At 44.0% G+C, this 115,343-nt stretch carries 83 protein-coding genes and 1 tRNA gene (2 of these 84 cut by a window edge); 58 read left to right on the forward strand and 26 right to left on the reverse strand.

Annotated elements, in window-relative coordinates; translation table 11 throughout:
- The 3 genes from J7I42_RS27810 to J7I42_RS27820 all read left to right on the forward strand — a co-directional run.
- A protein-coding gene (locus J7I42_RS27810; protein ID WP_209142374.1) for a hypothetical protein crosses the window boundary here: on the forward strand, positions 1 to 827 show its 3' portion. The gene continues 562 nt to the left of window position 1, outside the view; 827 of the gene's 1,389 nt are visible here — the last part of the coding sequence; its start codon lies beyond the left edge, outside the window; it ends in the stop codon at positions 825 to 827.
- A gap of 408 nt (positions 828 to 1,235) precedes the next feature.
- A complete protein-coding gene (locus J7I42_RS27815; protein ID WP_209142376.1) occupies positions 1,236 to 2,057 on the forward strand; it encodes an HAD-IIA family hydrolase in 822 nt (273 codons plus the stop codon).
- A 191-nt stretch (positions 2,058 to 2,248) separates the two neighbouring features.
- Entirely contained in the window at positions 2,249 to 3,202 is a 954-nt protein-coding gene (locus J7I42_RS27820) for a hypothetical protein (RefSeq protein WP_209142378.1), read from the forward strand.
- Between the two features lie 14 nt (positions 3,203 to 3,216).
- On the opposite strand, the gene J7I42_RS27825 is transcribed toward J7I42_RS27820, so the two are convergent.
- On the reverse strand, positions 3,217 to 4,593 hold the full coding sequence (locus tag J7I42_RS27825) for a family 43 glycosylhydrolase (protein WP_209142380.1): 1,377 nt from the start codon (positions 4,591 to 4,593) through the stop codon (positions 3,217 to 3,219).
- 448 nt (positions 4,594 to 5,041) lie between these two features.
- Here J7I42_RS27825 and J7I42_RS27830 point away from each other — a divergent pair, with 448 nt between their 5' ends.
- The 6 genes from J7I42_RS27830 (at position 5,042) to J7I42_RS27855 (ending at position 16,580) form a co-directional block, all read left to right on the forward strand.
- The gene (locus tag J7I42_RS27830) at positions 5,042 to 7,099 is read left to right on the forward strand and encodes a chondroitinase-B domain-containing protein (protein WP_209142382.1); all 2,058 of its coding nucleotides are present in this window, start codon (positions 5,042 to 5,044) and stop codon (positions 7,097 to 7,099) included.
- A 392-nt stretch (positions 7,100 to 7,491) separates the two neighbouring features.
- Positions 7,492 to 9,750 carry a cellulase family glycosylhydrolase gene (locus J7I42_RS27835; RefSeq protein ID WP_209142384.1) on the forward strand — a complete coding sequence of 753 codons (2,259 nt, stop codon included), beginning with the start codon at positions 7,492 to 7,494 and terminating at the stop codon, positions 9,748 to 9,750.
- Between the two features lie 149 nt (positions 9,751 to 9,899).
- Positions 9,900 to 10,670 (forward strand): cupin domain-containing protein, encoded by a 771-nt coding sequence (locus J7I42_RS27840; protein ID WP_209142386.1) that lies wholly within the window; start codon positions 9,900 to 9,902, stop codon positions 10,668 to 10,670.
- A 410-nt stretch (positions 10,671 to 11,080) separates the two neighbouring features.
- Positions 11,081 to 12,436, forward strand: coding sequence for a Gfo/Idh/MocA family protein (locus tag J7I42_RS27845; RefSeq protein ID WP_209142388.1), 1,356 nt, complete (start codon positions 11,081 to 11,083; stop codon positions 12,434 to 12,436).
- 101 nt (positions 12,437 to 12,537) lie between these two features.
- Positions 12,538 to 13,593, forward strand: a complete 1,056-nt coding sequence (locus tag J7I42_RS27850; protein ID WP_209142390.1) for a DUF6807 domain-containing protein — start codon at positions 12,538 to 12,540, stop codon at positions 13,591 to 13,593.
- 419 nt (positions 13,594 to 14,012) lie between these two features.
- Complete coding sequence (locus tag J7I42_RS27855; protein ID WP_209142392.1) at positions 14,013 to 16,580, forward strand: sensor histidine kinase; 2,568 nt, start codon at positions 14,013 to 14,015, stop codon at positions 16,578 to 16,580.
- Positions 16,581 to 16,752: 172 nt separating this feature from the next.
- Here the strand turns inward: J7I42_RS27855 and J7I42_RS27860 are convergent, their stop codons facing one another.
- Positions 16,753 to 18,387 (reverse strand): Na+/H+ antiporter, encoded by a 1,635-nt coding sequence (locus J7I42_RS27860; protein WP_317196268.1) that lies wholly within the window; start codon positions 18,385 to 18,387, stop codon positions 16,753 to 16,755.
- Positions 18,388 to 18,462: 75 nt separating this feature from the next.
- On the opposite strand from J7I42_RS27860, the gene J7I42_RS27865 reads away from it, so the two are divergent.
- Positions 18,463 to 19,581, forward strand: a complete 1,119-nt coding sequence (locus tag J7I42_RS27865; protein ID WP_209142396.1) for an AI-2E family transporter — start codon at positions 18,463 to 18,465, stop codon at positions 19,579 to 19,581.
- A gap of 378 nt (positions 19,582 to 19,959) precedes the next feature.
- Here J7I42_RS27865 and J7I42_RS27870 read toward each other — a convergent pair whose 3' ends face one another.
- The 3 genes from J7I42_RS27870 to J7I42_RS27880 form a co-directional block, all read right to left on the reverse strand.
- Positions 19,960 to 20,544, reverse strand: a complete 585-nt coding sequence (locus J7I42_RS27870) for a TetR/AcrR family transcriptional regulator (RefSeq protein ID WP_209142398.1) — start codon at positions 20,542 to 20,544, stop codon at positions 19,960 to 19,962.
- Between the two features lie 40 nt (positions 20,545 to 20,584).
- Positions 20,585 to 21,334, reverse strand: coding sequence for an SDR family oxidoreductase (locus J7I42_RS27875; protein ID WP_209142400.1), 750 nt, complete (start codon positions 21,332 to 21,334; stop codon positions 20,585 to 20,587).
- A 792-nt stretch (positions 21,335 to 22,126) separates the two neighbouring features.
- A complete protein-coding gene (locus tag J7I42_RS27880; RefSeq protein ID WP_209142402.1) occupies positions 22,127 to 24,028 on the reverse strand; it encodes an AAA domain-containing protein in 1,902 nt (633 codons plus the stop codon).
- 224 nt (positions 24,029 to 24,252) lie between these two features.
- On the opposite strand from J7I42_RS27880, the gene J7I42_RS27885 reads away from it, so the two are divergent.
- Both J7I42_RS27885 and J7I42_RS27890 read left to right on the forward strand, forming a co-directional pair.
- Positions 24,253 to 24,699: an SRPBCC family protein gene (locus J7I42_RS27885; protein ID WP_209142404.1), complete on the forward strand. Its 447-nt coding sequence runs from the start codon at positions 24,253 to 24,255 to the stop codon at positions 24,697 to 24,699.
- Positions 24,700 to 24,771: 72 nt separating this feature from the next.
- Positions 24,772 to 25,191: a hypothetical protein gene (locus J7I42_RS27890; protein WP_209142407.1), complete on the forward strand. Its 420-nt coding sequence runs from the start codon at positions 24,772 to 24,774 to the stop codon at positions 25,189 to 25,191.
- 469 nt (positions 25,192 to 25,660) lie between these two features.
- Here the strand turns inward: J7I42_RS27890 and J7I42_RS27895 are convergent, their stop codons facing one another.
- Positions 25,661 to 26,425 (reverse strand): DeoR/GlpR family DNA-binding transcription regulator, encoded by a 765-nt coding sequence (locus tag J7I42_RS27895; protein WP_209142409.1) that lies wholly within the window; start codon positions 26,423 to 26,425, stop codon positions 25,661 to 25,663.
- 332 nt (positions 26,426 to 26,757) lie between these two features.
- Here J7I42_RS27895 and J7I42_RS27900 point away from each other — a divergent pair, with 332 nt between their 5' ends.
- The 8 genes from J7I42_RS27900 (at position 26,758) to J7I42_RS27935 (ending at position 38,421) form a co-directional block, all read left to right on the forward strand.
- A complete protein-coding gene (locus tag J7I42_RS27900; RefSeq protein WP_209142411.1) occupies positions 26,758 to 27,759 on the forward strand; it encodes a DUF6528 family protein in 1,002 nt (333 codons plus the stop codon).
- A 341-nt stretch (positions 27,760 to 28,100) separates the two neighbouring features.
- Positions 28,101 to 29,390 (forward strand): MFS transporter, encoded by a 1,290-nt coding sequence (locus tag J7I42_RS27905; protein ID WP_209142413.1) that lies wholly within the window; start codon positions 28,101 to 28,103, stop codon positions 29,388 to 29,390.
- 25 nt (positions 29,391 to 29,415) lie between these two features.
- Entirely contained in the window at positions 29,416 to 30,417 is a 1,002-nt protein-coding gene (locus J7I42_RS27910) for an NAD(P)-dependent oxidoreductase (protein ID WP_209142415.1), read from the forward strand.
- A gap of 8 nt (positions 30,418 to 30,425) precedes the next feature.
- Positions 30,426 to 31,871, forward strand: a complete 1,446-nt coding sequence (locus tag J7I42_RS27915) for an FGGY-family carbohydrate kinase (RefSeq protein ID WP_209142417.1) — start codon at positions 30,426 to 30,428, stop codon at positions 31,869 to 31,871.
- Positions 31,872 to 32,155: 284 nt separating this feature from the next.
- A complete protein-coding gene (locus tag J7I42_RS27920; RefSeq protein WP_209142419.1) occupies positions 32,156 to 33,613 on the forward strand; it encodes an FGGY-family carbohydrate kinase in 1,458 nt (485 codons plus the stop codon).
- Complete coding sequence (locus J7I42_RS27925) at positions 33,606 to 34,202, forward strand: histidine phosphatase family protein (RefSeq protein ID WP_209142421.1); 597 nt, start codon at positions 33,606 to 33,608, stop codon at positions 34,200 to 34,202. Before J7I42_RS27920 ends, J7I42_RS27925 begins: the two co-directional genes overlap by 8 nt.
- Before the next feature lie 22 nt (positions 34,203 to 34,224).
- Positions 34,225 to 35,163 carry a glycerophosphodiester phosphodiesterase family protein gene (locus tag J7I42_RS27930; protein ID WP_209142423.1) on the forward strand — a complete coding sequence of 313 codons (939 nt, stop codon included), beginning with the start codon at positions 34,225 to 34,227 and terminating at the stop codon, positions 35,161 to 35,163.
- Positions 35,164 to 35,394: 231 nt separating this feature from the next.
- Entirely contained in the window at positions 35,395 to 38,421 is a 3,027-nt protein-coding gene (locus J7I42_RS27935) for a glycosyl hydrolase (RefSeq protein ID WP_209142425.1), read from the forward strand.
- Between the two features lie 58 nt (positions 38,422 to 38,479).
- Here the strand turns inward: J7I42_RS27935 and J7I42_RS27940 are convergent, their stop codons facing one another.
- The 3 genes from J7I42_RS27940 to J7I42_RS27950 form a co-directional block, all read right to left on the reverse strand.
- Complete coding sequence (locus J7I42_RS27940) at positions 38,480 to 38,902, reverse strand: response regulator (protein ID WP_209142427.1); 423 nt, start codon at positions 38,900 to 38,902, stop codon at positions 38,480 to 38,482.
- 434 nt (positions 38,903 to 39,336) lie between these two features.
- A complete protein-coding gene (locus tag J7I42_RS27945) occupies positions 39,337 to 41,580 on the reverse strand; it encodes a CRTAC1 family protein (RefSeq protein WP_209142429.1) in 2,244 nt (747 codons plus the stop codon).
- A gap of 102 nt (positions 41,581 to 41,682) precedes the next feature.
- Positions 41,683 to 42,153, reverse strand: coding sequence for a hypothetical protein (locus J7I42_RS27950; protein ID WP_209142431.1), 471 nt, complete (start codon positions 42,151 to 42,153; stop codon positions 41,683 to 41,685).
- Positions 42,154 to 42,593: 440 nt separating this feature from the next.
- Between J7I42_RS27950 and J7I42_RS27955 the strand changes: the two genes are divergently transcribed.
- The 4 genes from J7I42_RS27955 to J7I42_RS27970 all read left to right on the forward strand — a co-directional run bounded on the left by J7I42_RS27955 (position 42,594) and on the right by J7I42_RS27970 (position 49,063).
- Complete coding sequence (locus tag J7I42_RS27955; RefSeq protein ID WP_209142433.1) at positions 42,594 to 43,376, forward strand: alpha/beta hydrolase; 783 nt, start codon at positions 42,594 to 42,596, stop codon at positions 43,374 to 43,376.
- Between the two features lie 89 nt (positions 43,377 to 43,465).
- Positions 43,466 to 44,470 carry a hypothetical protein gene (locus J7I42_RS27960; RefSeq protein ID WP_209142435.1) on the forward strand — a complete coding sequence of 335 codons (1,005 nt, stop codon included), beginning with the start codon at positions 43,466 to 43,468 and terminating at the stop codon, positions 44,468 to 44,470.
- A 176-nt stretch (positions 44,471 to 44,646) separates the two neighbouring features.
- Positions 44,647 to 47,469 carry an FAD-binding and (Fe-S)-binding domain-containing protein gene (locus J7I42_RS27965; RefSeq protein WP_209142437.1) on the forward strand — a complete coding sequence of 941 codons (2,823 nt, stop codon included), beginning with the start codon at positions 44,647 to 44,649 and terminating at the stop codon, positions 47,467 to 47,469.
- A gap of 532 nt (positions 47,470 to 48,001) precedes the next feature.
- Positions 48,002 to 49,063 (forward strand): response regulator, encoded by a 1,062-nt coding sequence (locus J7I42_RS27970; RefSeq protein ID WP_209142439.1) that lies wholly within the window; start codon positions 48,002 to 48,004, stop codon positions 49,061 to 49,063.
- A 246-nt stretch (positions 49,064 to 49,309) separates the two neighbouring features.
- On the opposite strand, the gene J7I42_RS27975 is transcribed toward J7I42_RS27970, so the two are convergent.
- Positions 49,310 to 50,206, reverse strand: coding sequence for a diacylglycerol/lipid kinase family protein (locus J7I42_RS27975; protein WP_209142441.1), 897 nt, complete (start codon positions 50,204 to 50,206; stop codon positions 49,310 to 49,312).
- A gap of 140 nt (positions 50,207 to 50,346) precedes the next feature.
- Here J7I42_RS27975 and surE point away from each other — a divergent pair, with 140 nt between their 5' ends.
- A complete protein-coding gene (gene surE / locus J7I42_RS27980) occupies positions 50,347 to 51,081 on the forward strand; it encodes a 5'/3'-nucleotidase SurE (RefSeq protein WP_209142443.1) in 735 nt (244 codons plus the stop codon).
- A 192-nt stretch (positions 51,082 to 51,273) separates the two neighbouring features.
- On the opposite strand, the gene J7I42_RS27985 is transcribed toward surE, so the two are convergent.
- From J7I42_RS27985 to J7I42_RS27995, 3 genes are all read right to left on the reverse strand, one after another.
- Positions 51,274 to 52,608 (reverse strand): histidine-type phosphatase, encoded by a 1,335-nt coding sequence (locus tag J7I42_RS27985; RefSeq protein ID WP_209142445.1) that lies wholly within the window; start codon positions 52,606 to 52,608, stop codon positions 51,274 to 51,276.
- A gap of 104 nt (positions 52,609 to 52,712) precedes the next feature.
- Entirely contained in the window at positions 52,713 to 54,080 is a 1,368-nt protein-coding gene (locus J7I42_RS27990; RefSeq protein WP_209142447.1) for a right-handed parallel beta-helix repeat-containing protein, read from the reverse strand.
- Between the two features lie 59 nt (positions 54,081 to 54,139).
- A complete protein-coding gene (locus tag J7I42_RS27995) occupies positions 54,140 to 56,926 on the reverse strand; it encodes a TonB-dependent receptor (protein WP_209142449.1) in 2,787 nt (928 codons plus the stop codon).
- Positions 56,927 to 57,234: 308 nt separating this feature from the next.
- Here J7I42_RS27995 and J7I42_RS28000 point away from each other — a divergent pair, with 308 nt between their 5' ends.
- The 3 genes from J7I42_RS28000 (at position 57,235) to J7I42_RS28010 (ending at position 60,281) form a co-directional block, all read left to right on the forward strand.
- A complete protein-coding gene (locus J7I42_RS28000; protein ID WP_209142451.1) occupies positions 57,235 to 58,881 on the forward strand; it encodes a tetratricopeptide repeat protein in 1,647 nt (548 codons plus the stop codon).
- Positions 58,882 to 58,980: 99 nt separating this feature from the next.
- Positions 58,981 to 59,109, forward strand: coding sequence for an SEL1-like repeat protein (locus J7I42_RS35755; protein ID WP_378572864.1), 129 nt, complete (start codon positions 58,981 to 58,983; stop codon positions 59,107 to 59,109).
- 431 nt (positions 59,110 to 59,540) lie between these two features.
- Positions 59,541 to 60,281: a class I SAM-dependent methyltransferase gene (locus J7I42_RS28010; RefSeq protein ID WP_209142453.1), complete on the forward strand. Its 741-nt coding sequence runs from the start codon at positions 59,541 to 59,543 to the stop codon at positions 60,279 to 60,281.
- A 172-nt stretch (positions 60,282 to 60,453) separates the two neighbouring features.
- On the opposite strand, the gene J7I42_RS28015 is transcribed toward J7I42_RS28010, so the two are convergent.
- The 5 genes from J7I42_RS28015 to J7I42_RS28035 all read right to left on the reverse strand — a co-directional run bounded on the left by J7I42_RS28015 (position 60,454) and on the right by J7I42_RS28035 (position 68,863).
- On the reverse strand, positions 60,454 to 61,107 hold the full coding sequence (locus J7I42_RS28015) for an HD domain-containing protein (protein WP_209142455.1): 654 nt from the start codon (positions 61,105 to 61,107) through the stop codon (positions 60,454 to 60,456).
- Between the two features lie 78 nt (positions 61,108 to 61,185).
- Positions 61,186 to 61,761, reverse strand: a complete 576-nt coding sequence (locus J7I42_RS28020) for an RNA polymerase sigma factor (protein ID WP_209142457.1) — start codon at positions 61,759 to 61,761, stop codon at positions 61,186 to 61,188.
- Positions 61,762 to 62,274: 513 nt separating this feature from the next.
- Entirely contained in the window at positions 62,275 to 63,885 is a 1,611-nt protein-coding gene (locus J7I42_RS28025) for a SusD/RagB family nutrient-binding outer membrane lipoprotein (RefSeq protein ID WP_209142459.1), read from the reverse strand.
- A 17-nt stretch (positions 63,886 to 63,902) separates the two neighbouring features.
- Positions 63,903 to 67,328, reverse strand: coding sequence for a SusC/RagA family TonB-linked outer membrane protein (locus J7I42_RS28030; protein ID WP_209142461.1), 3,426 nt, complete (start codon positions 67,326 to 67,328; stop codon positions 63,903 to 63,905).
- Positions 67,329 to 67,699: 371 nt separating this feature from the next.
- Positions 67,700 to 68,863: a FecR family protein gene (locus J7I42_RS28035; protein WP_209142463.1), complete on the reverse strand. Its 1,164-nt coding sequence runs from the start codon at positions 68,861 to 68,863 to the stop codon at positions 67,700 to 67,702.
- 380 nt (positions 68,864 to 69,243) lie between these two features.
- On the opposite strand from J7I42_RS28035, the gene J7I42_RS28040 reads away from it, so the two are divergent.
- Entirely contained in the window at positions 69,244 to 69,642 is a 399-nt protein-coding gene (locus tag J7I42_RS28040) for an ester cyclase (RefSeq protein ID WP_209142465.1), read from the forward strand.
- A 153-nt stretch (positions 69,643 to 69,795) separates the two neighbouring features.
- On the opposite strand, the gene J7I42_RS28045 is transcribed toward J7I42_RS28040, so the two are convergent.
- Positions 69,796 to 70,878 (reverse strand): WD40/YVTN/BNR-like repeat-containing protein, encoded by a 1,083-nt coding sequence (locus tag J7I42_RS28045; RefSeq protein ID WP_209142467.1) that lies wholly within the window; start codon positions 70,876 to 70,878, stop codon positions 69,796 to 69,798.
- Positions 70,879 to 70,910: 32 nt separating this feature from the next.
- Positions 70,911 to 71,183, reverse strand: coding sequence for a MoaD/ThiS family protein (locus tag J7I42_RS28050; protein WP_209142469.1), 273 nt, complete (start codon positions 71,181 to 71,183; stop codon positions 70,911 to 70,913).
- Between the two features lie 246 nt (positions 71,184 to 71,429).
- Here J7I42_RS28050 and J7I42_RS28055 point away from each other — a divergent pair, with 246 nt between their 5' ends.
- The 22 genes from J7I42_RS28055 (at position 71,430) to J7I42_RS28160 (ending at position 99,721) form a co-directional block, all read left to right on the forward strand.
- Complete coding sequence (locus J7I42_RS28055) at positions 71,430 to 72,047, forward strand: RNA polymerase sigma factor (RefSeq protein ID WP_209142471.1); 618 nt, start codon at positions 71,430 to 71,432, stop codon at positions 72,045 to 72,047.
- Between the two features lie 61 nt (positions 72,048 to 72,108).
- Positions 72,109 to 72,429: an ArsR/SmtB family transcription factor gene (locus J7I42_RS28060; protein ID WP_209142473.1), complete on the forward strand. Its 321-nt coding sequence runs from the start codon at positions 72,109 to 72,111 to the stop codon at positions 72,427 to 72,429.
- Position 72,430: 1 nt separating this feature from the next.
- A complete protein-coding gene (locus J7I42_RS28065; protein WP_209142475.1) occupies positions 72,431 to 72,895 on the forward strand; it encodes an SRPBCC family protein in 465 nt (154 codons plus the stop codon).
- A gap of 6 nt (positions 72,896 to 72,901) precedes the next feature.
- Positions 72,902 to 73,495 (forward strand): YdeI/OmpD-associated family protein, encoded by a 594-nt coding sequence (locus tag J7I42_RS28070; protein WP_209142477.1) that lies wholly within the window; start codon positions 72,902 to 72,904, stop codon positions 73,493 to 73,495.
- A 24-nt stretch (positions 73,496 to 73,519) separates the two neighbouring features.
- Positions 73,520 to 73,924, forward strand: a complete 405-nt coding sequence (locus tag J7I42_RS28075; protein WP_209142479.1) for a DoxX family protein — start codon at positions 73,520 to 73,522, stop codon at positions 73,922 to 73,924.
- A 4-nt stretch (positions 73,925 to 73,928) separates the two neighbouring features.
- Positions 73,929 to 74,495: a DUF4256 domain-containing protein gene (locus tag J7I42_RS28080; RefSeq protein ID WP_209142481.1), complete on the forward strand. Its 567-nt coding sequence runs from the start codon at positions 73,929 to 73,931 to the stop codon at positions 74,493 to 74,495.
- 335 nt (positions 74,496 to 74,830) lie between these two features.
- Entirely contained in the window at positions 74,831 to 77,545 is a 2,715-nt protein-coding gene (locus J7I42_RS28085; protein ID WP_209142483.1) for a TonB-dependent receptor, read from the forward strand.
- 54 nt (positions 77,546 to 77,599) lie between these two features.
- A complete protein-coding gene (locus tag J7I42_RS28090; RefSeq protein ID WP_209142485.1) occupies positions 77,600 to 78,151 on the forward strand; it encodes a GNAT family N-acetyltransferase in 552 nt (183 codons plus the stop codon).
- 47 nt (positions 78,152 to 78,198) lie between these two features.
- The gene (locus tag J7I42_RS28095) at positions 78,199 to 79,203 is read left to right on the forward strand and encodes a FecR family protein (protein WP_209142487.1); all 1,005 of its coding nucleotides are present in this window, start codon (positions 78,199 to 78,201) and stop codon (positions 79,201 to 79,203) included.
- 124 nt (positions 79,204 to 79,327) lie between these two features.
- Positions 79,328 to 82,264 (forward strand): TonB-dependent receptor, encoded by a 2,937-nt coding sequence (locus tag J7I42_RS28100; protein WP_209142489.1) that lies wholly within the window; start codon positions 79,328 to 79,330, stop codon positions 82,262 to 82,264.
- A gap of 114 nt (positions 82,265 to 82,378) precedes the next feature.
- On the forward strand, positions 82,379 to 85,000 hold the full coding sequence (locus J7I42_RS28105) for an MGH1-like glycoside hydrolase domain-containing protein (RefSeq protein WP_209142491.1): 2,622 nt from the start codon (positions 82,379 to 82,381) through the stop codon (positions 84,998 to 85,000).
- Positions 85,001 to 85,434: 434 nt separating this feature from the next.
- The gene (locus J7I42_RS28110) at positions 85,435 to 86,010 is read left to right on the forward strand and encodes an RNA polymerase sigma factor (protein ID WP_209142493.1); all 576 of its coding nucleotides are present in this window, start codon (positions 85,435 to 85,437) and stop codon (positions 86,008 to 86,010) included.
- A gap of 74 nt (positions 86,011 to 86,084) precedes the next feature.
- Positions 86,085 to 87,278, forward strand: a complete 1,194-nt coding sequence (locus tag J7I42_RS28115) for a FecR family protein (RefSeq protein ID WP_209142495.1) — start codon at positions 86,085 to 86,087, stop codon at positions 87,276 to 87,278.
- A 186-nt stretch (positions 87,279 to 87,464) separates the two neighbouring features.
- On the forward strand, positions 87,465 to 90,872 hold the full coding sequence (locus J7I42_RS28120; protein ID WP_209142497.1) for a SusC/RagA family TonB-linked outer membrane protein: 3,408 nt from the start codon (positions 87,465 to 87,467) through the stop codon (positions 90,870 to 90,872).
- Positions 90,873 to 90,883: 11 nt separating this feature from the next.
- Positions 90,884 to 92,254 carry a RagB/SusD family nutrient uptake outer membrane protein gene (locus J7I42_RS28125; protein WP_209142499.1) on the forward strand — a complete coding sequence of 457 codons (1,371 nt, stop codon included), beginning with the start codon at positions 90,884 to 90,886 and terminating at the stop codon, positions 92,252 to 92,254.
- A gap of 21 nt (positions 92,255 to 92,275) precedes the next feature.
- The gene (locus tag J7I42_RS28130; RefSeq protein ID WP_209142501.1) at positions 92,276 to 93,736 is read left to right on the forward strand and encodes a redoxin domain-containing protein; all 1,461 of its coding nucleotides are present in this window, start codon (positions 92,276 to 92,278) and stop codon (positions 93,734 to 93,736) included.
- Between the two features lie 190 nt (positions 93,737 to 93,926).
- The gene (locus tag J7I42_RS28135; protein WP_209142503.1) at positions 93,927 to 95,300 is read left to right on the forward strand and encodes a PQQ-dependent sugar dehydrogenase; all 1,374 of its coding nucleotides are present in this window, start codon (positions 93,927 to 93,929) and stop codon (positions 95,298 to 95,300) included.
- 130 nt (positions 95,301 to 95,430) lie between these two features.
- Positions 95,431 to 95,799, forward strand: coding sequence for a DUF6717 family protein (locus tag J7I42_RS28140; protein WP_209142505.1), 369 nt, complete (start codon positions 95,431 to 95,433; stop codon positions 95,797 to 95,799).
- 370 nt (positions 95,800 to 96,169) lie between these two features.
- The gene (locus tag J7I42_RS28145) at positions 96,170 to 96,802 is read left to right on the forward strand and encodes a class I SAM-dependent methyltransferase (protein ID WP_209142508.1); all 633 of its coding nucleotides are present in this window, start codon (positions 96,170 to 96,172) and stop codon (positions 96,800 to 96,802) included.
- Positions 96,803 to 97,334: 532 nt separating this feature from the next.
- A tRNA-Leu gene (locus J7I42_RS28150) sits at positions 97,335 to 97,418 on the forward strand.
- Positions 97,419 to 97,876: 458 nt separating this feature from the next.
- Positions 97,877 to 98,980, forward strand: a complete 1,104-nt coding sequence (locus tag J7I42_RS28155) for a site-specific integrase (RefSeq protein WP_209142510.1) — start codon at positions 97,877 to 97,879, stop codon at positions 98,978 to 98,980.
- A 243-nt stretch (positions 98,981 to 99,223) separates the two neighbouring features.
- Complete coding sequence (locus J7I42_RS28160; protein ID WP_209142512.1) at positions 99,224 to 99,721, forward strand: hypothetical protein; 498 nt, start codon at positions 99,224 to 99,226, stop codon at positions 99,719 to 99,721.
- Positions 99,722 to 99,885: 164 nt separating this feature from the next.
- On the opposite strand, the gene J7I42_RS28165 is transcribed toward J7I42_RS28160, so the two are convergent.
- Positions 99,886 to 100,308, reverse strand: coding sequence for a helix-turn-helix domain-containing protein (locus J7I42_RS28165; RefSeq protein WP_209142514.1), 423 nt, complete (start codon positions 100,306 to 100,308; stop codon positions 99,886 to 99,888).
- A gap of 251 nt (positions 100,309 to 100,559) precedes the next feature.
- Between J7I42_RS28165 and J7I42_RS28170 the strand changes: the two genes are divergently transcribed.
- The 4 genes from J7I42_RS28170 to J7I42_RS28185 are packed head-to-tail and all read left to right on the forward strand — an operon-like array spanning position 100,560 to position 102,620.
- Positions 100,560 to 101,033, forward strand: a complete 474-nt coding sequence (locus J7I42_RS28170; protein WP_209142516.1) for a hypothetical protein — start codon at positions 100,560 to 100,562, stop codon at positions 101,031 to 101,033.
- A 25-nt stretch (positions 101,034 to 101,058) separates the two neighbouring features.
- Positions 101,059 to 101,718 (forward strand): hypothetical protein, encoded by a 660-nt coding sequence (locus J7I42_RS28175; RefSeq protein ID WP_209142518.1) that lies wholly within the window; start codon positions 101,059 to 101,061, stop codon positions 101,716 to 101,718.
- Positions 101,719 to 101,738: 20 nt separating this feature from the next.
- Positions 101,739 to 102,404, forward strand: a complete 666-nt coding sequence (locus tag J7I42_RS28180; RefSeq protein WP_209142520.1) for a LexA family transcriptional regulator — start codon at positions 101,739 to 101,741, stop codon at positions 102,402 to 102,404.
- Positions 102,405 to 102,416: 12 nt separating this feature from the next.
- The gene (locus J7I42_RS28185; protein WP_209142522.1) at positions 102,417 to 102,620 is read left to right on the forward strand and encodes a hypothetical protein; all 204 of its coding nucleotides are present in this window, start codon (positions 102,417 to 102,419) and stop codon (positions 102,618 to 102,620) included.
- 332 nt (positions 102,621 to 102,952) lie between these two features.
- Here J7I42_RS28185 and J7I42_RS28190 read toward each other — a convergent pair whose 3' ends face one another.
- The 5 genes from J7I42_RS28190 to J7I42_RS28210 are packed head-to-tail and all read right to left on the reverse strand — an operon-like array spanning position 102,953 to position 110,052.
- Positions 102,953 to 103,111 (reverse strand): hypothetical protein, encoded by a 159-nt coding sequence (locus J7I42_RS28190; RefSeq protein WP_209142525.1) that lies wholly within the window; start codon positions 103,109 to 103,111, stop codon positions 102,953 to 102,955.
- A gap of 4 nt (positions 103,112 to 103,115) precedes the next feature.
- Positions 103,116 to 105,059, reverse strand: a complete 1,944-nt coding sequence (locus J7I42_RS28195; RefSeq protein WP_209142527.1) for a restriction endonuclease subunit S — start codon at positions 105,057 to 105,059, stop codon at positions 103,116 to 103,118.
- Positions 105,052 to 106,683, reverse strand: a complete 1,632-nt coding sequence (locus J7I42_RS28200; protein WP_209142529.1) for an HsdM family class I SAM-dependent methyltransferase — start codon at positions 106,681 to 106,683, stop codon at positions 105,052 to 105,054. The genes J7I42_RS28195 and J7I42_RS28200 overlap by 8 nt, the downstream gene beginning before the upstream one ends.
- 3 nt (positions 106,684 to 106,686) lie before the next feature.
- Positions 106,687 to 109,821: a type I restriction endonuclease subunit R gene (locus J7I42_RS28205; protein WP_209142531.1), complete on the reverse strand. Its 3,135-nt coding sequence runs from the start codon at positions 109,819 to 109,821 to the stop codon at positions 106,687 to 106,689.
- Between the two features lie 12 nt (positions 109,822 to 109,833).
- The gene (locus J7I42_RS28210; RefSeq protein WP_209142533.1) at positions 109,834 to 110,052 is read right to left on the reverse strand and encodes a helix-turn-helix transcriptional regulator; all 219 of its coding nucleotides are present in this window, start codon (positions 110,050 to 110,052) and stop codon (positions 109,834 to 109,836) included.
- Positions 110,053 to 111,369: 1,317 nt separating this feature from the next.
- On the opposite strand from J7I42_RS28210, the gene J7I42_RS28215 reads away from it, so the two are divergent.
- The 3 genes from J7I42_RS28215 to J7I42_RS28225 form a co-directional block, all read left to right on the forward strand.
- On the forward strand, positions 111,370 to 112,140 hold the full coding sequence (locus J7I42_RS28215) for an AbiV family abortive infection protein (protein ID WP_209142535.1): 771 nt from the start codon (positions 111,370 to 111,372) through the stop codon (positions 112,138 to 112,140).
- A 70-nt stretch (positions 112,141 to 112,210) separates the two neighbouring features.
- A complete protein-coding gene (locus J7I42_RS28220) occupies positions 112,211 to 112,993 on the forward strand; it encodes a hypothetical protein (protein WP_209142537.1) in 783 nt (260 codons plus the stop codon).
- Positions 112,994 to 113,151: 158 nt separating this feature from the next.
- A protein-coding gene (locus tag J7I42_RS28225) for a dsDNA nuclease domain-containing protein (RefSeq protein WP_209142539.1) crosses the window boundary here: on the forward strand, positions 113,152 to 115,343 show its 5' portion. The gene runs 1,759 nt beyond the window's last position; 2,192 of the gene's 3,951 nt are visible here — the first part of the coding sequence; its start codon is at positions 113,152 to 113,154; its stop codon lies beyond the right edge, outside the window.

Raw genomic sequence — 115,343 nt, forward strand, 5'->3', positions numbered from 1 at the left:
CATCCAGCCTGCAGATAGATAACATTCCACCCGGTGAGGTGAGTTTGAGCAATGTCCAGAATATTCGTTCAGATGATATGTTGAATACCGAAAAGGTACAACAGCGGTCGGTGCTGGAGCAGATCACTATTCATGCAGAACTGCTCACCCGTTTACTACCACCCGAAATAAATACCGTTACACCGCAGGAAGAAGCGATGTGGCATGAGATGTGGGAAGAAATTGGCCATGGTTCCTCAGCACCCAACAATATACAGGAAGAACATTTTGAGGAACACCTCGCCGTGGTAAAACAAACGGATGAGTTGGCCGATCTGCTGGACCGCAACAATGAACAACAAATGCAGAAGTTTGAACGCAGTATGGCGGCGCTGGCTAACAACTATGCGCATAATCCGCTTGTGTTACAAACCATATATGAGCAGGGAGTGTTGCTCGATCTTCCCTCCTTGTGTGAAGCGGCTAAAAAACATGCGGTCAAAATGTATAAATATTATCCGGTGTTGAACTTTAGCCTGGCGTTGGGCGCCCTGATACAATCGGAACATGATGGCCGGTTTGAACAGGTCTATGCTCATCAGGATATTCGCGAGGCTGTACCTGGTTATGAACAGTATCATTCCTCAGAAGTGATCAATTTCTGGTTAACGAGGTTATGGATAAGTCTGGAGCAGAAGGATATTAAACGTTCTGTACAATATTATTTTATGCTGGTTGATGGTAAGGCCACCGGCTGGTTACTGTTACCTGTTTTGGAGAAATATGTTGAGGTGTTGTATAGGTTTAATAAGGCGTTGAAGGATCTGGAAGGGGATGATGCGTCTTAGGTAGCAGGTTGATCAGTTCAAAATAAATCACTTTTTCTCAATGTGATCCATGTAATAAAAACCGCTCCTTATTTACGAAAATTCCTATTATAATATTACCTGTGTCATATAAACGAACAATGTACACTATTGATCATTCTCCATTGACGATAAGTTAATAATAGATTAACTTTTTGTATACTCATAACCTGTATATTTGCCATACAATAATAACGACAGCAGCTCGTTTAATAACAATACTTGCCCTATCATACTACATACATTGTCTGATTTACTCCTTGCCAATTTCTTGCCACTGATAATTGTCTCTTGCCAGAACATTTCGACTTTCCGCCAAAGGCGCATACGCGTCTCAGGAATGCTTGCCATTGAAGAAGCTGCAATTTTTAAATTAAAAAATGTAAACCTATGGCACAAAAAGGCTTTCTTATCGACATGGATGGGGTTATTTACAAAGGCAGTGAGCCTATTCCCGGCGCAGTAGAGTTCATCAATTCATTGCGTGAAAAAGGGTTTCCTTTTTTATTCCTGACGAATAACAGTCAGCGTACACCTCGCGACGTGTGCTACAAATTACGCAAACTTGGTTTTAATGTAAACGACGAAGATATATTTACCTGTGCTATGGCCACAGCCCGTTATCTGGCCTCCCGTAAAGAACAAGGCACGGCCTATGTAATTGGGGAAGGTGGTTTATTGAACGAATTGCATAATGTAGGTTATTCCATAGTTGATGATCATCCTGACTATGTGATCATTGGTGAAGGCCGTACCATTATGCTGGAATCAGTTGATAAAGCTATCAACATGATCATGAACGGATCGAAGCTGATAGCCACCAATCTTGATCCCAATTGCCCGGTTGGCAATGGAAAATACCGGGCCGGTTGTGGCGCTTTTGTTGCCATGCTGGAATTTGCTACGGGCAAACAGGCGTTCAGCGTGGGCAAACCCAGTCCGGTAATGATGCGGATGGCGCGGAAACTCCTGGAACTTTCGACCGATGAGACCATTATGATCGGTGATACTATGACCACTGATATTCTCGGCGCCGGTTCCATGGGCTTTACAACGGTTTTAACGCTGTCGGGCGTAACAAAAGAAGCTGACCTCGATCAGTTTGGCTATGCGCCGGATTTCATTATAAGATCGGTAAAGGACCTGCTCGATGAGGAACTATTTGCAAAAGTGCTCGATAAACAGCATGAGCCAATATTGACGGTAGCTTAATTGACCTTGTTTTTTTCAATCCAGCAATACTACATGAGAGGAGAGAGTCCCCGACGGTATCGTCGGGGCTCTTTTTTTTGTGTAATTCACAGGCTATCACCACCTGTATTTTTCCTTTTTGCCAGTTTGTTTTTTGGATTTAAATTGCCGCCTTATCCACCCGAAACCGTACAGCTCAACTGTACAAAAAAATGAATAAATACTTACTGATCGTAGTATCATGCCTGGTTTGCTTCCTATTTGCTTTGCCTGGTTTTAGCCAGGATAATCAGGATAATCAATGGTTAAAAGGCACCTGGAATGGTGTTTATTATGGCGAGAAAAGCATGCTCACCAAAAGTTTTGATACCCGTCTACAGGTCACCAAAGTGAATGGGGCGCAGTTTGAAGGGGTAGTGCAGGCCATCTTACCTACCGATACCACTGTACGTTTACATACCCGCATTGTTGGTCGTATATATGAAAATCATCTTATGACCAAGTTGAAGGAGGTGGTTTATTTTAAAGACCCGCCTGGTCAATACTCCTGGGCCAAAAATTGTAATTTATGCGACAGCATGAAGTACACCATTGAAAAACGGGGGGATAGTGTGGTATTAGAGGGCGAAAGAAAATGCGATACGCTGTGTAGTATTGTGGCCCGCTATACCAAAAACATCGGGGCACTGGAGGCTGAACCCGCTTATTTGTACCAGCCTGATATTTCGCTCCGTCAATTCACCATTAAGATCGCCACCAGCTTTTCATTTGTAAAACCTGTTTATAAAGATTCCCTGGCAGGCCGCGATCATTTAGCCGGCCGGGCGGTGGAAAAACCCATCAGATACGATATTAACTCAGATTCTGCGGAGATCTGGTTTATGGATAATGGCATTGTCGATGGCGATACCATCAGCGTATATTATAACGGGCAATTGATTGTGCCGAGCCTTTGTTTAAAAGTAAAACCTTTTGCCATTAAAGTACCGGTGTATCCTGGCTACCCCAACCTGTTAGTTGTTTATGCCGAAAGCCTGGGTTCTTTACCACCCAATACCGCTTATGTACGCATCTTATATGGCAAAAAGGAGCAAAGCTTTTTGCTCAGTTCCACCATGTCGAAAAGCGGGAGTATTGAGTTGATAAATAATTCAGCCCCCAAATAGGCGCTGCAACCTTTTTAATAAATAGTCACTTCCCATAAGCCGGCCATTCCTTTCAAAAAGCTTATTCGTAAATACCGCGCTGTTACTGAGAAATTATCAATATGGGGTGATTGTATGCGTACATCCGCATGACCACCGCATTGTTTCCAGGTTTTGGCATTGGTGGAATATTCCAGTGTATAGGCGTGTCCGGCGGTAGGTTTTACAAAATAAGCTTCCAGCTTTTTTACTTTTTGTGCAGTGCCCAGGTCTATAATGAAAGTAGCCAGTGAATCGGTGGTGGCCGCCAGCCAGCGCGTGCCATTCGATTGGTCAATGGCGTTTTGAGGTTGATAGGTTTCAGTTCTGTTTAAAGTGGAATCCTTGATGGGTTTTATTTTCAGATCGGGCAAGGTACTGGAAGCTATTGCATTTTTGATTGCAAGCGGTTGAGGATGCTTTATGTGACGCAGTGCGCCCACCCCTTCATGGGTCAAAACGACAGGGTTAATAGTGCCATCTTCATTAAAGGTTAATTTATCAACCCAAACCTGGCGGTTGGTGCTGCCCCGGCCAAATTCCAGGTAAGCGAAATAATAATTGTCTGTTCCTTTTACATTGAATACGGAGCCATGACCAGGACCATAAATGCCTTTGGCATGATCGGTGGTAGCAATAATATCTTTGTCCGGAAATTCAAAGGGTCCTAATGGCGATACCTTGCTATAGATGTAAGCATACTGATAATTTTCATGTCCTGATAAAGTATACAGGTAATAGTAAATGCCTTTTCGCTTAAAAAGAAATGGTCCTTCTGAATAACCTCCGCGTTTGGTGGGTATTACCACCGTAGTATCGAGCGTAACCATATCATTGTGCAGCCTGGCGGCGCCGCGTTGGGCCCATACCATATAGGTTTTGCCATCCTCATCGATGAAAACTTCGGCGTCTATTCCTTTGGTCCCTTTAGGGCCTTTCAGTGTGACCAAAGGTTGAGGCGCATCAGACCCGGTAAAAGTGTCCCCGCCTTTTAATACATGAAAGGGGCCGGCAGGGGAATTGGCCACTGCCGCCTGGATATTTGTGTTGATAGTGGGATACAAATAATATTTTCCATTCACCTGAGTAACGGTGCTGGGTGCCCAATATAATTGTCCAACCGCAGCAGGAAAGAACGTCCCTTTAAAGCTCCAGTGTACAAAGTCTGGTGATATCCAAACAACTGGCGGACCAGAAGAGGCCAGTCCCTGATTATAACCATCTGTGGTAGCATAGCAATAAAAGGTGTCATTAATTTCTACTATACTGGGGTCGGCAATCAGATCGGGAATAATGGGATTACCGGGGCGTTGTGCAAGGCTGAGGGTTGAATGAAAAAGGGTAACGATTATTACCCAGGCAAGTGCTCTCATTATTTTGATATTATGTGGGTCATGATTTGATTGCAATATTATGGTAAAATCCAATTTGTGTTAAGATAGTTTATTTACCTGATAATAATCGGGAAATAAACCATGTGAAAATATAGTTACTTCATATGCCATTAAAATTAAACCAAAACAATTGTCATATGAAAAAAGTAAACACCTCCTGGTATATGGATAACATATACGACTGCTTCTAACGGTAATCATTAATTCTTCCTGCTACTCCTTTTAGTTTTCCCCAATTGTAATTGCGGTGCGATTTGTGTAGCATCATGCGGCGGTTGCAATTTTTACCTTCTTCTTCCCAATTGTTAAAAGGATATGCAGGAATTGTATAGCCCCCCTAACTATTTATTCCTGTCATCAAACAGGTAGGTCAAAACCTGCCAGGGATTGCCATATGCCTGTGCGATGGCCTTAAACAATCAAAACAATGAAAATCAGCATTTACTTATTACTTGTATTGCTATGCGCAGTACCAACGATTCATGCCGCTACGGTAACTGTTTCTTCTTTATCGGCTTTGCAAACTGCTATAAATAATGCAGCGCCGGGTGATATCATCATTCTGGCCAATGGCGTTTATACGGCCAGTACAGATATTACTATCAGCAAACAGGGAACGGCCGCTTCGCCTATTACCATTCAGGCGCAAACAACCGGAGGCGCTGAAATAAACGGCACGGCCGGCATTAATATCGTCAGCCCGGCGAAATACATTATTATTAAAGGATTCAAATTCACCTTTAACGCGTCGCAGGCCACTATGGCCAGTGGCACCAGCTTTATTCGCTGGACGCGCAACATCTTTCAAAACCCCGGTGAGGGTGAAGACCTGTTGTTGAATGGCAACGATCATGAAGTAGATTACAATACCTTTCAACATAAAGATGCATTGGGTCGTTTTATTGCCGTTCGTGGTTCGGGAAGCCAGATCGCTCAACGCCTGCACATCCATCACAACTATTTTTTCGATCAGCAACCACAATCCGGCAATGGAGCCGAGACGGTGCAGTTTGGTTTAAGTGGATATAGCCTGTCGAGCAGCAACAGTATTTTCGAATACAATCTTTTTGAAGAATGCGATGGCGAGAATGAATTGCTCTCTGTTAAATCAAGCGCGGTCACTGTCCGGTATAACACCATTCGTAATTGCCCGGCGCAGTTTACGCTTCGGCATGGCAATCATTGTCTGGTGTATGGTAACTATTTTATCAATACACCTGGTATTCGCATCTTTGGCGACGACCACATCATCTTTAGTAATCATTTCGAGAACTGTAGTCCCGCCATCAATATAGGGAATGGCGATGGGGAAGTAGCCGATGGAGATGCTTTAACGGTGCACGACCGGCCCGACCGTACCGTGATCGTGTTTAATACACTGGTAAACAACACCACCAACTACACACAAAGCGGTCGTACGAATGGGTTAGGTGCCACCAATACTACGTTTTCCAACAATATTATCCAGGGTGGGGGCCCTGCAGCCTCAATTGCTGGCCCCTATACGGGCGCTGTATGGTCGAACAATATCGTATACCAGGCCAATGGCGCTGGTTCAATGCCGTCTGGTAGTTATACGGTAGTGAATCCATTGCTGGCCAGGGATGCAACCGGTACTTTCCATTTGCAGGCGGGTAGTCCGGCCATCGATGCGGCCACGGGCACGTATTCAGCCGTTACCGTTGATATGGATGGACAAAGCCGTTCGGGTACTAAGGATATTGGCGCCGATGAAGTGGGGACAGGCCCGGTGATCGCTCAAATTCTTTCTACATCGATGGTGGGCTACAATGGCAGCGATCCTTCGGAATGTTTACCCGTGGTGGCCAGCAGTGACGATGGCAACGTACCGGGCAATGTGCTGGATAATGACCTGAATACCCGCTGGTCGGCCAGTGGTGATGGGCAATGGATCCAATTCTGTTTAAACAGTGCTACTACTGTTACCGGGGTACAGATCGCCTTTTATAATGGTACGACCCGCACTTCTTCATTTGATATTTTAACCAGTACCGATGGCGCCAACTGGAGTACAAAAGCTTCCAACCTGGTAAGCAGTGGCACCAGCCTGAACCTGGAAACCTTTTCCATCACCAGTACTACTGCCAAATATGTTCGCATTGTAGGACATGGCAATAGTGTAAATGCCTGGAACAGTTATACCGAAGTGCATATTCAAATTGCTTCCTCATTGACGGCGCGTTTGATGGAGGAAGGAACAGCCAGCCTTAAAGGAGGGCTCAACAGTTATCCCAATCCATTCCATACAACCAATACCATCACATTTGAGCTGGGGAAAGATAGCCATGTTCAGCTGAGCGTATTTGATGTAATGGGCCGGCAGGTAGCCCTGCTGGTGAATGGCGTTGTAAAGAGTGGGGTACATCGTGTTCCCTTCGATGGGAAAGGGTTACCGGTTGGAATGTACTGGATCAAGCTGGTGCGGGAGGGGAAAAGTGTTATGAAGCAGATAGTGAAGGAGTAGGTAATAGGTAATAGGCAAACGGCAAACGGCAGACGGCAATGGAATACAATAGGATGCTCCACGCTGCGCGTGTCGCGTTCAAAAAGGCAGTAGGCAATGGGAAGTAGGAAGTAGCTCACCTACGCCAAGGCTTCGGCGACCGAAGGAAGTAGGAAGATGGATTGGGCTGCGCAAGATAATTTCAGTCGTGAGTGTTTTCCTGAGCGCAGCGAAGGCGCTAATGCTTCGAACGCAGGGAGATGCCAGATGCCTGGTTTTATTTCACAGCCTGTCCCGATTTGTCGGGATTTCACGTTTGCCGTTTGCCGTTTGCCGTCTGCCGTCTGCCGTTTGCCGTTTGCCGATTCTCAAACATCCTGTCTCTTATTGTTAACCTATAAATGATCACCCGAATGAAAAAAGTTACCAACCTTATTTTATGGAGCGCATGCTTGCTCTTGGCATCCGCTAAAAACACCCAGGCGCAAACGCCTGTTCAGAAAAACGGTCAACTCCGTGTTATCGGGACCAAATTGTGTAACCAGTATGGAAATCCCATTCAATTACGGGGTATGAGTACCCACGGTATTCAATGGTATGGCTGGGGAAGCTGTTTAACCGAAGCGTCACTCGATGCACTGGCCTATGACTGGGGCGCCGATGTGCTGCGTATTTCGCTGTACGTACAGGAAGGTGGCTATGAGACCGATCCTGCCGGATTCACTGCCCAGGTGAACCGCCTGATAGAAGAAGCCACAGAACGTGGCATGTATGCACTGGTTGACTGGCATCAGTTGGATCCCGGCGATCCCAATTACAATTTGTCGAGAGCGAAAACTTTCTTCTCGGCTATTGCCAATCAGCACAAGAACAAGAATAACATCATCTACGACATTTGTAATGAACCAAATTCAGGTGCTACCTGGGCAAAGATCAAAACTTATGCTGACCAGATGATCCCCTTTATCCGCGCTATCGATAACGATGCGGTGATCTGCGTGGGTACCCATGGCTGGTCTACTTTTGGCTTATCTGATGATGGATCTTTACAGGATGTGATCAACAATCCTTTGACCTATCCCAATGTGATGTACACCTTCCATTTTTATGCGAAGGACCATCGAACTGAGTATTTGAACCAGCTGAACAAAGCATCAGACCTGTTCCCCGTATTCGTGACCGAGTTCGGTACGCAGGAAGCCAGTGGTGATGGACCAAACGACTTCACCATGGCGCAACAATATATTGATCTGATGGCCAGGAAAAAGATCAGCTGGACCAACTGGAACTACTCTGACGACTTCCGTTCCGGTGCCGTATGGGTAACAGGTACCTGTTCAAACGGTCCATGGACCACTGCCCGCCTGAAACCAGCAGGCGCCTGGGTCCGGGAGCGGATGTTGAGCCCCGTTGATGATTTTCCTGGTGGTAGCCCCACTTGCGAGCCGGTTACAGCCAGCAGCAACGATGGCAATGTGCCTGCCAATGTATTGGATAACGACCTCAATACCCGGTGGTCTGCCAGCGGGGATGGCCAGTGGATCCAGTTCTGTTTAAACACGCCTGCAACAGTTTCAGGTGTACAGATCGCTTTCTACCAGGGCAATACCCGTACGTCAACCTTCGATATTCAAACCAGTGATGACGGACTGGCATTTACTACAGTTGCGTCTGCTATTCACAGCAGTGGAACTACGCTGAACCTGGAAACATTCTCCTTTACCCCACGCACGGCAAAATATGTTCGCATTGTAGGACATGGCAACAGCGCGAGTGCCTGGAATAGTTATACTGAGGTGAAAATACAAACAGGTACAGGTGGTAATAACCAGCTGTTCACTTTATTGCCTACCCAGGATGCATATGTGCGTGATGGCGCCAATGCCACCCTTATTCATGGCGTAATAGATTCTACTTTATTAATGACAAAAGTAAATCCAACCACTACCACTGGTAACAACCGCGAATCGTATTTGCTGTTTGATGCAGGCAATGTAACCGGCACTATTAATACAGTTACATTGAAAGTATATGGCAAAGTAGATCTTACTGCTGTTGCTACTATTCCGGTTGGTGTTTTTTCTGTGGCCAATACCAGTTGGACCGAAAATTCATTGACCTGGAATAATAAACCAGCGGCAGGCTCAACAGCCCTGGCATCTGCCGATATTTCCAGCGCTGCCTTCAATTATGCAACCTGGAATGTTACCAGTTACGTGAAAAGCGAAATAGCTGCTGGCCGTAAGATCATTGCCTTATCGCTGAAGAGCCTGGCATCAAACGATTCCCGGATCCTGTTCAACTCGGCAGAGACTGGCAACAACCCGCCGCAACTGGTGATAGATGCTACCACCACTGCCACCACGCGGATGATCGTTTCCTCGTTGATCGATCAGTCATTGAAGCCTGTAGCGGCAACAACTGTCCTGCAGAGTTATCCCAATCCATTCAAAAACAACAATACCGTTGTTTTCAACCTGACAACGCAGGGACATGTTTATCTGTCGGTATTTGACCTTACCGGAAAAGAAGTGGCGGTGCTGGTAAATGGCAATCTGTCGGCCGGCAGCCACCGTACCAACTTTGAGCCGCGTCATTTACCCGCCGGTATCTATACCCTGAAAATGGTGCATAATGGCAAAATAACAACTACCAAGCTGGTGAAAGAATAGACTTCTCCTGAAGAAAAACAGCCAAAATGGGGTCATCCGTGTATGCGGGTGGCCCTTTTTTAGGAAAATGGCAGTTATCCACAATCCGCACCCAAATGCGTGCGTTATATATGGGATACGGTATAACGAACACTTGTTATATTTGCACCATGAAGCCTATCTTCTTGACTATTACTGTTTTATTCAGCCTGTTCTGTCAGGCGCAACCAGTACCGGTGACCTCGAGATTGTTTGCCTGGAAAGACCTTGTTGTTCAAAAGGATTCCAGCAGCTATTTTATGAAACTGGCCAATGGTCCTACAGCTACACTGGCCAACCTGGAAATGCGGGTAGTGGAACTGGACCCTGGTAAACAGCCCCATGCACCACTGGCCCACCCCGATGCAGAAGAACTCATCATAGTTAAAGAAGGCAATTTAAAAGTAACGGCAAAAGGACTTTCAACCATTATTGGCCCCGGTGGCGTTGCGTTGATCATGCCAGGGGATATCCATACGTTTGAATCCACCAGCAAGGTGTTGACGGCTTATTATTCGATCCGGTTCAAGCCAACAACCTTCCTCAATATAGAACGTGGTAACCAGGCAGGCGGCTCTTTTGCCGGTGACTGGGAGAACTGGTCGGTTCAGCAAAATGAGAAAGGAGAGAGAAGGGCGGTGTTTGAGCGTTTCACCGCCGCATTTGAAAAGATGGAATTGCATGTGACCACGCTGAATGGTGGACTGATAAGTCATTCACCGCACAAACACTCGCAGGAAGAATTGATAGTAGTGAGAAAAGGCAATGGGATTGTTTTGCTGGGTGATGCCACGCAGCCTGTAGGCGAAGGTGATGTGATCTTTTTTTCGTCCAACAGCCTGCATTCATTAAAAAATACCGGAACAGAACCATTGGAGTATTTTGCGTTGCAGTTTCAATAGAAGGCAATAGGCAATGGGCAATAGGCAATGGCTTCTTCGCGGCAGACAGCAGACGGCAGATGGGAGACGTTTGCAGATTCCTTGTTGTTGGTCGCCGTTCCGGCTCCCGAAATCTATTCGAGGCTCGCGACTATTTTCAGAACTACCTTTCAGCAAATACCTCCTATAACTTAATAACCTAAGAACAAAATAACTTAAACTGTATTTCCTTGCCAACTGGTCAACTGTTCAATTTATCCCACTATGCAACCATTGCCAGATAACCTGCATCTTGGGCCCTCTGCAACTGTACATTAAACAATTCTACCCATTTAGTAATTAATATATTCCTCTTGTTTTTTAATGCTTAAATTTTCGTTGTTCTCCTTATATTTAAGGCCTCGCAAACAACCAATTTAATAATTGCCGATATGAAAAATTCTCGTCGCGGGTTTATAAAACAAACCACTATGGCCGGAGCTGGATTATTAGTTGCCAAGGCCGGATTTTCTGCACAAAGTTATAGAAGGATCATAGGTGCCAATGACAGGGTACGGGTTGGGGTGGTTGGTTTTTCAGACCGTCACCGCAGTTCTCACATGCCTTGTTTTATGAACCATTACAAGGAGCTGAATTTTGATATTGTTGCAGTTTCTGATATCTGGAAGAAAAGAAGAGAAGAGGGCGCTGCCCAATGGAAGGAAAAAATGGGGCATGATATTGTTGCCTGTCGCAATAATGAAGAATTATACAGCAAGAAACTGGCGGATGCCGTATTCATCAGTACCGCCGATTTTCAACATGCGCTGCACGCCATTGAAGCAGTAAAAGCTGGTTGCGATGTATATTGTGAAAAACCGTTTGCCGAAACGATGGAGGATAACCGTGCTGCATTGAAGGCCATCAAAGCTACTGACAGAATTGTGCAGATCGGTTCACAACGCAGAAGCGGCGCAAACTATCATGCCGCAGATGAATTCATTAAATCGGGCAAGTTTGGTCCTATTACCATGGTAGAACTTACCTGGAATGTGAACCAACCCGGTCGCTGGCGTCGTCCGGCCTTACTAAAAGAATTAAAAGAAGAAGATACTGACTGGAAACGCTTCCTCATGAACCGTCCGTTTGAAGCGTTTGACCCGCGCAAATACCTCGAATATCGTTTGTTCTGGCCTTATTCATCAGGTTTGCCTGGTCAGTGGATGAGCCACCAGATAGACACTGTGCATTGGTTCAGCGGCATTCCCCACCCACGCAGTGTAGTGGCCAATGGCGGCATTTACATGTGGAAGGATGGCAGAAAGAACTGGGATACTATTACTGCCGTAATGGATTATGGTCCAATAAACGATCCTTCAACCGGCTTCCAGGTTACATTTGGCAGCCGCATGCACAATGGTGACGAAAAACCATCAGAGATCTATTTCTCCAATGGCGGTGAATTGAACCTCATCACCAATACGGTTTCACCAAAAGGCGGTTTAACAAAGAGGTTTGCCGAGGATATGGGTATGCAGCCAAACCTGTTACCTGAACTCAGCCTGTCGAATACCGAAGCGGTAGTGGCCAGCGCCAATACCGGTGGCGATAAACTAACCAGCAACCACGTACGTAACTGGATGGAGTGCATTCGCAGCCGCAAACAACCCAATGCACCTGTTGAAGCTGGTTATAATCACTCTATTGCTACCATCATGACCAATGCCGCCGTGCATACCGGTGGTAAGGCTACGTTCGATGAAAAAACACAGGAAGTAATGGTGAACGGCAAACCATTTAAATATTAAGTATTTTAGTAACAACCATTTTATAATGCTGAATGGCTCGTCTCCCCGCAGGTTCGGGAGGACGAGCCATCTGGCAATAAAGGAAAAATAAAAAATTCCGGATGAAACAACTTTTCCTTTGGGCAATTGGCTCCTGTATCTTTTCAGCATCCTTTGCCCAGAAAAAAGAAATGGTAAAACTGGTCACAGAGAAAGACCAGACTACCGTCAACGTGCTTATCGGTTCAAAACTGTTTACCCGATTCATGTATCCCGATACAATTGCCAAACCGGTGTTGTATCCCATTTTCTCGGCTAATGGGGCCATGGTTACCCGCGGGTATCCAATTTTTACCATGCCTGGTGATCCTACCGATCACCCGCATCACCTGGGTTTGTGGTTCAATTTTGAAAATGTGAACGGGCTCGATTTCTGGAACAACTCTTTTGCCATTCCAAAGGAGAGAAAAGCCTTGTACGGAAGCATAAAGACCGATCGCATTATTAAAAAGGAAGATGGCACCAAGGGTATCCTGGCCTATCATGCCAACTGGACCGATTCGAAGAACAACATCTTGCTGGAAGAGACCACGCAATATGAGTTCAGCGGCAGCGGTAACCAACGCATTGTAGATCGTATTACCACGTTGAAAGCCGATATGGATGTGCTTTTCACCGATGCAAAAGATGGTTTGCTGGGACTGCGTGTTGCGCATGAGTTACAGATCTCCAGTAAAAAAGACCAGGTATTTACCGATAATAAAGGTGTCGCAACCGTCGTAAAAGCCAATACCGATGCCATTGCCACTGGTAATTATATCACCAGTGCCGGTAAGGAAGGCGACAGCGCCTGGAGCACCCGGGCTGTATGGTGCAAAATGTTTGGCAAAATGAAAAACGATTCCATCAGTATTGCCATCATTGATCATCCCAGCAACATCAATTACCCCACTTACTGGCATGCCAGGGGCTATGGTTTGTTTGCCGCCAACCCGCTTGGTGAAAAAGTGTTCACCAATGGTAAATCGGCTAAAAACCTGCAATTGAAAAAAGGGGAGAGTGTTCGTTTTGTTTATCGGATCGTATTCGATGAAGGTGCTACCACCATTTCAGCTAACCAGTTAAACCAACTGGCCGATGAATTTTCAAAAACAAAGTTTAAAGATATAGATAAGTAATCAGGTAACTGTTTGCCTGGCAAGCTGAAACGGACAATTCATTAATAATGAGTTGTCCGTTTTTTTGTGTACGCTTATTTCGTAAATATTTATTATCAAACTGATCTGGGGCGGGAATATAAACCGGACCCTATTGAACATCAATAAAAAAAATCTGGAACAGGCACGATTATTTCTACCTACTTATTAGATAAAAGTGTAAATTTATTTGACCACCAAGTAAAGGTGGATCTCCCTACTGCACTAGTCAAATTAACCCTGTTTTTATCCGGTATTCGTGATGAGAGCGAAATAGTGAGCGTTGATCCTGAACAGCATACCCTGTGTGCTGGTACCTGATGAATAAAATAATTACAAAATCTTATTACAAGGAGCTGGCTTCACCGCAATTGGGCGGGGGTTGGTAAAATGGATGTGATATGCGTGTACATTCCAATACTCAACAGGGTAATTTTCCTGCTGTTGGTAGTGCAGACAATCCGGTGTTCAATGCTGTTTTTAATTCCCTGGATGTAGGCATTCTGGTTGCTGACAGCGATGGATATTTTGTGGATATGAACGATAGCTTTTGCCAATTGACAGGATATGAACGCCGGGAGTTGATAGGTAAGTATTTTTTAACCGTAGTGCCTGATATCCAACGTGACTTTACGTATTATACCTTTACTTCAGTAATGTCGTCCCCGGTGCCCCGGCAAACGGTCATTGAATTTCCCATCCAAAGAAAAGACGGTCACATCTTCCGGGTTAATTGCAAGGTAAACGTACTGGTTGAACCGGATGGAAACCGGTATATGATGGTGAGCATTACAGATGTTACCGAAACCAATAATTATAAACACCTGCTGGAAGAAACGGAACTGGCAACAGGCATTGGCGGCTGGCAGCTCGATGTGCAATCCAACCGGCTGTCCTGTACGGAAGGTATGTACAAGTTGTTGGAAATAGCAAAGTACAATACCATGTGTTGGGAAGATATTCTTTCCTTCGTTGGCAGCGATGCCTATTTGCAATTCAAACAGGCCGTGCACCTGGCAGTAGAGAAAGGTACGCCTTTCAATTTAGAGCTGGATTGTACCGGATGCTCTTCAGGAAAATGGATCCGGGCAATAGGCCGGCCCAAACAGGTATTTAATAAAACCATTCAACTGTTTGGCACCTTCCAGGACATAACCAAGGAAAAGAAGGCTGAACAAATGTTGCAACTGGGGCAATCAAAATACCGCGCCATTGCTAATAGCAGTTTATATGCCTTTATTTTGGGTAAACCCGATGGCACCATCCTGGAAACCAATATAAAAGCCCGGGAATTGTTTGGGTATAGCGAAGAAGAATTTAAAAAAATACACAGAAAGGATATTGCAGTACACACACCGGAATTTTATGCTATGATGGATGAGCGATTGAAAAAGGGATTTGTACAGGGCGAACTAATTGGCATAAAACGCAATGGCGAACAATTCCCCTGTGAGTTCTCCTCCGTTTATTTCAAGGACATAAACGGGGAAGATAGGTTGAGTACTGTTTTGCGTGATATTTCAGCCAGAAAGAGAGTGGAAGAAGAATTAAATAAGCTCTCCCATATTGCCCGGGAAACTCTGTGTGCCATTTTAATTTATGATCTGGACAACAGGATACAATGGGTCAATGCCGCGTTTACCCAGATAACGGAATATACTCTGGAAGAAGCCGTTGGCAAACGGCCGGAGGATTTTTTATATGGAGATGAAACAAGCCAGGAATCATTAAAGGAAGTGTCCGAGAATAAAAAAGCAGGTCGCACCTTTGAAACAGAGTATATGATCTATTCCAAATCGGGCCGCAAAAAATGGGTTACTCTGCAGGGGCAACCACAGTTTGATAAATTGGGAATGCTTACTGGTTATTTTGCCATAGCCATCGATAGTACCGAGCGCAAGAAATCGGAAGAGCAGATGCTGCACAACCAGAAATTGTTACAACAGGCAGAGCGCCTTGCTTCCCTGGGTAGTTGGGAAACCAATTTAAAAAGCGGGATCACCATCTGGTCCGATGAAATGTACCGGATCTTTGGCTGGGATACAAATAATGTAACGCCGACCATGGGCCCGCAAATGTCAACTATTCACGCCGGTGATATGGAGTATGTGTTGAACAGCATAAAGGATACCATTGAAGGTAAGGGCGATTTTGATCTGGAGCACCGCATTGTTCGTCCTGATGGCAGCTTGCGTATCATACATTCACAAGGACAATTGATAAAGAATAATCTGGGTGAACCGGAAAAGCTGATCGGCGTAGTGCACGATATCACGAACGTGAAACAGGCTGAAGATCAACTGCGCCAACACGAGGCCGATCTGGCTGAAGAAAGAGTGGAGCACCAGCGGCTAATTGCCCGGGCCACTATCAATACGCAGGAAAAAGAACGGTCAGACATAGGGAAGGAGCTGCATGATAATGTAAACCAGATCCTGGCTTCTGCAAAATTGTTCCTGTCGTCGCCCTTCCTGGAAGGGGATGAACGGGAGAAGTTCACCACTAAGGCTACAGAACATATTCATATGGCCATAGAAGAGATCCGCAAATTGTCGAAATCGCTGGTATCACCCAGTGCCGAAGACCTGGGCATTATTGAGACCATCAATGATATGATCGGTGATATCAGATGGGCACAGAAAATAGATATCAGCTTTAACTATGCCGGCATCAATGAATCAAAGCTCGACTATGGATTAAAGCTTACCATTTATCGTATTGTGCAGGAGCAAATGAGCAATATTCTAAAACATGCCGAAGCCACACAAGTGGTGATCACCTTAAAAGAACAGGCCAAGAAACTCATTCTTACCATCTTCGATAATGGCAAAGGGTTTGACCCACAAACCAGGCGCAAGGGCATTGGTCTCAACAACATTATTAACCGCGTTGATGTGTTTAATGGGATGGTAGATATAGAATCTGCACCGGGGCAGGGGTGTATGGTCAGGGTGGTTTTTGATAAGTGAGTGAATGGGCAATAGGCAATGGGCAATGGGGAATACACCTCAGCGCGGAAAAGGCAGACGGCAGACGATTTTTGACGGCGAACGTTAATAATTAAATTTGAAGCTCTGCAACCAATTAACTCAAGAATTTAAAAACTGCTTGCTGATATTTCCTGATCAACGTATCAACTAACTACCCTCTCAAACGCGCTTCCTCTAAATCTAATTCCCATTCCCGCTCCCGTATCAACTCTTCACTAAACGTATTGTTATGACGGAAGTGGTTCAGTTCCCGGCGGCGTATTTCAACCAGCTCCAGTAACATTTGCCGGTATTGCGGCAGGAAGTTTTGTTCTTCTGCCGAAGTTTGCTGCGTATCCAGTTTTCGCTGTGTTATTTCAATCATCCGGGCATAGCGGTCGCGTACACGTTTATACGTTTCATTCTCATCTATTTCCTGGGCATATCTGTCATCGATGTGAGCTAAAACGGCATTGGCCAACCGCAAACGCATATCCAGTGCCTGTCTCTCTTCTGATTCCTTTTCATCGCCTTTGATCTTCAAAATCCTGATGATCGGTTTCAGGCTCAATCCCTGCAGCACCAGCGTAAACAAGATCACTACAAACGTGATAAACAAAATAAGGTTGCGATGGGGAAAGGCCTGATTGTTGGCCAGGGTAAGCGGTACCGCCAGTGCTGAGGCCAGGGATACCACACCCCGCATGCCGCTCCAACCGGTCAACAGTACCATTTGCCAGCTTGGCCTGGTTTCTTTTTCCCGGATCTTTTTAAATAAGATCCTGGGCAAATAGGCACCGGGGAAAACCCAGGCAATCCGTATGACGATGGTAGCCAGACTAATGATAATAGCATAGGAAATGGCCTGGCCAACGGAATAATTTTCCATTCCTTTTATAATATCGGGCAATTGCAGGCCTATCAGTATAAACACCATCCCGTTCAGCAAAAATACCAGGGTGTCCCACAAACCCATTACCTGGATCCGGGCTTCATAACTGAAAATATCCTGTGAGCGATAGGTGAGGAATAAGCCACCGGCTACCACTGCCAACACCCCTGATACATGAAAATGTTCAGCTGTGACATACATGATATACGGAGTAATAAGGGTGAAGGCGGCATCGATGGCCGGCGTAGTTGGGAAGAAGCGATGGATGGCATATACAATGTGCGCGATGACCAGCCCGATGAGGATACCAACAATGGCTACCACAAAAAAAGTTTGGGTGGCTTGCCACATATTGAACATGCCGGTGAACACGGCGGCCAAAGCAAACCGGAACACGATCAAACTCGCCGCATCGTTTACCAGACTTTCCCCTTCTAAAATGGTGGTTACTCTTTTGGGTACTTTCAGACCTTCCAGCACAGAAGTGGCTGCCACTGCATCGGGCGGTGATATAATGCCACCCAGCAGAAAACCGGCCGCCAGGGAAAAGTCAGGGATCAGCAAGTTAGAGATCCAGGCTACGGCCGCGGAAGTAAATATAACAAGCCCAAACCCCAGCATGCTAATAGGCCTTTTGTACCGCCAGAAATCGTTCCAGGAGGTATTCCAGGCTGCTGCATACAACAGCGGGGGCAGAAAAATAAGGAAAACGAGGTCGGGATGCAGCGTGATATGGGGGATGCCGGGTATCAGGCTGATGAGCAGTCCACCGATTACCAGGAAGATAGGGTAGGCTATCTTCAGTTTGCTGCTTAGCATGGTTAGGATACTAATAACAAATAAAAGTGATAGAACGAGTAATAGGTTATCCTGGATCATAGTCGCAAATCTACAGTTGTACAGCCAAATTGCCATAAAACAACCAGGCAACAGCGGCCCGGGAATTGAATAGTAAAAAATGGTAACGCTATTCTCCTCTAAATGATTTTTATGGAACCTGTCCGCAAAACTCCTTTTGTAATTATAGCAGCCCAGGTAGTGGTAGGTCTTTTTATTTTCTTTTATATCTTATACATCGGGCGCGATATTATTCTGCCGGTTGTTTATGCCGGTGTGTTGGCCGTTTTATTAAATCCGCTGGTTAACAGGTTGGTGCATCACCGGGTGAGCCGGGTACTGGCCATATTCATTGCTGTTATAGTGTTGTTGCTCCTGATCGGCGGACTCATTTATTTTGTGGTGAATCAGTCTATGCGGTTTGGCGATACATTGGTAACGCTTCAGCATAAAATTAATCTCATGCTGCAGGAGGTGAGTGCCTGGGCCTCCAGAACATTTAGTGTTAGCCGGGAAAAAGTAGATAGCTGGATAGTTGACACGGAGAACAAACAATTGAACGAATCGGCCGCTATTGTGGGACAAACGCTTGTTACGGTCACCAATATTCTCAAGCTGTTTTTCCTGATACCGGTGTATGTGTTCATGTTCCTTTTTTACAAACCACTGCTGCTGGATTTTATTTCCCGGTTGTTCCGGCGGGAAAGTCATGAAACTGTTAGTGAAGTGTTGTTTGAGACCAAAACCCTGATCCAAAGCTACCTGGTTGGATTATTGTTTGAAGCAGCCATTGTGGCCACTTTAAATACAATCGGGTTATTGTTATTGGGAATAGATTATGCGGTTTTGCTGGCCATCATAGGAGCGCTGTTAAATATTATTCCATACATAGGCGGTATTGTTGCGGTTGCCTTGCCGGTATTGATCGCATATACCAGTAAATCGCCTGTTTATGTATTGTGGGTGCTGGCCCTGTATGCGGTGGTACAATTTTTAGATAACCATTATATAGTGCCGAAGATCGTGGCGTCCAAGGTGCGGATCAATGCACTGATGTCGATCATTGTGGTTTTTATTGGCGGGGCTATCTGGGGTATTGGCGGGATGTTTTTGTCTATTCCCCTTACGGCTATTGCAAAAGTGATCTTCGATCGCATTACTCCGCTGAAACCCTGGGGATTTTTATTGGGCGATACCATGCCGCCTATTGGGAAGACTATTTTTAAAACACCGCCTCGGGTTAATAAGAATGAGGTAGGAGGTAAGAAGTAGGAGGTAAGAGGTAGGAAGTAGGAGGTAGGAAGTAGGAAATAGTTGATAGGTTGACAGGTTAACAGGTTGACAAGGATAAAGGGCGTTGATCAGTTGACGCGTTGATCAGGAAATACAAGTTGATAGGGTTGATAAAGGCAGTCAGTTTGTTCGTTATTTAGTTCTTAAGTTCTTGAGTTGTCGAGGGAGTCCGGTTGTCGTGAGGCTAAAATTGCCATCGCCTATTGCCTTTTGTATTTCATGTCTGCCGTCTGCCGTCTGCCGTTTGCCGTCTGCCGTCTGCCGTCTGCCGTTTGCCGTTTGCCGTCTGCCGATTGCCGATTCAAGAAAAAGCCCCTGCTGTAAGCAAGGGCTTCGTATTCGTTGCCTGCCTCGTTTCTATTCGTCCAGGATCGAAAGTGTTAATTTTACAATCTCACGTAATAATTCTCCATCCGGTTTATTGGTGCCGGTTACGCGAAGTCCCATTAAGGAATTGTAAAAATGCCTGGCCATAGCCTTTGGGGTGAATTTTTTGGGGATCTCACCTTTCGCCTGTCCTTCTTTTATCAGGGATGCAAGCAGCTGTTCCATATCATCCATGTTTGCATGGAAGATGGTTGCCACTTCGTTATCCACCGAACCCAGCTCCAGGCTTACATTGATCAGCAAACAACCTTTGCCGTCTTTGTCAGCCAGGATATCATTTATAAAATATTCGAAAATGGCACGGATCTTTTTCTTGGGGCTGTCGGACTTGGCAGTTTGTTGTTCCATCGTGCATTGCTGCTCGTTGCGGTATTGATCAAGGCTTTTAAGGAACAAGCCATGTTTGTCGCCAAAAGTATCGTAGATACTCGACCGGCTTATACCGGTTGCCTGAACCAGGTCGTCCATTGAAGTGCCATTGTATCCCTTCTTGCAAAAAAGCTCTCTGGCTCTTATCAGCACTTCCGTTTCATCAAATTGTTTTGTCTTTGGCATTAGGTGTATTTGGAATCTTTGTTCCAAAATTACCACTTTTTTACAAAGTGATCATCCCGCCGTCAGCGATCAACTCGGCACCTATTACAAAACTTGAATCATCTGACGCAAAGAAGGTGGCAATGCGGGCAATTTCTGATGCGTCACCTAAACGGCCGATAGGCACCTGGTTAGTTAACACCTCTTTAAACCCATTCACTTCTTCTGGGGTTAAACCAGTCTTTTTTAAAATTTCGGTAGTAACCGGGCCAGGACTGATGGCGTTCACCCGGATTTTGCGGGGTAATAATTCAGTGGAGAGTGTACGTGCCAGGGTAAGCAGTGCTGCTTTGGTAGCTGCGTAAACGCTGGTGTTTGCCATACCCATGTGGGCGTTGATAGACGTATTCAGAATAATGGAACCGCCATCGTTGATCAGGGGTAATACTTCCTGAATAGTGAAGTACGCGCCTTTTACATTGATGTTGAATTGCTCATCATAGTGTTCTTCCGTTACTGATCCTATTGGGGCAAACTTGCCTATACCTGCATTGATAAATACCACATCTAGTCGCGGAGTGATCTGTTGAACCTGTTTGGCAAGGGCCCGAATATCACTCAGGTTGCTGGTATCGGAAAGTATGGTATGCACTTTTCCCTGCAGGTCTTGTTTGGCTTTATCCAATGCGGACTGGCTGCGGCCGGTTATGATCACTGTAGCGCCTTGTTGTAAAAACTCTTTTGCTGTAGCAAAGCCTATACCGCTGTTTCCGCCGGTTATAAGTGCTGTTTTATTCTGTAAACGACTCATAAAAATTGATTGTTGATTGATTTATTAATACTGGAACGATCATTCCGGTACAAAGGTAAAGGTATTGGAATGAATGTTCCAAATAAAGTTGGGTAAGATTTAGAAAGTGTTAACAGTTGGGGAGATGGCAGAAGGCAGAGGGCAGAGGGCAGAAGGCAGACGGCAGACGGCAGACGGCAGACGGCAGAAGGCAGAAGGCAGACGGCAGAAGGCAGAGATGGTCCTTCGCTGCGCTCAGGACCGGGAAAGGCAGTAGGAAAAGGCAATGGGCATCAATGTCATTTAGTTAATGCTTGTTTTAAGGTATCCCCTCCTTGGAGTCTCCTTGGAGGGGAAGGGGGTAGGTTTGCACCGGTATTGTGCCGGGTTTGCGGCGCTGGTTGTTCGGACCTTGTTCGGGTTTTCCTCGGGAACACCCGAACATCCCCAGGGAGAGTCCGAACAACTTCCGAACATTCTCCACGGTAATGCCGGCACAATACCGCCGCCAGCCCAAACAATAGGCGGCTTTCTCTATAACCAGTGAAGACACATCTGGACCATTATAGACGTAAATGGGGAAACATGATCCATTGTAGGACCGTATAGACATGCCTGTTATCTAGGTACCAATAAATGTGTTTACCTTTGTAGTGTATGCGCGTTTACAGCTCTTTGACATAGGGGAATAGTTGATCAGGGAGACAGTTTTTAAGTTTGTTAGTTTTTAAGTTCGTAAGATCTTAGATTCCTACTGTTGACAAGGCTCTGGCCGAAGGCCTAAAAAGAACCCAAGAACTAACAAACTTTGTATTAATCTGCAAACTCCCACGCACTTTGATAAGCATTGCGGTCCTGCGCCCAACTGATGAAATTGGAGTAGAAATCGAATTGCGACAGGGTAGCGCTGTCACCTATCACCACCAGTTTTTTACGTGCGCGTGTCATGGCCACATTCATGCGGCGGATATCGCTTAAGAAACCGATCTTATTATCAGGGTTGCTGCGCGTCATGCTGATGTAAACAATATCGCGTTCCTGACCCTGAAAGCTGTCGATGGTATTGATAGCGATCTTATGCGTGTAAGCCTTTAACGCAGGCGCGCTTAAGAATTGTTCTCTCAATGTATCTATCTGCTGTTTGTAAGGCGAGATGATGGCGATGCTGGGGAAGTTCTCGGGTTTATAATGACCATCCAGCGATGACACCAATTGAGTAAGATGCCTGAATAAAAAGGCCGCTTCCTCGGGGTTGTACGTGCTGGTTTGTTCGGTCTTTTCATCAAATCCGCAACCGGCGGTATCAACAAATACCAGCGGGTTGTCGTTGTTGAACAATACATGCCGGGCAACGGATGCATGCGCTTTTAACCGGTCGTCATAAAAGGTAGAAGAAGAATAACCCATGATCATTTCGTGCATGCGGTATTGCTCTTCCAGCAGCACTACTGATTCGGGATGTAATGCCACGCATTTTTCCAGCAAAGTAGTGGCCAGTCCGTTCCTGGCCGCTTCTGCACTTTTTACAGTGGGCGGTAACTGGCAATGGTCGCCAGCCAGCACAATTTTTTGTGCTTTCAGAATGGGGATCCAGCAGGCAGGTTCCAGGGCTTGTCCGGCCTCGTCTATTACCACCGTATTGAACTTTTGGTTACGCACGGTATAATGATTGGCGCCCACCAGCGTAGCGGTGATCACCTGTGATTTGGCTACCAGGTCTTTAATGATGTATTGTTCAGAATTATCAACCTCTTTCATAATGTTGCGCGCTTCGGCAAACAGGGCTTTGCGCTGATCACGTTCGGCCTTACCGAAGTGGCGTTTGTACTTGTGCGCCATATCCATGAAAGCCGATGCCTGTTTTTTGAGGCGTTTTATTTCCTTCATGTGGCTGTGTTCCGCCATCTTGTAATCGAGGGTAAGTGATAACAGGCGTTCTGATACCCGTGCGGGGTTACCCACCCGTAATACGTTCAGTCCTTCGTCACTTAATTTTTCGCTGAGCAGGTCAACGGCTGTATTGCTTGGCGCCACCACCAGTATTTGCTGGTTATCCCTTTTTGCCATGGCCTTGATGGCCTGTACCAGGGTAGTGGTCTTACCGGTTCCCGGCGGGCCATGCACAATAGCCAGGTCGTTGGCCTGGAGTATTTTATTTACTGCGGCCTGCTGGGAAGCATTCAGGGTGGATACCGGCAAGGGGGCGCTGTTTTCAAACGTAGGCGCTTTATTGCCGGTAAGTATTTGTATCAACCGGCCTTCCGCTGGTTTTTCCGCCAGGGAAGCCGCCAGTTTACAGGCGTTCTGCATTTCATCGTAGCTGTTCTCATCAAACAGCAGGTCTATACCCAGTTTGCCATCGCTGGCCCAGTCGGGCAACTCATCGGTGCGCAGGGTGATCTTGAGGCGGTTGCCATTTACAAAGGAAATGGTGCCTTCCACCTTATTGTTCTCAGCGTCGTGGTTCGAGAACAAAACGGCAGGCATGCCAAAACGTAACTGATGAATAACATCCTGATGTGTAGTGCGTTCTACTTCAACGGTCAGGTAATCACCCCGGCTCATTTCCTGATCACGGATGGCGATGGGGTACCAGGTCAGGCCATTGGCCCTGCGTTGATTTACAGATGTAGTTTGAGTAAGTTTAAGATATAATTGCCGGTCTTCTTCACGCTCGGTCTTCAACAAATCCAGCAGCCTTTTGAAATAATCCATCCGGCAAAGGTAACAAATGACAGGTACACCAGGGCAAGCCCTTCCCATTGAAAAAGCAGTAGAACCACCCTAAATAACTGATTTTTGATAAGTTAACAGTAATTTGGTTGGGGTGTAAACATTTAATATTTAACTTTACTTTCCATTTTTGCATTACCTCCCTCACAATCAGAAAGCGACACCCTTGCTTTGGTATAGATTATTTATTCTTGAAGTATAGAAAAATGCTAGATGTATCAACTGAGATTATTATCAATCTCCCGAAAGAAAAAGTAGCCGAATTTGCTTCAGATCCAGCCAATGCGCCCAGTTGGTGTGCGCATATAAAATCTGTGGAATGGAATAATGAAGCGCCCTTACGGGCAGGTGCTAAGCTTGTTGTCAATGAAAAGCTCATGCGCCGGCGCCAGCAACTTGTATATGAGGTGTTGGAAATTATTCCCGGGCAAAAAATGATCATGCAAACCAGCAGCAATGGTATGCATATGGAAACCACGGTGGGCTGGCAGGCGATCAATGAAAATACCACGTGTATGACCCTGCGGAACCGGGGTATTCCCGCTGCATTTGCGCCTTTTCTGAAACTGGCTATTCGGAATGTCAATCGACGGAATCTAAAACAGCTAAAAAAGATGCTGGAACTCAGCTATCGCCGCCTGGTAGTATTGTAAAATAGTTATTTTTTTCACATACTGGCGTTTACGAAAGGAAGGTATTATTTTAGTAAGACCAAACTTTGATCTATGAAAAGCAATACCAGCCAGAAGTTCCTTAAGTATGTATACAGTAACTATACGGGCAATTTTATAGGCTTTGCCATTGGTATGGCCTCTACCCGCCTTGTAGCTCATTTCTTTACTACCCGCAGCATTAAAAATTTATGGGGGCTGACCGCCAAAAAAACGGTGGTAGACAAACAGACCTTTAGCTTTATGGAATGGATGATCTCCATTGTCATTGGCTTTCTGGTGTTTGAGATCATCTCCAAATGGGTTCAAAAGAAAATGAATCCCTTGTTGCAAAAGTACAAAGGCTACCTGCCTGCAGACTGGGTTGTTGATGAAAATGCCCCGCCTGCAGCCCCTGCTGAACATGCGGTTCCGGTAGTAGCCCAAACAGTATCGGAAAAAGCAGGTAATGCTTCCAGTGAAAATGCTGGTTAACGATCATTATCTATAAGGTTATATAAACAAACAACCCCTGCCGGCAAGCAGGGGTTGTTTATTTGGTTGCTAAAGGCGTTTGTTCCTCTTTGATACCTCGATGGTATCTCATTGCCTCCTCGGCGCACGACAACGCCCAGTCCGCATTTCCTGGCTTTATAAAAGCCTTTTGCGGACGCCATGCATCTGTTACAATGGCATTTGATCAGGGTGAGAATGGAGGGAAAGTATGGCGGGACCATGATGAGAATAGCCTTGAAAAGGATTCAAGGAGGAGCCATAAGCATATCAAAGAGAAGTTATATCGCTATAAGGTCGCTGAAAGGTCGCTATAAGCCTGCGTGGAATTGGCCATGTAGAAAGAAATCTTCAGCACCGGTTGCAGCAATGAAAAGTAGCTGGCGCATTACAGTAATATAATGAAATTTGAGGAGACTGACAAGTTGATTGCAGGCCGGAATGTTCTCTTCTATTCTGCGATAATGGTCTTAACCCCTTTTTCCTCTAGTTGTTTGATCACTTCAACAGGCGCGTCTGTGTCGGTAATAATATAATCAACCTGTTCGAGCCCGCAGATGCGGCCAATACCGCGACGGCCAAATTTGGAGCTATCGGCCATCACCACTACCTGCTGCGCCACCTGGATCATTTTTTTATCAAGACTGGCTTCTGCCAGGTTGGTAATGCTTAAACCAAATTCCGGTTCAATGCCATCGACCCCCATAAATAATAATCCGCAGGAAATGTCTTCAAGCAAGCGCTCGCCAAAGGCGCCGGCAGCAGATGCCGAACTATGATGGATCAATCCGCCAATTTGCAGAATATCTACATTGGGCCGGTTGCACAATTCCAATGCCACCCGCAGGGCAGGGGTGATCACCGTTATATGTTTGGTCGGGTACAATGATTCCGCCAGCTCAAATACCGTGGTGCCCGAACCTATAATAATACTGTCGTTCTGGCCTAACAGGGTAAGCGCCGCTTTAGCGATCTTCTTTTTTTGTTCGGCATTCATGAACTCCTTCTCATTGATGGGACGTTCAACTGCGTAAGGATTATTAATGGAGCCACCGCCCTTTGTTCTGAACAACAGATTCTTTTCTTCCAGCAATTTCAGGTCTTTACGAATGGTAACGCCTGAAACCTGCAGTTCTTCACTGAGTTCCTGAATATCAACCCTTCCCTGTTCCTGTAATTTCTGAATAATGAGCTGGTGTCTGTCTGTGATAGTCATCTGACTGTGATTTTTGGGATTATCCCGGTCAAATCTCCTTCTTTTTCTGTAAAAAGGTTACATATCCTTAAATTTTTTAAATAAGGATAATATTAGTCATTCGATTGCGTAACAAAACTACTGTAATAAGGCTTTAAAAATGTTTATTAGTGTTTAATTTTGTTTAATTTGCTGTCAGGAATAAATGCTTTAAGCCAAGAATTGGGAATTATAGCTGGCCATTTCATGCCTGGTCTAGTACTTTTTGGCTGGAAAGGTTGTCAATTGTTAACAATCGTGGGTTGGTTTTATAGAAATTAAAAGAAAATTTAAAGCGATTGTCAATTAAGCTTATGAAAACTATTCTTACTAAAACAATGGTGGTAGCCGGTCTGATTGCCGTATCTATTATTCAATGCACAAAATCCTCTTCAGGCAACACACCTGATAATGGCAGCGATTCTACCGGCACAGGTACCCAAAAGGAAGTAAGGCAGATCGTTTTTGCCGATCAATCGGTTAACCGGGTGGTGATTGCAGATGTTGACACTAAAAATGTAGTGTGGGAATGGGACCCGGCTCAGTCGAATGTAGCTGCCAGTGATGTGAAATGGTTTGTGAACATGTCTGACGCCAAACCGGTATATAATAATAAATACATCCTGGCCAATGCTTCTGCCGGTGGAGTGGCCCTGGTACGTATAGCCGACAAGAAAACAGTTTTTTATGCTTATGGCGGAAATGGTAATGTGCATTCGACAGAACTGCTGCCCGACGGCAACCTGGTGATCGCCGCCAGTACCGGCAATTACCTGATGTTGTTGCACACCGATACGTCGGTCTTTCCCTACAACGGGTATACCAAAAAGATCACAGTGCCTGATGCGCATAATGTAGTATGGGATAAAAAGAGACAGGAGCTCTGGACTGCTTCCAAAAACAAGCTGTACGGCTTTACCTATAATTTCAATTGTGCAGCGCCCGATCTTACGCTGAAAGATAGCCTCACCCTGCCTGCCAGTGGTTGTCATGATCTGTTTGCCGTGTACGGAAAGGATTCATTATGGTTATCTACCAGCAGTAAAGTATGGGCGATCAATCTGCAGACCAAAGCTGTGACGGAACAATGTGCCCTGGCGCGTATAAAAAGTGTTTCATCAGGACCCGATGAAAACTATCCTGTGATCCTCATGCAATCCATCGATACTGATCAGCAGTGGTACAATGATAAAGTGATTGATGGTAAAGGGAATACTGTGTTGCAATTAACGGGGTTGAAAGCGTATAAAGGAAGGTGGATGCTCGTTAGTTCTTTTAGTTACGATGGGAGTGGTGAAGTGAAGGTGTGTAGGTAGGGTTGATAGGTTAACGGGTTGACAAGGAATGCCAGTTGAAAGTTGAAAGTTGAAAGTTAAAGGTTGAAAGTTTAAAGTTGAATGTAAAAGGCCCGCTGGCGAGTATGAGTTTTTCACGATTGCCGCGATGTGGGTTTGCCGTTTCACGTTTCACTTTTGACGTTTGACGTTTGAATGAAGCGAGTATAGCTATTAGTCGGAAATTGCCGATTGCCGATTGCCGATTGCCGATTGCCGATTGCCGATTGCCGATTGCCGATTGCCGATTGCCGATTGCCGATTGCCGATTGCCGATTGCCGCCCCAGGCTACTGTATCCAAAAACGATTCTCAATAAGCCATATGTTACAAAAAAACAACAACACACTCGCCGACAAAACCGGCATTCCCATGTCCCTGCTATGGGGCTATGTAGGTATACTTATATTCATGATGGGCGATGGTATGGAAACGGGCTGGTTAAGTCCGTACCTGAAAACGCAAGGCATGACCATTGAACAAAACGCCTCTTTATTTACTGCCTATGGCATTACGGTAGCCATTTCCGCCTGGTTTTCCGGGGTGCTGGCAGAAGGTTTTGGTCCTAAAAAGACCATGCTGGCCGGACTGCTATTATACCTGGCAGGTACTGCCGGTTTTGTGGGGTATGGGCTGGCGCACCTGAACTTCCCTGTTATGATCATCACCTATGCCTTGCGTGGATTTGGATATCCCTTATTCGCGTATTCATTTATGGTATGGATTGCCTATCAAAGCCCGAAGGAAAAGCTGGGCCGCGCTGTAGGCTGGTTCTGGTTTGTATTCACGGGTGGATTGAATGTGCTGGGCGCCTTTTATAGCAGCTGGGCCATTGAAAGCCTTGGTTATATCAATACTTTATGGAGCTCGGTGTTCTGGGTGTTGATCGGTGCCTTCTTTGCGTTGCTGTTGAATAAAGCCGCTTTTAAAACCGGTTCAAATGCGAACGAGGCCGGGAGCAAGGCCCGCGAGTTGTTAAAAGGATTGACCATCGTACAGGCGGAGCCGAAAGTGTTGATCGGTGGTATTGTTCGCATTATTAACACTACGGCGCAATTTGCATTCCCGGTGTTCCTTCCTATGTACATGGAGAAACATGGTTTCGATACCACTACCTGGTTACAGATCTGGGGCACCATTTTTACGAGCAATATCATCTTCAATCTGATCTTTGGTTTTGTGGGTGATCGCCTGGGCTGGCGTAATACCATTATGTGGTTTGGTGGTGTTGGATGTGCTATTACTACGCTGTTGCTGTACTATGTGCCACAGGCCGCACCCGGTAATTTCACCATTGTGCTGGCTGCCGGTATTTTATGGGGTGCTTGTCTGGCAGGTTATGTGCCGCTCTCTGCATTGGTGCCTTCTCTGGTGAAAAAAGACAAAGGTGCAGCCATCGCCATTCTGAACCTGGGAGCAGGTTTGCCGGTTTTTGTAGGACCCGCATTGGTGGGGTTGTTCTTTAGCGCAGTAGGAGAGGAAGGAATCATTTGGATACTGGCCATTTTATATTTTATCAGCGCTGTATTAACAAAATTCATTACGCTGCCCGATAACGCCAAAACATTGAATCATGTAAAGGCAGATAATACAACATTAGAAGCTACTATATAACACACAGAAATAAAATCAAAGCATTATGAAGATACTTGTGACGGCGCCGTATAATGATAACGGGTTAATAACATTGCAGGAACATTTTGGTGAGGTAATTTACAGACCCTGGAAACCGAATGGCCGGGCATATTATGCCGATGAATTAACGACGTTGTTAACCGCAACCGGAGCCAATGCATTGATAACGGAACACGATCATGTGACAGCTGATGTAATAAATGCGCATCCTCATTTGCAATTTATTGGTGTATGCCGGGGAACTCCTTCTAATGTAGCCATTGAAACAGCTACCAAACATGGTATTCCTGTTTTTTATACGCCGGCGCGCAATGCACAGGCCGTGGCAGAGATGTTCATTGCCAATGTGATCACCTTTATGCGTAACACGCTGGCCGGGGTGGAATGGTTAAAAGGCCGCAACTGGGCAGCAGGAGCTCATACCTCCTATCTGCAGTTCAAGGGTACGGAGCTGGCTGGTAAAACAGTAGGGATGGTAGGGTTTGGCGCTATTGGTCAACTGATAGCTTCCATGCTGCAATGTTACCCCTGTCCGGTACAGTTTTATGACCCGTATGTTACTACTTATGATAAAGCATATCGCGCTGTTTCTTTACAGGAAGTTTTTGCCACCAGCGATATTGTTTCCATTCACTTGCCGGTGACGGAGCAAACCAAAGGATTGATCGATTATTCACTGTTATCGAAAATGAAGGCGAGTGCCATTTTTGTAAACACGGCACGCGCCGTGGTGGTACAACGGAACGATCTGTTGCGGGTGTTGGAAGAAGGGACTATCCGTGGCGCTATCCTCGATGTGTTCGATCATGAACCGCCTGATGAAATTGATTATAAAATAATCGACCATCCCCATGTGCTTCCTACGCCGCATATTGCAGGCGCTACTTTTGAGGTGGAAGATCATCATGTAACTATATTAAATAAAACCCTGGTTGGCTGGTACATTGAAAATAAAAAGACCGGCGCCAGACTGGCCAATAAAGAATTACTCACTGTTCAGCTATAATCTTTACCATGACTTCAAAAGAAGCTTATCTAATTATTGATATCGGTACCGGCAATGTACGGGTGGCGGCCACCAGTACCAGTGGAACGGTATTAAGTGTTGCCCGGGAAGATATTCAATACATCCGTGACGATAAATATGCCGATGCCCTGTATTTTGATGCCAATGCCTTATGGAAACAGGTGACCACATTGGCGAAACAGGTTATGTCTGCATTGCCTGGTGTTACGATCAGGGCAGTAACAGCCACCAGCCAACGCGAAGGCATTGTGTTATTGGGCAAGAATGGCGAGTCGCTGATCGGATTGCCTAATATTGATCACCGCGGCCGGGAATGGGAAGAAATAGTTCCCGATAAAACGATCGTGTATAAACTCACCGGCCGGTATCCTGGTTCTTTGTTCTCTGCGTTCAAATTACTGGGTATAAAAAAACGGTGGAAAGAGATCTGGCAGAACACCGTGAGCTTTGTAAGTATCAGTGATTGGGTGGAATATAAATTGAGCGGCGTAATAAAATACGAGCACTCGCAGGCTTCAGAAACCCTTTTGTATGATGTACAATACAGGGAATGGAGCGAAGATCTGTGCGATGTGTTTGCACTGGATAGTTCATTGCTGCCACCCCTGATCAATTCAGGAACTATGCTGGGGCTTGTATTACCTGACATGGCAGCCAGTTTAACCATTTCAAAAGAAGCCGTTGTGGTGGTCGGTGGCGGCGATACCCAGCTCGCTATAAAAAGCACCCAGCCCGCTGTAGAAGATATAGTGATCGTTTCCGGTACCACAACGCCCATTGTAAAGCTGGTTGATACTTATCTGCTCGATGCGCACCAGCGTACCTGGACGAGCAGGGATATAGAAACCAGTCGGTTGGTGTTTGAAGCCAATGCAGGAGTTACCGGTCTTAATTTTCAACGGTTGAAGGAAATCTTTTATCCCAATGAAAGTTATGCGGTCATTGAGCAGGAGCTGGCAGCTACCAACGATTCTTTTTGCATTGCTTCGTTGGGTTCACTGGTAGCCGATGAAAAAACACCCCTGATAAAAGGTGGGTTTGTTTTTCCAACACCGGTTTCGCATCAGTTAACACGCGGTCACTTTGTATGGGCCACTATGCTGGATATCGCCTGTTCTATTGCGGAGAATTACAAAATATTGTGCGAAGTAGCTGGCCACCAGCCAGATTATGTATGGGCCTGCGGCGGTGGTTTGCAAAGCGTTGCCCTGCGTAGTTTGCTGGCAGGTTTGTTAAACAAAAAAGTACAGGTGAGACGCGGTTTCGAACAATCATCCGTTATTGGTGGTGCGCTTATCTGTAATGAAGCGTTGAAGGCCTCGGTAGCATTCGATGATACCATTGAAGTAGTACATCCGCAACAGCAGGAGTATTATGCAAGGATGTATAAGGAGTGGAAGAAAACGAGAATGAATTTTAGGAGCATTCAGTGAAGAAAAAGACCTGACAGGTCTTGTGCTGTCTTACCAGGCACAAGCGGACGCTTGCGCCGGGTAGGAGAATAGCATAAGATCTGCGTACTTAACAGGTCTTGTCCCCGCAGAGACTCGAACTCTGGGCCCATTGATTAAGAGTCAATTGCTTTATGAAGATGGATTCATTATTAAAATAGAATGACCTGTCAGAGCCTGCCCCGCTTTGCGGGGTGCAATTCAACCCACTACTATGGCAAGCTCAAATGATGCACCTTACAGGTCTTGGCAATATGGTAACTAACATGAAAAGTAAATATTTCATAGGTGTCGATGTAGGCACTCAAGGCGCAAGGGCGGTATTGATTGACGCTGCCGGCGAAGTGTTCGGCAGCGGAGAACAGGCCTTCCCTTTAAGTAATCAATCCCGGGAAGAACAATCACCGGAACAATGGTGGCGCGATTGTTTGTTGTGTCTGCAGCAAGTAGTATCGCAAGTGAGATCACAGATCAACCTGGCGGACATAAAAGCTATTGCAGTTACCTCCACTTCCGGGACAATCATTCCACTCGATAAAAATAATGCACCTCTGTATAATGCCATTATGTACAGCGACCCGCGTTCGGCTGAAGAAGCGAGTTTTTGTAAAAAAGTTGCGTTGGCTGAGCACAGCAATGGTTACACTACTTTTAATGCCAGCAGTGGATTGCCCAAAATGTTATGGTTTATAAAACGGTATCCCGATAAGGTGGACCTGTTGGGTAAATTCATACATGCGGCTGATTTTATTACCGGAAAGCTGAGTGGTGTGTACGAGGTGACTGATTATACCAATGCATTGAAGTCGGGGTATGATGTACGCAAAAAAGAATGGCCTGCTTACATCTGGGAAAAACTGCCTATTCAACAAAGCTGGTTGCCAACAGTACAATCCTCCGGAACAATTGTAGCCACCCTATTGCCGGAGCTGGCCGTTGCATTGGGATTGCCCAAAGGTATACATGTAGTAACAGGTATGACGGATGGATGTGCCGCACAAATTGCTTCGGGGGCAGTACAGATCGGCGACTGGAACACGACCATTGGTACAACGCTGGTAGTAAAAGGCGTAACCACCCGCGAGATCGATGATCCGCATGGGCGTTTGTATTGTCATCGTCACCCCGAAGGATATTGGATGCCCGGCGGCGCCAGTAATACCGGGGCCGATTGGGTAACCCGTGATTTCGGAACTAACCTGGATGAGTTAACAAAGCAAGCTGCCGCATTAGTGCCTACACGGCACATGGCCTGGCCGCTGAAACAATCCGGTGAACGATTTCCCTTTATTGCACCGCAGGCAATGGGTTTTCAACCTGCCGGATTACCATCCGCCGAATTGTTTGCCGCCTGTATGGAAGGGGTAGCTTATATAGAACGGTATGCGTATGAGGTTATAACGCAATTATCGGGGGAAAGCGTAACAGCTGTGTTTACGGCAGGTGGCGGCAGTAACAGCGATCTGTGGTTGCAGATCAGGAGCAATGTACTGCAGTTGCCTGTTTATAAAATGAAACACGTTACGGGGGCTGTAGGGGCCGCTATTATCGCGGCGTCGCAAACGCATTTTATGTCACTCACGGAAGCAGCCAGGGCATTAACGCAAATTGAAAAAGAAGTATATCCGCAGCCAGCGGCTGTAGCTGCTTATCAACAGAATTACCAGCAATTCATCAATATCCTGGCCAGTAAAGGCTATATCAGTAAAACAGCATATGCTTAATATTTATTTGATCAGGCATGGAGAGACCGCCTGGAATGCCGATAACAACCGCTATTGCGGAAGAACAGATATTCCATTGACCGAAAAAGGATTGAAACAAGCCGAAACCTTGCGTCAACAATTATTGTCTATTACCTGGGAGGGCGTTTTCTCTTCACCCTTGCAACGAGCGTATACTACCGCCCAAATAGTCACTGGTGCTAACGTAGTAAAAGACGACAGGTTAATAGAAGCCGATTTTGGAAAGTGGGAGCAAAAGACCAAAGAAGAGTTTATGGCCGAGAATGCATCCTTGTGGCACAACTGGATGAGCGATCCTGCCATCAACCGGGCAGGAGGTACCGGTGAAACGGCTACAGAGATCGTACAACGGATGGATGCATTTTTTCAATCATTACAGCAACAATATACTGCCGGTAATTTTCTGGTGGCTGCGCATAATGGGGTGAACCGGTTATACCTGGCGCATAAACTGGGTATGCCGTTACGTAATTACCGCATGTTCTTTATGGAAAATTCAGCTGCCAGTATGTTTACCTTAGAGCCAACTGGCAGTTTTATGCTGCGCTACCTCAATTCAAAATTCTGATCGATATTAAAAATAATAATTTATGGATCTTCGTCGTGCCGCCAGACAACTCGCTGTAATAGCCGGTTGTTTTATTGTTTCCCAGGTAATGGGACAGTCGAAAAAAATAAATGTGCTGAACATCAGTACTCCACAGCAACTGCAGCAGTACTTTAAATACACGGGTCATGATGTTCCGCTGGTCAGTGGGCACCGCGGTGGTCCCGATGCTGGTGCGCCAGAAAACAGCCTGGAAGCCTTTGAACACTCCCTGCAATTTACGCCGGCTACATTTGAGATCGATCCCCGGTTAACAAAGGATAGCGTGATCGTTTTGCTGCACGATGATACACTTGACCGTACTACTACCGGTAAAGGAAAGCTGAATAATTACACCTGGGCGGAAGTGAAAAAAATGCAACTGAAAGATGTAAATGGAAAAGTAACACCTTATCGTATACCTACCCTGGAAGAAGCTATTATTTGGGCTAAAGGTAAAACGGTATTGATACTTGATAAAAAAGATGTACCCATGGAAACAACGGCAGCACTCATTAAAAAGCATCATGCCGAAGCCTGGGTAATGATCACCGTGCACAATGCCAAACAGGCGAAGTTTTACTACGATGATAACAAAAACGTAATGTTCGAGGCTTTTGTAAAAACAAAAAAAGCCATGATGGAATATGAAGAGGCTGGCATTCCCTGGCAACAGATCATGGCTTACATTGGGCCGGAAGATAAACCGGAGAATAAAGAATTGATAGACCTGTTGCACCAGCGTGGCGTAATGTGTATGATCTCCAGTGCGCCTACGTACGATAAGCTGTCAACTGCGGAAGAACGGGCGAAAGCCTATGCGCAGATCATCAAAAGCGGTGTTGATGTTATAGAAGCAGATAAAGCTATAGAAGCGGCGAATGCAATTAGATCGTTAGTGCCAGCTTCTAGTGAAAAGAATAAATTTTTTGGTAAGAAGTAGCTGGTGGTATTTGTAGATTCTTACGTATTAGTTTGTAAGTTATTAAGTTATTAAGTTATTAGGTTCGTAAGTTATTAAGTTTATAAGTTGTCGCGAGTCTAAACCCAATAACCCAATAACCCAATAACCCAATAACCCAATAACCCAATAACCCAATAACCCAATAACCCAATAACCCAATAACCCAATAACCCAATAACCCAATAACCTACGAACCTAATAACAAAAAAAATGGACCGTCGCAAATTCATAACACTTTCATCCCTGGCAACTGCACATTTGGCTACTGCGCAAACCGGTATTGCCCAATGGGCCACGCATTTTAACGGCATTCCGTATTCGGAGCTGAAAGAAAAGTTTGTAGTACCCGGACAGGCATTTCAACCTGGTTGTTATTGGTGGTGGTTCAATGGTCTTATGGATAAAGAAGGCATTACGCGCGACCTGGAGGAATTTAAAGCCAAGGGCATGGGCGAGGTGCTGATGATCAATTCGGCGGGTGGTCTCGGTGGTGCCAAAGTGCCACAAGGTGCTTTGTTCCTTTCGCCGGAATGGCGTGAACTATACCGGTTTGCCTTGAAGGAGGCCAATCGTCTTGGTATAAAAATGGGTGTGAACATGAGTTCAGGCTGGTGTATGGGTGGGCCCTGGATACCGCCACAACATAGTTGTCGCTGGTTCCTTCAATCAACAGTAACAATACAGGGACCTCAAAAATTTTCCGGTACATTACCATTGCCCGGTAACCGGGATGGGTATGATAACCTGGTAAATGCACCCGGGTGGAAGGAATATATCGATCTGCCCCTGGAGCAGATCGATTACCGTGATACGGCTATCGTGGCCATTCCAGCTGCTGCCAACAACAACCCCTTAAGAACAGATAAGCGGTCAACCCTTTTTATTGCCAAAACCAACCGCAAGGATGCAAGCAATTTTATAAAAGCAAATGACGTGATGGGGCCGGTATCAACAGCCTGGGAAACCATGCCCGGCGATCGACCCATACCGGTTGATAAAGTGATTGACCTCACCAGCAAGGTAAATGCAGCTGGACAACTCGATTGGGAGGTGCCTGCCGGCGAATGGACCATCATTCGTACCGGTCATCGCATGACGGGGTCTAAGGTAATGATTGCACAACCCGAAGCCAGCGGGCTTTCGGTTGACTGGTTAAGTCATACCGGGGTTGACCTGCAATTTGAAAACCTGGGAAAGATCTTATTACAGGAAGCAGGTGAGTATGCAGGTAAAACCCTGAAATATTTCTGTGATGATAGTTTTGAAGATGGTTTTCCTAACTGGACAGCAGACCTTCTTCCTCAATTTAAAAAATACCGCGGGTACGATCCAACGCCGTATCTGCCTGTACTAAATGGGTTTATTATTGGCAGTGTAGAGATCAGTGATCGCTTTTTAAACGACTATCGTAAAACCGTGGCTGATTGTCTCGCCGATGAACATTATAGACATTTTGCCGATCTGTGCCATCAAAACGGGTTACAGGTACAAAATGAGGCGGCAGGGCCCAGTCGCTCCGGCACCATGTGTATGGATGCGTTAAAGAACCTGGGGCGCAGTGATATGCCCCAGGGTGAGTTCTGGCTGGGTGGTAAACACGATGAAGCAGGCGGGCTTGATGAAAAGCTCGGTTATGGCGTAGTTCGATTGGAACAGGGACAAAATAAAGTGACTAAAATGGTTACGTCTGCCGCGCATATTTATGGTAAGAAAACAGCATCGGCCGAATCGTTCACTTCATTCCGCCATTGGTATGATTATCCTGGCAATATGAAACAGGCGGCCGACCGGGCGTTTTGTGAGGGGATAAACCGTTTTCTGTTCCATACCTCCACGGCTACCCGCCCTAAAGATGGCAAACCGGGAATTGAATACGGTGCAGGCACCCATTTTAATCCAAACGTTACCTGGTGGGACCAGGCAGGTGCTTTCCTGGATTATATCAGTCGATGCCAGTATCTGTTGCAGCAGGGTCTGTTTGTGGCCGATGTGTTGTATTACAACGGAGATATTACGCCGAATATCGTACTGCCCAAACATGTTGATCCGGCAGTGGGAAAGGGATATGATTATGATGTTTGCAATGAAGAAGTGCTGCTGACCCGGATAAGCGTCAGGAACGGCAAACTGGTATTGCCCGATGGAATGAGTTATCACGTGCTGGTACTAAGAGAAAATGCTTCCATGCCGGTGCCGGTATTGATGAAAATAAAAGAACTGGTGTTGGCTGGGGCCACAGTAGTAGGGCCCAGACCGGAAAAGGACAGTGGACTGAAAGATTATCCACAATGCGATGCCCGCATCAAAGAGCTGGCCGCTTTCATTTGGGGTGCCTGTGATGGAAAAACCGTCAAGCAGCAAATGGTGGGCAAAGGAAAGATCTACTGGAATGTTCCCATATATGACATACTGAAAGAAAAAGGGGTAGGGCCTGATCTTATCTGTGACAATGACAATGCTTTCATTGATTTTATCCATCGCAGCATTGGTGATACGGAAATATATTTTGTCGCCAATCGAAACAATCGCGAAGACACGGCTATCTGCCGTTTTCGTAACAGTTATGGCAGACCGGAAATATGGGATGCCGTAACAGGAGAAATGGGACCGGCAGCGGTATACAGTCAGGAGTCAGGTTATGCCAGTGTTCCCTTGATCTTTGCGCCTTTTCAATCGTGGTTCATTGTATTTAAAAAGCCAGGCCAACAGAAGCGGACCATTGACAAGAAACCAGTAAAGAATAAAATGTCGTTTAAACCCGTGCAGGAGTTGAGGGGCGCCTGGTCGGTGCATTTTGACACAGCATGGGGCGGGCCTGCAAACGTAGCGTTCGCTACATTGGAAGACTGGACCAAACGACTGGAAGAAGGGATAAAATACTATTCCGGCAAAGCAGTTTATGTAAAACGCTTCGATGCAGATGAGGTACAACCAGGGGTACCGTATTTCCTGGAAACTGGTGTGGTGCACAATATTGCCGAAATAAAACTGAACGGTAAAAAGCTGGGCATACTGTGGACGGCACCCTGGCGGGTTGAGGTGACCGGTTTGTTACGACCGACCGGTAATGAACTGGAAATAGTAGTAGTAAATTGTTGGCCCAACCGGTTGATCGGTGATGCCGCATTGCCATCGGAAAAAAGACTCACCCGGACCAATATAGTATTTAAACCCGATGCACCTTTAATGCCTTCGGGATTATTAGGCCCGGTAGTGATCACTAAAGGGGAAGGGTGAAGGTCTTTCATTCGTAATGACTGATGAAATGCAGTCATTACGAATGGTGAGATCCTTTTTACATTCCCAGAGCCACAGGAGGGATTTGATTAAATAGTTTTTGTAAGGTGATGCTGAAATCGGCAAAGTTCATCGGCTTGGTGATACAGGCCGATCCATAGTATTTACAAAACTCAATATCATCTTTAGTGGCGGAAGTGGTGAAAATGGCAATCGGAATTTCCTGCCATTTTTCAATGCTTCTTAAATGTTGCAAAGTTTCTCTCCCGTTCATTTTGGGCATGTTCATATCGATCATGATCAATGAGGGGAATGGTTTTTTTTCTGATTCAAGCTGATTCAGGATCTTGATACCCGCCTCACTGCTTTGTGCTTTAAAAAGGGTAATATCAGGAAACAAAGTATTAACAGATTCTTCGAATATCAACAGATCATCCTGGTCATCGTCTATGTATAATATCGTCATTGGTACACGCTTCATACTTTCTGATAATAGATTGTAGTTTGAATAATAATTGCTCACCCAGGTTTAATCTGAGTGGTCAATTTTTCTTCTTTCACGAGACTAAGTTAGTCGTACTGAATACTTCAGCGCTACAAGTAGTGAGAATACGGAATGATGTGTATGCTTACCGTCAGAACATTAACCAGTACCTGAAGTTGTTCAGTACCGGGTGCATTAGTTGAAGATATTATGGAATCGGGTTGTATTGAGTGTATATGTCTCTAAAACAAGCGATTCCTTATTCGAACAATACATAGCAATAGTCTGGCCAAACTTTCCCGGAAGCAATATTTAGCAGGTTTAACAGGATGGAAATCAGGGTGATTTATAGGGGATAATAAAAAAGTTTTGCAATAAAAAAGGCCCTCCGTTTACCTGTTAAACCGAGGGGCCTTTTTGTTGTCTATCATTTACTTTGCGTTTATCGCGGCTTTTGTGGCCGGAAAACAATCAATGATATTGGGTGTTATGCTATTGAAATTAAATGACTGAAGTCGTTTAGTGGTGTATGTTTGCACACCTTGTTGAATGGTGACCAATATATCCACTGGCATTTGTTTAAATATTTGTGTTGTTGCCTTGCCAGGCCATTGTATCGCAATTTCATCAATGGTGGTTGCCGCGCCTGTGCCTATATGTTGCATGAGTGGGTTGGCGCCAAAACTTCCGCCTGAATTTACATCCCGATATACCACACGTTTACTGCCATTATCAGTAAAAGATATTTTTATCCGCGCTCCAATTGCTGCCCGGTTGCATTGGCTTCCTTGCAGGGTAAGTAATAACCGGTGATTGTTGTTTTGACCGGGATTCAGGTACAATGAGTTTTCGTATGCATCCCCTACATAGGCACCCCCCATTTCAATATAAATATCCTGATCGCCGTCATTGTCCAGGTCAACAAAGGAAACACCATGTCCCTTTTGCAGATTACCAACGCGAGCGGGAATGGTTACATCGGCAAAGCGCTGGCCCCCCACGTTTTTAAACAGCTTATTCGGAACTAAAGAAGCGTATTGAGGATTGCCGGTGCCCATGTAAAAGTCGAGCCAGCCGTCGTTGTCGATATCGCCAAAATTGCCGCCCATAGAAAAGGCGATCCTGTTCAATCCCGTGCTTTCCGTTACATCTTCAAACGTTCCATCGTGTTTATTGCGGAACAGGAATATATGCCCGGATCTCTGGGGCATATGTAATGCTTCTGCCGCTGCATACCAGGCTAGTGAGCGGGTGAATTCATAACCACTGACCAGGATGTCGAGATATCCATCATTGTCATAATCCCAGAACCAGGTGGTGAAAGTAGACGTAGTATTTTCAGTCAGTCCTGCTTCCTGCGAAACGTTTGTAAAATGGCAGCTGCCATTTGTAATGCCTTCATTTTTAAACAGGATCTTTTTCCCGTTTAATGTGGAAAGGAAAAGATCAACATAGCCATCATTGTTATAGTCGCCCGAGGTTACGCCTTTTACAAAAGCAGTCATGGCGCAACCGGTTTTGTATGATGATTCGGTAAATGTGCCGTTGCGATTATTAATATAAAATTCGCAGGGGTAGATCTCACCGGTAGGGCCTGTTTCATTTCCGATATATACATCGAGCCAGCCATCATTGTTAAAATCGGCCCAGGTAGCGGTTTGGGTAGGGTAGAAGGATAATAACCCTGCTTCATGAGTAACATCGGTAAAGGTGCCATCGCCATTATTTCTTAATAGCGAATTGGGCTCTTTACCGAATTTCCCTTTCCAGGCTCCCCGCAGCACAAAAATATCTTTCCAGCCATCATTGTTGTAGTCGGTTTGCACCATATTCAAGCCTCCGGTAAGTTCTTTTAATCCCGAAGCCGCAGTGGCATCTGTAAAGGTGCCATTCCGGTTGTTTATGTAATAATGCATCCCTTCCTGTATTCCCCAGCTGCTGGTTACTATATCAACGTAGCCATCATTATTAAAATCATCTATAACGCTGCCACCGGCCATGTTTTTTATATTCAGTCCAACCCTGGCAGAAAGGTCCCTGAATGGTTTAATGGGGCAACTACTATCGGCGGCGGGCAGGGTTAATAAAAATTGTGGCGGCACACCTTGTGGATAGTTGCCGGTAGCCATATACGCTATATTAAGCAGCCACCTTGATTCCAGGTCGCTGTCATCGTATTTCAGCAAGGTGGTATATAGTTCAATGGCTTTTTCAGCCCCCTGTTTGTTAATGTGTATTCCTTTATTGGCAATGGGATAAATACACGATTCGCCATTGTGATTATAAATACAGTTCTTTCTTTCGCCCAGGCGAAGGTAGGCAATGGCCAGGCCTTTCAGGATCAGCTTTCTGTTATCAACCAAATAGGGGGGCAGCCTTTTTAAAAGATCTTCGAAGATCGGAATGGCTTTATCTTCCTGTCCCAGTTCAAGCAGGGTATTGGCCTTACCAAAGGTTGCGGAAGCCGAATCCGGATAAGAGACTGATGCATGTATTAATGAATCGTAGAACGTATACTTTCTATCAGATGCAAACGCATTGCCGGGCGCATTTTCACTGATGGCAACAGTTTTCAGCAGATCGATCATTTTTTTATTGGGCGAATATTGGTTATTGCAAGAGAAGGCCGGCCATAAAAGTATGGCCAGCCATGCTCGAGGAAAGGCAACGGTCATGGAAGTATATATTGAGGCCTGTGATCAATGTACCATTGATCAGGAAGCCGAGTGGATGAATAGGCAGGGGAATTTCCCCACCGGGTTTTCTTTAAATAAGCGTTAGCAGGTTAAACCCTGTGGAGGCTGGAATGGAGCGTTTAAATAGGGCAGTATTAACGGTGGCGTCGGATCTTGTACTGTTTTACCGGCTTCCTTCAGCGGAAATGCTATAGTAAGCTGTGTTGCCGGTTGATAGTATTCAATACAGACCGGATTTTTTTTAAGCGCACCGGTGTCTTTGGCGTTAGCGGGTATATCATTTACTTTGCCTGCATATTCAATGCGTACTGAATTTAACTGGGTCTTGTTTTTATTTGGCAGGCAAAGCAGATAAAGGGTATCGTTGTGGACCTTTCTTTTTACGTAGCTATAGAACACACCATTCACCTCTGCTTCTCCATCTATTCGTTCATAATCATTCCAGTTGGTAAGATAAGGTGTATGTAATGCGATCTTTACTTCAATGAGCTCGTTGTCATGGTACTCGTGGTTATCGAGCTGTAGCGTTAGTTGTTTGTTGGACTGCTGCATGTAATAGTCAAATAGCAGCGTATATCCTGTAAGGTTAAAGAGATGTACTGCAAGCAATAATATGGCCAGGCACTGTTTCAGCGGTAAAGCGAAAATTTCCTGAATTTACTTAAAATCGGGCAAAGGGTCACGCATATTTTTAATTGTAATTCCTTTATGCGGTTATGCATCTATGAAATGCAGCAAGTGATGTAGATGAGAAATGTTTACTTGCCAAAAATTTAAAATTTGTGTGTACAATTTTCCTCAGTAAATTCATGGAGAATTGCATTTCTTCCTGATCCGGCCATTTGCGTTGCAGATCCCTGACGCTGTAGTACCAGTCGCAAAAACTTTGAAACATTACATGTTGCTTACGATTGTTTGTCTCTGATCCTGTCTCTTGCGAGGCTCCGGTGAGCCTATGCGCTATTGAATATGGCCAAAAAAAACCAACCATAATGAGCATTCAATCAAAGACTATTTTATTTGTAACAGGCTGTTTTGTTAGTTACAAATGCTGGGACGACTGGGTCAATTTCTTTGAAAGTAAAGGTTATACGGCCCTGGCGCCGGCCTGGCCTTTGAAAGAGGGGGCTCCCGACCTGTTACGAAGCCAACACCCGGATTCTCCTATTGCCACACTGCGAATGAATACGGTGTTGAATAACTACATCGAGATTGCCAAGCAGTTGCCTGAAAAGCCAATTATTATCGGTCATTCGTTTGGCGGATTAATGACACAGATCCTGATCAATCGCGGTTATGGGGCATTAGGTGTGGCCATTCATCCCGTTCCGCCCCAGGGCGTTATTCCATTGGAATTGTCATTTTATAAAGCCGGAACGGGCTCGCTGGGTTTATTCACTTCTACCAAAAAAGATTACCTGATGTCGTTCAAAACCTGGCAATATGCCTTTACGAACGGTATGCCGGAGGCAGTGCAACGGGCGGAATATGATAAGTTTGTGGTGCCGGAATCAAAGCTGCTCGCCCGGGATGGACTAACAAGCGCTGCTAAAGTAGATTTCAGTAAACCTCATGCGCCTTTGCTCATTGTTTCCAGTCCTGCCGATAACATCATTCCGGCTTCCCTCAATAAACGCAATTTTAAACGCTATAAACAAAATAATGGATCGATAACGGAATACCTGGAAGTGCCGGGTCGAAACCACCATGTTTTAGGATTATCTACCTGGAAAGAGGATGCGCAACAGATCCTGGAATGGATACAGAAGCAATAATGGTGTTCATTTGTGCCTTAATACTTACGGGTATGGAGGCGTTTTTTTTGGCTGCAAACAGTATCTTGCAGTACCAAAAACCATTTATCATGAACCGCTATTTATTAATTTTTTCGGGGGTAATTTCCCTGCTATTGTTTTCATGCCATAAGATCGATCTTGGCAATAACGATAACATTAATGATGCTACGAAGATCAAAGCCAGTTTGTTTACGCCTGTACGAAGTTGGTTTAAATTAAGATCGATAGCAGGCACCTCTAAATACGCGAGAAGTAGTACTATTTATAAGGACAGTGCCGATATCGCCATTGATTCTGTAAATAATAAAATAGTAATTAAGCGTTATTACGGCACAAATTATTCTGATAGTGCTACAGAAACCTATTCCTATAACAGCGATTACCAGCTTACTCTGTATGAGTGCACCAAGAATTATGACCAGTTATACATCAGTCGCATGGAGTTTCAGCGCGATTCCATCGGACAGGTTACCAAAGTGGTTTCCGGTTACCAAAACAGCCTGATAGCTACCAGTGAAGGCCCGGTTACCTATGTTAAACGCGGCGATACTACGTTTATCACTTATCTTGATTCTGCCAAAAAGCACCTTCAGAGTTATTACGATGGACAGGATTTTTACACGGTGGCATTATTGAATGGGAAGTTGATCGCCAGAACAGATTTTCCAATTTATAACAAGCAATCGGATACCTCCCAGTTTAAGTATGAATACGACGGGGCAGGTAACCTGGTCACTTATACCCAGCAATACGGTATTTCAACCCCAACCGTATATACTTATCAACGGGGAAGTCAGGCAGCCCAGGATTTGCAGAAATTTGTTGACCAATGGACCGGTGATCTTTTCTGGTTTACCCGTGCCAAATTCTTTTTCCCACTACAGGAGATCGGATATGATAATTCTATATTAGGAAATGTGGTACAATCTATCCAGAAGAACACGGCGACCATCACTTTTACCAATGCGTTTGATACCAATGGAAACCTGATTTCCACTTCGTACACAGAGCCGCCACCTTACAGTGCGCTTGGTGCACCCACAAAAACTGAAAAATACAGGTATTGGCCGTAAAAGCCGGTAGCCAGTGTTTCTACAGCTACTTGCGTTTTTCTGCATACCCGTTTCCTCCCTTAAAAAAGGAGGAAACTTTGTTTTATAAGGGTAAACCTGGCAACTTATTAGCCTGGCAACACATTCCCTCCCCCGAATGATGTACCTTGCAAAGTGAAACTATTGAGGATTCCCCTATGACAAAGGAAAAGCAAGTACAAGAGGCCCTGGCAGCCCAGTTTCCAGCAGACAGATTGAAAACCCGTCCCATAGACCTGCATGCCTATTCGTCTGATGCCAGTTTTTATACGCTGGTACCCAAGGCGGTTGTATTTCCAGTGAATATTGAAGAAGTGCAGTTGCTTTTTAAACTGGCCAAACAGCACCAGACCTCGCTTACTTTTCGTACCGGCGGTACCAGTTTATCGGGGCAGTCGGTTACTGAGGGGATCATGGTTGATCTGTCGCGCAACTGGCCACTGATCAAAGCCGAGCAACAGGGGGGCGCTGTACGTGTGCAACCGGGGATTACCGGCAGTCGTGTGAACCATTTCCTGAAACAATATAAAAAGAAGATAGGGCCAGACCCCGCTTCCATCAATGCCGCCATGATGGGGGGCATTTTGTCGAACAACTCCAGCGGTATGTGTTGCGGGGTGGTCAATAATAGTTATCATACGCTGAAGCATGTGAAATTTGTACTTCCAAATGGGGAGGTGTTTGATACTGAGAACAAGGATGATTATAAAAGATTTGAAACTACTCAGGCTGAGCTGTCAGCGGGCATTTTGCAGCTGGCCCAACGCATAAAGGACAATCCGGTTTTAACTACAAAGATCAGGGATAAGTACAAGCTCAAAAATACGGTTGGTTACAGCATCAATGCTTTTCTCGATTATGAGCATCCGCTTGACATCCTGGCGCATTTGCTGATAGGAGCCGAGGGTACCCTGGCTTTTATAGCCGAGGCGGTGTTGAACACCATTTCTGATAAACCTTATAAATGTACCGGCCTATTGTTCTTTGATTCCCCTGTAACAGCCTGTAAGGCCATTCCGGCATTGCGGGAAAGCGATGCCGAAGCCCTGGAGTTTATGGACCGGGCCGCCATTCATTCCATTGAAGACCAGGCAGGGGCGCCGGCTTTTCTAAAAGCATTACCGGAAAACAGCGCAGGCATCCTGTGCGAATACCAGTCAGACTCCGCGGCAGGATTACAGGAAAAATTAACCCGGGCCGGCCAGTTCCTGAATTCGCTGCCCATTATTTATAAAACGGAATTTACTACCGACGAATATTTACAGGCCAGTTACTGGAAGCTGCGCAAGGGCATGTACCCTTCTGTGGCAGCGGTACGGCAAAAAGGTACGTCGGCGATGCTGGAAGATATAGCCGTTCCGGTACAACACCTGGGCGATTGCGTGGAAGACCTGCAAAAGCTGTTTATTAAATATAAGTATTACGATGCCATTATATTCGGTCATGCCAAGGAGGGCAACCTGCACTTCCTGGTAACGCAATCGATAGATACACCAGAAGAAGTAGCCGTATTCGGCGCTTTTAATGATGAATTGGCTGAACTGGTCATCAAAAAATACAACGGGGCCTTAAAGGCGGAGCATGGTACGGGCCGTCAAATTGCGCCCTATGTGGAAACGGAGTGGGGTACGGAAGGGTATGCTGTTATGAAGGAGTTGAAAGCCCTGGTTGATCCGGATAATATCATGAACCCGGGGGTTATCATAAACCCGGATAGTACTTGTCATTTAAAAAACCTGAAGCCGCTGCCCGTGGTGGAAGAGGAAGTAGATAAATGTGTAGAGTGCGGATATTGCGAACATAAGTGTCCCAGCCGGAACTTTACCCTTACGCCCCGGCAACGCATTGTGTTACGCCGGTCTTTATCCCGTTTGGAAAAGGCGGGCGATATGGTTACCTACAATAGTATATTGAAAGACTATGCCTACGATGGGCTGGATACCTGTGCTGTGGATGGCATGTGTGCAACCGAATGCCCGGTATCAATAAATACCGGTGAGCTGGTTAAACGGTTGCGGAAAGAAAATCATTCGAAAAACGGCAATGCCATTGCCCTGCAGGTGGCCAAAAATTTTGGATTGGTTGAACGGCTTATTAAAACCGGTTTACGCAGCGGCCGCCTGGTGAACAGTGTGTTTGGCAAAAATGCCATGTTTAAATTAACGAGCGGGATGCGAAAAATAGCCCCTGCTTTTCCATTATGGCCACAACAGTTAACGGCGCCTTTAACAGTTAAACCACAAATACCTGAGCAGGCCGAAGTGGTCTATTTTGTTTCCTGCATCAGCCGTACCATGGGCCGCGATATAGAGAAAAAAGAATCCATTGTGGATGTTTGCCGCCGTCTGGCTGAAAAAGCCAATGTGCGCTTATTGATCCCTTCCAATCTTACAGGTACCTGCTGCGCCCAGCCATTTTCTTCCAAAGGATTCACCCCCGCATACAAGGTGCTGGTAAACAAAACCATTGATACCTTGTGGGAGTGGAGCCAAAGCGGAAGCCTGCCTGTTGTGCTCGATATCACTTCCTGTACACAATCGTTACAAACCTGCCGGCCGTATTTGACATCTGAGAACCAACAGCGGTTCGACCGGTTAAAAATTATTGATAGCCTTCAATTTGCCACAGATATATTATTGCCCCGTTTAACTATTACCAAAAAGAAAAGCAAGGCCGTATTTCATCCGGTATGTTCATTGCACAAGATGAACCTGAACAAAAACCTTTTACAGCTGGCAGCCCAAACCGTTGAAGAGCCTGTTATTCCCAATACTGCGGGCTGTTGTGGGATGGCTGGTGATCGTGGGTTTTATTATCCGGGTTTAACCGCAGCTGCCACTCGTGCTGAAGTAGAAGAGGTAAACAATACCCATTGCAATGATTGTTACTCAACGGCCAAAACTTGTGAAATGGCTCTGGCCGAATCATCGGGCAAGAACTATCGTTCGGTATTGTACTTACTGGATGAAGTAACACAATGATGCTGATCAACTAATAAAGACGGCTACAACGTATTCGCATTTTTTTTTCAAAAAAACCTGATGGAACAGGATGAAAAAATAATGGAATAGTGCAACTTTGCGCATTCCCACCGTGTCTTACCTGGAAACAATAATCCAAAAACAGTTAATTTATAGTACTGTTATTCGCCTGATGAATTCATAAAAAAAATTTATGAGGACCATATGGGCAATGTACAAAATACGTTATCTTTAAGTACATAGTACCATCCGGTATAAACTTGTTAGTAGTAACCCGATCCTTTGCAGGTTAATTAAATATCACTTTCAACACTGTTTTAATAACATTACAGTGGACCATAGGGAAAAGCAATCTCTCCGTAATTTTTGAAACAAGAACTCCGTAACGTTAGCTCTTACCACCTTATCTTATCCTTGCCCGTTTTAGTTAGCGCAAATTGTTCCTTAGAAGACTTAGGCCTACCAGGTCAATGACTATGCCTGCCATGCATAGAAAACAGCTATTGCTCATTTTTTAAAACCCGACCAAAACATGAAGAAGATTCTTGTTATTGAAAACAATGCCGGGATCAGGGAAAATATTGCAGAGATCCTGGAGTTAGCTAATTACAATGTTTTTACTGCTGCAGATGGAAAAACAGGAATTGAAATTGCGTTGCATCAAAAGCCCGATCTTATTTTATGCGATGTATTGATGCCGCAATTGGATGGTTATGGCGTGCTGCATTTGATTCACAAAAATCCCACCATTCGAAACACTCCATTTATTTTTATGTCGGCCATTGCCGATCGGGCGGAAATGCGAAAGGGTATGGAACTCGGCGCAGACGATTACATCATTAAGCCTTTTGAGAAGACCGAGCTGTTACAGGCAATAGAATGTCGTTTAAAGCGTGCTGAATGGTTTAAACAGGAGTTTGTGGCCCGTGAGGTGCCTGTAAATGGCAACGGCCATCCTTTGCACGATATTCCCAAAAACGGTAATGATAGAGATATCCTTTGCCTGTTGAGTGATAACCGGGATGTTTGCAAGTATAAACGCAAACAGATCATTTATGTGGAAGGGAATCGTCCGGCGCGACTATATTATATAAAGAAGGGTAAAGTAAAAACATATAAGACCAATGAAGAAGGGAAGGAGTTGATCGTTGGTATTTATGGGGAAGGCGACTTTTTAGGTTATGTGGCCCTGCTTGAAGGAACGGTTTACAAAGAAAGGGCTGAAACTATGGAAAATACCGAACTGGCCATTATTCCCAAAGATGAATTTGATGGTTTAATGAATACCCGGCGCGAAATGGTAGTACGTTTTATGACCATGATGGCCCGCAACATTACCGAAAAAGAACAATTGTTACTGGGACTGGCCTATAACTCCCTGCGTAAAAAGGTGGCGGATGCGCTGATCACTGTAAACAGGAAATACAAAACCTCCATAAACATAAGTCGCGAAAATCTGGCGGCCATTGCCGGAACGGCTACCGCATCCATGATCCGAACGCTCAGTGAATTTAAAAGCGAAAAACTGATCGATATCCACGATGGCGCCATTACCATATTAAATGAAAAAGAACTGGAAAATTTGTTGAACTGATGATGTAAAATACAAAGTTACCAGAACTTATTAAATAAATTAAAAAGCAAATGCCTCTCTTCGGTTAACCGGGGAGAGGCATTTGCTTTTATAACGATCATCAATAGGCATAAAAAAAGCTCCGATAGACATCGGAGCTTAGTCTCTGATTTTTAAATATCCTATGAAAAACCCGTAATGCGAATGTATAACAGGTTCGTATAGTTTTTAGTGATGGTGGTCACAAATTTTTATGATTGTTGCCAGTTATTTCATAAATACTAATGCGTTGTTTTTAATTCGTACATGCACCGGCGTGTTTTCCTTTAAGGTGATCAGTTCATCATCTACATGTACATGCCTGCCTTTCCATTTTATTTTTACGTCTTCGGCCTTAATGGTTTTGAATGTATATACTACTTCTTCATCATTGAGTTTGCTGTCGATATAAGCAGCGAATTTTGGCTGGTCGCTTCCCGGTATCAATACCACTTCAAAGGTGCCATCGCCCGGATGGCCAAATGGTGATAAAAAGAGATTGGGCCCTATAAAGCGGATATTCATGACCTCTGCCATCAGGTATTCACCGGAATGATCTTCCCCGTCTATGACCAGTTCACAATAATGCGGTTTGTAGGAATGGCTGATATTATGCATCAATTGCAGGGCGGCTTTCATTTTCTGGTCTTTATCAGGTATGTCGTTTTTTCCCTGCTTTTTCATTTCCATCATAAGATAAGGGAAAAGACCATAGCCAAAGCTTTCAATAAAAAAGTCGGGTTTTTCTTCCAGATCGAAGATCTCACCCACATCTATGGCGGTAGTTTCAGGGTTGCTCCAGGAGCGGATAATGTCGATGAGTTCCCCTTTTATATTTAATGATCCTGCTATGTTATTTGCTGTGCCGCAGGGCAAAATAGCTACTGGCAGGCGTTTTACCGGATGCTCTTTTTTTAACAGCAGGGTAACAACCTCCTTTACGGTCCCATCCCCACCGGCAATTACGATAAAGTCTGTTTGTGCGGGAATGTTTTGCCAATCCCGGTCATCTGTAGAACTATATCTACACACATAACCAGCAGCTTCTATCAACTTTAATAAAGTGTCTTTTGAATGCGCTTCATCACCAGCGCCCGGATTGTGTATGAGGTAAATGGTCTTCATTGTAAATAATCAGTAAATACAAAATTGTACCACCCGGGTGGCATAATTATAATATTGAATATTGTGCTGGCGGAGGCCATTGCCCTGCATTGCCCTCCGAAACCGGCATTTAACATTCTACATTCTATATTTATAGTCCTATGACAATTCTTATAACCAATGACGATGGAATTTATAGTCCGGGTATTGCGGCCCTGGCACGCATAGCGTCCCGTTTTGGAAAGGTAACGGTGATAGCCCCCGATGTGGAACAAAGCTCCATGGGCCATGCGGTTACGCATTCCCGGCCTTTATCATTAAAAAGATCACCCATTGCGTTTGAAGGTATCGAAGCATGGCGGGTAAATGGTACGCCGGCCGATTGTGTGGCCCTGGGCAGTCATTTATATGCCAAAACCGATGTAGTATTATCGGGTATTAATATGGGACCAAACCTGGGCAATTCCATGTGGCATTCAGGTACGCTGGCTGCGGCCAAACAAGCGGTGTTATTGGGTATTAGAGGCATTGCCTTAAGTACGCCGGTTGGTAAAACAGAACCCGACTTTGAGGCGCTGGCACCCTACGTGGAAAGAACGCTGGCCTTGTTGTTTGAAGATAATGACCTGGGGTTGTACAATGTAAACTTTCCGCCCCAGCCAAAAGATATTAAATGGACACGCCAGTCTGTTCGGTTATACGATGGGAAAATAGTACCGGGGGTTGACCCAATGGGCAGAAAACATTACTGGTTCACTGTAACACCCCTGGAACCGGCTGAAGAGGGGACCGATCGCTGGGCCGTTGAAAACGATTACGTTTCTATAACGCCGCTTCGATTAGACCTGACGGATGAACAAATGTTGCGGAAGGTAAAGCTGGAGCATCCGGTTTAAAGAAACAGCAGAGGGCAAAGGGCAGAAGGCAGAGAGAAATACAATGCAGAAATTGCTTAATATAAAACGCTTAACGCGAAAACAACTCATCGTTTCCGTGTTAAGCGTTTTCCTTTTTGCCCTATGCATTTCCTACGCTACATTAGCCTCGTCTGTATTATCTCTGCCCTCTGCCTTCTGCCCTTTGCCCATTCACTGCCTATTGCTTACTACCGCCTCACCACTGCCCACGGTCTTTTTGGTTTCCAATGATCTAAGTTTATTCAAATAATACTTCTTCACATCCTCCCACTTATAATAAGGAGCTTGCTGCGTAGGAACAGGCAATACCATTTCCTTTTCATTCAGTAACACTTTCACTAAATGATCGGCGCCATTTGAATAAATGATCCATTGAATATTGGCGCTTAAAGGAATAATAGCTTCTGGCGACCAGTGCTTATTATACTGATAAATAGAAACCGCCGGCACACTGGCTTGCGGTATACCCAATAATGTAGCAAAAGGTGAAATAGCTTCTGCATGGGTAAAGCGAAGAATGGCATCCTTTTGTTTGATATGGTCAACCACTTCACTGGTGGTATTGATAAAATTGGCCAGCAGGGGCGTAGCCACCGTTGCCTGTATACCGGCTGTATCACGGCCCGCGCCTTTTTCCAGAAAGTCTTCAGCCCCATTTATAAATGCAAACCATTGCAGTTGTTGGGGCGTGAATGCAATCCGGAAGTCGAGGCTGTTGGGTGTATACCCGTGCTTTTTTATTTCAACGGGAATGGAAAACGAACCGCAGTAAACATCATACAGGTTTTGGGAAAACGTTACCGCATCGGTTTTGAAAGCAGGGGTAAACAGCCTGCTGCAAATTTGTTGCGCATACTGCCCGGTTTTATGGTCGTTCCGTAGGGAGTCGACCGCTTGTTGTACGGCGGCACTTTTCTTAAATGCCTGGTAGGCAGGCGACAGGTCATAAAAACGAAGCATGGTATCCTGCGAATCGGGTAAGATTTTGTATTCTTTTTTACCGGTATATGCCGCAAAGCTGTCGAGAAAGGCGGTCGCGCTTTGCTGGGTCCTTATTTTATGCGTGGCATATATTTCCAGTCCTTTTCCGGTAAATGCCTGTTTGTAGTTACCTAATAAACGTTTACCAATAAGCTGTTGTTCAGCCACGCCCAGACCGGTTATGTTCTCATAGTTGCCTTTTTGTAAGCCAACAAAGCGTTGGGTCATGATCAGCAGTTGTTTGCCCAGGCTGGTAAGCGCTTTGTTTTTTTGGGCTTCTTCCAATACCTGTAACACCTGCACATCGCTGCCGGCTTTTGTAAAGAACCGGGAGCCATGCCGCCCAACATGATTTACAAACACCGGTTTATAACCGGCAGGGGCCGGGGTGTACTGTTGTGGGGGCGCCGGATAAGGTGTTTTGGTACCGGTAAACAGGGCATTGGTTTGCGCCTGTGCCGGTAAGGTAGAACCGCCTATGATGATACCTGTTATTAAAAATGTTACTCGGGATAAAGAGATCATATTTACTAGTAAGCTTCTTAATGTTGATACAGTTTCCGCTTAACATTGAATGCTTAACGCAGCTATTTATTGATGTATTTGCGTTCAGCAAGCAGGGTTCAGTGTTAATTGAATGAAAGACTTGATGCATAATGCAGGTTACCCGAGCCATCACTCTGGTAGGCTCCCATGTCAACACCAGGAGCCAGGGTGGTAGCACCATAAGTACCGCTCTGGGGTACCGATTTCATGGGTTGAAACAGATCGGCATTGGCTTTTTTCAAGGCAGGTGAACCAGGCAACAAACCGAAATTATAGCTTCCGGCAGTAATGATGGTGAACGGCATCGCCGTAATGTCCATTGGGAAGGTCAGTTTGGTATAGTCAAACTGATTTACATCGTATTGGGCAAACTGCGGGTTGTTAGTGCCGGGTGTAGTACTGCGGATATCACCGCTCATTGTTTTGGCAACTCCATCACTGGCATTAAACTGGTTGATCATCCGTTGATCATTGGCATAATAAAATTGATTATTATAAGTGATGTGCGCCCCATCGGCATCTGAGGTTACGCGCAACCCAAAGCGACAGTTAATGATCATATTGTTGAATATTTTTCCCTGCGCGCCTTTTTCGAAATTGATTGAACCACCTCGACCCGATTTCACCTGGCGGAAACCGCAGTTGATCATTGTATTGTTGTACACGTTCACATTGGTTTGGACCGGGCCATCGCCACTGTTGCTTACTTTAAACCCATTGGTAGCGGCTCCGATGGCCAGGTTATAGGCAATATCACCCAGGGTGCCATTTTTAATATTCACGGCTTCGCCACCGGCTTTACCATTGGCTTCATAGGTATTGCGCATGATACTTACATGACCATGCAGTACCCGCATGCCATCATCGGTGCTGCCATAGATCCAGTTGTCTTCAAAAATGCAATTACCGTTGATATTCGTGTATACTACTGTATAGCGCGGATCACCTGCTGCATACACACCTGGGTCCGCTGCGGGACCGGCGGGACCTCCGGCAAATTCAAGGTGTGTCCATTTAATAATGAGATCGCCGCTTTTGTCGCCGCATTGAATGCCGCCCCAAAGGCCCTTTCCAACAGAATTGGTATTACGTTGCGCATCGGGCACGGTGATGAAATTATGGTTGTTAGGCGTACCCAGACTGATAAAAGTACCATTGCAGGTTATCTGTGGGCTGGTAGCGGTGGTTTTGCCATCGCCCAGTGCAATGAGTTTGGAGCCTTCCATCATCAACAGGGTATCGCCTGCATTGACGGTTATATCGGTCCTGAAATAATAAGTTCTGCCGCTTTGTAACACGCCTTTCACGGAGCCTGTTAAAGTATCGCTGGTAATGGCTTGCCCGGCAGATAATTTCGCTGGGGAAATGTCTACCATTTCTTCCTTGTGACAGGCGGCCAATGCCAAAGCAATTGTAGGTATTATTAGATGCTTTATGTTTATAGTGTTCATTGTATTAATATTATGTGTTACAGGTTTCAGGGCCGGCACCCCGCTGAGGCGGGGCCCCATTATAATTTAAACTTTACTCCTAACAGGTAATTTGCTCCATACGTATCCCTTCTTATATAGGTATCCTTGCCAGGTGTTTGGTGTGGCACTTCACCGTTGATGCTACTGCCGTTAAATGGCTGGCGGATGTACAATTCATAAGGTGTGTTGAGGATATTATTCACCTTGGCATAAATAAACCATTGGCGGGCAATTCTTTTTTCCAGCGAGAAATCCATTTGGGTGAACCCTTTCTGCCAGATATCATTATTTAGGAATTGCGACACCGTATTGATCCTTCTGCCAACATACGTAAAGGCCAGTTGGGCGTTCAAACCGGTTTTGTTATCATCTTTCAACAATAACGACAGGTTGGCAATATGCTTCGACTGTCCCTGCAAGGGGCGCGTTTGGTTCACCTCATCGAAGGTTATACCCCCGGCATAGCTGTGGCGGTAGATCTTGGTAGTGGTGATCTTTGAATCGGTAAACGTATAATTGGCTTTTATCCCGAACCAGCGGAAGTATTTGGTGAGGTCAAATTCAAAACCATAGTTCCGGGCATTCCCAAAGTTGTAAGGCTGGTAGTAGGTATTCACCTTATCACTCTGTAATGAGAACTCGATCGGGTTATCCAGCTTTTTATAAAAGACGCCAATCAGGATCTGGTCAAGTGCATGAGGAAAAAACTCGAAGCGCAGATCGAAATTATCGGAGGTGGTCCTTTTTAGAAATGGATTGCCTTTTTCGGGGTAATCCTCTTCGGCATCATCGGCACTCGGATCTACGTGCGGTACTACTTCATAAAAGTTTGGGCGGCTGATAGCTGCATAATAAGAAGCCCGGAGCGCCATTTGTTTGTCGAAGTTATACTTTATGTGCGCCGAAGGCAATACATCATAATAGTTAATGGAACCTGTTTTGCCTTCTCTGGTTTCAGGTACATCACTGTTCCAGCTTAAGTCGGTATGTTCATAACGCGCACCACCGGTTATTTCAAGGTTCTGGTAGTCGATCTTTACCATACCATAGGCCGCGCCCACATTTTCTTTTGCCGAATAGTTTAAAGGATCGTCTGAAGTGCCTTCGCCATTGAATACATTAAAATTGTTGTGGCTGATATCGCCATCGTATACTTGTATACTTGGGTTTGAAGGTCGAAGCATATAGCGATCGAGATGGCTGTCCCTGGTTTTATTGCGGTACATACCGCCGGCGCTCCAGGTTGTTTGGAATGCACCCAGTTTTGTACGATAGCTTATGTTCACATAGCCGGTCTTGTCTTCATCGTTACTGAAGGCGAATTTGCGGTAGGAAGTGCCATCGAGGTTCAGCGGAGCCTGTACGAGATTGCCTGTGGCCGGATCTTTTGATACTCCGGTCACCAGGTTCAGGTTGCCTTCATCGGGCCGGTTAAAGGTGGCTTTTGACCAGTTGCCCGTCCAGTTTACCGTAAAGTTTTTACCAATGGCATGCTCACCATTTAATGTAGTGTTCACAATTTGTTGTACATCATGCCTTGTTCTGTATTTGTTCTGAATGCGGCCTGTACCCGGTCCTACACGTCCCAGTTGCATGTTGGTGTCAGAGAGTATCCGCAATTCGTTCTTCGTCAGGTTCATATAGCCTACATATGCATTGATGCGGTTGTTCTGGTTCAACTGGTAATCGAGGCGGGTGTGAATACCGCTGCGTTCCTGTTGTATGGAATAATGACGCGATTGGAAAGACGTTACTGTTGCTTCGCCCGTATTATTATCAGTTTCCGATTCAAAGAACTCGCTGTTCACATTGCGGTAGTTATTTTGAAAACTACCAGCTACCAGAATGCCCAGTTTATTATGGAGGACCCGGCCGCCAATGGAAAGTCCGGCCAGGGCAGCCAGCGGATTGTGTTTGCTGCTATAGGAAAAAGCGTTGTTTGGAAAATCTGTCATGGTAGCCTGGTAACTGTTGCCATTGGTGTACCGGGGCGATTTGTTCAGGGAAGCCGAAGTAGAAAAGCTGTTGAAGTCCTGAGAAAAGTATTTATCAGCATAACCTACCGCGGCATTGGCTTTTACGGAGAATTTTTCCGGCGCGGTTTTCATGATCATATTCACCGCGCCACCAATTGCATCGCCCTCCATATTGGGCGATAATGATTTGCTTACTTCGAGACGGTCGAGCAGGTCGGCTGGGAAAATGTCCAGGGGTACATAGCGGTTCTTGTTATCAGGACTGGGGATCTTGATGCCGTTAACGAGGGTATAAATATACCGTTTGTCCATACCTCTTATAATAGCATACTGGCCTTCACCATTGGAACTTCTTTCAAGCGAAACACCCGAAATACGCTGGCTAACATTCGCTACCGAAAGATCGGGCGAAATTTCAATAGATCTGGCTGATACGGCATTCAGGATATGATCGGCCCGGCGTGTTACCTGCAGGGTAGCCGCATCTGACCCTTTATCATGTCTGCCGGCAATAATTACTTCTGTAAGCTCTCGCTTTTCGGGTTCAAGGGTAATAGTGAGGAATTGCTTTTTTTCTGAGGTAGCGTTAAACGTAGTTTCAAAGGGTTTGTAACCGATACATTTAACAGTAATGGTGTAAGTACCTTCCGCCAGTTGTTTGGCAACGTAGGAACCATTCAAACCAGAAAAGACCACAGTTTTGTAGGGTCCATTAATGGTGATGGTAGCGCCGGGAATTTCTTCCCCGCTTTGTTGGTCGCGTACCAATCCCTGTATTTGTATTTCCTGTGCATGCACAGAAATAACGAGACTGGTCAGGGCAAAAAATAAAGACAATAAGTGCTTCATAACAGCCAATTTTTGGGTGACATGCAGTTGTGATCATGCCGGTGCAAATGTGAAGAAGGCTCCTTTTTATTGATGAAAACGGGTGTATACAAATTGGTAACAGCGTTACAGGCACCGTTAACAACTCAGCAACAACGTTAACAGGATATAAGTAAGGTATTGATTGTCAAATGATCTCAAAGAACAAAAAACGTCATTACCAATTTATTACCGCAACATTACCGAATTGTTAAGCCGGGTTTGGGTTTTAGGTTCTATGTTTTAAGTTGGTTTCTTTGTACGGAAATTCAGAACAAAGAACTCTGCACATGAACTGCTTTCCGGGTATTTCGTTTGGTTGGTTAATGGTGGTAGCTACGGTATTATTACCAAGTAGTGCTGTTCACGCACAGGAGAATGATCGTACCGAATTATTACATACCCAGCGGTTGAGTAAGCAATTCCCTGATTCCGCTTTTTTGTTATTGAAAGAAATGTACAGTAAGGCCATTGCCGGTAAAGACAGGCAAACGATGGGTATTTGTCTGCAACAGATGGGGCAGGTGTGTTATTACCTCGGTAATTATCCCAAGGCGCTGGATTTTCATGGGAAGGCCGATAAAATATTCCGAGAAACAAATAATGATGAACAGCTGGCCCGCAACCTTAACGATATGGGGCTGGTATATTATCAGAACCGCCAGATCCCGGTTGCCCGCAAACAATATGAAGAAGCATTGTCTATTTATTATAAGTTAGGTAATAGGGAAGGCCTGGCCGATACCTATGGTAAGATTGGCCACCTGTACGAAAAGCAAAAACAGATAGACAGCGCTTTTTATTTTCAACGCCTGGCATTACAGCAATGCCGTGATGTGGAGCAGCAACCAGTGGTGGCCAAGATCTATGAAAATATCGGCAGCATATATGAAGACCTGGAGCGGTATGATTCGGCCTGGTATTATTTCAATCGTTCCCTGGAATTATATAACCAGGTAAACAACCAGGTGGCAAGCATTGAGGTCATCAATAACCTGGGTGATATATATCGCAAAACGGGTCGCTATCAAGATGCGATCAAGGAGAGTGATCAGGCATTGACCAGGGCCATTGCCATCAATGACCTGTATCAGAAAGGCGCTGCTTACCGCGACCTGGGAAAAGCCTGGAATTTACTGGGGCAGCAGGACAGTGCTTATTTTTATATCGATCTTTCCCGCAGGGCTACCATCGATCTCTATTCTATAGAAAATAACCGGCAAACCGCCTTTTTAAGTGTGCTGTTTGATATAGACAAGAAAAACGATGAGATCGTTCAGCTGGAAAACGCACGCAATATAACCTTGATCATTACTACGGCCGTCATTATTGTAGTGGTGTTGCTGGTTGTGTTGGGCTGGGTAACTTTCAGCCGCCAGCGATTAAAGATCAGGAATGAACAAATGCTGAGTGAACGCAACCGGCATATTTTTGAGACCCAGAAAGAGTTGATGCAGGTGGAACTGGCCAATCGGCAATTGCAGGAAGACAAGTTGATGGAGGAGCTGGAAGTAAAGAAAAAGGGACTGACCTCTTACACGCTGCACATCATTCAAAAGAACCAGTCGCTCGAGGACCTGCGCAATAAACTGGAATTTCTGGTGAAAGACGACAAGCGTGATCAAAAGAAACAGTTGCAGCAATTGATCCAACACATAAACCAAAGCTTTAACCACGACCAGTACTGGAACGAATTCCGCGAAACGTTTGAGCAGCTGCACCAGCCTTTTTTCGATAACCTCAAAAAACACACGGAGGAGCTTACCAGTAATGACCTGCGGATGTTATCGCTCATCAAACTTAATATGGCCAGCAAAGACATGGCCACCTTATTAGGCATTTCGCAAGACAGCCTGCGCGTAAGCCGTTACCGGTTGAAAAAGAAATTGAATTTAAGCCAGGATGAAAGTTTAACCGGGTTTGTGCAGGGGTTGTGAGGATATAAGATGCAAATTCTTTACATTCGGACCTATAATGGGGAATGCGATTGAACGGTCCCTTATAAACGATTACAAAAAGCTGCCAGTGCCGGACTGATCGATGCGCAACGGGACCTTGGGCATTCCTATTTTTATGGAGAAGGAATAAAAAGAAACGAGAAATTGGCAGTCTTCTGGTATAAAAAAGCGGCTGCAAAAATGACCCCAAAGCCCTTTATAATTTAGGACTTTGTTACAAAGAAGGTGACGGTGTTAGCCAGTCCAAGCGATGGGCAAAGTATTATTTTTTAAAAACAAAGGAATACGGACATACATTAGCCAAGTAGCAGCTTAAAGAATTGAGTGTTTGAATTATAGAAGGCCTACGGTCTCCTTCCCATAATCCATAAAACTGCTTTAAATAACCTTCAATAAAATCACCACGTTCTTTTAAAAAATAAGGCGTATCGGGTACCTATACTGCGAATCCGGTAATGTTAAATAATTATACTATTTAGTATTACTTTATTACCTTCAATATAAGTATTCCCCGTATTAACTTACTCTTACCTGCATGCATTTTAAGTGATCATGATTGGCGGAGCCCTAGCATCCCATACAATCAGGCAATGCTGATTCCCGAACATTAGCATTATAACAGTAAAGTTACTATTACAATGAAACAGTCAAATGTAAACGACTTTTTTGACCTGATGGTCAAAAGGAAAATGTATTCCAGTAAGGCAAACCTTCAATTTTACCTCAACACCCTGTTTGAAAATGTTGATCTGACACAAAAGGAGGTGTTGGATGTAGGCGGAGGCAGTGGCCTGCTGTCGTATTATGCAGCGGTTAAAGGAGCCCAAAAGGCAATCTGTCTTGAACCGGAATTTGCCGGATCGACAAGCGGGATGATAAAAAAGTTTTATGATCTGCGAAAAGATTTCCCGGCATCGCTGCCTGTTGAATTGTCCACCCATACGTTACAGGAATATTTGCAACAGGCAGGCGTCGAGAAATATGATGTAGTAATAATGCATAATTCCATTAACCACCTCGATGAAGAAGCTGGTATCCAATTGTTGAAAAGTGATGCCAGTTACAGGACCTATTTATCCATCTTTGAAAAAGTATTCAGGATAATGAAAAAGGGAGGCGTATTAATTGTGACCGATTGTTCCTGTGATAATTTTTTTAATGATATAGGGATGAAAAATATCTTCACGCCCACTATAGAATGGCATAAACATCAGCGGCCTGGCACCTGGATAACATTATTTAAAGCAGCCGGTTTTAGCAATCCAACCATAAAATGGCTTTCTCCCAACCGGCTGGGTAAGCCCGGTACATTTATAATGGGCAATTACCTTATGTCGTATTTGACGAGAAGCTATTTTAAAGTGACTATTGTTAAATGAGGGTTTTAAATTGATACTGCGTTTTTACTCAAAGATCATTTTATAAAAAAAAGGGACAGGTCATTTAATGAGCTGTTCCAATATTGATTCCGCCTTCAAATTTTGGTTTCATGTAATGGTTGTATTTTCGTATCGTAATTTCCGTTAACGTTTGTGATCCGAACCTGACATCCTACAGCTCTCCTTCCCATTCTCCATAAAACTGTTTTAAATAGCGTTCCATAAATTCATGCCTTTCCCTTGCCATCATGCGACCGGTCTCCGTATTCATTCTGTCTTTCAGTAATAACAGCTTTTCATAAAAATGATTTATGGTAGGAGCGTTGCTGTTTTTGTATTCTTCTTTACTCATGTTCAGGTTGGGTGGTACTGCAGGGTCATACAGGGCGCGGTTCTTAAACCCGCCATAACTAAACGCCCGGGCAATGCCAATGGCGCCAATGGCATCGAGCCGGTCGGCATCCTGTACAATATCCAGCTCCTTTGATCTGAAAGGTTGTTGGTGATTACCCCCTTTGAAAGAAATATGCGTGATGATATTTTCAACGTGCGCTATAACTACTTCCGCTACTTGCAATGACTGCAACCATTCCCTGGCCTTCCGCGGGCCAACCGTTTCATCACCATTATGGAATTTTGAATCGGCAATATCGTGCAGTAAAGCGCCCAGGGCTACCACCAACTCATCAGCTTCTTCAGCAGCGGCAATGTGTTGGGCAGTCTTCCATACCCGGTGAATATGCCACCAGTCGTGCCCGCCTTCGGCACCGGCAAGAGTTTGTTTAACGTGATCGATGGTTTGAGAAATGATTTCGTCCTTGTTCATGACGCGAAAATACGGCAGGAAAACATGTAGAGATTTCGGAATTTAGAGATTTTTAGATTTGGCGAAACCTCAATATAACTAGCTATTGAAATAGATCATAATTAACACCAGCAAGGCATCATCTAATCCAAATCGCAACTCCCTGAGCGACCGGCTCATTTTCTTTTCTACTGTCTTCACGGAAATGTTCTTTTGTTCTGCGATCTGTTTATAGGTGAGGCCGCTGTCGCGGTGCAACAGGAAGATCTCCTGTTCATCGGGCGGTAAGGTATGGATCAGTTGCTGGTAGGTTGTTTCCACTTCCTTGAACAGAACAGGATCTTCTATAAGAATATCTTTTGTGATCAGGGCCAGCCGGTTAAAGAAGTCCTGGTCTGTTTTTTCTGCCCTGATGGCTTTGAAGACCTGAAAACGAACGGCCTGGTATAAATACGATTGTAAAACTTCTATGTGAAGATCAGTCCGGCGTTTCCATAAGGAAATAAAAACTTCCTGCACGGCATCCTGCGCAGCATCTTTTACCTGAAGTATTTTGTGGGCAGATGAATACAATAGCTTCCAATACCGGTTGTATATTTCGGCAAAGGCAAGCTCATCGTTTTGAGAAAGCATTCTCAGTAACTCGTTATCTGTATGCGAAGGATAATGTTGCACGTTCTTACCCGAAAGTTAAGACAAAATTAACCTACGTGGTAGTGTTTGAGGCAGAAAACTGCAAGAAAGATAGCTTATATTAACTATTTTGTATAAGTGATGTTGGTGTAAAGGTCATTTTAAAAGAGAAAGGAGTAAAAGAGACCTTCTTCAAACTCTTTTACTCCTTTAACTCTTTGCTTCCGAAAAGCCGGGGATAGACATCAGCATCGAATAATAGAGACCTTCTTCAAACCCTTTTATTCTTTTGCACCCGGCTTTCACAGAAGCTTCCCGTTGTTGTAGACGGGAGATCAATAGAAATCTGCAGTTGAGCAAAAAAGAACTCCCCTTAAGGTCTTTTTGCCCGTGTACCCTTGGCGATTGATAGGTTGCAATGTTCTCAACCGCCAGCGGGTAACTATCTTTAAAAATTTACTTACTACTTCCAGCTCAACCTGCCTCTGCTGAACTTTCATGAGGTGTCGGCAAACAAGGCAGGCTGAACTATTAACTTGTCAACTGATCAATTTCCTACTGCACATCCCACCATAATCTTGTTCCGCCATTATCGGGTCCCTTCAGCGTTTTGATAGCTCTATCTACGCCTTTGGGATTGGTCAAATATTCATCTGGTGGTATGTTGATACGACGGATAAATACGGAAGTGGAAATTTTACCACCACTGTTATTGATCACAACAGGGAATAGTTTGGGATAACCTGTTCTGCGGAACTCGCTCCAGGCTTCCTGTCCATCAGGGAATATGCAGATCCATTTCTGGGTAATGATCCTTTCCAGTTTTGTTTCAAAATTGTCGGCCTCATTCCATTTAATGGTAATGGTACTCAGGTTCGGATTACCGTCCTTGATATCGTTCTGACCTGGCGTAATAGCTTTCGGATCGATATAGGGTGCTGGTTTGCTTGTTGCATCGTTTATATAAGCGCTTGCGCTAGCATCTACACCATATTGGTTGAATGAGGTGGTGATGCCCGATTCATAATTGTCTTTGGCGTTACCGGCGTTCGCCCATCCCCGTGCAGCGGCCTCAGCTTTCAGGAACCAGGCTTCGGCAGCGGACAATAACTGCAGTTTGCTAGGCAGATCAACGAGGGCGGAATAATCCTGGTAACGGGTTTTGGCGTCAATGTCTATCCCATTGCGGATCCCTTTAAACTGCCCTTTCACGGCATTGTCGATGGCTGGCGCAAAATATTTGGGCAGGCGGGCGTCGTTGTAGCCTTTCAGGATCGATTCCATGGGCGCGCCCATGCGAATATCGCCCCAGGCGCCACTGATGGTGTTCAACGGGTGAACGGTAGCGCCAATGTCAACACTGAAATTATCGCTGGCCTTGCTTAATAAACCACCGGCATTGGCCAGCGCCGCTTCGCCTTCTGATTTTGCTTTGGCGGCATCGGCTTTCACAATACGCAGGGCCAGTCGCAACCGCAATGAGTTGGCGAACTGCAGCCATTTTCCATAATCACCTTTATAAACCAGGTCGGCATTTACAAAAGTGGGCGTGGGTTTCTGCGTGCGAAGTGGGGTCAATATGGTAATAGCTTCGCTCAGGTCTTTAAAGAAATTGGTATAAGCTTCTTGTTGTGAATCATAATCATAACCACCGTCTTCTGCCCGTACTTTGTATTTTGAATACATGATAGGACCGAAAATATCACTCACCCGGTGCATGGCTTCCACCTTCAGTATCAGGGCCATGGCGTACAGGTCGGGCGCTGGTGTTTTGGTGATCAGCGTTACATTCGACAACGGGGCCATTACACTGGCTTCGGGGCTGCTGTAAGCCGGGCTCAGGGCAAACAGGTTCCAGCCATCCACCAGGTCGTAGGTCAAATTGTTGCTGTTGCCACGGAATGGGGTAGGCGACATCATATAACCACCGAACACATCCCCCATCAGGTTTTGTTGTAACTGGGTAACCCAGGCCGGTTGATATACGTAAATAGAACGTTGTGCTTCCTTCAACTGGCCCACTACCAGGCCGTAGTCTGGCAACAGATCATCATTGCTGGCGCCGTATGGGTCTTTGTTATAACCCTCGAAGTTTTTGGTGCAACCGCTTACCGTAAAGGTGGCAGCTGCTGCTATAGAAAGAATATATTTAGAATGCTTGTTCATTGTAATTGGTGTTTTGATTAAAAGGAACATCTAAAGCTTAGACCCATGCTGCGGGTAGAAGGCATGGAGAACACATCGATACCTTGTAACCCGTTACCAGTACTCATACTCAACTCAGGATCGTACGGCGCTTCTTTTTTAATAAAGAAAAGATTGCGTGCTACCAGTGAAAGGCGCATATCCTTTATGATAGTTGACTTTGAGGGCAGTTTGTAACCAACTGATAGTTCACGCAATCTGATGTTAGTGGCATCGTACATGTAATATTCAGATATCCCTGCACGACCACCTACGGTTGTATAGAAGGTTTCAGCGGGTATGGCGCCACTCCATTTTGTACCATTAAGCATGGTAGCCGGAATGTGAACGCCGCCGTTGTTACGGGCATCCGCTGTTACTTTCGATACACCGTATTCATCAAGGACCGCCTGGGTAACGCTCATTACCTTACCACCAAAGCGGCCGTCGATAAGCGCCGATATAACAAAATCCTTATATTCTACTGTGTTGTTCCAGCCGGCGAGGAAATCGGGGTTGGGGTTGCCAACGAACCCAAAACCTTTCGCCTGTGGTTTTCCTTTATCATCCACTATTATCGAGCCATCAGCTGCACGTTGGAAAACGATGCCGTATATGTCGCCATAAGAACCGCCTTCCCGAATGCGGAGCGAATAACTGTTTACACCGGCTTGTGTGAGCTCATACATTCCGCCCAGCTCAGGTAACAGTTGGATGATCTTATTGCGGTTACGGGTAAAGTTTACGCTGGTGTTCCATTTTACATTCCCCTTATTCATAACATCATAACCAATCATGGCCTCAATACCTTTGTTTTCGATGTTACCGGCATTTACAAAGAAGCGGGAGAAGCCGCTGCCTCTTGGTGCGCTGAAATCAAAATATTGGTCGCGGGTATTGGTTTTATACCAGGTGAAATCAAAACTCAACCGATTGTTCAGGAATTTCCATTCGGTACCTACTTCAAAAGAGCGGGCGTCTTCCGGTTTCAGAATCGCGCCCAGGTAAGGGCTTTGCTGAACGGTTTGTACGTTACCCGATCTGATGGTATTGGTAGGGTTGGTAGAGAACGGCTCTACGTCGTTACCCACTTTTGCAAAAGAGAACCGTACTTTGCTATAGTTGATAAACTGCGGCAGGTGAGCCAGTTCGCTGATGATGGTATTGATACCGGCAGAGAAATATGGATAACCGCTTTTTGCTTTTGGCGTGTAGGCCAGTGTTGATGACCAGTCGTTACGCGCAGTAAGGTCTATATATACCTTTTGATCATAATCGAATGTACCGGTGGCAAAGATCGATTGGACCTGGCGGCGTAAACCAGTTGGTTGTACCATCAATGCAGGGTTCAACTGCAGGTTGCCCAAGGTAAAGATGTTGGCATAAGCAAGATCACTGCCTTTTGAATCGATATAAGTACGGTCTTGTTTCTGGTCGTTGATACTGGTACCGGCGTTGAAATTAAAACCGATCTTGTCTGTAACCGGAACATTACCCGATAAGATCACGTCACCGTATAACAAAGTGCGGGTTAACCGGTCGTAGGTAAAGCGGCCATTGTAGTCGGCCAGTGTTATCTGGGTAGAGGCATTGGCATGCAATTCGTAATTGTCGTAGTTGCGGTTCAGGCTACCACGAGCCTGTACGCTCAGCCATTTGGTGATGGGATACTTCAGTGTTAATGAAGCAAACAGGTTGTCTTTTTTACCCAGGTTCACATCACGGTTCAACACCCAGAATGGGTTTTGCTGGTTATCGGCACCACCCAGGTTTTTATCAGGGTTGATGTTCCACCAGTTCTGCAAATTCATGATACGGGTGGGCGAGAAGTATTCAAAGTTGTTCTTATACTCGTCGAAGTTCAGTCCTCTGGGGAACAGGTACAAACCGGTAAGTGGGTTGTAATATAAACCCGATGCAGGCCGGTTGTTTGTTTTCTGGGTGCTGAAAATGATATTCGCGTCTACATTCAGCTTGTCGTTAAAGAATTTGGAGGTTTGACGGAAGTTGAATGTATGTTGTTTGAATTCGTTGGTTGGAAGAATGCCGTTGTTGTTGGTATTGGAATACGAGAAATAGGTTTGTGCTTTTTCATTACCCGCGGTGAACGCAATGGTATTGATAAAGGTTTTACCGGTTTTAAAGAATGGCTTTACATGGTCGGGGTTAGAACCAGCAGGGCCCCAGCTATAAATATTGTCAGTATTGGTTTGGTTGAAGTTGTATTGCAGATCAGGAGTGTACATGGGGCGCTCCACAGTAAATGCGGTTGAGAAATCAACCTTGGCCATACCGGTACGACCTTTTTTAGTGGTGATCATGATCACCCCATTACCAGCCTGGCTACCATACAGCGCGGCAGCAGAGGCGCCTTTCAGCACGGTGATGCTCTCAATATCTTCAGGGTTAAGTGAGCTCAGTACATCACCCGCATCGCGGCCAGGCGTGTTAATGCCACCGCTTTCGCCCCACAGGTTAACAGGTTGTGCGGTAGAGAAGTTGGTAAGCGGTACCCCATCAATTACATACAACGGCTGATTTTCACGGGTTGATTTTTGTCCACGCAGGATAACGCGAACAGAACCACCTAAACCTGATGAGCTGGGGTTGATCTGTAACCCCGGTACTTTACCATTCAGGCTGTTGATAGGGTTCATATTCTTTACGGTGGTCAGCTCGGCATTATTAACTTTTGTAGTGCTGTAGGTCAGGCTTTTTTGACGGCGTTGAATACCAAGGGCGGTTACCACCAGTTCACCCAGTTGTTGCGAGTTTACGGTAAGGGTTATATTCAGCGATTTGGTATCGGTTAAGGTTATTTGCCGGGTAGCATAGCCGATGTTTGTAATGATGAGGATGTCACCTTTATCGGCATCTATGGTAAAGTTTCCTTCTGCATCGGTGCTGGTACCTTTTTTTGTTCCTTTTACCTGCACGTTGGCGCCTGCAATGGCTTCGCCTTTATCGTTCACTATTTTTCCTTTTACAGGTACGGGCGGCGGCGGAGGTGTATTGATGGTGCCATTTATTTCTATTGAAGAACGCTTTCTGATCACCACCGTATTGCCCTGCACATTATAGTCAAACGGGGCTCCGGTCAGGCATTGTTGTAGTACGTCTTTAAGCGTAGCGTCCTTTACGTTTATAGAGACGGGTTGAAGCCCTTCAAACAAGTTTTCACAGTACACGATAGACACCCCTGTTTGCCTGGAAACCGCTTTGAATACCTTTTGCAGCGGCACATTCTTAAGCGACAGGGTTACAGTTTGCCCACTGGTATGGGCAACTGCATGCAAGCATGTGATGAATAACAGGAATGTGGTTAACTTCATGACCTTAAGCAGTTTGTGCATCTCCCGGCTGGCTAACCAGGAGGGTAATCCGTTCGTATATTTACGCGAACGGATTTTAGCAGTTATTTGCATAACTTTGTTTGGTTTGGTGATTAAATAGATGATACCTCAACAGTCTTGTTTATTGTTACTGAACTCCGCCGTTTCGTCTGGCCACGAAGCGGCTTTTTTTTATTTAGGGTTTATGGTTGGTTCTTTTTTCATGATGCTTGCTCTTATTCGGGCTTCCCGAATGTTATTTCCCGTCTCCCCGTATCGCAATTACAATTGGCAATAAAGCTTCCGGAAGTGCAATGACTGCTTTATTTATGCCTGATAATTGTTGATTGATGCACTGTTCTCTCAAATTGTTAAAACCCCTAGCAACTACACACCGCCTTCTGCCTATTGCCAAATTGTATTGCTTGTCGTCCTTAGTGTCCGGGTACCTACATCAGTCGATTTTATTTAACTACTGTCAATATTTTATTTTCCAGCCTATAATGAACACCGTACGACTCTAACATCTTAAGAATGTTAGAAAGATTTAGGTTACGACTTATACGGCCGCCATACGTTTCGTTATTTGTTTTCACTTCATAACGGATCTCTACATCGTACCAGCGGCTTATTTGGCGCATAATGGTTTTTATGTCAGTATTATCAAATTCAAACCAGCCATTCTTCCAGGCCATTACCTGATCAATGTCCACGTTGTCTGTTACTTTAATGGCATTGTTAGCAGCAACAGCTTGCTGGCCGGGATTTAATATGGTAGCATTTTCATTGCCGATTGAACCCACTTTCACTTTTCCTTCTAACAGCGTTGTCTTTATCGTTTCTTCATCTTTATAGGCATTCACATTAAAGTGCGTGCCCAGTACTTCTATATCCTGGGTGCTTGTCTTTACATGAAAAGGCATTTTTTGCCCTGAGGGGAGTCGAAGGGTGGCTACCTCAAAATATCCTTCTCCATCCAGTTCTACTTCCCGCCGTTCACCTGTGAAGGTGGTAGGGAAACGCAGGGAGCTGGCTGAGTTCAACCATACCTTTGATCCATCTGGCAGGATCAACTGATACTGATTGCCCCGCGCAGTGGTGATGGTGTTGTATACCACAGCCGCCTGTTCGTTTTTGTTGCCTGCCCTTGCATACGATACCTGTCCGTTCAGGTTGATTACGGTTGTTCCACCCTGTTGTGAAATGGTGCCGTTGGCAGAGTCCAGTAAAATGGTGCGTCCATCAGCGAGGGTAAGCGTGGCTGCATCGCGACCGGGCGGAAGGTCGTGCGGTTTTGTTTTCGCCGTTTCATTATTAGGTAGCTGCTGGGGCTGTTTTTTAAATAACCAGAAGTAACTACCCGTGCCGATCGCTAATAACAATACTGCCGCCGCGGCTGCCAGGCTATAGTTTTTTCTTTTGAAGGGAACCACGACAGTATCCTCCATGCTGGCGGTTATCTTTTTATACATCTCCTGTCTTAAGGCGATCTCCTCTTCTGCTGACAGGTCAGTAGTACCTGCCAATTCCAACCGGCGGTAATATTCTTCAATCAATGTCTTTTCCGCAGGAGTGGCAGTGCCATCCTGGTATTTATCCAACATCCTATGAAATGCTATCTTGTCCATACTACTTATATATGTACCCAAACGATAGAGCCACCCTACGGAATTTGAAAAAATTTTTAAAGAAAATTATAACTGCTTCAATATCAGTGATGATCTAAAACAACAATTATTTGAGCTCTGCGCGTTACGTGCGAGGGTTAGGGGTATACTAGCTTTGTGGTGTAAGGAGAAGCATGTAGGAGGTTGGAGGTAAGAAGTAGGAGGTAAGAGGTAGGAAGTAAGAAGTAGGAGTTAAGATGTGGGAAGTAAAGGAATAAGAGGCGAGAAGTCAGAGGAATCGAATTTCGGTTTTTTTATATTTCATACATCGTACTTCATAATTCATACTTCATGATTAATAATTCATACATCAACTAAATAAAATTATAAACCAACACAGAATGAACACAGTACAGGAAAGTAACAAATCGATAGTTACCCGTTTTAACAAGGAGTTTATAGAGCAGGGAAACGTTCAGGCATTTGAAGAAATTGTGGCCACCGGTTTTGTGAATCGCAGTGCCGCTACTTTGAATATCCCGGCCGGGCGGGAAGGGATCAAAGATTATATCGTTGAGGTATTACACAAGGCATTATCTGATGTAAAGGTGGAGATCTTTGACCAGATCGCAGAAGGCGATACGGTGGTTACCCGAAAAGCCATTTCTGGTATTCAGGTAGGGGTGTTCTTAAATAACCCGCCCACCCATCAACGGATTACCATGCATTGTATTGACATTGTAAAGTTGAAGGATGGGAAGTATGTTGAGCATTGGCGCTATGGGCAAGTTATTTGTTAAAAGTTAAATGTCTTAAGTTGATTATTTTCAATTAATAAGGTTATACTTTTAGAGTTTGTTAGTTATTTAGTTCTTGAGTTTATAAGTTAATGCAAGTTTGAAAAATGAAGCGAACTTCAAACTAAAAAACTAAAGAACTAATTAACTGGCATTTCAATCAGCAAACTGCACCGAATATATCATCGGTAAATAGTTATTGATCACTTCCCAGTTCTCTCCGCGATCAGGTGAAAAGAACAGGTTGCCGGTAGTGGTGCCAAATACAACGGCGTTGCTGTCATTGACCAGGGCATGACGGTAAACGATATCAAAACAATTCTCCTGAGGTAACCCATTGCGCAATTGTTTCCAGGTTTTCCCTCCATCGTCGGTGCGGCAAATAACAAGCGCGCCATGGATAGCGGTACGGTTTACGTCGCTATCGGCAGGTGCTACCCAGGCCTGGTCGGGATTGTCGCCGGCTACGGCAATGGCAAAACCAAAACGGGCCGGGCCCTGGGGTTCACTTACGTCTATCCAGTTTTTGCCACCATCGGTACTGCGAAAGATGCCACAGTGATTCTGCTGCCACAGGAAATCAGGGTTACTGGGCGCGGCCACTACAATATGCGGGTCGAAACCTGTTTCAACGGTAGGGTCGGGCAGAAAATCGGCACTCATGCCTTTATTGCGGATAGCCCAGCTTTTACCAGCGTCAGTGGTCTCGAAGATACCGGCACAGCTGATGCCAATGTGAATATGATCTTCATCACGCGGATCAACAACAATGGAATGAATGCCCGGCAGGTCGCGGCCACCGCCAAACCAACCTTCTTTACGGGTGGGATGTTTCCATAACGATTCAACAAGTTGAAAGCTGTTGCCTCCATCTTCGCTCACGAACAAGCCACCGGGGTCTGTGCCTATCCATAACCGCGAGGTGTAGTTATTGCCGCCATGTGCCATTGACCACAAATAGCGGGTGGTGGCCGGCATGCCATCTTTCACTTCTTCACCTTCCGGATAAGCCGGGGCAGTTACTTCTTCCCAGCTTTTGCCCCTGTCTTTCGACCGTTGCAGTTTCACGCCCCAATGACCATGGTCCTGACAAGCCCACCAGGTTCCATTACGTGGGTCGGCATAAGCGATGGAAATAGGCACGCCTTCAAAGGAGCAACTTTCCATTGTCCATTGACCGTTATGAAAACGATAGGCAATTAATCCTTTTCGTGTTCCCAATAAAAGTGTTGATCTCATATGGAAATGTTGAATGTTGAATATCGAAGTATTTAGCCGCCCGATAGCGCCTGCATGATATAAATTTCACTGTTCTCCTGGAATGGATCACTGAGCTTTGTCCGGTCTTTGATCATAACGCCATCTATAAAGATGTTCACGTGTTGCCGCAAACGGCCCTGGTCATCCAGCACATATTTTGTTACACCGGGATAACTGGCCTCTATTTCCTGCAGAACAGCCGGAAGGGTTTTCCCGTTGGCTTTTGTATCAGCCAGTTTGGGAAAGAACCTTTTTAACGCATATGTGAATTTTACTAATGCCATTGCCTATTGCCCATTGCCTTCTCCTACTAAGCTAATCAATTCCTGAATTTCAACGGAATACATTATCGAAAAGAAGATAAACCGGGAAACGGGTCGGTTGAAGCGGGATTTTAAGGGCTTTAATCGTTCAAATACACACATATATATTATACAAATGTTACTAGCGTGCAATTTGTTATTAAATTACAGGGCGGCTATGTAACAACGCTTAATAAAGGCGGTTACATTCCGGTAATCTGACGTTTCATGACCCGGACACCCTTGGATTCAAACAGCGCTCAGGAAGATCTGTCGCTGATCGTTGCTATACGGTCAGGCGACTATGCTGCTTTTACCCTGCTCTATAATAAATACAGTCAGCCTTTAACGCATTATGGACTAAAATTCATTCCCGATCTGCCGGCGGTTGAAGATTGTTTGCATGATGTGTTCGTTTGGTTATGGGCAAACCGGCAAAAGCTCAACATGCATACCTCGGTAAAAAGCTATTTGTTCAAAACTGTACGCACTACCATGTTGCACTGGCTGCAAAAACAAAACCGGTTGTTGGGGCTGGACCCTGGCGACGAACCTGGCTATCCTTTCGAACTGCAACTAACCCCCGAAACGCTCGTGCTGCACAATGAAAGCCAACGACAATTAAAAAAGCAGCTGGAGGGTGTCCTGGGTTCCCTGACCGCCAAACAAAAAGAAGTGATCTACCTGCGTTATTATGAAGGGTTGAATTTTGAAGAAATAGCCCGTAATATGAACCTCTCGGTAAAGGCCTGCTATAAGCTGATGAGTCGCGCCATTTCCATCCTGCGCGAAAAGATCCCGGGGTCGTTAGTGATTCTGATCATTTTGGTACTATTCATCTCCTAAATTAAAAAAAAGTTGTGTAGTTAAATAGCTACGCGTATATTTGTAGTCAAATAGCTACACAATGAACCTCCGCAGAGACGTTTTTCAGGCAATAGCCGATCCAACCAGGAGAGCCATTTTATTATTGGTGGCTTCCCAATCAATGACCGCCGGTGCCATTGCGTCGAACTTCGACACAGCCCGGCCTACCGTTTCAAAACACCTGCAGATACTCACAGAATGCGAACTGCTGGAGCAAACGCAGAATGGCCGTGAGGTGTATTACCACTTCAATGCCAATAAAATGAAAGAGGTGGCTGACTTTATTGAGCCATTCCGGAAAATGTGGGATGACCGTTTTAATAAGATTGAATCAATAATGAAAAAATACAAAAGCAAATAATATGGAACGAAAAACAATGGTCAATGCCGAAACCGGCAAACAGGAACTGGTGATCACCCGGGAGTTTGATCTGCCATTGGAATTGCTTTTTAAAGCGTATATAGAACCCGAGATCATTGAACAATGGATGGGGACAAAAGTGCTGAAGTTCGATTGCAAAAAGCACGGTAGTTACCAATTGGAAACAACCGATCCTAAGGGAAATAAACACGGCTTCAATGGGGTGATACATGAGTTGGTGCCGGATAAGAAGATCTCGCGCACGTTTGAAATGGAAAATACGCCTTTTGGCATTCAACTGGAGATCTATGAATTTGAACCACTCACTGCGGAGACCAGCAAGCTGACCATGCATGTGATATATGAATCGGTTGAGCAAAGAGATCAGATCCTAAAAATGCCTTTTGCACAAGGTATAAATATGGCACATAACCGCATTGAACAAGTGTTACGTCAGGTAAAATAACATTTTATGGCAAAGAGTATAATAATGAATCCCCGGGTTGAATTCTTTTTTAAAAGCGTGAAGTGGCATCAGGAATATGAGCAATTGCGCATGATCGTTCTTGACAGCGGACTTACCGAAGAATTGAAATGGGGGTGTCCCTGTTATTCGGATTCGAAAAAGAACATCGTACTGATACATGGATTCAAAGATTATTGTGCCCTGTTGTTCTTCAAGGGTGCATTGTTGAAAGATCCCAAAGGGGTCCTTATTCAACAAACGAAAAATGTGCAATCGGCCCGTCAAATACGGTTCACCGATGTGAAGGAAATAGTGAAGCTGGCACCAACGCTTAAAAAGTATATTAAGGAAGCCATTGAAGTAGAAAAAGCCGGCCTGAAGGTGGAGCTTAAAAAAACAACCGACTTTCACGTGCCTGAGGAATTTCAGGTGAAATTAGATAAAATGCCTGCGTTGAAAAGAGCATTTAAAGAATTAACGCCTGGGCGCCAACGAGCCTACCTCTTTCATTTTTCTCAACCCAAGCAAGCCAAAACCCGCGAGGCAAGGGTAGAGAAATACCTGCAACAGATCCTTAGTGGAAAAGGACTGGATGATTAATTAACCCTAAAAAAACAAATCAACATGGAACAAACAAACAACAGATCCGAAAAAAGAAACAAGATCATTTATTGGATAGCTACCCTTTGGCTGTCATTGGGAATGGTAGCAACCGGCATAGTTCAGCTAATTCAGAATAAAGAAGAAGCAGCTATGTTCAGCCGCCTGGGCTACCCCATGTATTTACTTACTATAATTGGGGTTTGGAAAATGCTGGGGGTGATAGCAGTGTTAGTACCAAAATTTCCCCTGGTAAAAGAATGGGCGTATGCCGGCTTTTTCTTTGTTATGACCGGCGCTGTTTTTTCTCACCTGGCCATTGCAGATGCGCCCAAAGAATTGTTTGGTCCCATCCTGTTAATAGTGCTCACTATTATATCCTGGTATTTCAGACCCGCTAATAGAAAGGTTGTTCCACTTAATAAATAACACCATGAAAGAAACTAAAAAAGAGCTGTCGGCAGACCAGCGTACAGACCTGCTTACTATCTTGAAAACCCGTTTTGAGAAGAACAAAGGCCGTCATAAAGGCATTGAATGGGCCGATGTGCAGGCCAGGCTGGAAGCGAGTCCCAAAAAGCTTTGGTCGCTCGACGACATGGAAATTACCGGTGGCGAACCCGATGTAGTGGGGTATGATAAAAAAACGGATGAATACATTTTTGTCGATTGCTCGGCGGAAAGCCCAAAAGGCCGCAGAAGCCTTTGTTACGACCGCAAAGCATTAGATTCAAGAAAGGAACACAAGCCCCAGGACAGCGCTATGGATGTGGCCGCTGCCATGGGTATTGAATTGCTCACCGAAGAACAGTACCGGGCACTGCAGCAATTGGGTGAATTTGATACCAAAACCTCCAGCTGGATAGTAACCCCTGCCAGCATCAGACAACTCGGCGGCGCTGTTTTTTGTGATCGTCGTTATGATACGGTGTTCACGTATCACAATGGTGCGGAATCTTATTATGCGGCGAGAGGGTTTAGAGGAGCGTTGAGAGTATAAGACGGCAGACGGCAGACGGCAAACGGCAAACGGCAAACGGCAGACGGAAAGGCAATGGGCAATAGGCAATGGGCAATAGGCAATGGGAAAAAGCAATGGGTCACCTCGGCTAAGGCCTCGGGGACCAAGGGCAAGATGAATGAATAATAGGGGTGTCAGTGGTCTGTATACAAAAAATAAATATTTAAGATTCTTCCTTTTTCATGGGGTAATTTCTCAGGTGACTTCCTCTTAACTAACATACCCGCGCGGTGCCCGCCCGACTGAACGTCGTTCGGGCGGGATTTTTGATGCGAGCTTGCATTTCATTGTAAAACCATCATTAAATCAGTCACATGAGAAAATTAATATATGCCATGCATGTGGTAGCTATGCTATTACTGCTGACCAATATGGCAACTGCGCAGGGTATTTTAAAAGGTAAAATAACAAGCGAAAGCGGAGAGCCGCTGGCCAATGCATCCATTGTGGTCAGCGGTAACAAAGGCGGTACTTCAACCGATACTACGGGGGAATACCGCCTTTCTTTACCTGCTGGTACCCACAAAGTAATAATTACCAGTGTGGGCTTTAACCAGTATTCCATGACGGTTAAAATAGATAATGCTACTGTTACCCGGGATGTTGTTCTACAATTCGCCATTGCCGACCTCAGCGAAGTAGTGGTGGCAGTGGGCAGCCGCGCATCCCAACGAACTTTCACCACCACGCCATTACCGGTTGATAATATTAATGCCTCGGAGCTGCAAAGTGCCGGGCAATTGTCGTTTGATAAGGCCCTGCAATTACGAGTGCCTTCTTTCAATACGGTAAACACCCCGGTTAATGATGCCACCTCGTTGCTCGATCCGTATGAGATCAGGAATATGGGTCCCAGCCGCACCCTGATACTGGTGAATGGCAAACGCAAAAACCCCAGCGCCCTCGTATATATTCAAACCTCACCGGGCCGTGGTGAAACCGGCGCCGATCTGGCTGCCATTCCCACAGATGCCATCAAGCGGGTAGAGATCCTGCGGGATGGTGCTTCTGCCCAATATGGTTCCGATGCCATTGCCGGGGTAATGAACGTAATTTTGAAAGACCGCTTTGATTATACCAATTTTAAAATAGCCAGCGGCCTTACTCATAAAGGAGATGGATTTTCCATTTTGACCAGTTTGAATGGCGGCGCCAATTTTGGCAGCAAAGGATATATCAATTACACCATCAATTTTCAACGGGAGAACAAAACCAACCGTTCCGGTAACGTAGATGCCGAAGGCGATAATAACGACCTGAGCGCTGGTACCGCGGCCAGTTTGGTGGATGTAAAAAAATACCTCGACCGATTCCCCGATGCAAAGAATGTCAGCGGCACGCCTACCAGTACCGCCACCAAGTTCCTGGTGAATGCGGGTATTCCTGTAAGTGAAAATACCGACTTCTATGCCAATGCGGCGTATGTTTATAAAAAGGTGCAAAGCTATGCCAACTACCGCACGCCTTACTGGAAAGAGGACTATGGGTTACTGCATGATGCTGGTACGGAATACCTGGGATATGGGCCCACTTTTGAAGGCGACCTGAACGACTATAACGCTACGGTTGGTTTTAAAACAAACAAAAGCGGCTGGATGCACGACATCAGTTTTACAACCGGCGGAAACAAACAATTATATACAGTAGAGAATACCGTGAACCATTCGCTCGGGTCAAAAAGCCCCATCCGGTTCAAACCAGGCGGATATGCGTTTAACCATGTTGTAGGTAACATCGATATCTCAAAAGAAGTAACCGATAAATTCAACATAGGTTTTGGCAGTGAGTTCCGCAGTGAGAACTTCCAGATCTTTGCCGGCGATACCGCTTCTTATACAGGAGAAGGGGCCAACTCATTCCCCGGTGTAAATGAAATAAACGCCATTAAAGTGAATCGCTTCAATATCGGTGGTTATTTCGATATGAGCTATGATATCACCAAAGCCTTACTGGTAAATGGTACCATAAGACAGGAATACTATAGTGATTTTGGAAGCGCTTTTGTTTGGAAGATCAGCGGCCGGGCTAAAGTAGCCGGTGATAAACTCACCATTCGCTCCTCTATTTCAACTGGTTTCCGGGCTCCCAGTCTGCACCAGATAAACCTGCAGATAGCCCAGCAAAGTTTTGTGCCGGGGCAGGGTATTCAAACCAAAGGCATTGTAAGTAATAAAAGCCCACAGGCGCATTTATTAGGAGTACCTGCCTTAAAGCCGGAGAAATCAGTAAACTTCACCGCCGGGTTTGGCTTTAACCCAACAAAAAACCTGAGTGTTACAGTTGATTATTATCATATCGATATTAAAGACCGGATCATCCTCAGTTCCAATATCACCAATACGGCAGCCGGCAATACCGAACTGGACAACGTATTGAAGAATAATGGCATTGTTGGCGTGAGCTTCTTTACCAATGGCATTCGCACCAAAACAGAAGGTATTGATGTGGTGGCCAACTATAAGAACATCCCTATTAGCAATGTGGGCAAGTTAACGATCAACCTGGCCGGAAATTATACCCTGGCCAATGAGCTGGAAGGCAATGTTACCAATCCCAAACTGATCAGCGATGCCGGCCAGAGTACCATTGACCAGATACAGATTGCTCTGTTAACAACCAGCCGGCCCAAATACAAAGCCGTGCTGGGCGGTGACCTTACGGTAAGCAAGTGGAATTTCCTGTTGAACAATACGCTGTTTGGACCCACTACCTTCCGCAACGATGGACTGGATAAAAACCTGAAACTGGAGTTCCAGACCAAAGTATTGACCGATCTGACTATCGGATACCAGTTCAGCAATCGGGTAAATGCATCAATAGCAATAAATAACATATTCAATATAATACCGGAGTGGAAGTTAAAATCATTGAACAGCAGCGGCGACGCCATTTTAAGTGACGCGGCACAGGTGAAAAAGAATGTCAATGCCATTACTTTCAACGGTAGATATAGTATGGTAACTTATGATGGATCACATTTTAGTCAGCTGGGAACAACGTTTTTAGCGACGCTGAATTTTAAGTTGTAGATTGCCTGAAAACAAGGGAGCTGGCCTTGGGTGGCCAGCTTCCCTTTAAAAAGTATGATAACGTATACAACGTCAAAAACGAAAGCGGAACTGGAACAGATACTGGCGTTACAGAAACAGAACCTGGCAGTTGGTTTAACAAGTGAGCAGATTGCGGCCCAGGGTTTTGTAACGGTGTCGCATAGTTTTGAAGACCTGTATAAAATGAATGAAGTGGAAGCGCACGTGATTGCCAAAGAGAACGACCAGGTTATTGCATACCTGCTGGCCATGACCGTTCGTTCGCGGTTCGACATTCCTATTCTGCTTCCTATGTTCCAGTTATTTGAAGAAGTAACGTACCAGCATAAAAAGGTGGCTGACTATAATTATATGGTAGTAGGACAGGTTTGTGTTGCGGCTGATTACCGCGGGCAAGGTGTATTTGATGCCTGTTATGCGAAATATAAAAGTTATTTTAAAGACAAATATGATTTTGCCATTACAGAGATCGCAACCAGGAACCAGCGTTCTCTTAATGCGCACAAACGGGTAGGGTTTGAAACAATACATTCTTATATTGCTCCTGATGGCGAAGAGTGGAATATTGTATTATGGGACTGGTAAAAACTACAAACCACAAACCGTTACTAGTTAAGAACAAAGAATTTAAAATGGAAAAGTACTCTACATATCAAACAGAAGATTTTCTTAGAGACGATTCTTTTATCAATTGGGTGTTGGATCCCGAAGGGGAGAACAACCAGGAATGGACGAAATGGATGAATTCCAGTGCTGCAAAAAAGGAAGCAGCACGAAAGGCAGTTGATATAATCCGCACCTTTGATTTTAAAAAAGAGACAGTATCGGCTGAATTTTACAACAACCTGAAACAACGGATCGATAACACGATTGCCAGGGAACAGGCCATCCCTTTACAGCCCAAACGCTTTACAGGCGGTTGGATGAAAGCGGCAGCTGTAATTACCGCCTTATTGATCGGTGGGTTAGTACTTTATTATGTAAGAAAACCAGCTTATACCTATATTTCCACGCCCTATGCAGCAATTAAAACCGTATGGTTGCCTGATAGTTCAGAAGTAGTACTTAATGCAAATTCATCGATCCGGTTTAACAGGAAGCGCACAAATGGCAAACGGGAAGTATGGCTAACGGGTGAGGCCTTTTTTAAAGTGCGGCACATTGATAAAGCAGGGACTGCCCAACCATTTGCCGTATATGCCAGCGATGCGGTAATAGAAGTACTGGGCACCGAGTTCAATGTAAAGGCCATCAATAATACAACCGGTGTGCTGTTGCAGCAGGGGAAAGTTCGGTTCAGCATTCCTGCCAGCAATGCCACTACCATTATGCAACCTAATGAGTATTGCCAGTTTTCAACCGGGCAGGGAAAAATAAGTACCCGGGTGGCTAACCCAGTTCTGTTCACCTCCTGGCTGGACCACAAATACCGGTTCGAAAAGGCGACAGTACAGAATGTGTGTGAAACTTTGAAGGAATATTTTGGGTTCGATTTTATTATAGAAAGACCGGTGCTGAAAACACAGGTTATTTCAGGTACGCTTGAATTACAAAATTTGGAGACAACGTTGTTTGTACTGCATGAATTACTGCATACAACAATTGTTGCGACCAATAAACAGGTGGTTATCAAATAAGCTGAACCCCGCCAAAACTATTATAGAACGCAAGACGCAAACCTGAAAAAGCGTTTAGCGTTTTTTGATTATGAGAAAAAGCCTTTTTAAAAAATGGCTTATTGCATGTAATTTATCCCTATGCATGGTATTTACCGTGCAGGGGCAGCGGCTTGCGCCTAATAGCCTGCCCCTAAAAGACGTAATTGCCGCCTTGGAAAAGAAATTCCGGGTAAGCATTCTCTACCGCGAGCAACTGGTACAAAACAAGAAGGTGACCCCTGATACCGCTGGTTGCAACAATCCCGATAAAGCGCTGCACAACCTGTTAACCCCTTTCGGACTTACCTATAAAAAAGTATCGCCCACTCAAATTATCATCTCAGAAGGACCGTCTCATACGGAGAAGTATGTAAAAATGCCTGCTGAACAGCAAAACCTGTTACGTGGTACCGTTCACAATGAAAAGAACGAACCGGTGCCAGGAGTTTCCATTATTGTAATAGGAGTAGATAAAGGCACTGTTACCGATGCGCAGGGAAATTACGCGCTGCCGTTGGGAGATGGGAATCATAAGATCTATTTCAGCAGCGTTGGGTATGGGAGTTATATGACCTCGGTTAAAATGCAACAGGGAGAAGCGGTCAGAAATGTTACATTGAACAGCGCCATCACCGATCTTAGTGGGGTAGTGGTAGCTGTAGGTAGTCGCGCCAGCCAGCGTACTTTCACCAACACCTCGCTGCCTGTAGACAATATCAATGGCGCCGACCTGATCAGCACAGGTCAGTTAACGCTCGACAAAGCATTACAATATCGCGCTCCTTCGTTCAATACAGTGAACATGCCGGTGCATGATGCCACGTCTTTATCTGATCCATATGAGATCAGAAATATGGGACCCTGCCGAACGCTGATCTTGATAAATGGAAAAAGAAAGAACCCCGGTTCATTGGTGTATATCCAAACCTCACCCGGGCGAGGGGAAACAGAGACCGATCTCTCCGCCATTCCTCTTGAAGCTATAAAACGGGTAGAGATCCTGCGCGATGGCGCTTCTGCTCAATATGGGTCTGATGCCATTGCCGGCGTAATGAATATAATTTTGAAAGACCGGTATGAATATACCAGTTTCAAGACCAATACCGGTATTACCAGTAAAGGGGATGGTTTCTCTATTGCCAACAGCATTAATAGTGGGGTGAATATCGGTACAAAGGGATTTGCCAATTATACCATCAGTTTTCAAAAGGAGAACCGTACCAACCGGCCAGGTAAAGTAGATGCCGAACAGGATAACATCGACCTGGGTGATGGAACTGAAGCCGGACTGGAAAAAGTAAAAGCCTATCTGGCGCAATTTCCCGATGCACGCAATGTGAATGGTACTCCGGCCATTACTGCTGCCCGTTTTCTGGTGAATGCCGGCATTCCGGTAAATAATAACGCTTCTATTTATGCGAATGCGGCGTATGTGTACAAGAATATCCAGAGCTATGCCAACTATCGTACGGCATACTGGAAACAGGACCCCTATAATTTATTGCACGATACCACCGCTGACTACCTGGGGTATGGGCCAACCTTTGCCGGAGATCTGAATGATTATAATGCCACACTTGGATTTAAACAGGAAAAAGAATCCTGGACAACCGATATAAGCGCTACCATTGGCAGCAATAAACAATTGTATTCCGTTGACAATACCTGGAATCCGGCCCTGGGGGCGCAAAGCCCTACCACCTTCCGGCCCGGCGGGTATGGCTTTCATCATGCAGTGGGTAATATAGATATTACACATACTATAAACGAACAACTGGCCATTGCATTCGGTACGGAGTTTCGTCATGAGACCTTTACCATCATGGCAGGCGACAAGGCTTCCTGTGTGGGCGTGGGGCCTGTTTCGTTTTCTGGTATTGCTAACATCAACGCCAATACGTCAAACCGGTTTAATATGGGCGGCTACCTCGATGTTAGTTACGATCTGTCGAAAACAATGCTGCTGAATGCTACCGCCCGGCAGGAATATTACAATGATTTTGGCGGCGCTTTTGTATGGAAGGTCAGCGGCAGAAAAAAACTCCTTGGTGATAAAATGACTGTTCGCTCGTCGTTGTCAACCGGTTTTCGTGCACCGGGTTTGCAACAGGTGAACCTGCAAATAGTTCAACAGATCTTTACTCCCGGTATGGGCGTACAGTCAAAAGGAGTGGTAAGTAATAAGAGTATGCAGGCCCAGGTTTTAGGCGTGCCTGCCCTGAAGCCGGAACAATCGCTGAATTTTACTGCTGGAATTGGATTGCGCCCATCCCGTAATTTCAGTATCACGCTGGATTATTATAATATCAATATTAAAGACCGGATCATTTTAAGTGCTGATATTGCCCATACTGCCAATAAAAACACCCAGCTCGATACCGTATTAAGTGCCAATGGCATCATTGGCGTGAGTTTTTTTACCAATGGCATCAGCACCAATACACAGGGGCTCGATCTGGTGGCATCCTTTAAAAACATCCGCGTATTTAACACCGGCCGGGTTGCTTTTAACCTTGCTGGTAATTATACCATGGCCAATAAATTGTCAGGCGTGGTGGCCAATCCTAAATTGATAGAAGAAGCAGGGCAGGAGGTTTTTGATTATATGCAGGAAGCGTTATTGTTAACGAGCCGGCCAAAGTTCAAAGCCATCCTGGGTAGTGATCTTACGATAGGAAAAGTGAGTGTTAGTATCAATAATACCTTGTTTGGTCCGGCAACCTTCCGCAGTGCGGGGCTCGACCGGAATATAAAAATGGTCTTTAGAACAAAGCTGCTTACAGATGGGCATTTCAGCTATCAATTTATCCCCTGGCTGGGCGCCTCCTTTGCCATAAATAATATGTTCAATGTGCTGCCCGAATATGTATTGAAGCCATTGAACAGTGCCGGTCAACAGGTATTGAATGACCCGGTTGGTCTCAGACGGAATGTCAATGCGGTGACCTTTAACGGCCGCTACCACATTGCTACTTATGATGGATCTCACTTTAGTCAGTCGGGTACTACTTTTCTGCTGACCATTAATTGCAAATTATAACAAGAAACAATATTTTGTGCAGCATAACGCTAAAGTTGTATCACTTGAAGAAATTGTTAGATAGTCCCTCCATAAAACATTTCTCCTGTACATTTGTTCGTAGAAATCAAGCAAATGATCGCAGAACAACAACGGCTACAGGATCCCAGCTGGAAAAGATGGGGCTCTTATGTTTCAGACAGGCAATGGGGCACTGTTCGGGAAGATTACAGCGCCAATGGCGATGCCTGGAATTATACTACCCACGATATGGCCCGCAGCAAAGCCTGGCGCTGGGGTGAGGAAGGCATTGCTGGTATTTGCGATGATAAACAGCTGTTGTGTTTTTCCCTGGCATTATGGAATAAAAGAGATATCATTCTGAAAGAAAGGTTGTTTGGTTTGAACAACCAACAGGGCAATCATGGCGAAGATGTAAAAGAGATCTATTATTACCTCGATGCCACGCCTACCCATTCGTACATGAAAATGTTGTACAAGTATCCGCAACTGGAGTTTCCATATGAATGGCTGATACAGGAGAATGGCCGTCGCAGCCGGCAGGAACCCGAGTTTGAATTGATAGATACCGGCATCTTCGATGATGATAAATACTTCGATGTGTTTGTGGAGTATGCAAAGGCCGGCACCGATGATATCCTTATAAAGATAACCATCCACAATCGTGGTAAGGATGCGGCCAGTTTGCACGTATTGCCCACCGTATGGTTTCGGAATACGTGGACCTGGGGACGACACGATTATAAACCAACTTTATATAAGAACGGTGATCATGCCATTCGTATTGATCACGAACGCCTGGAGGTGTCATCCTTGTATTTTCAGGGCGCAGGTACCATGTTGTTTTGCGACAATGAAACCAATAACCTGCGGTTGTATGACCATGACGATAAACAATCATTTCCAAAAGATGGTATCGGGGATTATCTGATTCATGGCAAAAAAACGGTGAACACCGCCATGATGGGCACCAAAGCGGCCATTAATTATGAACTCTCTATTCCCGGCGGTGCTTCCCATACGCTGCGTCTGCGGTTAAGCGATCAACATCATCCCAATGCATTCGATGATTTTGATGCCATCTTTGAATCGCTTTTTGCCCAACGCATAGCAGAAGCCGATGCCTTTTATGCCGATCTGCAAAAAGACATTCCTACCGATGATGAAAAACTTATTTTCCGGCAGGCTATAGCCGGCATGTTGTGGAATAAACAATTCTATTCGTATAAAGTACAACAGTGGCTCGATGGGGATCCTTCATTGCCCACCCCGCCTTCAGAACGCTGGCAGGGCCGCAATAACGACTGGAAGCAACTCAATAATGAGGATATTATCTCAGTGCCCGATAAATGGGAGTTTCCCTGGTATGCAGCCTGGGACCTCGGTTTTCATTGTGTTACCCTTGGGTTGGTTGACCCGGATTTTGCCAAACAGCAACTCCAGTTATTGACTGAGGAATGGTATATGCATCCCTCGGGCATGTTGCCTGCCTATGAATGGTCATTGGGCGATGCCAATCCGCCTATCCATGCCGGTGCCGTATTCAGGATCTTCCGGATGGATGCAAAAGCCAAAGGCGTAAAAGATTATGCGTTCCTGGAATCGCTGTTTCATAAACTGCTCATCAACTTCACCTGGTGGGTGAACCGGAAGGATAAGGAAGGTAATAATATCTTTGAAGGAGGTTTCCTGGGGCTGGATAATATCGGGGTGTTCGACAGAAGCGCACCTTTGCCGGAAGTGGTGCATGCCGAACAGGCAGATGGTACCAGCTGGATGGCGACGTATGCCCTGAACATGCTGCACATTTCACTGGAGCTGGCTACTTACAATAAAGCCTACACGGGAATGGCCACCAAATTTTTTGAACATTTCCTGTACATCGCCGGTGCCATGGCCAGCATGGGTAAGAACAATACCGGGTTGTGGGATGAGGAAGATGAATTCTTTTACGATCAGGTACGCGTGAAAAATAACCAGATCATAAAACTGAAAGTGAAAAGCATGGTGGGACTGATCCCCCTGTTTGCAGTAGAAGTGATCACCCGCGAAACGTTGGACAATAACCCGGTATTTGCCGAACGCATGAACTGGTTCCTGCGCCACCGGCCCGACCTGGCCTTGCTGGTATCGCGCTGGTATGAAGAAGGTAAACAGGATACGCACCTGCTGGGATTATTGGGTGGGCACCGCATGAAAAGATTGTTGAGCCATATGCTTGATGAAACGGCTTTTCTGAGTGACTATGGCATCCGGTCAATGTCGAAAGAATATGCCAAACATCCTTATACGATCAATATAAACGGGGCGCCTATGTGTGTGCCGTATGTGCCGGGTGATAGTGATAGTGCTATGTTTGGCGGTAATTCAAACTGGCGCGGACCGGTTTGGATGCCAATGAATTTCCTGCTTATTGAAAGCTTGCGCAAATATCATTTCTATTATAGTGACGATTTTAAAATAGAATATCCAACTGCTTCCGGGAATTTTCTAACGTTGAAGCAGGTGGGCAATGAGATCGCCTGCCGGTTGTTACGCATCTTCCAGCGAAATGAAGAAGGCAAGCGTCCGGTACTGGGGTCGCACCCGAAATTTCAAAACGATCCACACTTCAGGGATTACATTTTATTCCATGAATTTTTCCATGGCGATACCGGCCGGGGACTGGGCGCCTCGCATCAAACCGGTTGGACGGGGCTCATTGCGAATTTGATCATAATGAAGAATCAGCCGTAAGAAGTGGCAATGGGTAAACGGCAAATGGCAGACAGCGGACGGCAGAAGATGGCCAAGATCTGTAAGAGCCTGTCCGCCTTTGGCGGATTCGCTATTTGGCTTACCATTTAAGTGGACGGTCGGGGTGAATGGTGAGTAAACTCAAAATTATTTGTGCCTTCCGAGAGTAATCGCGAGCCCACTCACAACTCACAACCGGTACCTTCCAACCTGAAAAGGGTATCCGGTAACTGGACTTCCGTAACAAGTAACCCTTATTATTCATAAACTTATCTTCATATCTTCCCACTATCTTAGTAAATTCGCATTCCATTACCGTTGCAAATTCAGCGCATCCTGCGCCTTTATCCACCAATGATTGATGAGTCATACCAGTTACAGGTTAATAGCTGTTAGCCAAAAACTAATTATTGTAAACTGAACTGCGTCCAATAATGGAGAACGAGTTGTGTAAACGGATAGCAGACGGCGACGAAGAGGCTTTTGCCAGCCTTTTTAACCGGTATTATCCTTTATTACGTCCTTTTATATTGAAGTTTACGCATTCTGCAGATAAAACGGAAGAGATGCTGCAGGAGACCTTTCTGCGCGTATGGTTGAACCGGGACCAACTCCCCGAAGTAGAAAACCTGCAAGCCTGGATCTTTACCATTGCCTCCCGCCAGTGTTTACATGCCATAAGAACAGAATTGAACCATCGCAAAAAATTAGCCGCCCTGCAGGTCCGGGAAAGCGATCGGGAAGCCAGTACACCGCTGGATGTTACCCAGCTCGCCGAAATAAGCCGGCTGGTATCACAGGCCGTTAATAATATGCCACCCCAGCGCCAGCGCATTTACCGCATGAGCCGGGAAGAAGGACTCAAACCTGCTGCCATTGCCGAAGCGCTTTCATTATCAGTAGCTACCGTGAAGAATGCCCTTGTGACTGCCCTGAAAGACATCCGTCATCACCTCGGCGCGGCCGGTCATACCATTAGCCTCGTATTTATATTAATAATGTTTTTTTAACAATTATTTCAATTTCAATAGTACGTTATTCCTATAGCTGCATCTTACCAGGGAATGATGCCTAAATCAATGTTATGCAAAAAGATGCTATCAGGTATTTGATAGGGCAATATATGAATGATGAGTTAACTGCTCAACAACAGGCTGAACTATTGCAACTGCTTGGCCAGCACGAAGAAAGAGAGTTGATTGAGATGCTGCGCGAAATGATGGAAGCGGAATCGGTTGGTGCTACAGCCGTTGATGCGGATGCCATGCAGGCATCCCTGCAACGGGTACTGTCGGCTGATAAACCGGTTGCGGAAATGCCGGGACGGGTGTTGACCATCAGTCGCCGCTGGCGTTGGGTGGCTGCTGCTGCCTGTTTGTTGGCCGTTGGTATTACCGGATATGTGTTGTTGAATAAAAAAAGCACCACTGTTCCGGTTGCTGCTACCTCGAACCCCTATAAAAACGATGTACAGCCGGGTGGCCAGAAGGCCATGCTGACCCTGGCAGATGGAAAACAGATCGTCCTCGACAGTGCCGGCAATGGTTTGCTGGCGCAGCAGGGCAATGCACAGGTTGTGAAAGAGGGCGCGGGTTTGAAGTACCAGTCGGCAGGCAGTGGACGATCGGATGTAACGTATAATACGCTCTCAACGCCAAGGGGAGGGGAGTATAAACTGATTTTGCCAGATGGCAGTAAGGTATGGTTGAACTCGGCCAGTACGCTTCGTTATCCCACTGCATTTACAGGTAGTACCCGTGAAGTGGCACTGGAAGGCGAAGGATATTTTGAGGTGACTAAACTAGCCGCCAAACCATTTCGTGTAATAACAAAGACGCAGTTTATCGAAGTACTGGGCACTCACTTTAATGTGAATGCATACAGTGATGAAGCGGCCACAAAGACAACTTTGTTGGAAGGAAAGGTGAAGGTGATGAATGATGAAAGATCGGCGATCCTGAAACCTGGTGAACAGGCATCTGTATCCCAATCATCCCAAAAATCCCAACCAATCACAGTTCAGACAGTTGATGTAGAGGAAACAGTAGCCTGGACAAACGGCCAGTTCATATTCAGAGAACAACGGATTGAAAGTATAATGAAACAGATAAGCCGCTGGTATAATGTAGAGGTGGCGTTTGCAGGCAAGCCTACTCAGGAGGGGTTTACTGCAACGATACCCCGAAGCGTACCGGTGTCTAAAGTACTAAGGTATCTGGAGCTCACTACATTGGTGCACTTTAAGATTGACGGTAACAGGATCACAGTATTGCCATGAAGAATTGAAAGTTGCTAAAACAAAAAGCCAGCGATGCTGAGAACATCCCTGGCCTCGAAGATCCCGGCTTAGCCGGGAAGGAGGTTTGAGTAACATCATAATTGAATAGTCTGCGACGACTATGGCCTTCCCTCGACAACGATCGAACGGGAATGGATATTTATTCACCCAAACCAAGGCAAAAGTATGCAAAAAACTGCTTTAGTCTGCCGCAGCTTTATCGCAGGCATGGCTATTACCCGTCGAAATGCAAGTGATGGCGGGTGTGAGAAAAACAGTTCGTGGAAAAAATTATTGTGCGTAATGAAACTGACGTTTATTTTCTTGACCGTTGCATTTTTGAATGTAAGTGCACGAGGACTTTCGCAAAGTGTTACCATCAAAGTAAAAAATGCGCCGCTGGCGCAGGTGTTCCGGGAAATTGAAAGACAAACCGGTTATGTTTTTATCTATGGTAAATCCATGTTGGAGAAAACCACCTCGGTCAATCTGCAGGTGGCCAATGCCGCCCTTCCGGAGGTGCTGAATCTTTGTTTTCGCAACCAGGGCATCACCTACACCGTTGAAGACAATAAATACATTATAGTAAAACCAAAGCCAGCCGCCGCGGCGTCGCTGCCATTGGTGAAGCAGGCCAGTAATCTGTTATACGGTGACCCTGTCAAAGGCCGGGTTACGGCAGATGATGGCACGCCGTTAAACGGTGCTTCCATTGTAATTAAGGGTTCCACCGTAAGCGGTATGGCCAATAATGATGGCGTTTTTACAATAAACGCTGCTGAAGGCGATGTGCTGGTGGTATCGTTTGTTGGCTTTGAAACGCGGGAAATAAAAGTAACCGGAGCTATGCTCGGCAGTATGCTGTCAGTAACATTGAAAGCCAAGAGATCGCTGCTCGATGAAATGGTGGTGATTGCTTATGGTACTACTTCTTTAAGAAAGAGTACCGGTTCGGTAAGCTCTGTTACTGCGCAGGAAATCTCCAAACAACCGGTGGCCAATCCGCTGGCGGCCTTACCCGGCCGGATAAGCGGCGCGGTTATAGCGCAGGACAATGGCATGCCCGGCAGTGCGGTGAAGATACAGATCAGGGGACAGGGGTCATTATCACAGGGCGACGTGCCATTGTTTATCATCGATGGCGTTCCTTTTACCAATTTTAATGGCGGTTCTCCGGCCACCGATAACCTGAATGCATTTGGGACCTCCGGCGCCAATGGCGGCGTGAGTCCGTTTAGTTTGATCAATCCAAATGATATCGAACGCATCGATGTGTTGAAGGATGCCGACGCCACCTCTATTTATGGCTCACGCGGCGCCAATGGGGTGATCATGATCACTACAAAAAAAGGCAAGGCCGGTAAAACAACAGTGAATGCCAGTTTTTACCAGGGTACGGGTAAGGTATCGCGGTTTATTCCCATGCTGAACCTGGAACAATACCTCGCCATGCGACGGGAAGCGTTTACCAATAGCAATCAAACACCAACAGCCGCCAATGCGCCTGATCTGAAAGTATGGGACACTACTAAAAGCACCGACTGGCAAAAATTCCTGTTGGGTGGAACGGCCCATACCACCGATGCGCAGGCTAGCATTTCAGGGGGAAATGGCGGCACCCGCTTTTTGTTTAATTCAGCTTACCATAGAGAGACGACTGTTTTTCCTGGCAATAATGAAGCAAAGAGATTGTCATTCCGGTTGAACGCAGATCATACAACCCGGGATAACAAGTTCAATATCGGGGTAATGGTTTCCTATGCCAATGACGTAACCAATTTATTGGCAGATGATATCTCTTCTGCGTATAACCTGCCGCCCAATTTACCATTATACAATGCAGATGGCACTTTGTACTGGTACAGTGGGTTTACCAATCCGCTGGGCCGGTTAAAGAAAACCTACAAGGGTAACAGTAATAACCTGATCGGTAATCTTACTCTCAGGTATACAATACTGCCTGGTTTGAACCTGAAAGCAACGCTGGGCTATACGAAAACCGATCTGGACCAGAAAAAAGCAAATCCCTATTCTTCAGACAACCCAACCAGCACCTTAGGCAGCTATGCTTATTTCGCCGACAATAAAGCTGGGAATTATATTATAGAACCAACCATCGATTATACCCGTAAGCTGGGCGAAGGTAAACTGACGGCATTGGCCGGCGCCAGTTTGCAAAGCAATACGGCCGACGGGTATCAAATTTATGCCAGTAATTACTCCAGTGAAGCGCTGTTAGGTTCCATGATCGCTGCCGGTACGCTACAGGTTTATTATAATAACATTCAACGGTATAAATATGCCGCAGGTTTTGGCCGGTTAACTTACGATTACAAGGGCAAATATATTGTGAACGCCAATTTCCGGCGCGATGGTTCTTCCCGTTTTGCCCCCGCCAACCGGTTTAATAATTTTGGTTCCGTTGGCGCTGCCTGGGTTTTCTCCGAAGAAATGTTTGCACGAAATGATCTTTCCTTCCTTTCATTTGGCAAGCTGCGTGGCAGCATCGGTACTTCCGGCAACGACCAGATCTCGAACTACCTGTACCTCGATCTGTATAATGCCGGTACCCCCTTATTGGGCAATGGTACTTTGAACCCGCAACCAGTACTGTTGAATGATAATATTCAATGGGAGTCGCGCAGGAAATATGATATAGGGATTGATCTGGGCTTCTTAAGAGACCGGATCCTGTTGACAGCAAACTATTATGAAACCCGCTCCGGTAACCAGATCTCTTCTGTTTCGATGCCCACGCAAACGGGTATCAGTGCCAAAACGGTCAATATACCAGCGGTTATTACCAATACCGGTGTTGAATTTGATCTGCGGACCACTAATATAAAGACCAAGGAGCTGGAATGGAAAACCGCGTTGAATGTTACGTTCAACCGCAACAAACTGGTGAAATGGCCGGGGCTGGAAAATTCATTCAATGCATCTTCTTATATCGTTGGCAAACCACTCAATGTAGCACAGCTGTATCATTTTCAGGGTATCGATCCAGCTACTGGTGTGGCTGTGTATGACGATAAAGATGGCAGCGGTTCTATTACAAGCGCCGGCGACCGGTATGCAATGCCCATGGGCAACCCTTATTACGGCGGTTTGTCAAATACCGTTATCTATAAGAATTTCCAACTGGATGTAACTTTTCAATTCAACCACCGCAAGGCGAGGACCAATCTGTTCCCTTCACCGGTGCCGGTTGGCAGTTTGTTGAACCAGAATACATCGGTGCTGAATCACTGGATGAAAACCGGAGATGCAGCTATGTATCCCGCTTACAAAACTTCAGGCGCTGATTACAATTATTCTGCTTCTGATGTGACCTGGGGCGATGCGTCGTTTGCAAAATTGCGTTCCGCAAGTCTCGCCTATATGGTGCCGCAGGCCTGGATCAAACGGTTAAAGATGGCTGATTGTACCATTTCTGTACAGGGACAGAATCTATTCCTGTTCTCCAAAAACAAATACCTGTACGATCCGGAGACAACCATCCAGGGTGGTCCTGCGGGTATTGGTACCGGTACCCTGGGTGCAGTAATGCCACCCCTGCGCACGATAGTGTTTGGAATTAATTGTTCATTCTAAGACTGCTGACTATGATTCGTAAAAACAGCTCCATACAAATATATTTTGGGACCATGGCCATGGCCTTGTCCCTGTTTCTGACTTCCTGTAAAAAGTTCACTGAAATTGGATCGCCTCCCACGCAGGTACTCACCCCCGATGTGTTCACCAGCGATATAACTGCTTCCAGTGCAATAATGGGATTGTATACCGGTAATGTAGCTACCCAGATGCTGGTGCCTTATACTATGTATCCGGGCATGTCGGCCGATGATGTGCAATACAATACCCCCAGTTCTGATTATGACGGGTATGAGAATAATACGATCTCCATTAACAATAACCTAAACGCCAATGCCTGGTATTTCGCCTATCAATATTTGCGGAATATCAACTACGACATAGTTGGCTTATCGGCATCAACCACCCTTACGGAATCTGTAAAGAACCAGTTATTGGGGGAAGCAAAATTCCTGCGGGCGTTTGTGTTATTTGAATTGGTGAATATTTATGGCGATGTGCCCATGCCGCTTGGTAATAATGATCAGGAAAATGCTTTTCTGCCCCGGACGTCAGCACAAGAGGTATGGACACAGATCATTGCTGATCTGAAAGAAGCGCAATTATTATTGCCAGAAACCTATACCGGTACCTTCCGTGCGCGCATCAATAAATGGGCCGCCACCACTTTGCTGGCAAGATGTTATCTGTACAATAAAGACTATTCCAATGCAGAAGCAGCCGCTGCCAAAGTGATCGATTCAAAAGCATACGGCATAGTGGCGCCGGCCAGTGCCTTTGTAAATAACAGCAACGAGATCATTTGGCAAATTGCCAATACTACCGGCATCAGCACCTATGGCGCCAATTATAATTCGGCCGCCAACAGCTTGCCTAATTACAGCCTGTACGATACGCTGTACAGATCATTTGAAACTGGCGATCTGCGTAAAACCAACTGGACCTCCGATACCACGGCAAGCGGGGTGACCTATCACCGGGTAACCAAATACAAAATCCGAAGCGGTACTACCGGTAATGAATACAATGTAGCACTGCGTTTTGCAGAACTGTACCTCATCAGGGGGGAAGCTCGCGCGCAGCAGGACAAACTGGCCCTCGCAAAGAGTGATATCGATGTGTTGCGTAACCGTGCGGGATTAACCGGTCTGTCTGCAACATTGACCAAAGACGAGCTCTTGCTGGCGATCGAGCAGGAAAGAAAGGTAGAATTGTTTGGCGAATGGGGCCATCGGTGGTTCGATCTGAAAAGGACCAATCGCGCGGCCATCGTGATCGGTGGACAAAAAAAGAATACCTGGAAAAGCACTGCCGTTTTGTATCCGGTACCCGATGCACAACGATTGTTAAATACCAGTCTGTCGCAAAACGACGGCTATTAGTAACCATTATAACCATTACAAATGAACAAAGGAATCATGTTGGCAGCAACGCTCACCGTGGTAAGCCATGGATTGCTGCAGGCACAAAATGCCAAAGACACTACCCGGCAATATTATTACCGGCTGGCCACTTCAAAGGAGACGGCTGACAGGGCGTTGGTGACCGGTAAGTTATACGATGGGTTAAAAAGTAATAAAGAACAGGATTGGATACTGGCGTTGAATATGTTCAGTGTGATGAAAAAGAAAGCAACCAGCGATTCTTTATTAACGGTGATAAAAGCCCGTTTTCCCAAAGGCGAAACCTGGCGGAACGAAGACGTGCAAACCATTTATAATGCCGGCAATGCAGCTGAAAAGGAAACGGCTTATAAAAAATGGCTTCAGCAGTATCCCATGAACAGGTTTGAAGGCAGCAGGATCATCTACGATTATGCATCTAATAGTGTGGCCAGTGCGTTTGCAGAAGAAAAGAATGTAAAGAAGGCCTTGTATTATAGCAACCTGTGCCAAACTCCGGCGTGGAAAGGGGAGGCCTGGGCTGGTGTTGCTACCCGGCTGGAAAAGAACGGATATACGGCGGAGGCATTGCCCTTATTTAAAAAGGCGATGGCCAATGCTTATGCGTTTAAAACTACCCGTACAAAAGAAGAAGGGGCGCAGTTCGCTGCAATGGGGTATAGAGGATATTCCACTTCCATTGCCCGTATTTATCTGAAGCAAAAAGAGAATGACAGCGCGCTGGCATATATTCAAAAAGCCTATGCAGAAGGTAAAAATGGGGCAGTAAATTATACTTATTCAGAGATCTTACAGGCATTGGGCCGCGATAAAGAAGCATTTGAGAAAGCCGATGAATTTGTGCAAACCGGTGAGGCTGAAAAGCAATTCAAAGAGATGCACAAAGCACTGTATGAAAAGCTGAATACCGGAGGCAAACCGTATGCGGAGTATATGAAGGAGATGGAAGCTGCTATTACAAAAAAGGTGATCGAGAACCTGAAGAACACCATTGTTAATAAACCTTCGCCTGCATGGGTGCTAAAAGATGTAAACGGAAATACAGTAAATTCAGAAAGCCTTAAAGGCAAGGTAGTGGTACTCGATTTCTGGGCGACCTGGTGTGGTCCCTGCAAACGTTCTTTCCCTGCTATGCAAATGGCCGTGAATAAATTTAAGGACAATCCCAATGTACAGTTCCTGTTTATTCATACCTGGGAAAAAGGAGCCGGTGATGCCACCGCTGCTGCCAAAAAATATATTGATGACAATAAGTTTCCTTTCCAGGTGCTGATGGACCTGAAAGACCCCGAAACAGGTAGTAACAACGTCGTTGAAAGTTTTGGTATCTCGGGCATCCCAACCAAATTCATTCTCGATAAAAATGGTAACATCCGATTCAGGGTTACCGGTTTTACCGGATCTGACGAAGCTGCGGTGGAAGAGATTTCCGCAATGATAGAAATGGTAGAGAGATCATAGCTAAGGAATTAGCATAAGTCATAATGAAAAATGCAGCTTGCGCTGCATTTTTCATTATGGGTATAACCTTTGCATAATTTACATGGCATACCAAACCAATCCCCACTAAATAAATAACTCTCTGTAGCAGTGTTCGGGCTTTCTATAGCCTGATGGATCATTTTTTAAACCATTTAAAAATGAAACTACCATGAGAGTCAATTCCACCATTGTTTGTCGTTTTTTCGCGGCATCAGCGTTGCTTGCATTGATGTTGACGGGTTGTAAAAAGAATGATGGCCCCCACAACAACAATAAGGAAGTGGATATTAAGTTGATTGCTGACAATTTTGTTTCTCCCATTGGCCTGGTTGCTGTGCCGAATGATACAAACCGGTTGTTTGTCATTGACCAGGTTGGAAAGATCTGGATCATTAAGAACGGTGAAAAGTTGTCGGTACCCTTTATGGATGTAAGCAGCAAACTGGTTGCGTTAACACCAGCTTATGATGAAAGAGGGTTATTGGGCATGGCCTTCCATCCCGATTATAAGAACAATGGCCGGTTCTTTGTTTATTATCAACTGCCACCCCGTGCCGGTGGGCCCCAGGCGGGTGTTAACTGGGATAATTTAAGCCGCATTTCTGAATTTAAAGTATCGGCCAATGGGGATCTGGCAGATATGAATTCCGAAAAGATTTTGTTGGAAATGGATGATCCCCAATCAAATCACAATGGTGGTACGCTGGCATTTGGTCCCGATGGCTATTTATATATTTCCATTGGCGATGGAGGTGCTGCCGATGATGTGGCGCCAGGACATGTTACCGACTGGTACGCAGCCAATGCCGGCGGTAATGGACAGGATATTGATTCCAATTTGTTTGGAAATATTCTGCGTATCGATGTAAATAGTGGAAATCCTTATGGAATACCAGCTGATAATCCGTTTGTTGGTAAACCAGGTAAAGATGAAATATATGCCTATGGTTTTCGCAACCCATTCCGTTATTCATTTGATATGGGGGGTACCCATATGTTGTTAGCAGGCGATGCCGGACAGGGATTATGGGAAGAAGTGAGTGTAGTGATCAAAGGCGGAAATTATGGCTGGAATGTAAAAGAGGGACGGCATTGCTTTAATGCAGCGGTAGACTCGCTGTTATTGGCTTCCTGTCCTTCAGTAGATAACCTCGGTAACCCCTTGATCGATCCGGTGATAGAAGTGAACAACGCAGCCAATCCGGCAGGTGGAAGAGCTACCACCATCATTGGTGGTAATGTGTATCGCGGAAAAGAGATAAAGGGCTGGGACGGTAAATATATTTTTGGCACGTTCTCACAAGGGTTCACTGTTGGCGATGGCGAGTTGTTCATGTCTCAAACGTCCGGAGCAGGGGTGTGGTCGTATGATGAAATAAATCTGAAAAGCCATCCCAATGATATAGGTTATTTCCTGCGTGGATTTGGACAGGACAATGAGGGGGAAGTATACCTGACTGTTTCTTCTATGTTAGGGCCAAGCGGGAATACTGGAAAAGTTTTTAAGCTTGTGACAGTAAAGAATAAAGATGACGGTTATTAAGAGTAGCATGCTTTGTCTTTTTGTAGAAGTATATACACAAAAGGTGTCCCGTTAGTAAGCAAAAAGGTCGTCCCCGGGGTTCAGAAGGGACGACCTTTTTGTTATATTTGAGCTGCAAAAACTACACGCTATGAATACTTATATGTTCGTAAAGAATGGTGATGAATGGTACATCGATCTGCCTGAATATATAGAACAGGGCGGTAATGCCGGCGATCTGCAAATGGTTGATGGCGCCGATACCATGCTTGATATTATGGCCGACCGGGGTACAACCGTTGTGTTAAATATTTCAGAAGAGCCATTTGAAGGCGCAGATGTGCTTACTTTAACAGAGAAATGTGACCCCAGCATTGGCGGTGCTTATTATCTGATGGAAAAGTATAACGGTCAGCAGGTTAATAAACGGATGTGGCTGTGCCAGGTAACAGAATTTGTTTTTGGTAAACTTCCTGATCGTATCTTTGTTAAACAGGAAGATGTCGATGACTCAGAATAAACAAATATCAGTTTGGAGTAAAGTATGGGCAATAATCAGAAAGATATTATTCCCTAAGAAAAGCTGTTGCAAGTAATTTGCCTACAAAAAGTAATTACCCCCAGGTTGAATAAAAAAGATGTAACTCAATTGAGTTACATCTTTTTTTTGACTAACCAGGTTGTATACTTATAACAAAATTGTTGTTGATTATACCTATTATTGAAAATCTATAAAATATGACTCCGGGTCTTTCTTTATTTCTTTGGAATTTGTTGAATCTGATCGCGGTCATTGTTATTGTTTATTTTGTTGTGAAAGCAATTAAAAAATACCGGAAAAGTAAATAGCGATCAGATAAAGCGCTTACTTTACCGTTTTACCAGTATTAATGTCTCTATCATTACAACTACAACACCTGGAACGGCCGGGTTATACTATAGATCTGTTTGTGCCCAACGCGCAGGAAGTGCAGGATAACTACTTTCAGCAAAAGCAGGTGCAGGCGGAGGTGCCTTTTCCGCACTGGACTAAACTATGGCCTTCGGCGCTGGCCATGGCGGACTATATACACCAGCATCCGGAACTGGTGCAGGGTAAAAATGTGTTGGAGCTGGCTGCCGGGTTGGGGCTGCCCTCATTTGTAGCTGCCCGTTATGCACAAACCGTTTGCTGCAGCGACTACCTGCCCGAAGCGGTGGCTGCCATGACCAGAACAACCGGACATTTACAACTTGCTAACGTTACCTGCCAGTTGTTGGATTGGAACTGCCTGCCCGCGGGCCTCATTACAGACGTTTTATTGCTCAGTGATATAAACTACGATCCAGCTCAATTTGATCAGCTTTACGAGGTTTTACAGTATTTTATGCGGCTGGGAGCCAAAATTGTGCTCACTACTCCCCAGCGACTTATGGCAAAAACCTTTATTGAAAAGCTATTACCTTTTTGCAGTCATCAGCAGGAAATTACAGTGTTCTATCAGCAACAAAACACGCCAATAAGTTTATTGGTGCTCCAATAATGTTATTGGTAATCAATGATGTATCTATGTTTTCTCTAAGTGGAATAACTGATTTTATCCAAGGGAAATAGGCATTTATAGTATGTATACAGTTTGCAACAGCACTTGGGGGCCTTGTGAGATCCCTGTGAGATTCCTGTGAAATACCTGGTTGTTTCGGGGTCTACTTGTAGGTGATCTGCGGTTGTTCCGTACTTTTCCCGTACCTATATAGGAACGGCTCATATACAGGACATATACGGGATATGTACGGGATATGTACGGAATATCAGTGAATCCAACAGGGATCTCACCTGAATATAATGAGGATCTGACCAGGACTAAACAGCACGATCTGGTATATATTGATTGAAGGTAACAAGCAGGTTAAATCAGGATTCACCAGTAAACCAGCAGATATTTTAAAAAAAATGCGCCAGATTTTGGACAGGAGTTTTCAATACCGTAATATTGCATCCCATTTGAAGAACGAGGTTTGCTGATTATAAGTCTTTGATTGTAAGGTAGTAAAGCAGGGTTCTTTAAAATGCAAGCCCAGATGGCGGAACTGGTAGACGCGCTAGACTCAAAATCTGGTTATCGCAAGGTAGTGCAGGTTCGATTCCTGTTCTGGGCACTTATGAACCCTGTAAGTCATTGATTTACAGGGTTTTTTCTTTTTTGGTGTGTCATTTTTTCGCGCTTTTTACCCCTTTCTGCCGCTTTTATTGACACAAAATTGACACACCGCATGACACACCAAAAAGATGTTCCTGCTCCGGAACACAACCATCACTGTCGGGTACCAAAAATTACCAAAAAAAGGCCCCAATTCCCTCATTTGACACACCAAATGACACACGGTTTGACACACCATTTGGAGTCTAATTCCGCTTATGTCAGTCTGTTAGAAGCCGAAATGGCAGAGTTAGCAAACCTATCGTTGACATTTCACAAAAATTATTTTTTCCGTTCTTTTCCGCTTTCTACCAGTTTGATAAAAGACGACCAAATGACCGTTTACAAGATGGCAGATCTAACTGGCATGGCACACTCCTTGAACTTTACTTCTTCCACTATTTAAACCCCTATCTTATGAATTTTATTCAACGCCCAAACAAAAATGGAGATAAGATCACTTTTTATTATGATTATGGTCGTGGCCCCGGCCAGCGACCATCAACGGGGATCTTTATTTATGCTAAACCCAACAATCAAATCCAAAAGAATCACAATAAAGAAGCGCTGAAGTTACTGGAGACTAAAAAAAGCCAGGTTATCATTGAGCAACAAGCCATAGGTTCCTCCTACATTCCATCACATAAGTTTAAAGAAAACTTTATAGATTATTTTGATGAATACATTAAACTGAACAAGCGAGATGGTAACCGGCACCTCACCTGTTGTTTTTCAAAATTCAAAGAGTTCATCGACAACAAATCATTTATTGCGCCCATCGAAATTTCTGAAAACTTCTGTAAGCGATTCAGGCGTTATTTATTGGATAAGCTAACCGGTGAAACGCCCGCAAATTACTTTGCCCGGTTTAAGTGGGTCATTGATGCCGCTACTTCAGATGGATATTTTTTAAAGAATCCTACTGCCAACATTCCGGCGGTAGCTAATCCAAGCGTAGCCTTGAAAGAACATCTGGAAGTGGATGACTACCTGGCCTTATTAAATACTCCCTGGACAAATGTAGAAGTATCACAAGCATTTATTTTTAGCTGCTATACCGGATTACGATGGGTAGATGTTAAGCTTCTTAATTGGAATGACATTAAAGGAAATACATTAACAACCCGAATTATTCAAAAGAAAACCGGCAGACCGGTTACATTAACCCTCCACCCCATTGCCAAAAGTATATTGCAAAAAAGGCAATGTCTGTTACCTGCTGATTTTAATGGTAAAAAGCTCGTGTTTGATCTGCCAACAGCAAATGGCGCTAATAAAGTTATAAGTGAATGGGTAAAACGCGCTGGAATTGAAAAAAGCATCACCTGGTCATGCGCAAGATTAAGCTATTCTATACTGCTTCAGGATACCAATGTTGATTCCGCAACGGTTGCCTATCTCTTGGGGCATACCACCACAAAACAGGTAGAAAGAACCTATAAACGCCACCGGCCAAAAGATCAATCGGAAGCCATCAATAAATTGCCGACACCAAAGGAATTGCCCTTCTTTTTAAAATAGTCATTTACAGAAAGCGGCAGGTAGATGAAATTGATTCCAATAACAACACCTTGCATAAGGCTAGCTTTTACCAGTTGGCCTTTATGCTTTTCACACTTGTATGGACGATTCAATTTAATCAGAATACTATTAGATGCCAATTAGAATTTATCAGACTTGTGTTAGACGCCGATCAGACAATAATTAGAATAAGCCAAGAGTACGATTAAAAACAGCTATTATCCACCATTAAAATTATTACAAATGAATAGCCATACGCCCCTGAAATCTCGTGAAGCTGCAAAAATAAAGTCCGATTCACCCGAAAAAATGCAGCAGGCTATTGAGGAACTTCAAATAACGGTTGCCATGCAATACGACTTATTGAAAAAAACACTTACTGAGAATGAATTGCTTCAGCAAAAGGTGCGGAAATTAGAAGAACAACTTAACGATAATCGAAACAACGATGGATATGGTAGCACTTCCAGTTGGATTAGTAAGATTGTTTTCACCTTGCAGCAGGAAAACCGGCCATTACGTTCCCCTGAATTAATAACACTGCTTGAAAAACGGGAACCGGCCCTGGCGGAACATTATAATAAGGTGCAGTACTTTTCTGCTTTTTTGAGCAATGCCGTGAAATATGGAAGGGTTATACAACAAAAAATGAAAGGCGTAAGAGGGTATTATTATCTGTTACCTCATTGGTTGGATGAAAGAGGTAACGTTAGATCAGAGTTTCATAAAAAGATGCTGTAGGTGTATTGCAGTGGCCGCGAAATGAAATATCCACTGGGGCTCATAATTTAAATGGTGTGGTGGTCATGTGGTATGCATGGGAAACTATGTGGAGGACATGCTTACTACCTAAAAGTAAAGCCACCCAATATTGGATGGCTTTATATATATAAATACTATAAGATTTATTTCTTCTTTTTATCATCCAGTAGCTTTTCGAGCAAGGCGATCTTTTCGCGTTCGCTTTTTAGCAATGCCTCATATAGCTTTTCGTTTTTATCTACAGTTTCTACCCATTTATCAAATGGATTAAAAGTGCATTTGTAGTTTTGTACATAGGCTGCAGATTCACCCTGGAAAGTATTTGCTATAATATTAATGGCAGATTCCTCATTAAAATTCTTTATTGCATCCACTGGCACTTTGAGGGTTGTTGCAATCCTCTCCAAGGTCTCAGGATCTATTAAATCCTTACTCTCCAATGTTGATACACTTTGTTGGCTAATACCTAACGCGTCAGCCAAAACCTCTTGCTTTATATTTAAGATTTCTCGAATGCGTTTTACAGCTCTACCTTGATGTGCTTTTTCCGGCATATTAGTAATCATATTTTACAAATATATAGATTTTACAGTATTGGTAAAATACCAATAAATCCTTTGGTAAGATACAATAAAAACCCGGTAACATACAGGCTTGTTCGGTTTGGTACGGCACAAGCCTATGATAATTTGCACCCAGAATGTTATAAATATCTTCCCAACCTATCAATATGGCGACTTCCCGAAAACAATACCTAATGGCCCTTCCAAAGCAGATTTGTAATAACCTATTGGCTTTACGAAAAGACCGGTACCCTATGAAACTCATTTTAATCCTTAAAAAATTCGTATTCCCCATTACAGTAAAACAAAATAACTGCATACTTGACTTACAACACACCGTAAACGACCTAATTGAAAGTAAAAATGAATTAATTATCAAAGTAGGGGTATATAGGAAGGAATTGCAGTTTATTTATTCAATTTTAATTGCCCGTCCCGGATGCCAGTTTCGGTTATTCCCTCTTTTAAAACAGCCCCTGCTATTAGCGATTGAGAATACTGCGAGTCAAATGAATTTTTACTTATACATGCCTAACCAGCAGTCAAATGAGATAGCCATGGCCTATACCAACAAGCAAGAGAATACCCACGTAATTTATGAATTGTATGTTGAACCTACATATTGCAACTCTCATATTTACAGTTTTTTGCTTTACCAGGTTAATACGGAAGCTAAAAGGATGGATTTACCTGTGGTATATGCCTGTTCGACGATAGATTCAATTTGATCATTTAAAGTAATCGATTGGCCGTATGAAAATAATTTTTATCGGTAGTATATTATTCCTTGTGTTTTACAAAAGCAGTATGTCTCAACCAGTATCCTGGTTTATATCAGCAGGCACGGGGCTAACAAAACTTTCCCCTGTTTTTCCAACGGGAAGACAATTATTAAATAAAGGTTGTGTGAATATTGGAACGGTAGGGATTAATATACCCTTAAGTCAAAGTTGTAGACCTATAGTAAAGGCAGCGCTGGGCGTTTCAAGCGCATATTTTTTCCATTCTGAAGTTCCATTTTACACATCGTCATATTTAGAGTCGTATAGTGTTAAAATGAACTGCGTGACTTTGGAGTTGTCCTTCATTTACAATTTAATAAATAGAAAAGTAAAGATATCAGGAGGAGTAGGAGCTAACCTTCAAACTTCCTGGAATAAAAAAACTGAATATCGGGTTAATAATGCCAACTCAAGTTATAACTATAGCAGTGCTGATTATTTAATTATAGCGCCTCAATGGTTATCCATTTGCAGTACTGTCGGGATTTATTACAACCGTTTTCAACTTGATGCAACAAGCGACTTGAGAAGCGTCATAACAGAGGGTAACTGTCCACAATTTTATGGTAGCTTATATTGTCTACGGGTTGGATTTAATATAAGCAAGAACAAAAGAGCTCAATATCATTAACAACAAGTTATCAATATTCGATGCAAGATACTAATATAGGAAAACGGCTAAAAGAATTTAGGGGAAGGTCAAATGTTAAAATGCCATCAGTTTCAATTATGACTGGTATAGCCAAGGAAACGCTTTATAAATGGGAGAAAGGGACTAAACCAAGCGATGTGAAAGATTACTTTAAACTAAAAGCTTACCTGGATGCAGCGGAAGGTGAATTAGAAGGTGAATTGTTTGATCTGGAAAGACAAAAACCGGCGACAGTAAAACTTCCTTTTAAAAATTGCCAACCAGTAACATCACAAATTGATGGTAAAGCCATTGCAGGCACGGTTATTATTAATGCCAATAATGAACTAGAGTTAATTGCTAATCGTATATACGCACCTAACCTGGGATATGTTGAGGGCTTAATTGATGTTATCGGATACGATATGGAACCTGCCCTTATGAATGGGAGTAGCATAGCAATATCCCGATTGAAAGATTTCCAGAATCTACATTGGGGGCTTTATTATTATATTATTGATGCAAACTTACAGGGAATCGTAAGAAGGGTTTATTTGGATAATGCCAATAACGGCATCCAATTAATAGCGGATAACGACGATCAGGTAAAATACCCTCCTATACAACTTAAATGGACTCAAGTGAAATCAATTTTTAAAATAGCGGCCTGCCTTATTAAACAATAAACCAAATTTACTATGATGCAACTCAGTCAAAAGGCCTTGAAAATGATTAATAAACCGCATATCCGTCGCTGTTTGATGGACGCACTCGGTGTTACAGAGTTCACAATTGCCAGGTATATTCAAAATAATAGCGACAATCTTACTAAATCGGCTTCGTTACAAGTCATTCGGGATTCGACCGGATTGAATGATGATGAAATACTGGAAATAAAATAAGAAATATTTTACTAGGGAAAATGGAAAATATTTTAGCAAATAAGCCGCCGATTTCTAGCGATGGGTATTATTTCATAGATAATTCTGACGGACTTGTAAGCTGTTTGGTGAAGAGTAAGCCGCCTCCATTATTTAGTCATGTTGATGTATAAACGAATAATCGAGTGCTTTTGTACTAGTCGGGATTTGGAAATTGATAGGAGTCAAAAAAGAATAATTTAAAAGGTTGTTTTCTATTTTAGTATCGAACTATTTAGTAATTTACTGTCATAGGATAAGGTTTAATGGTTAATGGTATTTGATTAGTGTGGCCTCCCCTCCGGGAGGCTTTTTTATTTGTGGAAAGTATAATCTGTAAAAGGTTTTATGAGACCTGACCAATCAGGGAGATGTGAGTCAACGGAAATACCGGCGCCTACAAAATAGGCCGCATTACCTGAAACGAGCTCTTCTGCATACTCATCAATGAATTGTAGAACTTCTGGTGGCATATTTTTAGCTTTTACCTGTCGCTTTCTTAATCAATTTCCCAAAACCCCTTGGCTCCAGTTGGTGCTTTCTTAACCATTGAAGCCCAGTAGAAACCTGTTCTTTTGTATACTTCTTCTTACGATCACTCCATAGATAGAAGTCATTGATTAATTCTTCATCAGCTGTGGTTCGACGTTCTATAATCCGGTTATTACATACAGCGTAAATTGTAGCAATTATTTCAGCTTCAGCTTCTGAAGTGTGATATAGCAACTCGAATAGTTTATTCAGTTGGTCTTCTGCAGAAGCAAAGTACCCCTGATAATATCCTTCAATTTTGTCCTGTTTTTCTAAAGGAATGAATTGCTTATCCTGGTAAGCAAACCATTGTTGCTTGCGGAAGTCATTGTAGATTGTATGCATGAATTTATTATCGTAGGGGCCTGCTGCCTGGCAATAATAATTCAGGTTTAAATCAGCTTCAACAATATGTTCTGCCAGGAACTGTATTTTCTGAAATTTGATGTCTGTGAAATTCGGATCATCTATAAATTTGGAAACAATCTTTCCGGCCAGTACTTGCTTAGCAAAACCTACTTTGTTTGCCGGGATATTTAGCTCTACAGTCTTCTCATTGCGGGCTTGTAGTCGTGTAGCTTTTGCACTCTTCTTGGTTGACATAGAACTGCTGCCCACCTTTACCTGGCCGTTCATTAGCATAGGTAACAACCAGCTACGTAAGGTAGAAAGTTGTTTGTTTTGTTTTTCATTAATTGCAATTTTCTCAAAAAGTGGCTTTACAATTAACTCGAATTTATTTTGCAATTCACGTTTAGGTAGTGTCAATAGTAATTTACCAAGATTTTCTCGACTTAGTTCTGTTTGACCAGTTGATCCCTCGCCAAGTTTCTCAATTTCCGATTGCTTATTTAACAAAGAAATCCCCAAAAAGAGCGAATTAACTTCATTAAAATTAGCTCTAACAATTGTCACGTGTGAATCACATGTTGTTTGAGGGTTTTCAAGCCGTTTTACTAATGCTACCCGGCCCAGTGTCCCAACACCAGTAGAATTTACTAAAATATCTCCTAATTTAATCACTTTTGTTATTGGCTTCAATTGAATATCATGTACTCTGCAAAAAGCAAAGTCAATAGTATTATTTCTAATGCATCTTTGATTGATAACAGGTATGCCGAAATCGTTTGAATACTTTGGGGAAATTCCTCTAACCAATTCTGAACTAATTTCGCTTAGATTTTTCACCTCCCAACCTTTAGGTAGATCCATTTTTAATTTTGCATTGGTTGACATCTTTCCACCCGAAGATTTATAAGGTTTTTTATTTTCGTCAGGAAAATCAAACTGAACAAACCAATAATCATACAATGTTTTGGCTATTTGTTCCAATTCGGCATTTATGCGATTATTGAGTTCTATTTTGTCATCTAAGGCGGACAAAATAGCAGCAATTTTTTGTTGTGTTGGTAAATCAGGGAGTTCGATTGGAACTCGTCTAACAACTGTCATTGGAGGAAAGTTTGGAATTGTAGAATCCCCTGTTCCACCAATAATTTTATTTACAATATAACTTTCAAAATAATAAAGAAAATACCTATCGTTGACTATTTCATTATTAAGTCTGATTCTTAATAAAGCTTGATTTATTACACCTGTTTCAGCATCATTAGGTAACTGATATATAGCACCGTAATTTACACCAGAACAAGAAACTAAAATATCACCTGGTTTTGCGTTAAACCTTTTCATTGAAGAATTGTAGTATTCTTCAGTGATGTAATAATTGCCTAATTTATCATTTTTATTCAATACTACTCCTTGCTCATACACTTTGAAAGTATTCGCACCTTTATTGACGAATATCTCCTTTTTTAAAGCTCCTCCAAATGGTCCTCTTAAAAACCCATCATCTTTTCTGACGATGTCCTCAAAAAAGAGATTATTCATACCTTAACCCTTTTAATTGTTTCTGAATTTCTGTATCCAAACGACTACCTTCGGCAAATAATTCATTCAGCCTTTGTTCAAAGCCCTTCATTTTTTCCTGAAATTTATCGACCGTTATATCCACATACTCAATTTTTATCTCAAAATATTGCCCGGCAGAGAAAGAATAATTTTTTTCCTGTATCTGCTTTTTGGAGACTATCACAGAAAGGTCTTCTGCTGCTTCTTTTGAGTTAAAGGCCTCCACAATGCGAGTTTCTTCCTCACGCGTCAGCACAGTTCGTTGGTTTTTACCTTCCTTTACAGTTTCACCCAATTTGCTAGCATCCATCAGTACAATGTGATCGCTATCAGCTTTTTTATCCAAAAACAATACTGATACGTTGGTGCCTGTACTTGCAAAAATATTGCTTGGCATACTCACTACACCACGTAGCCAACCTTTGTCAATCAAGCGTTCACGTATTTTCTTCTCTATACCGCTTTGCGCCGTAATAAATCCAGTAGGCACGACAATCGCGGCTTTTCCACTTTCGTTCAGACTATATATGATGTGCTGAATAAATAGCAGGTAAATCGACATTGATTCCTTTTTGGCATTAGGCACATTGGGAACGCCGGCAAAAAAGCGTTCTTTAAAACTATCTTTCTCTAAATCATTTCTGAAATCCGAAAAGTCGAGCTTAAAAGGTGGATTAGAAACGATATAATCAAACTTCTGTTTTTCAAGATAAAATGGCTGTGCTATTGTGTTTGTCTTAATCACATTAGGAATACTGTGCGTCAGGTTGTTCAAGATCAAATTCAGACGCAGCATAGTGCTTGACTTCTGGGAAATATCCTCGGTATAAATAGTACACTTATCTTCCCCAATCTTATGTGCCAAAGACATCAATAAAGATCCGGATCCCACGCTGGGATCATAACATCTTGCCTGTTTTACTTTTCCTGGAACAAGAATATTCGCAATGATCCTTGCAACTGCATTGGGCGTATAATATTCAGCATATTTACCTCCTGAGTCGGAGTTATAGTCTTTAATCAAGTATTCAAAGATATCTTTGAAAAAGTCGTATTTCTCTTCGAAATAATATTCAAAGCTTTCCTCAAAGCTAAATTCAAACAATTTATTGATGATAGCCCGACAGAAAGCATCTCTTTCCGAACGATCAGAGATAAATGCACTCAATTCATCAAACAATAGATCTTTGGCTCCTGTAAAAGATTTGATGGAAAATATTTCGGCATTCTCAATACTAATGTCTCTTAATGTATCATCAAACGTTTTGGCAAAATCTCCGCTGTTTTGAATGTTGTGTAAATAAGAAATTAATTGATGAGGTTTCAAGCGCGGCACGTTCTCATCCAGTAAATCCATTAACAGTTCAAAGTCTTTCTTTTTAAGTTTAGTTAATGCCGTATTGAAATCATTATTGACACCCAATTCCGGTTTTAGTTTTTTTACTTCGTAACGGAATTTGTCGTTTAAAAACTTATATAAAAAAACCTGTGTAATAATCTTAAATTCATTGCCGTCATTTCCCAACCCATAGTTGGCACAGACGCTTTTTAGATTATCAATGAGCTGCTTGGTTTTTATAGTATACGTAATATCCTTTGTCATTTATTATATTCTATTATGGTATAGTTGAAAATATTCTTTCCCTATAAGAGTACTGATATTTTGCCTGGTATTTGTGTCTAAATCTAATTTTTCATCCATTACAAACTTTTGCGACACTAAGCGAATTAAATATCGGTCGAACAAGGCTTCATTAATTAAATAATCTTCCTGTCCTTCTAGTTTGTTGTCTACTTCATTTTTTACCTGCATCAATGCGCGGTGCAATTGCATCTCTTTAGCATTGAGCATTCCTTTTTCTGTCAGCCGCTTATGAACCCTCGCATATTTTTCATCATTGTTATATTTCGCTCTAAGCAAAGCATTTTTTCGGTTCAGCTCTTTTGCCTGATCATAGATTTTGCGTAACAATGGCAGGTTTTCTACCATTTCTGCTTGTGTGGTTTCGGTAAGATTTTTCTTTTTAAAAATGCGCTCCAGTTCCTCCTTTAAGCTGACGAAATGCGGATCGACTTGGTCAAAATTGCTCTGCAAAGCTTCCCGAGTCTTACGAAGCTGCTCTTTCAATTCATCAGCAAGTTTCAGTTCTTCTTCACCCACTTTGATAAACTGAAAAATAATATCCTCCAAAGCCGTATCCAATAGGTTTTGTGTAGCGTCATCATGACCGATGTTTTCTATAAAGTTGAGATTGTCTAATCGGTTTTGTGCTTCTATCAATAAACGGTTTAACACATCGAAATCAACTAATTCACCCAATTCTTCAAAACCCTGTAGAGCAATCAGGTTTTTAAGTTCTTTGGCGGTACGCAAAGCTTTTACCAACAACATCAATTCTTTTTTGTCTGTTAGTTGGCTGATTTGCTGAGAAAATAGTTCACGATTTTCAGTGTCGTAATGAAAAAGGATTTCTTTTATGTTTTCAATCTCTGCTCGTATTTCGGCCTCTGACTTGAATAGGTGCGAATACATTTCCATTTCATCACCCAATTGTTCTTGCAATTCACGGAAATACAATTGATTGGTGCGATCAAAAGCCTCAGAAATATCAGCAAAGTCTACTACATAACCGTATTGGTACTTTTTGTATGGACGATTCACTCGTGTCAACGTCTGCAACAAATTGTGGTCTTGAATCACACGTGCTAAATAAAGCTTTTTTAAACGCTTTGCATCAAACCCTGTAAGTAGCATATTATATACAAATAGTAAATCAATCTTTCCTGCTTTATATGCTTTGATGAGGTCTTTACGGATAGTTTTATCGTTTTCATCATGCAGTATCAGAGCTGCAGTCAGGTTTTCTTTTTTGGGGTTGCCATACGGAACAGCTGGTTCGGCAGCTATGGGTAGTTTGTTCGCATCTATTTCTTGTTCACCGTAAGGAGCAGGAGATTCGGTCAGCTTACTTGCATCTATTTCTTGTTTGCCATATTGCTCCTCAAACAATTGAAACAACATTTTGGCTTGCTTAGAAGAATCGCAGACAACCAACCCGCCCAGGGTCTTATCTTGCCAGTAATTTCTAAACTCTTGTAAGTCTTTGGTAATATAATCCAGCAATCCTTGAGCAAATGGTTTTTTAGCATATACATCCGATGCTTTAATATCGCCTTTAAGGAGCTTAGTATCTTCTAAAATTTGATCTATAACTACTTTCATTTCCTTCTTAAAACGCCCTTCAATCTCTTCACGAATCAGACGTAATGTATAGCCATCTGCAATTGAACGATTGTAATAATACTTATGGATATAATTACCAAATAGCAGTTTAGAATCGTATTCTTTTGCCACCTCTTTCAATAATGGCGTACCGGTTAAGGCAATAATCACCGCATTTTTATCTGAATTAATCAAATTGGCGAGGTAATTTCCCTTAGGATTATAACTTCTATGGGCTTCATCCAGAAAATATATACGTTGGGTATTGATATCGTAATCTGGTAGCTTTATTACCGTGGCATCCTCACTAAATTTCTGAATATTAACCACTGTAATTTCAGCCTTTCCACTGTCGTTATGTATAGCACCGGCTATTTGCAAATCGTCGATAAATGCCTGTCGAGAATTTACTTGATTTACTTTCAGTCCGCGATTAACAAACTCTGTTGAAGCCTGAATCAGTAAATCCAATCTGTCTACGATAAAGTAAAACTTCGGAATGACATTTTGTTTCTGATAATAATCCGTTAAATGTTTAACATTATAAAATGCTAATGCCGTTTTTCCCGACCCTTGAGTATGCCAGATAATACCCTTACGCTTGCCTTCTGCTAATTTTGCAGCAATGGCCATTGTTGCAAATAGCTGTGGATACCGCATAATATGTTTTTGCAAGCCGATTTCCTCTTCCACATAAGCAATGGCATAACGAAGCAGAAAAGCCAACCGTTCTTTGCTAAATAAAGAAGTCAGAATACGATGTGTAGGTGTATATGGTTCTTTGTTGGTCTTAAACTCCGGACTATGTTTAATGACCAGCAAGTTGTTATCTTTCAATACAGCATTTTCTTCCAGTTCAGAAATAGTTCTCAATTTTTGTTTGACCGGATAGTCTTCATCTTCCCTGAAAAAATTAAACTGTAAATCAGCATAAGCCGGAGTGGCATAAAATGCTCCAAACACAGGTTCCACAATGCCGTCTTCATACTCCATATTGTTGGAAAAAACCATCAATTGCGTGATATTGGCAAAACGTCGAAAATGTTTGTTTTTGAAACGGGCATTAATACGACTTCTTTCCGCAATCACGCCTTCTTTGTTGTGCGGCTTCTTGACTTCAACAAATGCTAAAGGCATACCGTTTATAAGTATCGTAATGTCTGGACGAAACTCCTCATCGCCGTTTTTGGCCGTTAGTTCGGCTGTTATATGAAAGCTGTTATTATTAAAATTTTGGAAATCAATGAGCTTAATACCGGAAGTTGCGGTCAGTCTTTGATAAAATTTTCTTCCTAAATCCTCATAATCTAATTCCAGGCTCACTTCATCTAGTATACGCAAAATTTCCTCCCGGGCAACACCCGAATTAATCCGTATCAAACTCTCCAAAAAAACGTCCTCGAAGATATTAGTATCTCCTCTACGGTTTTGTTGCGAAATAGGAATATACTGATATCCTAGTTTCATCAAATGCAACAACGCAGGAATTTTTACGCGCGAATTTTCGTTAAAAGACATTAGGAATTAAGATTAGACTGATAAAGATTTTGTTGAATGCAATAGTTCCCGCACATCCACATTCAAAACCTTAGCGACACCAACTAACGTCTCAAGCGAGGGCTGCTTTTCATTTGTGCACCAGTGAGAGATTGTTGTTTCATTCTTACTCAAATGTTCTGCAAGCCATTTATTCGTTTTTTCTTGCTCAGCAAGAACTATTTTGATACGATTAATTGTATTTTTGGACATAAAATCTGCTTATTAGGCAAATATATTGTACAGATAAGTAAATTCCTCATTTACAAGACCATATTTAGATTTTATTTCTGAAAAATGCAGTCTGTTGATCCGTTGGAAGCACTAATTGAGCTTTGATTAATAGCATCTGGTTCCCGACCATAGATCGTATTAGATACGCAATGTCCTCTTTTTAGAAGACTTTATGTTGCAGCCCTAATTAGTAGCCCCCTTACTATATCATGAGGATGCTGCTTTTGATAAGCATTACGAGGTGGTTTGGATCAACAAGAAATGTACAAAGTCAAACTGTCAGTTATAGAAAAATCTGAAGAGGTTATGTCCGGTTAAGGAAGGAGGATGCCTGTTTGCGGAACTGCATTTTAGAAACATTATCTGTACCAGAGACATGAAAAAGATGTCGCGCCAGAAAATACCGGCTTGAAGCGCGAACGAACCTCCATGAGTTTATCAATGAACCACTGCTACAGATAGGTTTTGACACTGAACAAAAAGATAGCGGCTTGGATGCAGAATCATGGAGAGACTATCACAAACAACGATAAACAAGAATTCCTCAGTTATCGCAATATATGATTTACCCGTTCCGGGGCTGCCGCCTAATCCTTAATAAACTCCAGCGTTTCCAGATCGAACAGTCTGGCTCTGCCATCTTCGGGAAGCTCTGTTCTGTCCAGGTCTTGCATATTTAAGCTGAGGGAAGCTGGCACTACGCAAACGTGCCTTTTCTCGATTGATCATACGCTGTTGCAGCTCATTGGTAAGTAGGGTAAGGATTAGCTGTTCATGCGAGGCATTTTGCTTTATTGCGTCAGTTGTTATCACTGCCTGAATATCTTTACGGAAGGCAAGCCAGGTACCGTAGATTCTGTAACCTACCTGGTTTCTGTAAACGTCAGGAACCATTTTTCAGCCCTTCCGAACTATATTAGTACTTTATTATAGATTATTACATATCTAAGTATCTGAATATCTGTTGCAGATTGTTTAAATTAGAATCATTGAATGTCTGTTACCGGTATAACTTTTTCCTTCTTTTACATTTAAGTTGCAGAGCAAACAAGGAGGTGTTTTTGGATACCAGTATTTCTTGTGTTATTTACGTTAAGCCTACTCCCATTTGTTGTCTTTAACTTGGTTAAAAAATGACCGAATAATTATATCTTTGGTTTCTTACGTTTTAGCCGTCTTATGGGTATTACATTAAAAAATATCTCCTTTTTGCATATTGGCTTCCGACGAAGAGGATAGCCATTTCAATACTTTCGTGTTTTTCTAAGTAAATTTTTGAGGTAATAATTTAATAGCATGGATAGTAGAAATTTTTCTACCATTTCCAAGGAGGAATGTGTAGTAGCCTATGAAGCCCTACTGGAAAATTCTGATGCCAAATGGAAAGCAGCAAAAGTCAATGCATCATTGGGCGAATACGGAATTGCTAGTTCGCTTTGTGTTGTAAGCATCGAAGAATTAATAAAAGCCATTTTATTATGCCAGGACAGTTTAGGTTTTGAATTCAGAAGAGTCAAGGGAATGGATGTTTTTTTTAAAAACCATTTAATTAGGTACTATATCGCTTACTGGTTATTTACCATGGGCTGGGCTATGAATGAACTTTTGGGGTTTATTAAGAAGCTAAGAGAAAACCCTGAATGGGCAATTTCGTTTATGGAAGAGATCAAAAGTGAAAACATTTTTGAGCAGAAAATGAAATTTTATCTGCTTCGACAATTAATTCTTTTAAAACGTGAACTAGATTGGTTCTCGAAGATTGATAATATTCGGCAGGATGGCTTTTATGCCGGCTATAACGGCAAATTAATAAATCCTATAAATATTTCACAAGAACAATATAACGATGTAAAGTTAAAGCTATCAATAGTCAGAAAGATAGGGAGGTCTTTTATAACGCAGATTGCCAATAAAGACAAAGTGATTATTGATTTGATTGAGGAAAAAAGAATAGAATTCAAAAGCAAAGATCATTACTCAAAAATTGCTATTATGCTAAAAGATCTGCGGGCTTCAAGGAATAGCCCATTTGATTTGTTTAAACAAGTGGTTTTTACTGGTCAATAATTTTATGATGGGAGTTATTAACCGAACGTAGACTTTTTTCTTTCGAGAACTTAATGATTAACTCGGCAGCTTGATCAATATTCCCGATAACTTTCAATTAAAAATATTTATGGGGTCTCGAATTATATTATTTAAGACTATGCTGATGGACTCGCAGCCCATATTTTCGAATCAAACAACCTATTCATTTTTCAATGATAATGACGAAAATGAGACTAGTGTTACCTTAATGAGCGAAGGTGAAGCACTTGAATGGCTATTTAAAAATTCAATTTTTAGACGTTTTTTCTTGGAGCAGTTCTTCTCTAACCCTGATAAACAACGAATATTTTTAAGAGTAAAAGAACCACTTACTAGGTATAATTATAAACCGGGAGATATTGATTTATTGATTATAGACCCTAATAATCCTGCGAATGCAATTGCTTTTGAATGCAAAAGAGTAAAATCTGTTGCTATAAATGAGGAGACATCTAAAATAAATAGTATTCAAAAAATAAGAGAGGGTGTAAAGCAGGCCTCAGCATTACAATCTTTAGGCTTTAATAAATCCTATTTACTTATTCTGTTACTTGATGATGGACGTGCATTACTTGACCCCAATACCATGTTTAGGTATGGTAAAACACCCGAAATAAGTCAAATGTATGATTTGCCCTGGAATGAACCATTACAACGGGATGTAGGTATCGTGTTTGTGAAAGTTAACCAAATGACTGGCAAAAGCATAAACCATTCTATAAGCGTGGGCATTTGTATTGAAAAGCAGGCCGAACGCCTTGACCAACTCAATAGTTTAACAGAAAAAATAATAGAAATACTAAAACATCCAGAGGATTTTAATGAAGTTTAAGTAGGCAAATAACAGGGTTATCCATGCTGTACTTTGCCTTGGTATGGTTAGGGAACAGATCGATCACACCGGACTCTAAATTGGGTAGCTTTTTTGTAGGAATTTGATTACGCCATTGATCTTTGTTTTTCTAGAATATTGTTTTGAATTACGCTGTTATGAGAAAAAATAAAAAGGTCACTAAATCTAAACGGGTGAAGATTGTTAGTGAGCCTGAAAGGCTTGAAGTAATAATGGAGGGACGAACGGGAGGCTCAATCAACTTTAGAGGGGTGGATTTTCAAACCATATACGCTGTTTATGCAGCGCTAAGTCACTTGGAACCTGGGGGAACCCGGCAGGTGCATTTTGAGGGTCTGGAGGATCTGGATATGATTGATGAGCATCTGGCAGAGCACATTCAGGTAAAAACCTCTGTCAATCCCATAAATGCCAATGCCCTTTGGGGGTTAAAAGTATTACAGAATTTTTTTGAAGTATATCAAAAGGCGCCAACGGCTAAGTTTCGGCTGGTTCATAATAGCTCCTTTTCGAAAGGAAACCTGGAGATTTTCTCAGCAAGGTCTTTTCCTGCAGACAAATTAGCTTTTTGGAAAGAGAAATTTAACGGGGATGGTCTGCCGGTTTCTAGCGATGAACTCAAGTCGTTTTTTAGACAAATCACCATTGAACAAATTACTACAGAGCAACTGGAAAACGAAATTCGGAAATTACTTTACCAGCGCTATGAAGTCAATAACCAAGCAGAAAGGGCTTTTTTAAAATCTTTATTTTACCATGTTTTTCAGTGGTCAAAAAAGCGTCAAACTGCATCCGTAGAGGATGTAGTAAAGGTGATTCAGATGGTGAAAGACGAGCATGCAAAGTTTCCTGTCAACCCGGCTGTTCAGCATGATTGGATAAAGGAAGTCTCTTACAATGAAAGTGATACTACGGCAATAGATGAATATTATGAGGGGAAAGCGGCCCGACCGGTTCATATTGCCATGGGATTACCTGTTCGCCGGCAGATTTGGGAGGAAGCCATCTTAAACGGGTTGGCATCCTCTAAGGTAACGGTTATTATTAGTTCTAGTGGGCAGGGAAAGTCAACCTTGGCCTGGCAGGTTGGACAAATTGCCGCGATGCAGGGGGATAGTGTTTACCGGTTAAATAGCTGCAGGAGTTGGGAACAAGCTACAGCGGTTTACGATTTTATTGAAACCCGGTTAAGGATTGGTCAAACGCCACTGATTATAATCGATGGATTGGACAGTGGTGTACAGGGGTGGCAAGAGCTCGCAGGACGCATGAGTGATCTACCTGTTAAACTACTCATCACAGCCAGGGAGGAGGACTGGGTGAGATATGGTGGTGATGTTTCTAAAGTAACGATAGAACAAATCCCAATTAAGCTGAGTATCGGTGAAGCTGAGACAATTTATGAGGGCCTTGATAGAATGGGCAAAATTCACAAAGATATCCACGCATGGCAGCCGGCGTGGGAGCAGACCCATAGTAAGGGATTGCTTATTGAATACGTTTACCTGTTGACGAAAGGGGAGATGATAACTGAACGATTAGCCCACCAGGTCAAAGTATTGCAAAGGGAGCAGGGAAGCGCTGCGAAGTTGGAAGTACTTAGGTTAATATGTTTGGCTGATATTTTAAATGTCAAGTTAAGAACGGACCGATTAACACGGTTTATCCAGCAAACCGTTCGCTTTGAAGGTGACCGAAATGAAGTGTACCGTCAATTAGAGAAGGAGTATTATTTAAAATTTGATTCGATTTATGTGGAAGGGCTACATCCGGTAAGATCAAAACACATGGTGGACATTTTGCATTCCCATATTTCCCTGAATGAGACTTTACTAAGTGTATTACAGGTTGTTGAAGGGGATAAGTACTATGATTTTTTTATTGGGTCCCCATTTTTAGTCCGCAACGAAGGAAAGGATGATTATTACAAGGAGGCGGCGAGGATTATCGGTAGTGGCCACGTTATAAATATAGTGTCGGCCATTGATGGTTTAATGCATTTTGAACCTGGTCGCTTTTGGATACACAATCAACGCATTTTTGATGAAGTGTTTGTAACGGGGGGAATTGAACTATTTGTGACCGATACTTTCCCCTTCAACCAGGGAGGGGTGCTGCAAAAGTTCCCAGAAACACATGTAGAAACTTCTGGAGGAAACATTAAGTATTTACAGCAAAAGGGGCGCGAACTTCCAGTTTATTCCTACCAAGATTCAGCTATTATAAATTTAGTGCGGCACCTGGGGGCGATCTTAAAAGAAAGAACAAATGTCAAGTGGACTAAGGGTGTTTTTTATCTGTATAAATGGTTTGATATTCTAGGCGTTGT

Source organism: Niastella soli, assembly GCF_017742245.1.
GTDB classification, from domain to species: Bacteria; Bacteroidota; Bacteroidia; order Chitinophagales; family Chitinophagaceae; genus Niastella; species Niastella soli.

Excerpts from the sequence above, each read along its gene's own strand:
- J7I42_RS28170 (WP_209142516.1), top strand. The coding sequence starts at position 100,560 with ATGAAACTCATTTTAATCCTTAAAAAATTCGTATTCCCCATTACAGTA.
- J7I42_RS27905 (WP_209142413.1), top strand. The coding sequence starts at position 28,101 with ATGTTACAAAAAAACAACAACACACTCGCCGACAAAACCGGCATTCCC.
- J7I42_RS27915 (WP_209142417.1), top strand. The coding sequence starts at position 30,426 with ATGACTTCAAAAGAAGCTTATCTAATTATTGATATCGGTACCGGCAAT.
- J7I42_RS27865 (WP_209142396.1), top strand. The coding sequence starts at position 18,463 with ATGGAACCTGTCCGCAAAACTCCTTTTGTAATTATAGCAGCCCAGGTA.
- J7I42_RS28125 (WP_209142499.1), top strand. The coding sequence starts at position 90,884 with ATGATTCGTAAAAACAGCTCCATACAAATATATTTTGGGACCATGGCC.
- J7I42_RS28050 (WP_209142469.1), bottom strand. The coding sequence starts at position 71,183 with ATGGCATTAGTAAAATTCACATATGCGTTAAAAAGGTTCTTTCCCAAA.
- J7I42_RS28160 (WP_209142512.1), top strand. The coding sequence starts at position 99,224 with ATGAATAGCCATACGCCCCTGAAATCTCGTGAAGCTGCAAAAATAAAG.
- J7I42_RS27845 (WP_209142388.1), top strand. The coding sequence starts at position 11,081 with ATGAAAAATTCTCGTCGCGGGTTTATAAAACAAACCACTATGGCCGGA.
- J7I42_RS27975 (WP_209142441.1), bottom strand. The coding sequence starts at position 50,206 with ATGAAGACCATTTACCTCATACACAATCCGGGCGCTGGTGATGAAGCG.
- J7I42_RS27900 (WP_209142411.1), top strand. The coding sequence starts at position 26,758 with ATGAAAACTATTCTTACTAAAACAATGGTGGTAGCCGGTCTGATTGCC.
- J7I42_RS28120 (WP_209142497.1), top strand. The coding sequence starts at position 87,465 with ATGCAAAAAACTGCTTTAGTCTGCCGCAGCTTTATCGCAGGCATGGCT.
- J7I42_RS28105 (WP_209142491.1), top strand. The coding sequence starts at position 82,379 with ATGATCGCAGAACAACAACGGCTACAGGATCCCAGCTGGAAAAGATGG.
- J7I42_RS28155 (WP_209142510.1), top strand. The coding sequence starts at position 97,877 with ATGAATTTTATTCAACGCCCAAACAAAAATGGAGATAAGATCACTTTT.
- J7I42_RS27930 (WP_209142423.1), top strand. The coding sequence starts at position 34,225 with ATGGATCTTCGTCGTGCCGCCAGACAACTCGCTGTAATAGCCGGTTGT.
- J7I42_RS27965 (WP_209142437.1), top strand. The coding sequence starts at position 44,647 with ATGACAAAGGAAAAGCAAGTACAAGAGGCCCTGGCAGCCCAGTTTCCA.
- J7I42_RS28085 (WP_209142483.1), top strand. The coding sequence starts at position 74,831 with ATGAGAAAATTAATATATGCCATGCATGTGGTAGCTATGCTATTACTG.
- J7I42_RS28065 (WP_209142475.1), top strand. The coding sequence starts at position 72,431 with ATGGAACGAAAAACAATGGTCAATGCCGAAACCGGCAAACAGGAACTG.
- J7I42_RS27825 (WP_209142380.1), bottom strand. The coding sequence starts at position 4,593 with ATGAGAGCACTTGCCTGGGTAATAATCGTTACCCTTTTTCATTCAACC.
- J7I42_RS28080 (WP_209142481.1), top strand. The coding sequence starts at position 73,929 with ATGAAAGAAACTAAAAAAGAGCTGTCGGCAGACCAGCGTACAGACCTG.
- J7I42_RS28180 (WP_209142520.1), top strand. The coding sequence starts at position 101,739 with ATGCAAGATACTAATATAGGAAAACGGCTAAAAGAATTTAGGGGAAGG.
- J7I42_RS28135 (WP_209142503.1), top strand. The coding sequence starts at position 93,927 with ATGAGAGTCAATTCCACCATTGTTTGTCGTTTTTTCGCGGCATCAGCG.
- J7I42_RS28200 (WP_209142529.1), bottom strand. The coding sequence starts at position 106,683 with ATGACAAAGGATATTACGTATACTATAAAAACCAAGCAGCTCATTGAT.
- J7I42_RS27850 (WP_209142390.1), top strand. The coding sequence starts at position 12,538 with ATGAAACAACTTTTCCTTTGGGCAATTGGCTCCTGTATCTTTTCAGCA.
- J7I42_RS28045 (WP_209142467.1), bottom strand. The coding sequence starts at position 70,878 with ATGAGATCAACACTTTTATTGGGAACACGAAAAGGATTAATTGCCTAT.
- J7I42_RS28035 (WP_209142463.1), bottom strand. The coding sequence starts at position 68,863 with ATGGACAAGATAGCATTTCATAGGATGTTGGATAAATACCAGGATGGC.
- J7I42_RS27910 (WP_209142415.1), top strand. The coding sequence starts at position 29,416 with ATGAAGATACTTGTGACGGCGCCGTATAATGATAACGGGTTAATAACA.
- J7I42_RS28015 (WP_209142455.1), bottom strand. The coding sequence starts at position 61,107 with ATGAACAAGGACGAAATCATTTCTCAAACCATCGATCACGTTAAACAA.
- J7I42_RS27955 (WP_209142433.1), top strand. The coding sequence starts at position 42,594 with ATGAGCATTCAATCAAAGACTATTTTATTTGTAACAGGCTGTTTTGTT.
- J7I42_RS28205 (WP_209142531.1), bottom strand. The coding sequence starts at position 109,821 with ATGTCTTTTAACGAAAATTCGCGCGTAAAAATTCCTGCGTTGTTGCAT.
- J7I42_RS27880 (WP_209142402.1), bottom strand. The coding sequence starts at position 24,028 with ATGGATTATTTCAAAAGGCTGCTGGATTTGTTGAAGACCGAGCGTGAA.
- J7I42_RS28215 (WP_209142535.1), top strand. The coding sequence starts at position 111,370 with ATGGATAGTAGAAATTTTTCTACCATTTCCAAGGAGGAATGTGTAGTA.
- J7I42_RS27855 (WP_209142392.1), top strand. The coding sequence starts at position 14,013 with ATGCGTGTACATTCCAATACTCAACAGGGTAATTTTCCTGCTGTTGGT.
- J7I42_RS28030 (WP_209142461.1), bottom strand. The coding sequence starts at position 67,328 with ATGCAAATAACTGCTAAAATCCGTTCGCGTAAATATACGAACGGATTA.
- J7I42_RS28040 (WP_209142465.1), top strand. The coding sequence starts at position 69,244 with ATGAACACAGTACAGGAAAGTAACAAATCGATAGTTACCCGTTTTAAC.
- J7I42_RS28090 (WP_209142485.1), top strand. The coding sequence starts at position 77,600 with ATGATAACGTATACAACGTCAAAAACGAAAGCGGAACTGGAACAGATA.
- J7I42_RS27875 (WP_209142400.1), bottom strand. The coding sequence starts at position 21,334 with ATGAGTCGTTTACAGAATAAAACAGCACTTATAACCGGCGGAAACAGC.
- J7I42_RS28145 (WP_209142508.1), top strand. The coding sequence starts at position 96,170 with ATGTCTCTATCATTACAACTACAACACCTGGAACGGCCGGGTTATACT.
- J7I42_RS27995 (WP_209142449.1), bottom strand. The coding sequence starts at position 56,926 with ATGAAGCACTTATTGTCTTTATTTTTTGCCCTGACCAGTCTCGTTATT.
- J7I42_RS27840 (WP_209142386.1), top strand. The coding sequence starts at position 9,900 with ATGAAGCCTATCTTCTTGACTATTACTGTTTTATTCAGCCTGTTCTGT.
- J7I42_RS27820 (WP_209142378.1), top strand. The coding sequence starts at position 2,249 with ATGAATAAATACTTACTGATCGTAGTATCATGCCTGGTTTGCTTCCTA.
- J7I42_RS28195 (WP_209142527.1), bottom strand. The coding sequence starts at position 105,059 with ATGAATAATCTCTTTTTTGAGGACATCGTCAGAAAAGATGATGGGTTT.
- J7I42_RS28060 (WP_209142473.1), top strand. The coding sequence starts at position 72,109 with ATGAACCTCCGCAGAGACGTTTTTCAGGCAATAGCCGATCCAACCAGG.
- J7I42_RS27870 (WP_209142398.1), bottom strand. The coding sequence starts at position 20,544 with ATGCCAAAGACAAAACAATTTGATGAAACGGAAGTGCTGATAAGAGCC.
- J7I42_RS27985 (WP_209142445.1), bottom strand. The coding sequence starts at position 52,608 with ATGATCTCTTTATCCCGAGTAACATTTTTAATAACAGGTATCATCATA.
- J7I42_RS28095 (WP_209142487.1), top strand. The coding sequence starts at position 78,199 with ATGGAAAAGTACTCTACATATCAAACAGAAGATTTTCTTAGAGACGAT.
- J7I42_RS28010 (WP_209142453.1), top strand. The coding sequence starts at position 59,541 with ATGAAACAGTCAAATGTAAACGACTTTTTTGACCTGATGGTCAAAAGG.
- J7I42_RS28025 (WP_209142459.1), bottom strand. The coding sequence starts at position 63,885 with ATGAACAAGCATTCTAAATATATTCTTTCTATAGCAGCAGCTGCCACC.
- J7I42_RS27835 (WP_209142384.1), top strand. The coding sequence starts at position 7,492 with ATGAAAAAAGTTACCAACCTTATTTTATGGAGCGCATGCTTGCTCTTG.
- J7I42_RS28190 (WP_209142525.1), bottom strand. The coding sequence starts at position 103,111 with ATGCCACCAGAAGTTCTACAATTCATTGATGAGTATGCAGAAGAGCTC.
- J7I42_RS27940 (WP_209142427.1), bottom strand. The coding sequence starts at position 38,902 with ATGAAGCGTGTACCAATGACGATATTATACATAGACGATGACCAGGAT.
- J7I42_RS28140 (WP_209142505.1), top strand. The coding sequence starts at position 95,431 with ATGAATACTTATATGTTCGTAAAGAATGGTGATGAATGGTACATCGAT.
- J7I42_RS27945 (WP_209142429.1), bottom strand. The coding sequence starts at position 41,580 with ATGACCGTTGCCTTTCCTCGAGCATGGCTGGCCATACTTTTATGGCCG.
- surE (WP_209142443.1), top strand. The coding sequence starts at position 50,347 with ATGACAATTCTTATAACCAATGACGATGGAATTTATAGTCCGGGTATT.
- J7I42_RS28175 (WP_209142518.1), top strand. The coding sequence starts at position 101,059 with ATGAAAATAATTTTTATCGGTAGTATATTATTCCTTGTGTTTTACAAA.
- J7I42_RS27895 (WP_209142409.1), bottom strand. The coding sequence starts at position 26,425 with ATGACTATCACAGACAGACACCAGCTCATTATTCAGAAATTACAGGAA.
- J7I42_RS28185 (WP_209142522.1), top strand. The coding sequence starts at position 102,417 with ATGATGCAACTCAGTCAAAAGGCCTTGAAAATGATTAATAAACCGCAT.
- J7I42_RS28070 (WP_209142477.1), top strand. The coding sequence starts at position 72,902 with ATGGCAAAGAGTATAATAATGAATCCCCGGGTTGAATTCTTTTTTAAA.
- J7I42_RS27935 (WP_209142425.1), top strand. The coding sequence starts at position 35,395 with ATGGACCGTCGCAAATTCATAACACTTTCATCCCTGGCAACTGCACAT.
- J7I42_RS28100 (WP_209142489.1), top strand. The coding sequence starts at position 79,328 with ATGGTATTTACCGTGCAGGGGCAGCGGCTTGCGCCTAATAGCCTGCCC.
- J7I42_RS27885 (WP_209142404.1), top strand. The coding sequence starts at position 24,253 with ATGCTAGATGTATCAACTGAGATTATTATCAATCTCCCGAAAGAAAAA.
- J7I42_RS27890 (WP_209142407.1), top strand. The coding sequence starts at position 24,772 with ATGAAAAGCAATACCAGCCAGAAGTTCCTTAAGTATGTATACAGTAAC.
- J7I42_RS27970 (WP_209142439.1), top strand. The coding sequence starts at position 48,002 with ATGAAGAAGATTCTTGTTATTGAAAACAATGCCGGGATCAGGGAAAAT.
- J7I42_RS27920 (WP_209142419.1), top strand. The coding sequence starts at position 32,156 with ATGAAAAGTAAATATTTCATAGGTGTCGATGTAGGCACTCAAGGCGCA.
- J7I42_RS28115 (WP_209142495.1), top strand. The coding sequence starts at position 86,085 with ATGCAAAAAGATGCTATCAGGTATTTGATAGGGCAATATATGAATGAT.
- J7I42_RS27990 (WP_209142447.1), bottom strand. The coding sequence starts at position 54,080 with ATGAACACTATAAACATAAAGCATCTAATAATACCTACAATTGCTTTG.
- J7I42_RS27860 (WP_317196268.1), bottom strand. The coding sequence starts at position 18,387 with ATGGCAATTTGGCTGTACAACTGTAGATTTGCGACTATGATCCAGGAT.
- J7I42_RS28055 (WP_209142471.1), top strand. The coding sequence starts at position 71,430 with ATGACCCGGACACCCTTGGATTCAAACAGCGCTCAGGAAGATCTGTCG.
- J7I42_RS27830 (WP_209142382.1), top strand. The coding sequence starts at position 5,042 with ATGAAAATCAGCATTTACTTATTACTTGTATTGCTATGCGCAGTACCA.
- J7I42_RS27950 (WP_209142431.1), bottom strand. The coding sequence starts at position 42,153 with ATGCAGCAGTCCAACAAACAACTAACGCTACAGCTCGATAACCACGAG.
- J7I42_RS28000 (WP_209142451.1), top strand. The coding sequence starts at position 57,235 with ATGAACTGCTTTCCGGGTATTTCGTTTGGTTGGTTAATGGTGGTAGCT.
- J7I42_RS28130 (WP_209142501.1), top strand. The coding sequence starts at position 92,276 with ATGAACAAAGGAATCATGTTGGCAGCAACGCTCACCGTGGTAAGCCAT.
- J7I42_RS28075 (WP_209142479.1), top strand. The coding sequence starts at position 73,520 with ATGGAACAAACAAACAACAGATCCGAAAAAAGAAACAAGATCATTTAT.
- J7I42_RS28165 (WP_209142514.1), bottom strand. The coding sequence starts at position 100,308 with ATGATTACTAATATGCCGGAAAAAGCACATCAAGGTAGAGCTGTAAAA.
- J7I42_RS27960 (WP_209142435.1), top strand. The coding sequence starts at position 43,466 with ATGAACCGCTATTTATTAATTTTTTCGGGGGTAATTTCCCTGCTATTG.
- J7I42_RS27815 (WP_209142376.1), top strand. The coding sequence starts at position 1,236 with ATGGCACAAAAAGGCTTTCTTATCGACATGGATGGGGTTATTTACAAA.
- J7I42_RS28210 (WP_209142533.1), bottom strand. The coding sequence starts at position 110,052 with ATGTCCAAAAATACAATTAATCGTATCAAAATAGTTCTTGCTGAGCAA.
- J7I42_RS27925 (WP_209142421.1), top strand. The coding sequence starts at position 33,606 with ATGCTTAATATTTATTTGATCAGGCATGGAGAGACCGCCTGGAATGCC.
- J7I42_RS28110 (WP_209142493.1), top strand. The coding sequence starts at position 85,435 with ATGGAGAACGAGTTGTGTAAACGGATAGCAGACGGCGACGAAGAGGCT.